The sequence below is a fragment of the Bradyrhizobium sp. IC3123 genome (assembly GCF_020193625.1).
GTDB classification, from domain to species: Bacteria; Pseudomonadota; Alphaproteobacteria; order Rhizobiales; family Xanthobacteraceae; genus Bradyrhizobium; species Bradyrhizobium yuanmingense.
Window position 1 is genome coordinate 228,419 of record NZ_JADYVF010000006.1, and the last position, 113,394, is coordinate 341,812.

General features: G+C 65.5%; 100 protein-coding genes and 1 other RNA gene (2 of these 101 only partly in view). 51 read left to right on the forward strand and 50 right to left on the reverse strand.

The genetic code is table 11. From position 1 onward, the window contains the following. The 10 genes from I6F20_RS21690 to I6F20_RS21735 form a co-directional block, all read right to left on the reverse strand. Positions 1–736, reverse strand: the 5' end (the start) of a protein-coding gene (locus I6F20_RS21690) for a Do family serine endopeptidase (RefSeq protein ID WP_225127755.1). 782 nt of this gene lie to the left of the window's left edge; the window shows 736 of its 1,518 coding nt (coding positions 1–736); the start codon lies at positions 734–736; its stop codon lies off the left edge, out of view. Between the two features lie 144 nt (positions 737–880). Then, positions 881–1,087 (reverse strand): DUF2065 domain-containing protein, encoded by a 207-nt coding sequence (locus tag I6F20_RS21695; protein WP_025038031.1) that lies wholly within the window; start codon positions 1,085–1,087, stop codon positions 881–883. Between the two features lie 72 nt (positions 1,088–1,159). Next, the gene (hflC, locus tag I6F20_RS21700; RefSeq protein WP_109144931.1) at positions 1,160–2,056 is read right to left on the reverse strand and encodes a protease modulator HflC; all 897 of its coding nucleotides are present in this window, start codon (positions 2,054–2,056) and stop codon (positions 1,160–1,162) included. After that, positions 2,053–3,189: an FtsH protease activity modulator HflK gene (gene hflK, locus I6F20_RS21705; protein WP_225127757.1), complete on the reverse strand. Its 1,137-nt coding sequence runs from the start codon at positions 3,187–3,189 to the stop codon at positions 2,053–2,055. The genes hflC and hflK overlap by 4 nt, the downstream gene beginning before the upstream one ends. Positions 3,190–3,342: 153 nt before the next feature. Further along, complete coding sequence (locus tag I6F20_RS21710) at positions 3,343–3,852, reverse strand: dihydrofolate reductase (protein ID WP_225127758.1); 510 nt, start codon at positions 3,850–3,852, stop codon at positions 3,343–3,345. Continuing rightward, positions 3,852–4,337, reverse strand: coding sequence for a GNAT family N-acetyltransferase (locus I6F20_RS21715; protein WP_036006580.1), 486 nt, complete (start codon positions 4,335–4,337; stop codon positions 3,852–3,854). Before I6F20_RS21715 ends, I6F20_RS21710 begins: the two co-directional genes overlap by 1 nt. A 5-nt stretch (positions 4,338–4,342) precedes the next feature. Next, positions 4,343–5,137: a thymidylate synthase gene (locus I6F20_RS21720; protein WP_036024977.1), complete on the reverse strand. Its 795-nt coding sequence runs from the start codon at positions 5,135–5,137 to the stop codon at positions 4,343–4,345. Between the two features lie 173 nt (positions 5,138–5,310). Then, positions 5,311–6,291 carry a tripartite tricarboxylate transporter substrate binding protein BugD gene (locus tag I6F20_RS21725; RefSeq protein ID WP_036006574.1) on the reverse strand — a complete coding sequence of 327 codons (981 nt, stop codon included), beginning with the start codon at positions 6,289–6,291 and terminating at the stop codon, positions 5,311–5,313. Between the two features lie 138 nt (positions 6,292–6,429). Continuing rightward, positions 6,430–7,944 (reverse strand): tripartite tricarboxylate transporter permease, encoded by a 1,515-nt coding sequence (locus I6F20_RS21730; RefSeq protein ID WP_036006571.1) that lies wholly within the window; start codon positions 7,942–7,944, stop codon positions 6,430–6,432. A 7-nt stretch (positions 7,945–7,951) separates the two neighbouring features. After that, positions 7,952–8,713: a tripartite tricarboxylate transporter TctB family protein gene (locus tag I6F20_RS21735; RefSeq protein ID WP_036024976.1), complete on the reverse strand. Its 762-nt coding sequence runs from the start codon at positions 8,711–8,713 to the stop codon at positions 7,952–7,954. Between the two features lie 601 nt (positions 8,714–9,314). Here I6F20_RS21735 and ssrA point away from each other — a divergent pair. From ssrA to I6F20_RS21785, 10 genes are all read left to right on the forward strand, one after another. Further along, positions 9,315–9,681: a transfer-messenger RNA gene (gene ssrA, locus I6F20_RS21740) on the forward strand. A 115-nt stretch (positions 9,682–9,796) separates the two neighbouring features. After that, positions 9,797–10,315, forward strand: a complete 519-nt coding sequence (locus tag I6F20_RS21745; RefSeq protein ID WP_036006568.1) for an SspB family protein — start codon at positions 9,797–9,799, stop codon at positions 10,313–10,315. Between the two features lie 88 nt (positions 10,316–10,403). Next, the gene (gene fumC, locus I6F20_RS21750) at positions 10,404–11,837 is read left to right on the forward strand and encodes a class II fumarate hydratase (RefSeq protein ID WP_036006596.1); all 1,434 of its coding nucleotides are present in this window, start codon (positions 10,404–10,406) and stop codon (positions 11,835–11,837) included. Between the two features lie 275 nt (positions 11,838–12,112). Then, positions 12,113–12,301 carry a DUF4169 family protein gene (locus tag I6F20_RS21755; RefSeq protein ID WP_036006566.1) on the forward strand — a complete coding sequence of 63 codons (189 nt, stop codon included), beginning with the start codon at positions 12,113–12,115 and terminating at the stop codon, positions 12,299–12,301. Further along, positions 12,298–12,549 carry a ribbon-helix-helix domain-containing protein gene (locus I6F20_RS21760; RefSeq protein WP_025038043.1) on the forward strand — a complete coding sequence of 84 codons (252 nt, stop codon included), beginning with the start codon at positions 12,298–12,300 and terminating at the stop codon, positions 12,547–12,549. Before I6F20_RS21755 ends, I6F20_RS21760 begins: the two co-directional genes overlap by 4 nt. A gap of 115 nt (positions 12,550–12,664) precedes the next feature. Next, the gene (locus I6F20_RS21765; RefSeq protein WP_036006563.1) at positions 12,665–12,940 is read left to right on the forward strand and encodes a FeoA family protein; all 276 of its coding nucleotides are present in this window, start codon (positions 12,665–12,667) and stop codon (positions 12,938–12,940) included. 37 nt (positions 12,941–12,977) lie between these two features. Then, positions 12,978–14,849, forward strand: a complete 1,872-nt coding sequence (gene feoB / locus I6F20_RS21770; RefSeq protein ID WP_225127759.1) for a ferrous iron transporter B — start codon at positions 12,978–12,980, stop codon at positions 14,847–14,849. A gap of 197 nt (positions 14,850–15,046) precedes the next feature. Continuing rightward, positions 15,047–15,544: a GNAT family N-acetyltransferase gene (locus I6F20_RS21775; RefSeq protein WP_225127880.1), complete on the forward strand. Its 498-nt coding sequence runs from the start codon at positions 15,047–15,049 to the stop codon at positions 15,542–15,544. Positions 15,545–15,776: 232 nt separating this feature from the next. Then, entirely contained in the window at positions 15,777–17,291 is a 1,515-nt protein-coding gene (locus tag I6F20_RS21780; RefSeq protein ID WP_225127760.1) for an ATPase domain-containing protein, read from the forward strand. Continuing rightward, positions 17,288–18,994 carry an ATP-binding protein gene (locus I6F20_RS21785; protein WP_036024968.1) on the forward strand — a complete coding sequence of 569 codons (1,707 nt, stop codon included), beginning with the start codon at positions 17,288–17,290 and terminating at the stop codon, positions 18,992–18,994. The genes I6F20_RS21780 and I6F20_RS21785 overlap by 4 nt, the downstream gene beginning before the upstream one ends. Before the next feature lie 51 nt (positions 18,995–19,045). Here the strand turns inward: I6F20_RS21785 and I6F20_RS21790 are convergent, their stop codons facing one another. The 4 genes from I6F20_RS21790 to I6F20_RS21805 all read right to left on the reverse strand — a co-directional run bounded on the left by I6F20_RS21790 (position 19,046) and on the right by I6F20_RS21805 (position 25,825). After that, on the reverse strand, positions 19,046–19,288 hold the full coding sequence (locus I6F20_RS21790) for a hypothetical protein (RefSeq protein ID WP_036024966.1): 243 nt from the start codon (positions 19,286–19,288) through the stop codon (positions 19,046–19,048). 31 nt (positions 19,289–19,319) lie between these two features. Then, positions 19,320–20,438 (reverse strand): DUF2336 domain-containing protein, encoded by a 1,119-nt coding sequence (locus I6F20_RS21795; protein ID WP_036006551.1) that lies wholly within the window; start codon positions 20,436–20,438, stop codon positions 19,320–19,322. A 334-nt stretch (positions 20,439–20,772) separates the two neighbouring features. Further along, a complete protein-coding gene (locus I6F20_RS21800) occupies positions 20,773–24,462 on the reverse strand; it encodes an AsmA family protein (RefSeq protein WP_225127761.1) in 3,690 nt (1,229 codons plus the stop codon). 133 nt (positions 24,463–24,595) lie between these two features. Continuing rightward, positions 24,596–25,825 (reverse strand): cytochrome P450, encoded by a 1,230-nt coding sequence (locus tag I6F20_RS21805; protein WP_036037420.1) that lies wholly within the window; start codon positions 25,823–25,825, stop codon positions 24,596–24,598. 129 nt (positions 25,826–25,954) lie between these two features. Between I6F20_RS21805 and I6F20_RS21810 the strand changes: the two genes are divergently transcribed. From I6F20_RS21810 to I6F20_RS21825, 4 genes are all read left to right on the forward strand, one after another. Further along, positions 25,955–26,566 (forward strand): TetR/AcrR family transcriptional regulator, encoded by a 612-nt coding sequence (locus I6F20_RS21810; protein ID WP_109144943.1) that lies wholly within the window; start codon positions 25,955–25,957, stop codon positions 26,564–26,566. Positions 26,567–26,876: 310 nt separating this feature from the next. Further along, positions 26,877–27,086, forward strand: coding sequence for a cold-shock protein (locus I6F20_RS21815; protein WP_109145937.1), 210 nt, complete (start codon positions 26,877–26,879; stop codon positions 27,084–27,086). Between the two features lie 96 nt (positions 27,087–27,182). Then, positions 27,183–27,425 (forward strand): transcriptional regulator, encoded by a 243-nt coding sequence (locus I6F20_RS21820; RefSeq protein WP_225114925.1) that lies wholly within the window; start codon positions 27,183–27,185, stop codon positions 27,423–27,425. A 51-nt stretch (positions 27,426–27,476) separates the two neighbouring features. After that, the gene (locus I6F20_RS21825; RefSeq protein WP_036006506.1) at positions 27,477–27,698 is read left to right on the forward strand and encodes a hypothetical protein; all 222 of its coding nucleotides are present in this window, start codon (positions 27,477–27,479) and stop codon (positions 27,696–27,698) included. A gap of 52 nt (positions 27,699–27,750) precedes the next feature. On the opposite strand, the gene I6F20_RS21830 is transcribed toward I6F20_RS21825, so the two are convergent. The 3 genes from I6F20_RS21830 to I6F20_RS21840 form a co-directional block, all read right to left on the reverse strand. Beyond that, the gene (locus tag I6F20_RS21830; protein WP_225127762.1) at positions 27,751–30,351 is read right to left on the reverse strand and encodes an EAL domain-containing protein; all 2,601 of its coding nucleotides are present in this window, start codon (positions 30,349–30,351) and stop codon (positions 27,751–27,753) included. Positions 30,352–30,489: 138 nt separating this feature from the next. Then, the gene (locus I6F20_RS21835; RefSeq protein ID WP_225127882.1) at positions 30,490–31,785 is read right to left on the reverse strand and encodes an MFS transporter; all 1,296 of its coding nucleotides are present in this window, start codon (positions 31,783–31,785) and stop codon (positions 30,490–30,492) included. A gap of 256 nt (positions 31,786–32,041) precedes the next feature. Continuing rightward, entirely contained in the window at positions 32,042–34,471 is a 2,430-nt protein-coding gene (locus I6F20_RS21840) for a bifunctional diguanylate cyclase/phosphodiesterase (protein ID WP_225127763.1), read from the reverse strand. Positions 34,472–34,759: 288 nt separating this feature from the next. Here I6F20_RS21840 and I6F20_RS21845 point away from each other — a divergent pair, with 288 nt between their 5' ends. Continuing rightward, positions 34,760–35,926, forward strand: a complete 1,167-nt coding sequence (locus I6F20_RS21845; RefSeq protein WP_225127764.1) for an ABC transporter substrate-binding protein — start codon at positions 34,760–34,762, stop codon at positions 35,924–35,926. Between the two features lie 6 nt (positions 35,927–35,932). Here the strand turns inward: I6F20_RS21845 and I6F20_RS21850 are convergent, their stop codons facing one another. After that, positions 35,933–36,910, reverse strand: a complete 978-nt coding sequence (locus tag I6F20_RS21850; protein WP_225127765.1) for a hydroxyacid dehydrogenase — start codon at positions 36,908–36,910, stop codon at positions 35,933–35,935. 187 nt (positions 36,911–37,097) lie between these two features. Here I6F20_RS21850 and I6F20_RS21855 point away from each other — a divergent pair, with 187 nt between their 5' ends. After that, the gene (locus I6F20_RS21855; RefSeq protein WP_225127767.1) at positions 37,098–38,567 is read left to right on the forward strand and encodes a caspase family protein; all 1,470 of its coding nucleotides are present in this window, start codon (positions 37,098–37,100) and stop codon (positions 38,565–38,567) included. A 51-nt stretch (positions 38,568–38,618) separates the two neighbouring features. Here the strand turns inward: I6F20_RS21855 and I6F20_RS21860 are convergent, their stop codons facing one another. From I6F20_RS21860 to I6F20_RS21870, 3 genes are all read right to left on the reverse strand, one after another. Beyond that, positions 38,619–38,984, reverse strand: coding sequence for a hypothetical protein (locus tag I6F20_RS21860; RefSeq protein ID WP_036006488.1), 366 nt, complete (start codon positions 38,982–38,984; stop codon positions 38,619–38,621). Between the two features lie 34 nt (positions 38,985–39,018). Beyond that, positions 39,019–40,122 (reverse strand): Spy/CpxP family protein refolding chaperone, encoded by a 1,104-nt coding sequence (locus I6F20_RS21865; RefSeq protein ID WP_225127769.1) that lies wholly within the window; start codon positions 40,120–40,122, stop codon positions 39,019–39,021. Between the two features lie 288 nt (positions 40,123–40,410). Continuing rightward, complete coding sequence (locus I6F20_RS21870) at positions 40,411–41,835, reverse strand: FAD-binding oxidoreductase (RefSeq protein WP_225127770.1); 1,425 nt, start codon at positions 41,833–41,835, stop codon at positions 40,411–40,413. 87 nt (positions 41,836–41,922) lie between these two features. Between I6F20_RS21870 and I6F20_RS21875 the strand changes: the two genes are divergently transcribed. Beyond that, on the forward strand, positions 41,923–42,429 hold the full coding sequence (locus I6F20_RS21875; RefSeq protein ID WP_109144952.1) for a thioesterase family protein: 507 nt from the start codon (positions 41,923–41,925) through the stop codon (positions 42,427–42,429). A 64-nt stretch (positions 42,430–42,493) separates the two neighbouring features. Here I6F20_RS21875 and I6F20_RS21880 read toward each other — a convergent pair whose 3' ends face one another. After that, entirely contained in the window at positions 42,494–42,667 is a 174-nt protein-coding gene (locus I6F20_RS21880; protein WP_036006471.1) for a DUF1328 domain-containing protein, read from the reverse strand. A gap of 236 nt (positions 42,668–42,903) precedes the next feature. Here I6F20_RS21880 and I6F20_RS21885 point away from each other — a divergent pair, with 236 nt between their 5' ends. The 9 genes from I6F20_RS21885 to I6F20_RS21925 all read left to right on the forward strand — a co-directional run bounded on the left by I6F20_RS21885 (position 42,904) and on the right by I6F20_RS21925 (position 51,124). Further along, the gene (locus tag I6F20_RS21885) at positions 42,904–45,468 is read left to right on the forward strand and encodes an ATP-dependent helicase (RefSeq protein ID WP_225127773.1); all 2,565 of its coding nucleotides are present in this window, start codon (positions 42,904–42,906) and stop codon (positions 45,466–45,468) included. 8 nt (positions 45,469–45,476) lie between these two features. Next, positions 45,477–45,764: a type II toxin-antitoxin system HicB family antitoxin gene (locus I6F20_RS21890; RefSeq protein WP_036024931.1), complete on the forward strand. Its 288-nt coding sequence runs from the start codon at positions 45,477–45,479 to the stop codon at positions 45,762–45,764. A gap of 88 nt (positions 45,765–45,852) precedes the next feature. Beyond that, positions 45,853–46,269, forward strand: a complete 417-nt coding sequence (locus tag I6F20_RS21895; protein ID WP_225127775.1) for a hypothetical protein — start codon at positions 45,853–45,855, stop codon at positions 46,267–46,269. Beyond that, positions 46,269–46,934: an OmpA family protein gene (locus I6F20_RS21900; protein ID WP_109144953.1), complete on the forward strand. Its 666-nt coding sequence runs from the start codon at positions 46,269–46,271 to the stop codon at positions 46,932–46,934. Before I6F20_RS21895 ends, I6F20_RS21900 begins: the two co-directional genes overlap by 1 nt. A 171-nt stretch (positions 46,935–47,105) precedes the next feature. Continuing rightward, positions 47,106–47,624: an Mpo1 family 2-hydroxy fatty acid dioxygenase gene (locus I6F20_RS21905; RefSeq protein WP_036006444.1), complete on the forward strand. Its 519-nt coding sequence runs from the start codon at positions 47,106–47,108 to the stop codon at positions 47,622–47,624. 28 nt (positions 47,625–47,652) lie between these two features. Beyond that, on the forward strand, positions 47,653–48,684 hold the full coding sequence (locus I6F20_RS21910) for an NAD-dependent epimerase/dehydratase family protein (protein ID WP_225127777.1): 1,032 nt from the start codon (positions 47,653–47,655) through the stop codon (positions 48,682–48,684). Positions 48,685–48,710: 26 nt separating this feature from the next. Further along, the gene (locus tag I6F20_RS21915; RefSeq protein WP_036006440.1) at positions 48,711–49,337 is read left to right on the forward strand and encodes a methyltransferase family protein; all 627 of its coding nucleotides are present in this window, start codon (positions 48,711–48,713) and stop codon (positions 49,335–49,337) included. 133 nt (positions 49,338–49,470) lie between these two features. Then, positions 49,471–49,680, forward strand: a complete 210-nt coding sequence (locus tag I6F20_RS21920) for a hypothetical protein (RefSeq protein ID WP_025038081.1) — start codon at positions 49,471–49,473, stop codon at positions 49,678–49,680. 139 nt (positions 49,681–49,819) lie between these two features. Beyond that, positions 49,820–51,124, forward strand: a complete 1,305-nt coding sequence (locus tag I6F20_RS21925; protein ID WP_225127779.1) for a PQQ-dependent sugar dehydrogenase — start codon at positions 49,820–49,822, stop codon at positions 51,122–51,124. Between the two features lie 4 nt (positions 51,125–51,128). Here the strand turns inward: I6F20_RS21925 and I6F20_RS21930 are convergent, their stop codons facing one another. Then, on the reverse strand, positions 51,129–51,953 hold the full coding sequence (locus tag I6F20_RS21930; RefSeq protein ID WP_036006458.1) for an aspartate dehydrogenase: 825 nt from the start codon (positions 51,951–51,953) through the stop codon (positions 51,129–51,131). A gap of 47 nt (positions 51,954–52,000) precedes the next feature. Continuing rightward, the gene (locus tag I6F20_RS21935) at positions 52,001–52,918 is read right to left on the reverse strand and encodes a LysR family transcriptional regulator (RefSeq protein ID WP_225127781.1); all 918 of its coding nucleotides are present in this window, start codon (positions 52,916–52,918) and stop codon (positions 52,001–52,003) included. 272 nt (positions 52,919–53,190) lie between these two features. Here I6F20_RS21935 and I6F20_RS21940 point away from each other — a divergent pair, with 272 nt between their 5' ends. Then, a complete protein-coding gene (locus I6F20_RS21940; RefSeq protein ID WP_036006429.1) occupies positions 53,191–54,264 on the forward strand; it encodes a tartrate dehydrogenase in 1,074 nt (357 codons plus the stop codon). Positions 54,265–54,472: 208 nt separating this feature from the next. Here the strand turns inward: I6F20_RS21940 and I6F20_RS21945 are convergent, their stop codons facing one another. Then, positions 54,473–55,417 (reverse strand): LysM peptidoglycan-binding domain-containing protein, encoded by a 945-nt coding sequence (locus tag I6F20_RS21945; protein ID WP_036006428.1) that lies wholly within the window; start codon positions 55,415–55,417, stop codon positions 54,473–54,475. A gap of 172 nt (positions 55,418–55,589) precedes the next feature. Next, complete coding sequence (locus I6F20_RS21950; protein WP_225127783.1) at positions 55,590–56,069, reverse strand: MarR family winged helix-turn-helix transcriptional regulator; 480 nt, start codon at positions 56,067–56,069, stop codon at positions 55,590–55,592. A 107-nt stretch (positions 56,070–56,176) separates the two neighbouring features. On the opposite strand from I6F20_RS21950, the gene I6F20_RS21955 reads away from it, so the two are divergent. Both I6F20_RS21955 and I6F20_RS21960 read left to right on the forward strand, forming a co-directional pair. Further along, positions 56,177–57,385 (forward strand): ABC transporter substrate-binding protein, encoded by a 1,209-nt coding sequence (locus tag I6F20_RS21955; RefSeq protein WP_050995928.1) that lies wholly within the window; start codon positions 56,177–56,179, stop codon positions 57,383–57,385. 16 nt (positions 57,386–57,401) lie between these two features. Then, positions 57,402–58,580, forward strand: a complete 1,179-nt coding sequence (locus I6F20_RS21960; RefSeq protein ID WP_225127785.1) for a cytochrome P450 — start codon at positions 57,402–57,404, stop codon at positions 58,578–58,580. A gap of 31 nt (positions 58,581–58,611) precedes the next feature. Here I6F20_RS21960 and I6F20_RS21965 read toward each other — a convergent pair whose 3' ends face one another. Then, the gene (locus tag I6F20_RS21965) at positions 58,612–59,331 is read right to left on the reverse strand and encodes a hypothetical protein (RefSeq protein ID WP_225127786.1); all 720 of its coding nucleotides are present in this window, start codon (positions 59,329–59,331) and stop codon (positions 58,612–58,614) included. A gap of 285 nt (positions 59,332–59,616) precedes the next feature. On the opposite strand from I6F20_RS21965, the gene I6F20_RS21970 reads away from it, so the two are divergent. From I6F20_RS21970 to I6F20_RS21985, 4 genes are all read left to right on the forward strand, one after another. Next, positions 59,617–60,540 (forward strand): ABC transporter ATP-binding protein, encoded by a 924-nt coding sequence (locus I6F20_RS21970; protein WP_225114526.1) that lies wholly within the window; start codon positions 59,617–59,619, stop codon positions 60,538–60,540. Continuing rightward, positions 60,537–61,298: an ABC transporter permease gene (locus I6F20_RS21975; protein ID WP_036006407.1), complete on the forward strand. Its 762-nt coding sequence runs from the start codon at positions 60,537–60,539 to the stop codon at positions 61,296–61,298. The genes I6F20_RS21970 and I6F20_RS21975 overlap by 4 nt, the downstream gene beginning before the upstream one ends. Positions 61,299–61,461: 163 nt before the next feature. Further along, entirely contained in the window at positions 61,462–62,271 is an 810-nt protein-coding gene (locus I6F20_RS21980; protein WP_225127789.1) for a L,D-transpeptidase, read from the forward strand. A 38-nt stretch (positions 62,272–62,309) separates the two neighbouring features. Continuing rightward, positions 62,310–63,305 (forward strand): glycerophosphodiester phosphodiesterase, encoded by a 996-nt coding sequence (locus tag I6F20_RS21985; RefSeq protein WP_225127791.1) that lies wholly within the window; start codon positions 62,310–62,312, stop codon positions 63,303–63,305. A gap of 106 nt (positions 63,306–63,411) precedes the next feature. On the opposite strand, the gene I6F20_RS21990 is transcribed toward I6F20_RS21985, so the two are convergent. Further along, entirely contained in the window at positions 63,412–65,691 is a 2,280-nt protein-coding gene (locus I6F20_RS21990; protein WP_225127793.1) for a fused MFS/spermidine synthase, read from the reverse strand. Positions 65,692–65,921: 230 nt separating this feature from the next. Between I6F20_RS21990 and I6F20_RS21995 the strand changes: the two genes are divergently transcribed. Next, positions 65,922–67,532 carry a phytoene desaturase family protein gene (locus I6F20_RS21995; protein ID WP_225127795.1) on the forward strand — a complete coding sequence of 537 codons (1,611 nt, stop codon included), beginning with the start codon at positions 65,922–65,924 and terminating at the stop codon, positions 67,530–67,532. A gap of 275 nt (positions 67,533–67,807) precedes the next feature. Here the strand turns inward: I6F20_RS21995 and I6F20_RS22000 are convergent, their stop codons facing one another. Next, positions 67,808–67,963, reverse strand: coding sequence for a Flp family type IVb pilin (locus tag I6F20_RS22000; protein WP_085968950.1), 156 nt, complete (start codon positions 67,961–67,963; stop codon positions 67,808–67,810). Between the two features lie 163 nt (positions 67,964–68,126). Between I6F20_RS22000 and I6F20_RS22005 the strand changes: the two genes are divergently transcribed. Further along, positions 68,127–69,014 carry a 50S ribosomal protein L11 methyltransferase gene (locus tag I6F20_RS22005; RefSeq protein ID WP_225127797.1) on the forward strand — a complete coding sequence of 296 codons (888 nt, stop codon included), beginning with the start codon at positions 68,127–68,129 and terminating at the stop codon, positions 69,012–69,014. A gap of 39 nt (positions 69,015–69,053) precedes the next feature. On the opposite strand, the gene I6F20_RS22010 is transcribed toward I6F20_RS22005, so the two are convergent. Then, the gene (locus tag I6F20_RS22010) at positions 69,054–69,233 is read right to left on the reverse strand and encodes a hypothetical protein (protein WP_036037320.1); all 180 of its coding nucleotides are present in this window, start codon (positions 69,231–69,233) and stop codon (positions 69,054–69,056) included. A gap of 187 nt (positions 69,234–69,420) precedes the next feature. Here I6F20_RS22010 and I6F20_RS22015 point away from each other — a divergent pair, with 187 nt between their 5' ends. After that, positions 69,421–71,250, forward strand: a complete 1,830-nt coding sequence (locus I6F20_RS22015; protein ID WP_225127799.1) for an aminopeptidase P family protein — start codon at positions 69,421–69,423, stop codon at positions 71,248–71,250. 232 nt (positions 71,251–71,482) lie between these two features. Then, positions 71,483–72,757: a multidrug effflux MFS transporter gene (locus I6F20_RS22020; RefSeq protein WP_225127801.1), complete on the forward strand. Its 1,275-nt coding sequence runs from the start codon at positions 71,483–71,485 to the stop codon at positions 72,755–72,757. A 175-nt stretch (positions 72,758–72,932) separates the two neighbouring features. On the opposite strand, the gene ppdK is transcribed toward I6F20_RS22020, so the two are convergent. Beyond that, positions 72,933–75,848 carry a pyruvate, phosphate dikinase gene (ppdK, locus tag I6F20_RS22025; protein ID WP_036024905.1) on the reverse strand — a complete coding sequence of 972 codons (2,916 nt, stop codon included), beginning with the start codon at positions 75,846–75,848 and terminating at the stop codon, positions 72,933–72,935. 96 nt (positions 75,849–75,944) lie between these two features. Next, positions 75,945–76,100: a DUF3096 domain-containing protein gene (locus I6F20_RS22030; protein WP_008562090.1), complete on the reverse strand. Its 156-nt coding sequence runs from the start codon at positions 76,098–76,100 to the stop codon at positions 75,945–75,947. A 223-nt stretch (positions 76,101–76,323) separates the two neighbouring features. Between I6F20_RS22030 and I6F20_RS22035 the strand changes: the two genes are divergently transcribed. Beyond that, a complete protein-coding gene (locus I6F20_RS22035) occupies positions 76,324–76,677 on the forward strand; it encodes a DUF1236 domain-containing protein (protein ID WP_036006381.1) in 354 nt (117 codons plus the stop codon). A 275-nt stretch (positions 76,678–76,952) separates the two neighbouring features. On the opposite strand, the gene glyS is transcribed toward I6F20_RS22035, so the two are convergent. The 6 genes from glyS to I6F20_RS22065 all read right to left on the reverse strand — a co-directional run bounded on the left by glyS (position 76,953) and on the right by I6F20_RS22065 (position 82,745). Next, the gene (glyS, locus tag I6F20_RS22040; RefSeq protein WP_225127802.1) at positions 76,953–79,187 is read right to left on the reverse strand and encodes a glycine--tRNA ligase subunit beta; all 2,235 of its coding nucleotides are present in this window, start codon (positions 79,185–79,187) and stop codon (positions 76,953–76,955) included. Then, the gene (locus tag I6F20_RS22045; RefSeq protein ID WP_225127803.1) at positions 79,187–80,125 is read right to left on the reverse strand and encodes a glycine--tRNA ligase subunit alpha; all 939 of its coding nucleotides are present in this window, start codon (positions 80,123–80,125) and stop codon (positions 79,187–79,189) included. The genes glyS and I6F20_RS22045 overlap by 1 nt, the downstream gene beginning before the upstream one ends. A gap of 214 nt (positions 80,126–80,339) precedes the next feature. Then, a complete protein-coding gene (locus tag I6F20_RS22050; RefSeq protein ID WP_057026308.1) occupies positions 80,340–80,531 on the reverse strand; it encodes a hypothetical protein in 192 nt (63 codons plus the stop codon). Between the two features lie 104 nt (positions 80,532–80,635). Further along, entirely contained in the window at positions 80,636–81,544 is a 909-nt protein-coding gene (locus I6F20_RS22055) for a S49 family peptidase (protein ID WP_225127804.1), read from the reverse strand. A 216-nt stretch (positions 81,545–81,760) separates the two neighbouring features. Next, positions 81,761–82,525 carry a tRNA1(Val) (adenine(37)-N6)-methyltransferase gene (locus tag I6F20_RS22060; protein WP_225127805.1) on the reverse strand — a complete coding sequence of 255 codons (765 nt, stop codon included), beginning with the start codon at positions 82,523–82,525 and terminating at the stop codon, positions 81,761–81,763. Next, the gene (locus I6F20_RS22065; RefSeq protein ID WP_008562067.1) at positions 82,518–82,745 is read right to left on the reverse strand and encodes a putative signal transducing protein; all 228 of its coding nucleotides are present in this window, start codon (positions 82,743–82,745) and stop codon (positions 82,518–82,520) included. Before I6F20_RS22065 ends, I6F20_RS22060 begins: the two co-directional genes overlap by 8 nt. A 133-nt stretch (positions 82,746–82,878) precedes the next feature. On the opposite strand from I6F20_RS22065, the gene I6F20_RS22070 reads away from it, so the two are divergent. The 5 genes from I6F20_RS22070 to I6F20_RS22090 all read left to right on the forward strand — a co-directional run bounded on the left by I6F20_RS22070 (position 82,879) and on the right by I6F20_RS22090 (position 87,594). Next, positions 82,879–83,886 carry a polyprenyl synthetase family protein gene (locus I6F20_RS22070; RefSeq protein WP_036006386.1) on the forward strand — a complete coding sequence of 336 codons (1,008 nt, stop codon included), beginning with the start codon at positions 82,879–82,881 and terminating at the stop codon, positions 83,884–83,886. A 383-nt stretch (positions 83,887–84,269) separates the two neighbouring features. Further along, positions 84,270–84,785, forward strand: a complete 516-nt coding sequence (locus tag I6F20_RS22075) for a winged helix-turn-helix transcriptional regulator (RefSeq protein WP_225127806.1) — start codon at positions 84,270–84,272, stop codon at positions 84,783–84,785. 1 nt (position 84,786) lies between these two features. After that, positions 84,787–86,049 carry a beta-ketoacyl-ACP synthase II gene (gene fabF / locus I6F20_RS22080; RefSeq protein WP_225127807.1) on the forward strand — a complete coding sequence of 421 codons (1,263 nt, stop codon included), beginning with the start codon at positions 84,787–84,789 and terminating at the stop codon, positions 86,047–86,049. 44 nt (positions 86,050–86,093) lie between these two features. After that, complete coding sequence (locus tag I6F20_RS22085; RefSeq protein ID WP_225127808.1) at positions 86,094–86,726, forward strand: LysE family translocator; 633 nt, start codon at positions 86,094–86,096, stop codon at positions 86,724–86,726. Then, positions 86,719–87,594: an alpha/beta fold hydrolase gene (locus I6F20_RS22090; RefSeq protein WP_225127809.1), complete on the forward strand. Its 876-nt coding sequence runs from the start codon at positions 86,719–86,721 to the stop codon at positions 87,592–87,594. The genes I6F20_RS22085 and I6F20_RS22090 overlap by 8 nt, the downstream gene beginning before the upstream one ends. Here the strand turns inward: I6F20_RS22090 and I6F20_RS22095 are convergent. The 3 genes from I6F20_RS22095 to I6F20_RS22105 all read right to left on the reverse strand — a co-directional run bounded on the left by I6F20_RS22095 (position 87,591) and on the right by I6F20_RS22105 (position 92,305). After that, complete coding sequence (locus I6F20_RS22095; RefSeq protein WP_225127811.1) at positions 87,591–88,475, reverse strand: 4-(cytidine 5'-diphospho)-2-C-methyl-D-erythritol kinase; 885 nt, start codon at positions 88,473–88,475, stop codon at positions 87,591–87,593. The two genes, I6F20_RS22090 and I6F20_RS22095, sit on opposite strands and share 4 nt — an antisense overlap. A gap of 84 nt (positions 88,476–88,559) precedes the next feature. Continuing rightward, positions 88,560–90,356, reverse strand: coding sequence for a tetratricopeptide repeat protein (locus tag I6F20_RS22100; protein ID WP_225127813.1), 1,797 nt, complete (start codon positions 90,354–90,356; stop codon positions 88,560–88,562). Between the two features lie 287 nt (positions 90,357–90,643). Continuing rightward, positions 90,644–92,305 carry an electron transfer flavoprotein-ubiquinone oxidoreductase gene (locus I6F20_RS22105; RefSeq protein WP_109144973.1) on the reverse strand — a complete coding sequence of 554 codons (1,662 nt, stop codon included), beginning with the start codon at positions 92,303–92,305 and terminating at the stop codon, positions 90,644–90,646. Between the two features lie 135 nt (positions 92,306–92,440). On the opposite strand from I6F20_RS22105, the gene I6F20_RS22110 reads away from it, so the two are divergent. Then, positions 92,441–93,256, forward strand: coding sequence for a uracil-DNA glycosylase (locus tag I6F20_RS22110; RefSeq protein WP_036006353.1), 816 nt, complete (start codon positions 92,441–92,443; stop codon positions 93,254–93,256). Between the two features lie 122 nt (positions 93,257–93,378). On the opposite strand, the gene I6F20_RS22115 is transcribed toward I6F20_RS22110, so the two are convergent. The 4 genes from I6F20_RS22115 to I6F20_RS22130 form a co-directional block, all read right to left on the reverse strand. After that, positions 93,379–94,887, reverse strand: a complete 1,509-nt coding sequence (locus I6F20_RS22115; protein ID WP_225114535.1) for a glycosyltransferase family 39 protein — start codon at positions 94,885–94,887, stop codon at positions 93,379–93,381. Between the two features lie 245 nt (positions 94,888–95,132). Continuing rightward, positions 95,133–95,990 carry a ribonuclease HII gene (rnhB, locus tag I6F20_RS22120; protein WP_036006346.1) on the reverse strand — a complete coding sequence of 286 codons (858 nt, stop codon included), beginning with the start codon at positions 95,988–95,990 and terminating at the stop codon, positions 95,133–95,135. A 77-nt stretch (positions 95,991–96,067) separates the two neighbouring features. Then, complete coding sequence (locus I6F20_RS22125; protein ID WP_225127815.1) at positions 96,068–96,523, reverse strand: VOC family protein; 456 nt, start codon at positions 96,521–96,523, stop codon at positions 96,068–96,070. Between the two features lie 24 nt (positions 96,524–96,547). Next, entirely contained in the window at positions 96,548–97,711 is a 1,164-nt protein-coding gene (locus tag I6F20_RS22130; protein ID WP_225114537.1) for a PA0069 family radical SAM protein, read from the reverse strand. Between the two features lie 210 nt (positions 97,712–97,921). On the opposite strand from I6F20_RS22130, the gene I6F20_RS22135 reads away from it, so the two are divergent. After that, positions 97,922–100,336, forward strand: coding sequence for a phosphoketolase family protein (locus I6F20_RS22135; RefSeq protein ID WP_225127817.1), 2,415 nt, complete (start codon positions 97,922–97,924; stop codon positions 100,334–100,336). A 2-nt stretch (positions 100,337–100,338) separates the two neighbouring features. Continuing rightward, a complete protein-coding gene (locus I6F20_RS22140) occupies positions 100,339–101,511 on the forward strand; it encodes an acetate/propionate family kinase (RefSeq protein WP_225127820.1) in 1,173 nt (390 codons plus the stop codon). An 88-nt stretch (positions 101,512–101,599) separates the two neighbouring features. Here I6F20_RS22140 and I6F20_RS22145 read toward each other — a convergent pair whose 3' ends face one another. After that, a complete protein-coding gene (locus I6F20_RS22145) occupies positions 101,600–102,442 on the reverse strand; it encodes an RMD1 family protein (RefSeq protein ID WP_036024879.1) in 843 nt (280 codons plus the stop codon). 252 nt (positions 102,443–102,694) lie between these two features. Here I6F20_RS22145 and I6F20_RS22150 point away from each other — a divergent pair, with 252 nt between their 5' ends. Both I6F20_RS22150 and I6F20_RS22155 read left to right on the forward strand, forming a co-directional pair. Beyond that, a complete protein-coding gene (locus I6F20_RS22150; RefSeq protein ID WP_225127822.1) occupies positions 102,695–103,270 on the forward strand; it encodes a glycosyltransferase in 576 nt (191 codons plus the stop codon). 63 nt (positions 103,271–103,333) lie between these two features. Further along, positions 103,334–104,293 (forward strand): bifunctional helix-turn-helix transcriptional regulator/GNAT family N-acetyltransferase, encoded by a 960-nt coding sequence (locus I6F20_RS22155; RefSeq protein ID WP_225114541.1) that lies wholly within the window; start codon positions 103,334–103,336, stop codon positions 104,291–104,293. A gap of 191 nt (positions 104,294–104,484) precedes the next feature. Here I6F20_RS22155 and moaB read toward each other — a convergent pair whose 3' ends face one another. Both moaB and ypfJ read right to left on the reverse strand, forming a co-directional pair. Beyond that, positions 104,485–105,048 carry a molybdenum cofactor biosynthesis protein B gene (gene moaB / locus I6F20_RS22160; protein ID WP_036037229.1) on the reverse strand — a complete coding sequence of 188 codons (564 nt, stop codon included), beginning with the start codon at positions 105,046–105,048 and terminating at the stop codon, positions 104,485–104,487. Positions 105,049–105,083: 35 nt separating this feature from the next. Further along, complete coding sequence (gene ypfJ / locus I6F20_RS22165; protein ID WP_036006315.1) at positions 105,084–106,025, reverse strand: KPN_02809 family neutral zinc metallopeptidase; 942 nt, start codon at positions 106,023–106,025, stop codon at positions 105,084–105,086. Between the two features lie 418 nt (positions 106,026–106,443). Between ypfJ and I6F20_RS22170 the strand changes: the two genes are divergently transcribed. The 3 genes from I6F20_RS22170 to I6F20_RS22180 all read left to right on the forward strand — a co-directional run bounded on the left by I6F20_RS22170 (position 106,444) and on the right by I6F20_RS22180 (position 108,900). Then, positions 106,444–107,574, forward strand: a complete 1,131-nt coding sequence (locus I6F20_RS22170) for a site-specific DNA-methyltransferase (protein WP_036024862.1) — start codon at positions 106,444–106,446, stop codon at positions 107,572–107,574. Positions 107,575–107,764: 190 nt separating this feature from the next. Then, positions 107,765–108,091, forward strand: a complete 327-nt coding sequence (locus I6F20_RS22175; protein WP_225127826.1) for a hypothetical protein — start codon at positions 107,765–107,767, stop codon at positions 108,089–108,091. Positions 108,092–108,219: 128 nt separating this feature from the next. Further along, positions 108,220–108,900 (forward strand): glutathione S-transferase family protein, encoded by a 681-nt coding sequence (locus I6F20_RS22180; RefSeq protein WP_225127828.1) that lies wholly within the window; start codon positions 108,220–108,222, stop codon positions 108,898–108,900. Between the two features lie 54 nt (positions 108,901–108,954). On the opposite strand, the gene I6F20_RS22185 is transcribed toward I6F20_RS22180, so the two are convergent. Next, positions 108,955–110,964 carry a methyl-accepting chemotaxis protein gene (locus I6F20_RS22185; protein ID WP_225127829.1) on the reverse strand — a complete coding sequence of 670 codons (2,010 nt, stop codon included), beginning with the start codon at positions 110,962–110,964 and terminating at the stop codon, positions 108,955–108,957. A 268-nt stretch (positions 110,965–111,232) separates the two neighbouring features. Further along, positions 111,233–113,394, reverse strand: the 3' portion of a protein-coding gene (locus tag I6F20_RS22190) for an HWE histidine kinase domain-containing protein (protein WP_225127831.1). The gene runs 385 nt beyond the window's last position; the window shows 2,162 of its 2,547 coding nt (coding positions 386–2,547); its start codon lies off the right edge, out of view; its stop codon occupies positions 111,233–111,235.

Consider the following 113,394-nt stretch of genomic DNA (forward strand, 5'->3'; position numbering starts at 1 on the left):
CGAGATTGAACAGCGGGCCGCCGGAATTGCCGCGGTTGATGGATGCGTCGGTCTGGATGTAGCTGTCGTACGGCCCGGAGGAGATGTCACGGTTCTTGGCCGAGACGATGCCGGCAGTCACCGTGCCTCCCAGGCTGAAGGGATTGCCGATTGCGACCACCCAGTCGCCGAGGCGCAGCTTGTCGCTATCGCCGAACTTGACCGCGACCAACGGCTTCGTCGGCTTGATCCTGAGCACAGCGAGATCGGTCTTCTTGTCGACGCCGACCAGCTCGGCCTTGATCTTGGTGCCGTCGTTGAGGATGACGTGGATCTCGTCGGCGTCCGCAATGACGTGGTTGTTGGTGACGACGACGCCCGCGGTGTCGATGATGAAACCGCTTCCGAGCGAATTGGTCTTGCGCGGCGCGCTGTTCTCGCCGCCCTTGCTGCCGCCGCCGGGCCCTCGGCGGTTCTTGAAGAAATCGTCGAAGAACTCTTCGAAGGGTGAACCGGGCGGCAGCTGCGGCATCGAGTTGCTGCCCCCGCCCTTGGCTTCGACGTTCTGCGAGGTCGAGATGTTGACGACCGCGTCGATCACCTTCTCGGCGACGTCGGCGATGCCATCCGGTCCACGCGCATGGGCCGGCGCGCCGAACGCGCTGCAAGCACCGATGGCGAGCGCAACCAGCCCAAGTCGAACACCAAATCGCGCGCGGCGGCGCGAGCAGGACGGGGCATTGGTGGCAGCGGTCATTGTGATCTCCAGGCGAAAGGGATTCGGCGCCAGACTGCGCTCGAACGGGGGCGCGGCGCAAGCGCGGAGCTTAACGAGCCTCAAGAGCCCGATAATACGGCGAAAACCAGTCTGGCGCCTTCACTTTGGCGTTGGGCCGAAGGCCTAAATCGGGCGCCGCATAACCCAGATCAGGACCAGGCCGGCCACAGCCGAGCCGATCCCGACCGCCCGCAGGATGTTGTCCGGCGTGGCGATGGCGCTTTTCATGGCTTTGCGCATCCAGTTTGGACTGGCCGCGAACATCAAGCCTTCGAGGACGAACAGGATGCCTAGGCCGATGAGGAAGTCGGCGAACGCAATGGACCTCATCGGAATGGAACCTCCCGCTATGCTGTTCTTGTCTGGACGAAGGGCGGCGAAATCCGCCGCCCTTTGTCTGGCTTACGGCTTCGCCTGCGTCTCGGTAGGCGTCCTGCCGGAGGGGCTACCGAAGTACCGGAAGAAATCCGACTCCGGCCGGAGCAGGAAGCGGGTATCGTTCGAACGCAGCCCGTTCTCATAGGCCGTCATCGACCGGTAGAACGCGAAGAAGTCGGCGTCCTTGCCGTAGGCTTCTGCAAACAGGCGGTTGCGTTCGGCATCGCCCGCACCACGGGTCTGCTCAGCCTGCGAATTGGCCTCAGCGATGATGACGGTCGCCTCGCGGTCGGCCCTGGACCTGATCTCCTGGGCCTTCTGCCCACCCTGTGCCCGGAACTCGGCGGCCTCGCGCTCACGCTCGGTCTTCATGCGCAGGTAGACCGCCTGGCTGTTCTGCTCCGGCAGGTCGGCGCGGCGGATCCGGACGTCGACGACCTGAATGCCGTAGCCATCGGCCTCGCGGTCGAGCTGGTCGCGAATGCGCAGCATCAGCTTCTCGCGGTCGTCGCGCACCACGTTGATGAAGGTGACCTCGCCGAGCACGCGGCGCAGCGCCGCGTTTAGGAGCGTGGTGAGCTGGATGTTGGCAGCCTGGATCGAGCCGACGCTCTGATAGAAGCGCAGTGCGTCCTTGATGCGGTAGCGCGCGAAGGCGTCGACCACGAGCCGCTTCTGGTCGGAGGCGATTGCCTCCTGCGACGGGTTCTCCAGATCGAGAATCCGCTTGTCGATGTTGATCACCGAGTTCCAGGGCGCCTTGAAGTGCAGGCCGGGCGCGGTGACGACGTCGACCGGCCTGCCGAACTGGAGCACGATCGTCTGCTCGGTCTGCTGCACGGTAAACAACGACATATAGCCGACGATCACGACGAACAGGAGGGAGAGCAGCGTGACAAAACCTGTGACCGGAGACTTCATCGGGTGCCTCCGCTGGACTGCGGACCGGTCGTAGGTGGCCGCTTTGGCGCCAGTTCGGGAAGCGGCAGATAGGGCACGACGCCCTGGCCCGAGGGGCCACCGTCATAGACGAGCTTGTCGGCCCCGCCGAGCACGCGCTCCATCGTCTCCAGGTAGATCCGTTCACGCGTCACGTCGGGCGCCTTCTTGTATTCCTCGTAAACTTTCAGGAAGCGTGCACTCTGGCCCTTGGCCTCGGCGACAGCCTGTTCCCTGTAACCTTCGGCATCCTGCTGGATCTTGGCCGCGCGTCCACGCGCCTGGGGGACAACCTGGTTGGCATAGGTCTGCGCTTCGTTCTGCAGCTGCTCCTGATTGGCGCGGGCCGCCTGGACGTCGCGGAAGGCGTCGATCACCTGCGCGGGCGGATCGACCTTCTGCATCTGCACCTGGGTGATCTGAATGCCGGCACCATAGCTGTCCAAAGTCCTCTGGATCAGCTCGTGCACGTTCTGCTCTGTGACGTTGCGCGCTCCGGTCAGGATCGGCTGGATCTGAGACCGGCCGATCACCTCGCGCATCGCACTCTCGGCGACCGCCTTCACGGTACCCTCGGGGTTCTGGATGTTGAAGAGGAAATCACCGACACCGTCCGGCTTGATGCGCCAGAGCACGGTGAAATCAACGTCGACGATGTTCTCGTCGCCGGTCAGCATCAGGCTCTCTTCCGGCACGTCCCGAATGGAGCGGCCGCGCCGCGCCGGATCCTCGATCACCGTCATGCCGATCGAGGTGGTGTTGACGCGCAGCGCCTTCGGCAGCAGCACGGTCTCGATCGGATAAGGCAGATGATAGTTCAGACCCGGCTGCACGGTGCGGACGTGCTTGCCGAAACGCATCACCACGCCGAGCTCTTCGGACTGCACGCGGAAGAAGCCCGACAGCAGCCAGAATGCGACGATCAGCAGAATGATCAGCGTGATGCCGACGCCGGAGAAATAACCGCCCGGCATGATCTGCTGGAGGCGGTCCTGGCCGCGCCGCAGAAGGTCTTCCAGATCCGGCGGCCTCGGCCCGACCGGTTGCGGGCCTGAGCCCCACGGTCCCTTTGGACCCGAGCCCCACGGGCCACCGCCCTGATTCTTCCACGGCATTCGACGTTCTCCTCGGCAGGGTGGAATTGCCACCGCCCGCTTTGTCCGGTCCGGCTTTATAGGGGACAGGCAAGTCCCTTACAACGCAGCCCTGACCGTCTTCCGAGCTATGCTCGGGCACGAAAAAGTCAATGTAAACATTGGCAAAAGCGGTTAATGGCCGCGCCGCCGACGATATGTCACATAGGACAGGTCGGCGCTGTCGTCGGGGCCGGCCGGATGGCGGATGCGTTCGACCTCGTCCCATTCCGCCTTGTCGATTTCAAAATGCGTGTCCCCTTCTGGGCGCGCGTGCACTTCGGTGATCTCGAGACGATCGGCACGACCGAGCCATTGCCGGTAGATCTCGGCGCCGCCGATCACCGCGATCTCAGTGACCGAACGCCGCAGAGCGTCGCCGCGCGCGACTGCCTCCGCATCCTCTGGCGATGTCGTGACGATGGCCCCATTGGCGCGATAGGCCGGATCGCGCGTGACCACGATGTTGGTGCGGCCCGGCAGCGGCCGGCGCAGGGTCTCGAAGGTCTTGCGGCCCATGATCACAGGCTTGCCGATCGTCAGCGCCTTGAAGCGCGCCATATCGGACTTCAATCGCCACGGCATCGCATTGCCCGCGCCGATGACGCCATTCTCTGCGATGGCGACGACGAAGACGATCTCCATCAGGCAGAGCTCCCGGCAAGCTGGGTCAGCGCAGGCCCGGTGACCCGGCACAGCGTCCAGTCGTCCATCATGACCGCGCCGATCGACTTGTAGAACGCGATCGAGGGTGCGTTCCAGTCGAGGACCGCCCATTGCAGGCGCGACCAGCCGCTGTCGACGCATTCCCTGGCGAGATAGGCCAGCAGCGCCTTGCCGAGGCCCTTGCCCCGATGCGACGGCCGCACATAGAGATCTTCGAGATAGATGCCGTGACGGCCGCTGAAGGTGGAGAAATTGAGAAACCACACCGCGAAGCCGACCGGCTCACGGTTCCACTCCGCGATCGCGCAATAGAGCTGCGGCCTCTCGCCGAACAGCGCGTCGGCGATGTCAGCCTCGGTCGCTTCGACCTCGTGCGACAGCTTCTCGTACTCGGCGAGCTCGCGGATGAAGGAGAGAACGAGCCCGGCTTCCTCGGGCCGTGCACGGCGGATGGTGAGCGACATAGGCGCTAGACCGCCACGTCCGCCTTGATGTGCGGATGCGGATCGTAGCCGACGAGCTCGAAGTCTTCGTAGCGGAAAGAGAAGATGTCCTTTACCTCAGGATTGATCCGCATCACCGGCAGCGCGCGCGGCGCGCGGCTGAGCTGCAGCCTCGCCTGCTCCAGATGGTTGGAATAGAGATGAGTGTCGCCGAGCGAGTGCACGAAGTCGCCGGGCTTCAGGCCTGTGACCTGCGCGACCATCATGGTGAGCAGCGCGTAAGAGGCGATGTTGAAGGGCACGCCGAGAAACACGTCGGCCGACCGCTGATAGAGCTGGCAGGACAGCTTGCCGTTCGCGACATAGAACTGGAACAGCAGGTGGCAGGGCGGCAGCGCCATCTTCTCGACGTCGGCCGGATTCCAGGCGGTGACGATCAGGCGGCGGGAATCAGGCGTGCGCTTGATCATGTCGATGACATTGGCGATCTGGTCGATGCTGCGCCCGTCGGCCGCGGGCCAGGAGCGCCATTGATGGCCGTAGACCGGGCCGAGATCGCCATTGGCGTCCGCCCACTCGTCCCAAATGGTGACGCCGTTGTCGCGCAGATATTTGATGTTGGTGTCGCCCTTCAGGAACCAGAGCAGTTCATGCACGATCGCCTTCAGCGGCAGCCGCTTGGTCGTCAGCATCGGGAAGCCGGCCGACAAATTGAAGCGCATCTGGTGGCCGAACACCGAGAGCGTGCCGGTGCCGGTCCGGTCGGTCTTCTCGGCGCCGTCGGAAAGAATCCGCTCGAGCAGGTCCTGATACTGGTGCATGTTGCGACTGAGCCTTTGGGGAGGCGGCGAACTTAACGACACCCCCCGCGCTACGACAGCGGCGATTCGCTGTCGCCGTCGATTATACCCGGAAAAGTGAGTGTTCCCGGCACAAACGGCAAGGGGCGGAACTCAGCGTTCCGCCCCTCGCCTAGCGCCTTGATCGCCTTCGCTTAATTCGCCGGCTTGAGCACCGGGCTCCACTTCGCGATCTCGCTCTTGACGAGGGTCGCCAGCGCCTCCTGGGTTCGGTCCTTCGGCGCGGGGATGACGCTGCCGAGCTCGAGCAGGCGCTTCTTCACCGTCTCGTCGTCGAGCGCCTTGACGGCGGCGGCGTTCACGCTTGCCACGATCGCGGGCGAGGTTCCCTTGGGCGCGAACATTGCGTTCCAGGCCTGAGCCTGGAATGCCGGCAGGCCGGCTTCCGCCGTGGTCGGCACGTTCGGCAGCGACGGGTTTCGTTCGGCCGTGGCGATCGCATAGGCCTTGATGGTGCCGGCATTGATCTGCGGGACGGCGTTGACGATCTGGTCGCACATGTAGTCGACCTGACCCGCCACCAGCGCGTTCATCGCAGGTCCCGTGCCGTTGAACGGCACGCCGACGGGCTTGATGTCGAGGATGGAGTGGAGGAGTTCGCACGAGACGTGCGAAACCGAACCGACGCCTGCATGCGCGGCATTCACCTTCTCGGCATTCGCCTTCACATAGGTGACGAACTCCTTGAGATCCTTCGGCGGAAAGTCCTTGCGCGCCAGGATCAGGATCGGCGTGCCGGCCAGCAATGCGATCGGCTCGAAGTCCTTCTCGGGGTGATAGGCCAGCTTCGGATAGAGCGGCACGGAGGCGGCATGCGTGCCCATATGCCCGGTGATCAGCGTATAGCCATCGTTGGCCGCACGCGCGGCACGCGTCGTGGCGGTGGTGCCGCCGGCACCGACCACGTTCTCGATGATGATGCTCTGCCCCAGCGTTTGCGCCATGTGCCCGGTGACGATGCGTGAGATCACGTCAGTCGGCCCGCCGGCTGCGAACGGGACGATCACGGTAATGTTGCGCGTCGGATAGGTCTGCGCCTCAGCCGTTGCGATGAAGGCGCCCAGCGATGCTATCGCTGCTGCACATGCGCCTGTAAGCGCGCGAATGAACGTCATGGCGATCCTCCCTTTGGACACAATAAAATGCCGGCCCAAAGGCCGGCATTTCCATTTCACAAAGCCGTAACACAAGTCGATTCGACTTCCGAATGCGGCGCGCCGACGCAGGACCGAGCCGACTCGGCGCGCACGACCTCAGTTCTCGGACTCGGTGAACACCTCGTCGCGCTTGGCGCGCAATACAGGTAGCACCGTAAGGACGAGCAGGCTTGCCGCGACCGCAAGCAGCACCGCCGACAACGGGCGCGTCAGGAACACGCTCCAGTCGCCACGCGAGATCAGCAGCGCCCGGCGCAGGTTCTCCTCCATCAGCGGTCCTAGCACCATGCCGAGCAGCAACGGCGCCGGCTCGAAATCGTGCTTGATCAGCCAATAGCCGACGAGACCGAAGACGCCCGCGAGGATGACGTCGACCGGCGCGTTGTTCACCGAATAGATGCCGATCGCGCAGAAGATCACGATCGAGGGGAACATCAGCCGATAGGGCACGCGCAACAGCCGCACCCAGATTCCGACCAGCGGCAGGTTGATGATGATCAGCATCAGATTGCCGATCCACATCGAAGCGATCATGCCCCAGACCAGATCCGGCTGCTTCTGCATCACCTGCGGACCGGGCACGATGCCGTGGATGGTCATCGCGCCCACCATCAGTGCCATCACCGCGTTCGGCGGGATGCCGAGGGTGAGCAGCGGAATGAACGAGGTCTGTGCCGCGGCATTGTTGGCACTCTCCGGCCCCGCCACGCCCTCGATCGCGCCGCGGCCGAACCGGGACGGGGTCTTTGAGAGCTTCTTCTCGAGCGTGTAGGCCGCGAAGGACGCGATCACCGCGCCGCCGCCGGGCAGGATGCCGAGGATCGAGCCGAGCACGGTGCCGCGCAGGATCGGCGGCGTCGCATCGCCGAGGTCCTTCCTGGTGGGCATCAGTCCGGTGATCTTCTGCTGCACCAGATCGCGGTTCATTTCGGCGCCGTGGTCGAGGTTGCGGATGATCTCGGCAAAGCCGAACACGCCCATCGCCACGGTCGCAAAGCCGAGACCGTCGGCGAGCTCGGGAATGTTAAAGGCCATGCGCGAGGCGCCGGTCTCGATGTCCGAACCGACCATTGAGAGCAGCAGTCCAAACACGATCATCGCAATCGCCTTCAACACCGAGCCCTTGGCCAGCACCACCGCGAAGATCAGGCCGAGCACCATCAGCGAGAAATATTCGGCCGGACCGAACGCCAGCGCGAGTTTCGTCAGCGGTGCGCCGAGCAGTGCGATCAGGATGGTCGCAACGCAGCCGGCGAAGAACGAGCCGATCGCGGCGATCGCGAGCGCCGGACCGGCGCGGCCCTGCTTGGCCATCTGGTGACCGTCGATGGCGGTCACGACCGATGTCGCCTCACCGGGTATGTTGACCAGGATCGACGTGGTCGAGCCGCCATATTGCGCGCCGTAATAGATGCCGGCGAGCATGATCAGCGCGCCGACCGGCGGCAGCCCGAAAGTGATCGGCAGCAGCATCGCGACGGTGGCGATGGTGCCGATGCCAGGGAGAACGCCGACCAGCGTTCCGACCAGGGCGCCGATCAGGCACATCAACAGGTTGATCGGGGTGAACGCGACGGCGAAGCCGTGAGCAAGATTGGCAAAGATATCCATCACGCCCTCACTGGATCAGGAAACGCGGATACATCGGCATCGGCAGCCCGAGCACATAAGGAAACAGGATTGCGCAGCCGACCGTCAGGCAGGCGCCGACGATCACCGCTTCCAGCCAGCGCGTCTCGTGCGAGCCCGTCGCCGCGATCATGAAGCTCGAGAAGGCCGTGACAACGAGACCGAGGGACCGGATCGACAGGGCGAAGAACAGGATCGCCGCCACCACGAACAGCGGCCCGCGCCAGGAATAATGCGCAAGCGCCGGTCCCGCCGTGATCAGGCCGGTCAAGGCGATGCCGGCAGACAGGGCAACCAGCAGCCCGCCGAACATACGTGGCGCAGTGCCCGCACCGAAGGAGAAGCCACGCATGCCCTGCAAATCGCTCGATGCCCACAGCGCAAACAGGGCAACGGCCATCAGCACGACGCCGCCGACATAATCTTGCGCCGAGCGGATGGTCATAAACAGCGTGAGGATCGCCACCGCAAACAGCGGATAGGAATAGATCAGCGCCAGCAGCACCTCGGACGACATCTTCTTGGCGCCGCCGCCGAATGATCCGAAGAGGGCGCTCGGCGCGCCGGCCAGCAGCGCCGTCGCATGACCGGTGACGACCGCCGCCGGACCGCGGCCGGTCCCCCAGCCGAAAATCGTCCCGATCGACCAGATCAATTCGAAAATCTGCGGCGCAATCGCCAGCAGACAAAAGCCGAGCGCCACCCGGGTGTTTCGGGTGGCCGTCGCTGAGTGGCCCATCGTGTCGGCCATGCCTGTCTCCTCCGCGACCTGTAAGTCACGAGCACTGTTGTTCTAAATCGGCTGGAACTGGATACCCGCCCGGATCACTGCCTAGCGATTTTCATCAGACAATGCCAGCAAAACCCAACACGCCGCGGCAAGCAAAAGCCAGAGGGGATTGATGCGCGAGATGGACGCGACCACTGCAACCATCGCGGTCAGACGCAGTGCAGCAATTGCTGGATCGGCCCGATTAACGTCACGATAAGCGTTCGGACCTGGCAAGTCCTGCGAGGTCGGACCGGTGTCCTGGTCGGCCTCTGGTGCTTCGCCTCAACCGCGGTGCAGTGGGTCTCGCGCACTGCCGGCGCAGCGGCGACGGCGAAGAGCGAGATCGGGCCGAAGTGGAGATCAGCGCCTAGTCGGCTTGCGGCTCGTCACGCTGCTACTTTCCGCCGCAGGAAATTGAACGTCGCTGAGACTGACATTGTCCGTTCGCTGGAGCAGCAGCGTTTCATTATGCGCAAGGATTCGGCACATCGGGCTGGCGACCTCTGGCAAAGGCCAGAGCCGCGATAGGCCCGGCACTCCGAAGCCTATCCAAAGGGAACCGCGGGATCGCGCCTCCAACCCTCTGTTTTTCGAAAGCTTTGCCCCCTATATTGGGGGTGCCGGTTCGCCGGCTATGGAAATAAACGGTCGTCGCAATAAACCATTCGGACCCGGGGGCGGTACCCGGCGCCTCCACCAAAGCCCACCATCGGGCGTGCTCGAAGCTGGGCTTTGGCGGGGGCGAAATAGGATCGACGAGGGCGTAAAGGGCGTACTTTTTCCCGGTATTGTTCCGCCGTTATCGGGCTACTGCAATAGTTGCCAACGACAACTTTGCTCCGGTTGCTCAGGCTGCGTAACGCAGTTTGAAAGACCACTCTAAAGTCCTAGCGGGTTAAGCTCCGCTAGGCGGGGTTCGGAGGCACCTGGCAACAGAAGCCTCCACTTTACTCTTTGATTCTTCCCCGGCGGGGACTCCTGCTCGCCCGTCAGGCGCGGTACTATTGCGGCTTGGCGAGTCGGATCGGCAGGGTCCGGCTGCTTGGATGCAACAGGACCACCATGGCGACCGATCATATCCGATACGATGTGCTGGCCCGCGATGCGCTGCGCGGCGTGCTGCGGAAGGTGCTGACCGATGCCGCAGCCCATGGCCTGCCGGGCGAGCATCATTTCTTCATCACCTTCGTGTCCAAGGCCGAAGGCGTGAAGCTCTCGCCGCGGCTGCTCGCACAATATCCGGAGGAGATGACGATCATCCTCCAGCACCAGTTCTGGGACCTGACCGTGCTCGAGGATCGTTTCGAGGTCGGCCTGTCCTTTGGCGGCATTCCGGAGCGGCTGGTGGTGCCATTCAGTGCCATCAAGAGCTTCCTCGATCCGTCCGTGAAGTTCGGCCTCCAGTTCGACACCTCCGACGTCGCCGAGGTCGCGCCGGACAATCTGCCGGCAGCACCCGCGCCATCGGCCGTATCGGTCCCGGCACCTGCCGCGGAGAAGCCGGAAGCTGCCGACGAGTCGCCGCCGCCGAGCCAGGGCGGCGCCGAGGTCGTGCGGCTCGATCGTTTCCGCAAGAAATGATCTAGGTTGGGCGCAGAGCCATCGCGCCCGGCCAACTGTCTATATAGAAGAGCACATGAACAGGCTGTGCGGCGTTTCGCGCGGCAGAATGGATGTGCTCATGGCCAAAGCGTCCCGCTCGAAGACTGCCCGCCCCGCAACCCGCACCGAGACCGACAGCTTCGGTCCCATCGAGGTCGCCGCCGACCGCTATTGGGGGGCGCAGACCGAGCGCTCGCGCCAGAATTTCCGCATCGGCACCGACCGCATGCCGATCTCGCTCGTGCATGCGCTCGGCATGGTCAAGCTCGCCGCCGCGCAGTCCAATCTCGAGCTCGGCCTGCTCGATCGGCGCCGTGCCAACGCCATCATCCGCGCTGCGCGCGAGGTGATCGAAGGCAGACTTGACGACCATTTTCCGCTTGTCGTGTGGCAGACCGGCTCGGGCACCCAGAGCAACATGAACCTCAACGAGGTGATTGCCAACCGCGCCAACGAGCTGCTCGGCGGCGAGCTCGGCGCCAAGAAGCCGGTGCATCCCAACGATCACGTCAACATGAGCCAGTCGTCGAACGACTCCTTCCCGACCGCGATGCACATCGCCGCGGCAAGCCGCATCAATGCCGATCTCATCCCTGCCCTCGGCGAGCTGCTGCGCGCTTTGCGCAAGAAGGAGAGGGAGTTTTCGAAGATCGTGAAGATCGGCCGCACCCATACCCAGGATGCGACGCCGCTGACGCTCGGTCAGGAATTCTCCGGCTATGCCGCGCAGGTCGAAAGCGGCATCGCCCGGCTCAAGATCGCGGTGAAGGACCTCTATCCGCTGGCGCAGGGCGGCACAGCCGTCGGCACCGGTCTCAACTCGAAGCCGCGCTTTGCCAAGCTGTTCGCAAAGCACGTTGCCGGGATTACGAAGCTCCCCTTCACCAGCGCCGCCAACAAATTCGAGGCGCTGGCCTCGAACGATGCCTATGTGCTGGCGCACGGCGCCATCAATTCGGTCGCGACCGGCCTGTTCAAGATCGCCAATGACATCCGCCTGCTCGGCTCCGGCCCGCGCTCGGGCCTCGGCGAATTGATCCTGCCGGAGAACGAGCCCGGCTCCTCGATCATGCCGGGCAAGGTCAACCCGACCCAGTGCGAGGCGATGACCATGGTGTGCTGCCAGGTGTTCGGCAATCACACCGCGATCACGGTCGCCGGCAGCCAGGGTCATTTCGAGCTCAACGTCTACAAGCCGGTGCTGGCCTACAACATGCTGCATTCGATCCGCCTGATGGCGGATGCCGCGCGCTCCTTCACCGAGCATTGCGTCAGCGGCATCCGCGCCGACGAGAAGCGCATCAAGGAGCTGATGCAGCGCTCGCTGATGCTGGTGACGGCGCTGGCTCCGAAGATCGGCTACGACAACGCCGCCAAGGTGGCCAAGACGGCGCACGCCAACGGCACCACGCTGAAGGAGGAGGCGCTGCGGCTCGGCTTCGTCTCGGCCGACGAGTTCGACCGCCTGGTGCGCGCTGAGAAGATGATCAGCCCGGGATGATTCCGAATTCCGATAGCCATCCGTAATGATACGGACGCTCGGCGCCCAAAAATATGCGGTTTTGGGGGCGGGATTTGATTACCGTCAATGTTGCGGCGGGGCGGCGTGTTACGCAGCTCCACTGCCCTCGACGGGGCGAAATTCATCGTTTGATGGCCCAAGGGCCGATTGACGAGGACGAGCGAATGGCGATCAAGTCTTCTGCGGCGCAATGTGGCGCCCTGTTTCTGAATGTTTCATCCTGCCTGAAGAGGAGCGGATGATGGAGACGCGGCATGGGGAACGTCATCAACCTGAATCGTTTCAGGAAGCGCGTCGAGCGGGAAGCCTCGGCGAAGCAGGCGGACGCCAACCGGGCGAAGTTCGGGCGCACGAAGGCGGAACGGTCGTCCGAGGCGAAGCGGGCGGACCAGGCCAAGGAGAATCTGGACCAGCACCGGATCGATCGCGAGGAGCAGCCATGAAGTCGCCGGTCGTGAAACGATCGATCGTCGTCGCCGGCCACAAGACCAGCGTCAGCCTGGAAGAGGCGTTCTGGAACGGCATGAAAGAGATTTCCGGCCTGCGCAACATGACGTTATCCGAGCTGGTCGGCGAGATCGACAACAACCGCCAGCAGGGCAATCTGTCGTCGGCGATCCGCCTCTTCGTCCTGGACTACTTCAAGAGCCGCGCCATGGCCGCCCAGCCGGACAAGGTCCCGGCCCAGTAGCCGTCGGGGGCGCCCGCGACGGCGCCCCGGCCTCTGCACTTTAAAATCGCTCTAAGGTGCAGCTTCGGCGCGCGGGCACGCTTGACCTCAATGCCCGGCGTTGAAAATACAGGGCATGACCGATACCACTGATACGCGTTCGCACATGCCGCTGGGTCTGGCCCAGCGCGGCTATACCGGCGTCATCCAACACCTTGCCGCCAAAGAGGCTGGCTCGGCGCTTTCGGACGTCGAGCTCGAGAGCCGCCTGATCGAACTCGGCTTCGTCGAGGGCGCCCGGGTCGAGATCCTGCATGAGGGGTTGGTCGGGCGCGATCCGATCGCGGTGCGGGTCGATAGCACCACGATCGCGGTCCGCCGTCGCGAAGCCATGGCCATCATCGTCGCCTGACGCGCGACCGCAATCTGCCCCGCAGGCCCTTGATCCCATGGAAGCACCGCTGCTGCATCTCGCCCTGGTCGGCACGCCCAACAGCGGCAAGACCTCGCTGTTCAACGCGCTGACCGGCAGCCGGCAGAAGGTCGCGAACTATCCCGGCGTCACGGTCGAGCGCAAGGAAGGCTTCTTCGTCACCCCGCTCGGCCGCCAGGTCTCCGTGGTCGACCTGCCCGGCACCTATTCGCTGCGCGGCCGCAGCCCGGACGAAGAGATCACCCGCGACTTCGTGCTCGGCAAGGCCTCCGGCGAGACCCTGCCCGATCTCGTGCTGTGCGTCGCCGATTCCACCAATCTGCGCCTGACCATCCGCCTGCTGCTGGAGCTGAAGCGCACCGGGCGGCCGATGATCCTCGTGCTCAACATGTTCGACATTGCAAGCCGCCGCGGCATCACTGTCGACGTCAAGCGGCTCGCCAAGGAGCTCGGAGTGCCCGTGGTCACCTCGATCGCGGTGCGCAAGGGCGGCACGGCCGACCTGCTCAAGCTGACCGACGAGATTTCCGCGGAGCTCGCGGCCGAGCCGGTGGAGAACAGCTGGCGCGCGCTCGGCGTCTCCGAGCTGCGTGCCACCCAACGCGAGGCCGACCGCATCATCGCCGACTGCGTCAGCCTGCCTGCTCGCCCCGACACCTGGACCGCACGGATCGACGCGATCGTGCTGCATCCGGTCGGCGGGCTGATCGTGCTGGCGCTGATCCTGTTCGTGATGTTCCAGGCGGTGTTCGCCTGGGCGCAGCCGGCGATGGAGCTGCTGAAGTCCGGCTTCGACTCGCTCGGCGAGCTGGTGCAGGCCACCCTGCCCGACGGCTTGCTGCAAAGCTTCCTGCAGAACGGCGTGATCTCCGGCGTCGGCAGCGTCATCGTGTTCCTGCCGCAGATCATCCTCATCTTCCTGTTCATCCTGCTCCTGGAAGATTTCGGCTACATGGCGCGCGCGGCGTTCCTGATGGACCGCATCATGGGCGGCGCCGGCCTGCACGGCCGCGCCTTCATTCCGCTGTTGTCGAGCTTTGCCTGCGCCATTCCCGGCATCATGGCGACGCGCGTCATCGACAACAAGCGCGACCGGCTGACCACGATCCTGATCGCGCCGCTGATGACCTGCTCGGCGCGCATTCCGGTCTATACGCTGATCATCTCCGCCTTCATCCCGGCCAGAGACGTCTGGGGCTTCATCAACCTGCAGGGCCTCGTGATGTTCGGCCTCTATGCCGCCGGCATCATCAGCGCGCTGTTGGTCTCGTTCGTGATCAAGTTCTTCATGCTGCGCGACTTTGTGCCGGCGCCGTTCATGTTGGAGCTGCCGGACTACAAGATGCCGCGGCTGAAATCCATCGTGATCGGCATCTACACCCGCGCCAAGATGTTCTTGCAGCGCGCCGGCACCACGATCTTCTCGATGATGGTGCTGATCTGGTTCCTGGCCTCCTTCCCGCAGCCGCCCGCGGGCGCGACCGGGCCGGCCATCGAGTTCAGCCTGGCGGCGATGATCGGCAAGGCGCTCGAGCCCCTGCTCGCCCCCGTCGGCTTCAACTGGCAGATCGCGGTGGCGTTGATCCCGGGCATGGCGGCGCGCGAGGTCGCGGTCGCGGCGCTCGGCACCGTCTATGCGATCGAGGGCGGCAACGAAGCGGTCGAGCAGATCGGCCAGGTGCTGGCGACAAAATGGTCGCTCGCCACCGCGCTGTCGATGCTAGCCTGGTACATCTTCGCCCCGCAATGCGCCTCCACGCTCGCCGTGATCCGGCGCGAGACCGGCAGCTGGGCCTGGATGGGCGCCACCTTCGCCTACATGCTGGTGCTGGCCTATGCGGCGAGCCTCGTGACGTACAACGTCGCCGTCGCGCTGGGGGCGGGGTAGCCCTTCCAAAACGAAACTGCGAAAACAACCCCATGCACAGTAGACCGGGGGTCGTGAAATCAATGAGTTACGCGCAAGGCAACGATCCGGCCGTCGCCCGTTGACCCGTCGGGCAAAACAGGGGCATGATGTCACGATCAGCCCGCAGCGATAGCAGCATGAACTACGACACGCCTCGGAAGCGGCGATCTGTCGCCGTGGACCATTTCACCACCGACCGCCTGACCGCCGAACGGTTGCGCGAGGATCACCTCGCCGACCTCGTCGCGCTGCATCGCGACGCCGAGGTCTCCCGCTATCTCGGCGGGGTGCGGACGCCCGAGGTCACGAGGGCTTATCTCGCAACCAACATGGCCCATTGGGACCAGCACGGCTTCGGACTCTGGACGCTGCGAACGAAGGACGGGGCCTTCGCCGGACGGGCGGGCATTCGGCACATTCTCGTGGACGATGTCGACGAGGTCGAAATCGCCTACGCGTTCAAGCGCGAATTCTGGGGCCAAGGATTTGCCAGCGAGATCGCGACCGCGCTGACGGACATCGGGCTGTCACAGCTCGCACTGCCGTCTCTCATCGGCATTGTGTATGTCGGGAACGGCGCATCGCGGCGCGTGCTGGAGAAGTCGAACTACCAGCTCGAGCGAAGCACGAACCGTCACGGCGAGGACGTCGTGATCTACCGCATCCGGCAGTGAGGGCAGCAACGGGATGGACCGCGAGCGGACCGTTTGTGTTCATTTTTGAACCGACACCATCCACGGGTCGGCACAGTCTGAGCGGCAACGAACCGGTCGCCGGACCGCCAGTCGGGCGGGAACTCAGGCCCGGGCATCGGAGTTCCTTAGACGGACCTTTTCAGTCATCCGGCTCCCGGCGTGCGCTGGGAGCGCATGGAGAGCTTTGGGAAGATACGCGTAAGGGGGGTTCATGACCGGTCAATCCGCGGCTGCTCCAGGCAGCGACCTCAAGGATTTGCCGAGAGTTTCGACCGGCAGCGAAGGGCTGGATGACATCCTCGGCGGTGGCTTGGACCCCAACCGAATGTATCTCTATGAGGGACGACCCGGCACCGGCAAGACCACGATTGCGCTCCAGTTTCTGCTCCGCGGGGTCCGGGACGGCGAACGCGTGCTCTACATCTCGCTTTCCGAGACCAAGCGCGAGCTCACCCTGGTCGCGCAGCGACACGGCTGGTCGCTGGACGGCGTCGACATCTTCGAGCTGGTGCCGCCGGAAACGACACTCGATCCGGATCGAGAGCTCACGGTCTTTCATCCCGCAGAAATGGAGCTGAGCGAGACCACGGGTCTGATCTTCAAGGAGGTCGAACGGATCAACCCTACCCGCGTGGTGCTCGACAGCCTGTCCGAATTGCGCCTGCTGGCGCAGAACCCGCTCCGCTACAGGCGACAGGTTCTGGCCCTCAAGCACTTCTTCACCAATCGCAACTGCACCGTGGTTCTGCTCGACGATCTGTCGTCCTCCCAGGATGATCTGCAACTGCATTCGATCGCGCACGGCGTGGTGATGCTCGAGCAGCTGGCCATCGACTACGGTGCCGAGCGGCGGCGGCTTCGCGTGATCAAGATGCGCGGCATCCGTTTTCGCGGCGGCTTCCACGATTTTACGATCGCGCAAGGCGGCCTGCGCATCTTTCCGCGGCTCGTCGCGGCCGAGCATCACAGATCATTCGATGGCGACATGGTGTCCAGCGGCAACCCCGAGCTCGACCAGCTCCTCGGAGGCGGGCTCGAGCGCGGCACCAACGCTCTTCTCCTCGGCGCGGCCGGCGTCGGCAAGTCGTCAGTTGCGCTAACCTACGCCATCGCGGCGGCGGAACGCGGCGAGCACGCCGTATTCTTCGCCTTCGATGAAGGGCGCGGAACGGTGGAGGCCCGCGCCAGAGCGCTCGGGCTGCCGCTGGACAAACATCTCGCCTCCGGAAAGATCCGGTTTCAGCAGATCGATCCGGCCGAATTGTCGCCGGGTGAGTTCGCGGCAACGCTCCGCCGGAGCGTCGAGGTCGACAATGCCCGCATCATCGTCATCGACAGCTTGAACGGTTATCTGAACGCGATGCCGGATGAACGTTTCCTCGTCCTGCAGATGCACGAACTGCTCAGCTACCTGGCCCAGCAGGGCGTGCTCACCATCCTCATCCTCGCCCAGCATGGGCTTGTCGGTCCCATGGATACGCCGCTCGACCTCAGCTATTTGAGCGATGCAGTCGTGATGCTGCGCTATTTCGAGTTCGCCGGAACGGTTCGACGCGCCTTGTCGGTCGTCAAGAAGCGCAGCGGCGGCCACGAGCACGGCATCCGCGAATTCCGGCTCGGCAGCAGCGGGATCAAGCTGGGCCCGCCGCTTCATGAGTTCAGCGGCATCTTTTCCGGCAATCCGCGCTATACCGGCACGGCCCTCCCGGAAGGGCCGCTCGAATGAGCGCGCAGCGCGATCACCGCGTTCTCGTCTTCGCCCCGGTGGGCCGCGACGGGCCGGCATCGGCCGAACTTTTGCGCAACGCGAACCTCGAGGCGATCAGTTGCCGGGACTTGGCCGAACTCGTCACCGAAATGGCGGCAGGCGTCGGCACCGTATTTCTTGCCGAGGAAGGATTGTTCGGCAAGGACACCGCGGCGCTGGCACAATGGATCGCCGGTCAGCCGCCGTGGTCCGATCTGCCTTTCGTCGTTCTCACCAGCCACCGGGAGCAGCCCTCGGTCATCGCCTGGCGACGCAGTATCGTCGAGCTTCTGCGCAACGTTTCGCTGCTCGAACGGCCGGTTCAACCGATCACGCTGACCAGCACCATCCAATCCGCACTGCGGGCTCGGCGGCGTCAATACGAGATCCGGGCTCTGCTCGAGGCGCGCGAGCAGACGGCCCAGGAGCTCGAGAAGCTGGTGATCGAGCGGACGAAGGCGCTGGAGGAAGCCAACACGCAGCTTCGCCTCGAGATCGAAGAGCGAGCACGCGTGGAGGAAACGCTTCGGCAGGCTCAGAAGATCGAGGCCATCGGCCAGCTCACCGGCGGCGTCGCGCATGACTTCAACAATCTCTTGATGGTGATTTCCGGCGGCCTCGACATGCTCGAACGCCAGACCGATCCGACCCGGCGCCGCCGCCTGATGGACGGGATGATCCAGGCGGCGCAGCGCGGAGCGAGCCTGACCAAGCAGCTTCTGGCATTCTCACGGCGGCAGAAACTCCGGCCGGAGCCTGTCGACGTCGCCGCGCAGATCGGCGGCATGCGTGAACTGCTCGATCGCAGTCTCAGGGGCGACGTCCATGTCGAATTCGACTTTCCGGAGCAGCTTTGGCCGGTGGAGGTCGATCCCGGCGAGCTCGAGCTGGTCATTCTCAACCTGGCCGTCAACGCCCGCGACGCCATGCCCAATGGCGGCACGATCATCGTGCGCGGCGAAAATCTACCCGACCTGAACGATGGGGAGATCGCCGGCGACTATGTCCGCTTGTCCGTCGTCGACACCGGTGTCGGGATGCCCCCGGAGATCATGTCGCGGGTGTTCGAGCCGTTCTTCACGACCAAAGACGTCGGCAAGGGGTCTGGACTGGGGCTCGCACAGGTCCATGGATTTGCGACGCAGTCGCGGGGCACGGTGCGAATTCAATCGAAGGTCGGCCGAGGCACGAGCATCGAGCTGTACCTGCCGCGATCCTTCGAGACTCCCTCCGACGAGCGACACCTCATCGACCTCACCAGGGTGCGCCCGAAAAAGAGCAATCAGGGGCAGATCCTGCTGGTGGAGGACGATAACGAGGTTGCCGCGCTGGTCAGCGAGATGCTCGGTCAGCTCGGCTACGAGGTCACACGCGCTTCCAGTGCCGCAGCAGCGCTCGGTGCCCTGGCGGACGGCCGTCCCATCGATCTGATCTTCTCCGACATCATGATGCCGGGCGGCATGAACGGGGTCGAGCTTGCGCGCGAGGTCAGGAAGAGACGAAGCGACATACCGATATTGCTGACCAGCGGATATGCCGAAGCCTCGGTCCATGAAGCGGAGAGCGCGGGTATCGAGATCCTGCCCAAGCCCTATCACATCGACGAGCTCGCCGCAGCCCTGGCCGCGGCGAAGTCAGGTCTTCGGCGCGATGCAGGCTCCAAACGCTCGAACTCCTGCTGAGAGCAATCGTGGATTACGCTGCGCGCCAGTCTGCGCGCGATCCCCGGAGCCTTACCGAAAATATCCCAGCACGAGATCGACATCCGCGCTGCGGGCCGCCGTGCCGTTCAGCTCGGCGTCGATGACGCGGCGGCAGGCGTCCACCGCGGCGTGGTCGCCGAGGTCGTTGGCGGCTTCCAGCACGAGCCAGGCGGCGTCCACCGAGGCCTTGTCCGGAGCTGCGCCGCCGAGATCGGTGGCGCCGGCATTGGCGAGATTCTTCTTGCGAACGGCGGTGCCGAATTGAGGTAACATTGCAGGTACTCCCCTCTCCTCAGTGGACCTGTCAGTGGACTTGAAGTTCGGGCTGACGGCCCGCATCGGCACCCGCGCCGGTCTTGCGCGACTGGTAGAACTTCAGAATGCTGCGCGACGTCTCGATCTTGAGCCGGCCGTACTCGCGCTCGTTGTCCTGGAGCTCGCGCGCCGTGATCAGATGATCCTTGGCGCCGAGGAACAACAGCGACATCGTCGTGTCCCAGGAGAAGTCGAGCGCCTTGCACAGCACCAGGATCATCTCGCGGTTGCGGTCCATCAGCGCGCGCTCGATCACGTCGACCGGCAGCGCCGACAGCAGCGACAGGCCGATCTGCACCTCGTCGAAGCGATGCTGGCGGGCATAGTTCGAGATCGAGTCCTGGTTGAGATTGCCCTGGCGATACTGCGTCGTGACCACGCGCTTGGCGACGAAATAGCTGCGCGAGGACGGGCCGAACTTGGACTGAAGATCGCCGGTGACCTCGGTGACCGAGCTCTGGATCTGCGACATCATCTCGGGCCGCTCGGTCTCGAGCCGGCGGCGGACGTCTTCGGAGGCTTTCGCGATCAGCTGCTGGAAGATGTGGCGCGGCACGTCCTTGCGCAGGCCGAGCTGCTCGGCAAGGATCGAATCGCCCTCGGCGCGGCGGACCATGTGCAAGAGGCCCGAGCCGGAGAACCGCGCGCCCTCGTTCCTGGCGACCGAGGTCACGACCTCCTGGTTGCCGCGCTTGACCAGCACGTCGGTCACGGCTTCGCCGATCGACTGGCGCTGCGAGATCGCCAGCAGATGCGCCTGGCCCTTGGTCATGGCGCTCTGAACCAGCATCTTCTCGTCGATGCGGTTGGAATCGCGCAGCACGGGACCGGCAACCGCGATCTCGTCGTCGAGGGCGAGCCTTTCGATGACGTTGAGCGGGGCGTGATCGCAGGCCGACATCACTTCGGAGAGCTGCGCGCGCGCTGCCACCTCGATCTCGTCGGCAAGCCGGCCGATCACCTCGCCGAACATGCTGATCTCGTCGTCGCTGTAGCGGCCGGTGATCAGGATGTCGGTCGCATGCCACAATGCGCGTGACCGGCTTTCGTCGGTGCCGCGCGCGATCGCGTCGTCCAGATCCTGCAGAAGCGATTTCGCCCCGTTCATCTCGATCACCCCAGTTCATGGCAGCCCGTTGGCGAGCCGTCCCGCCGCTCGCGGCGCGACGCCGAATTCCTCTGGGAACCCACGCTAGAGATGAAACGCGAGAATTCAGTAAAGTCGGCAAATCAGTTTTGCCGACGAAAATTCCGTCAAATGCGAGGGAATGGACTTACTGTTGTGCAAGAGCCGAGAAGCTTTGGGCACTGAAACCTCTCCGCGTCATGGCCGGGCTTGTCCCGGCCATCCACGCCTTGCCGCATGGCACAAAGAACGTGGATGCCCGGGACAAGCCCGGGCATGACGAGCATCGGCAACGGAGCGCTTTAGTTAGCGCCGTCTACGGATTCTGCGGCGTCAGCACAAGCGGCGGCTTCGGCCTGGGCTTGGCGGGCGGCGGGCCCGGGGCGGGCTTCACGTCGATGGCCGGAGGGAGCGGCGCGAGCTGCTGGCTCGCGAGCGGCGGGCTCGTCAGTGAAGGGCTTGTCAGTGAGGGGCTTGGCGCGGCGGGCGCGGCCTGCGGAGCTTTCGGGGTCGGCGCCACCCTGGGCTTTGCCGGCGCGCGGCGCGGGTCCTGGCCCGGCAGCGGCACGTTGGGTGGCGCCTGCTCGGTCGCTATCTCCGGGGACACCAGCGTCGGCAGCGCAGCGGTGGCCGGCGGCGGCTCGCCGCGCTCGATGGCGTCGAGCCGCCGCGTCTCGCGATCGATCGTGCGCACCGCAAGCCATGACGACAGCGGTGCGAGGTCGATGGTACGGCTCAGCCTGTCGGGCGGGCCTGCCGCAAACAGCTGGATCTCGGGCGGGGCGCCGGAAAGCCCGGTCATGATCGGCGTCAGGCTGGCGCGGATGTCGGCCTGGTCCGCCGGAATGTCGTAGCCGCCGGAGACGATGGCGCGGGCGTTCTTCGCTTCCAGCGGCGTTGCGCCGATGCGCAGGCGGCCGTCGCGGATCGTGAACGGAATCTGCGCCGAAGGCACCGCGATGCGCCCCGCCGACAGCGCGGGCTCGACGAGCTGCCGCAGCCGGTTGTCGTCATTGACCTGGCCGCCGTCGCTGGCGCGGATGGCGATCTCGAACGCACGCGGATTGAGGCCGGCGATCTCGGCGGATTCGAGCGTCACCGTGCCGTTCCCGGCGAGCGCACCGGTCAAGGCCGCGACGCTGCGGCCCTGGCTGGTCAGCGCCATCTGCACCGAGGCGCGCCCCTTGGGCAGGGCGAGGTCGCGATAGCGCAGCGCCGCCGCATCGACGTTGCTGAGCTCGATGCGCGCGTTCAGCGCAAGCCCACCCGCGCCATTGCGCGCGTCCAGGCTTGCGGACATGTCGCCGCCGCCGACGCCGCCCTTGAGCGCATCGAATGCGAGCGACTGGCCGTCGCTCCGGATCGTGCCGCCGAAGGGGCGCAGCTCGATGCCGCCGGGCAACGTTCCGCGTAAGGCCTGGAAGGCGATGCGGCCGCGCCAGCCGCTGACCAATCCTGCGCTGAGAGGCTCGCCGGACTCACGACCGGCTGCGCCGACGGCGATTGCGAGCGCCGGCGCCAGATCGAGCGAGTCGAGACCGACCTCGCCGTCGATGCTCTTGTCCTGATCGAGCGTCACCGAAACATGGCCGCGCAGATGCGAGCCCGCGGCATTGCCGTCGAGATCGCCGAAGGTCAGGCGATTGCCGGAGAGCGTGAGGCGGGAGGACAGGCTGACGTTCTGCGCCGACTTGCCGGCCGGGCTGGTCCCGAGCAGCGGCGCCAGATTGGCGTTGCGCACGCGCAGGTTCACGCTCGCCTTCGGTTCGAACGATTTGGGCTCGAACGATTTGGGTTCGGACGGTTTGGACTCCGACCATTCGACGCTGCCTTGCGCGTCGGCATCGAGCCCGCCGCCGCTGAGCTTTGCGTTCAATTGCGAGGGACGGCGCCAGGCTCCGCTCAACCGTCCTTCGAATTGCGAGGCGCCCTCGCCCGCGGCCACGATGCGGTCGAGCCCCAGCAGTGCCAACAAGGCGCCGGCTTGCGGCGCCGCCGCTTTCGCGTCCAGCGTGAAGTCGCTGTTGCGCAGGCGTTCGAGGTCGATACCGCCGATGGCGGCCGCCGGCGTCTGCGCGGCCAGGGTCGCCGTCGTCTTGAGCTGCGGTGCGTCGAGGTCGAGCACGAAGCGGGCATTGCTGCGATCGGCATGCTCGGCGTTCTTGTCGAGGCTGAGATCGAGCTTGAGACGGGTCGCGCCGGGCAAGGACGGGAGCGCATCGAGGCGCGCGCGCAGCGCGGGCGCGAACGGCTCGACCAGCGCGGTGAGCTCGCGCAGCGAATTGGCCGAGGATTTCAGCGCGAGCTTGCCGGTCGTCTTGGTGCGGTCGAAGCTGCCGCTCGCCTCCGAGGTCACGCCGCCGCCCTGGCCGAAGCGCAGCTGCTCCAGCGACAGCGACGCCGGGCTGTAGGCGAGCCTGGCTGCGAACGGCCGCAGCTCCTGGCCGGCGGAGATCGCGCGGCCAATATCGAGCGAGAGCTTTGCCTCTTCCGGCCATTCGCCTTGCCGCCCCGCCAGCGCGCGCACGAAGCTCGTGGCGGCATCGAGGTCGAGCCGGTCGGCCCTGAGGTCCGCATCGATCCGCGAGCCGTTGCTCGCGCCTGTCTGCACGAAGACGATGCGGCCTTCGATCGCGCCGCCATCGATGTCGGCCTTCAGCCTGTCGATGGCGAGATGATTGGCTGCGATGGTGACGTCGCCGGCGAGACGCAGCGGCCGCGTGCTGCGGCGGGTGATCTCGCTGCGGCCCTGCAGCCAGGCCACCAGCGTGTCGGGATCCGGGGATTCAACGCTGAGCCGGCCGCTGAAACTGTCGGCGCCGGGAGCCGCGCCATTGAGCGAGACCTGCGTCATGCCGGGCGCGCGCAGCTCCAGCCGCCGAAAGGTCCAGGACCGGCCGTCGGTCGCAAGCTCGGTCGCGATGTTCTGGAGCGGACGGCCGCCGAGCATGATCTGATCGGCATTGAACTCGATCTGGGCAGGGATCGGCACCTGCGGGATCGCCGCCAGCCCTGCGCGCAGCGCCGGCAGGACGCGCTGCGGATCGGCATCATCCTTGGCGGTCAGCCTGTCGGCATCGACCTGCCGCGCCGACAGCACCGCGCGCAGCAAGGGCGATGCGCCAAACCTGAGATCGCCGACGCCGCCGAGCTTCAGCGCGGTGTCCTCCGGGCCGAAGCTCGCGTCGATCTGCTCGAATTTCGCGCCGGCCGGATCGGCCTTGAGCCTGGTCGCAAGCTTCCAGGGCGTCGGTCCCGCCTCGCCCGCCTTCCTGGCCGCGGGCACGGCGAGGGTCAGCGCGCCCTCGAATTTCGGCTGGCGATTATCGAAGGCGAGCACGCCCTCAAGATCGGCGAGGATGGCGCGCTCGCCGGGATCGATGTTGAGGTGGAGACGGGTGGCGCTGCCGTCGGCGCTGGGGCCGGAGGAGACGCGGAACGGGTAGCGCACGCCGCGCGCGGTGAAGCTGCCGTCGCCCCGCACCGAGCCTGCGAGCGAGCGCACATCGCCGGAGAAGGCGATATCGTTCAATTCCAGCGTCGAGCGGCTGGCGGCATCGTGCAAGGCGATGCGGCCGGTGAGGTTCAGCCGCTCGATGGCGAGGGAGGCCAGGTTGAAGGTGCCGCTCGCGGTGGAGGGCAAATCGACCCGTCCGCGCGCGTCCAGACCAAGATCGACCGCCATGCCGCCGACCGAAAGCTCGGTGGCGCGCCATTCGCCGCGCATCAGGGAGCCGAGGCTGAACTCGACATCGAGCTTGTCGGCGCGCAGGCGGCCGAGATCGTTGTTGCCGCCGAAGGTGACGCCGCGCAGCCGCAGCGTCGGCGCCGGCAACAGCCGCGCATCGAGCTCGCCCGCCACCCGCACCGGCACGCCGATGATCTTGCCGGCCTCCGCCTCGAACTGGGGCCTGAACTGGTTCCAGTCGATGTAGTAAGGCCCGATCAGCGCGGCCAGCAGCGCAATGATGAAGGCAATCGCCAATCCGAGCAGCGTCGTCTGCACGGGTCTCCCCTCGGCCAAACCGGCCTGGGCCGAAGCTGAGAGCCTCAGGCGCGCCGGAACAGCCCCTTATATAGGGGGAAGTATGGCGAAGTCACAGCGACTGTTGCGCGCGGAGGTTAACGCGCAAGCCCCCTCACCAGCTCGCCGGCAGCCGCCTCAGCCCGCGCAGCACGAAGGTCGGCCGCCATTCCGGGGTCTCAATGTCGTCGATGCGCAAATCCGGCAGCCGCCGCAGCAGCGTGGCGATGGCGATCTCGGCCTCGATCCGCGCCAATTGGGCCCCCAGGCAGAAATGGATGCCGCCGCCGAACGACAGCGGCTTGACGTTCGCCCGGGTGACGTCCAGCCGGTCGGGCCTGTCGGGGTAGACCGCGCCATCGCGGTTGGCCGAGCCGAGCAGGCACAGCACGGTCTCGCCCTTGGGGATCGTCACGCCGCCGAGGTCCTCGATCTCCTCCAGCGTGACGCGCCCGGTCATCTGCACCGAGGAATCATAGCGCAGGAACTCCTCGATCGCGTTCGTCATCAGCTCCGGTTTCGCTTTCAGGAGCGCAAGCTGATCCGGGTTGCGGTGGAGCGCGAGCAGGCCGTTGCCGATCAGGTTGACCGTGGTCTCGTGGCCTGCGCCGAACAGCAGGATGATGTTGGCGGTCAGCTCCTCGTTGGTGAGCTTGTTGCCGTCCTCCTCGGCCTGCACCAGCTGGGTGATGAGGTCGTCGCCGGGATTCTTGCGGCGCAGCTCGAACAGCTGCTGGAAATACATCTGCGCCATCAGGTTGGCGGCGTTGCCCTGGCGGATCTCCTCCGGCGAGAGCGGCACGGGGTCGAGCAGCCGTCCGCCGTCGCGCGAGCTCTTGTAGAACACTTCGCGATGCTCCTCGGGGATGCCGAGCATGTCGCAGATGATGGTGACGGGCAGGCGGAAGGCGAAATCCTCGATCAGGTCCATGTGGCCGCGCTCGATCACGGCATCGATCGCCTGGTCGACGATCTCCTGGATCCGCGGTCGCATGTCCTCGACGCGGCGGGCGGTGAAGGCCTTCACGACCAGGCCGCGCAGGCGGGTGTGGTCCGGCGGATCGGCTTGCAGCATCCAGTAGCTCATGCTGCGAAACACCGGCTCCTTCATGATCTCCGGGCCGTAGCGGCGCGTGGTCCGCTCGACGAAATCCTTGCCGAAGCGCTTGTCACGCAGCACGAGACTGACCTCGGCGTGCCGGCTGGCGACGTACTGGCCGAAAGGCGTCACGTGGATCGGATCGACCGTGCGCAGCCGTTCATAGTGCGGATAGGGATCGCGGATGAAATCCGGCGAGAGCGGGTTGAACAGCGGTCCGCCAGCGGGTTGCACTTGCTCGTTCATGGTGACCTCGGATCGATTGCCGCACGACACGCATACGCAAGGCTGCCCACCGCCCGGCGTAACCATCCCTGTAAATTATCAACTCGATACATTGTTGTATCGAGTTGCATTCTGCCCTAAGCTGCGCCGATGTCAAGGGTGAGAACCAGGCCGACCAGGGACGACACACGCGAGGCGCTGTTCGAGGCGGCCGCGCGCGTGTTCGAGGCGGACGGCATCGGCGGCGCCAGCATCGAGGCGATCGCGGCGGCGGCGGGCTTCACCCGCGGCGCGTTCTATTCGAACTTCAAGAGCAAGGACGAATTGATCATCGCCATGCTCGAGGACCATGTCGCGCAGTCGATCCGGCGCAACATGGACATCCTGGCGCAGCACGACAATCTCGACGACTTCATCGCGGCGTTGAAGACGATGGACCGCAGCCGCCAGGATCCGCTCGGCCGCTCGCCCCTGCTGCACATGGAGATGATCCTGTTCGTGGCGCGGGCCGAAAAGCGCCGCCCGGAACTTGCCAAACGCCTGCGCGCGCGGCGCAGGCTGGTCGCCGACATCATCGAAGCGACATCGAAGAGCAACGGGCGCAACGTCAATCTGAACCCGCCCTGGATCGCCTCCGTCGTGCTCGCGCTGGAAGACGGCTTTCGCCTGCACCGGCTGATCGACCCCGAGACGACACCCGCCGACAGCTTTCTGCGCGCGATCACGGATTTGCGGCGGAGGACGGGATTGGCGTCAGCCTAGCGGCGCGGGCGGCGCAGCCGCGCCGATATGCTGATCGTCAGCAGACCTGTTCGGTCAATCGATGACGCCTTGCTCGCAGATCGATCGACACACGCAAAGCGCCGCGATCGGAACAGAAGAATGGCCTCGCAGCAAACAAACTGGCTTCGCTCCTTGCAAATGCATGAAAGTCGTATATATTGAAGTCGTTCGATTAGCCGCTGTGCCTTGTTGAATGCGCCCGCGGGCTCCTTTTCCAAAGACATCGACGAAGTTGAAGGTAACCGCGCGATTGTCGCGCGGGATGCGCTCGCGCGCTTTGGAGAAGAAAATGACGACAGGTACGGTCAAGTGGTTTAACGGCCAAAAGGGCTTCGGTTTCATCCAGCCAAACGACGGTGGCAACGACGTGTTCGTTCACATCAGCGCCGTTGAAAGGGCTGGGCTTGCCGGTCTCGGCGAAGGCCAACAGGTCAACTTCGAGATCAAGACCGACAAGATGCGAGGCAAAGTCAGCGCCGAGAACCTCTCGCTGGCTTGAGATCGTTGCGCCGTTTCACGGATGTACTGAAACGGTCGCTTTGCCCGCTCAATCCCTGGATTGAGCGGGTTTAGTCTTTGCGGATCCGGGTGAACGATGAGCAGCAAGAAGCCGGCAGAGCCGTCACCCGAAAGCATTACACGTTCCGATCGCAAGCGCCTGGCCGCCGAAGAGGGCGCGCGGGCATTGGCGGACGTGGAAAGGCAAGCCATCGAGGTTCGCAAGAACATGGCGCGGCTTCGAGAGGCGCGCCAGGCGAGGGAAGCGGCCGATGAAGCTCTTCGATCGACTTTGCCGGTGCCTAAGCTCAAGAAGCGGACAAGGAAGTTGGCGCGATAGCCGTCTTCAACGCCGCCTGCGAAATCTGAAGTGCCGATCCCATGCCGGAGAGTGCAGATCGTGCCTCGCATAAAGCCAGATCACGGAACCATCACATTCTTTCTCGCGTCCGGCGCAAATCGGCAGATGTGCCGGCTTGCAACGACATTCAACACGCAGAAGCAGGCCTTCAGCTATCTACAGAAGCATCGCACGGAGTTCGAGCGCATGGCGCGGGCGCGCCTGGCTTCAGGAGAGCTCGAGGAAGGCATTGTCGTGCTTTCGATGCTCTAGCGAAGCCCGTTCTGCCGCCGGTCGCTGATGCGTTCCTGCCGCTCAAAGGCGGCTACGCCGACTGCTTCACGGCAACCTTGTCCGCCACAAGGTCAAGCCGCCCCAGCATCGCCCTCGCCTGCTCGGCGCAATGCTCGATCAGCCAGCGCTCGAAGGCGACCGGCGGCAGGGGCGGCGCGTAGAGGAAGCCCTGGACGATGTCGCAGCCGAGCTCAGCCAGCGTCTTGCGCTGCCCCTCGGTCTCGACCCCCTCGGCGACCACGCTCATGCCGAGGCCCTGGCCGACGCGGACCACGGCGGTGGCGATCGCGAGCGCGCCCGCGTCCTGCTCGATGTCGCGCATGAAACTGCGGTCGATCTTGAGCTCGCGGATCGGCAGATGCGCTAGCCGGCTGAGGCTGGAATAGCCGGTGCCGAAATCGTCCACCGAGAGGCCGACGCCGAGCTCGCGGATCGCGTTCATCGTCTCCAGCGCCGCGGCGCCGTCCTGCATGAACGCGCCTTCGGTGATCTCCAGCATCAGCGCATCCGGCGGCAGATCGTGCTCGGCCAGGATGTCCTTGAGCCGCGCGGCCAGCGTGACGTTGCGGAAATTGATCGGCGACAGATTGACCGAGACGCAGGGGATGTTGAGCCCGGCGCGGCGCCAGCTCGCCATCTGACGGCAGGCCTCGCGCACGGACCACATACCGATCTGCTCGATCAGCCCGCATTCCTCGGCGAGCGGGATGAACTTTGCCGGCGAGACGTCGCCGAGCACGGCATCGCGCCAGCGCGCGAGCGCCTCGACGCCGTGGATCGCGCCGTCGCAGCTGCGAATCTGCGGCTGATAGCTGAGGCTCAGCACACCTTCCGCGACCGCGCGGCGCAACGCCGCGATCAGCGCCAGCCGCTGCTCCGCGAGCACGTTCATCTCGGCACTGAAGAGGCGATGCGTCGAGCGTCCGGCCTGCTTGGCCATGTACATGGCGGCGTCCGCCTGCTGCATCAATGTGTCGATGTCGGTGGCGTGATCGGGATAGAGGCTGATTCCGATGCTGGCGGACATCGGCATCAGCTTCGATCCGAGCCGCAACGGTGCGGACAGGGCCTCGGTGATCCCGGCCGCGATGCGCTCAGCGGCCTCGGCATTGCGTTGCGGCAGCAGGATGACGAACTCGTCGCCGCCGAGCCGTCCCAGCATGTCGTCGGGACCGATCTGCTCGCGCAGGCGCTGCGCGAGCAGGATCAAGAGCTCGTCGCCGGCGGCGTGGCCGAGCGTGTCGTTGACGTCCTTGAAATGATCGACGTCAAGGAAGGCGAGCGCGACATGGCCTCCGGTCGGACAGGCATTGATCGCGGTCGTGATCAGGTGGCGCAGCTGCGCGCGGTTCGGCAGACCGGTGAGCATGTCGTGATAGGCGAGCCGCGCGATTTCGGCGCGCGCCTCCTTGCGCTCGATCGCGAACGCGCCGAGGTTGACGCAGGCATCGACGATCTGGCGGTGCCATCGGCTCGGCGCCCGCGGTTCGCGATAATAGAAACCGAAGGTGCCGATGACCCGGCCGTCCTTGGCCTTGATCGGCGTCGACCAGCAGGCGCGCAAGCCCACTTCGAGCGGCCGCGCCTTGTAGGGCTGCCAGCGCGGATCGGCATCGATGTCGGCGACCAGAACCGGAATGCCGTAGAAGGCTCCGGTTCCGCACGTGCCGACCTCGGGACCGATCGCGATGCCGTCGAGCGAACGGGAATAGTCCTCGGGCAAGCTCGGGCCGCCCAGCGGATGGAGCAAGCCGGCGGCATCGACGTGCAGCAGCGAGCAGACGACGCCGGGCGCGATCTGCTCGACGCGGCGGCACAGCCGATCGGCAATCTCGGTGATCGGCGCCTCGTCGGCGAGCGCCGCCATGATCAGTTGCTGCAGCGAGCGCAGCTGCCGGGATTCGGTGATGTCCTCGAGCAGCGCAAAGATGTGCTTGACCCGGCCTTTCTTGTCGCGGAAGGCGTCGATCCGGGCAGAGACCCAGATCTCCTCACCATCCTTGTCGTAGACGAGCACCTCGGCCTCGTCGCGCTGACCGCCATGCATCAGCCGCTTGACGAGCTTCGCAATCGCCTTGCGCTCGGTGTGGCGGCCGGCAATGAGCTCTCCGGCGCGGCGGCCTTCGGCCTCCTCGCTGGTATAGCCGAACAGCGCCGTGAACGCGGAATTGACGTAGACGATGTTCTGCTCGACGTCGGTGATGATCACCACGCGGTTGGTCTGGTCGGAGACCGCGTGGAGAAGTGCGATCCTGGCGCGGCGTTCGGCATCGAGGCTGACGTCGCGCGCGAACACGATGTGATGGGCCGCGCCGTCGACCATCGCCGAGGACATCGCGACCTGCGCCTTGATACGGCTGCCGTCGTGCCGCACGAGGCTGATCTCCTCGCGGAAATCCGCGGTCGCACCGGCGCTTAGGCATTTGAGGGTGAGGACGGCGGCATCGCGGCCGAGCACCTCGGCGGCGGCGAGCTTCCAGATCCGTTCCGCGGCGGGGTTGAAGTGGGTGATGCGATGCGCCTCATCGACGATGACGATGCCATCGTCGGCGCGTTCGAGCGCGGCGCGCAGCACGTCAGGAATTTCAGTCGCAAGGTGATCGGAGGCGGGCATCGTCTGGACCAGCGGCATCGGGAAATGCGGCAATCGGCGAGAGGTTAACGCTCCGATGGTGTCCAAGACGTTTTTGCAATTCCGGCGCGCTGCGCCAAGAGGCGGCATGATTAACGCTTCGCGAAAACGCCGAAGGTATCTTGAAGCGTACTGGACCTATTCGGATGCCGTTTTGAGCTTGTGCAGCCGGCCGGCCACGGCCCTCACCTTGCCCGGCGCCGCCCGCCAGATCGCAAGCGCCGACACCCCGCTCACGACCATGGCGAGGGCGAAAGCGAGCGTGTAGTCGCCGGCGCGATCATAGAGGACACCGGTCAGCCACGGTCCGGCCGCACCGCCCGCCAGCGCCGCGAGCATGATCGTGCCGAAGATGCTGCCCTGGTGCCTGCCCTGGAATATCTCGAACACCACCGCGCCCATGATCGAGGTGAGACCGTAGCCGAGCGCGCCTTGCGTGAACACCATCAGATAAACCAGCCAGAGCGAAGCTTGATATTTCAGCGCGATCAGCGCGGCGAAGCAGATGACGAAACCCGCACAACTGATCGCCCACACCCACTCCCTGCCGATGCGGTCGGAGACGTGCCCCAGCACGATCTGGCCGGGAATGCCGAGCAGGCTGACCATTCCGAGCGCCCACACCGCAACGCCGGGGCTGAAGCCGACATCGAGCAGGAATTTGGTCTGGTGCACCTGCACCGCATACCAGATGTACAGGCCGCAGAAATAGCCGAGCCCGATCCACCAGAACCGCGCGGTCGCGACGGCGCGCCGCAGCGTCCAGTCGGTGTTGACCCAGACGTGATCGACGACGTTGGAGACCGGGCTTGCCGCGCCTGCGGCGGGGGCGGCATCGCCGTCCGGCTGGAGCCCGATGTCCTCCGGGCGCTTGTGCAGCAGCAGGTTGATCGGCGCCAGCGCGATCAGGACGAGCAGGCCCATCGCGGTGCAGGCGGTGCGCCAGCCGGTCTGCTCGATCATGTGCTGCACCCATGGCAGCAGCGTCACCGAGCCGATACCGACGCCGGCGAAAGCGATGCCGATGGCGAAGCCGCGCTTGCGGATGAACCAGTTCGGCAGGAACAGCGACTGGCCGGAATAGCCGAGACAGACGCTGCCGGCACCGACCATGACACCGATGGTGACATAGAGGTGCCACGGCGCGCTGGTCAGCGGCGCCAGCAAAAGGCCGCCGCCCATCAGCACGACCCCGAGCTCCATCACCGCCCGCGGACCCGCGCGGTCCATCAGGCGGCCGATCAGCGGGCTGACCACGCCCGACACAACGAAGCCGAAGGAGAAGGCGCCCGCCGTGACGCCGCGCTCCCAGCCGAACTCGGAGATGATGGGTGGAAAGAACAGCGAAAAGGCGGTGCGCGCGTTGACGCCGATCGCCATGGTGACGAAGGTCACGGCGACCACGATCCAGCCGTAGAAGAACGGAAGCCGCATGTTGTGTGCTTGTTTCATCCCTAGACGGTTCTTCGGACCATCCGGGGATGTCCGGGTCAAGCGCTTTTCGCGCATGCCTCTTGAGCGGGGCGCAGACGCTCCCGCAACGTCATGGCCGGGCTTGTCCCGGCCATCCACGTCTTGCGACGCAGGACGGAGAACGTGGATGCCCGGGACATAGGCGAGCGGAAGCGACGCCGTCCTTCGGACGGCTATGCCCGGGCATGACGACCTAAATACTGCTTGAGCGGCGCGCTCAGGCGGCGTCGAGCCGTGATGATTTGACCGGCGCGTCGAACAGGATCCGCTCGATCGGATGCGGCCGGCCGAACAGATAGCCTTGCGCGAAATTGACGCCGAGCGCCTTCAGCCGGTCGAACTCCTCGCGCGTCTCGACGCCTTCGGCCGTGACCGACATGTCCAGTCCGCGCGCCAGCGTCACGATCGAGGAGATGATGGCGGAAGAGCGCGGCTGCTGCGTCAGATTGCGAATGAACGACTTGTCGATCTTGATCTTGTCGAACGGGAACGCGGTCAGGTAGCTGAGCGAGGAATAGCCGGTGCCGAAATCATCGAGCGCGAGCTCGACCCCGAGCTGCTTCAGCCGCTCCATGAAGGCATGATTCTCGCTGCCGCGCTCCAGCAGCACGGATTCCGTGATCTCGATCTCGAGCCGCTGCGGCGGCAGGCCGGAATCGGCGAGCGCCGCGCAGATCATGTCGAACAGCTCGGCTTCCTTGAACTGGATCGGCGAAAGATTGACGGCGATCATGAGATCGGCAGGCCAGCCGGCTGCGTCCGCGCAGGCGCGCCGCAGCACGAATTCGCCGAGCGGCACGATCAGCCCGGTCTCCTCCGCAAGCGCAATGAACTGGTCCGGAGGGATCAGGCCGCGCGTCGGATGCCGCCAGCGCACCAGCGCCTCGAAGCCGCGTCGTTCGCCGCTGAGGGCGTCGACGAACGGCTGATAGTGCACCTCCAGCTGGCAGCGCGCGATGGCGTCGCGCAGATCTCCTTCCAGCGTGTTGCGGGCCTCCAGCTCGGCCGACATCGCCTCATCATAAACAGTGAAGCAGTTGCGGCCGGCCGATTTCGAGCGATAGAGCGCGAGATCCGCTTTCTTCAGGAGCTGCTCCTGATCGCTGCCATGATCCGGTGCAATTGCGATGCCGATGCTGGTGCCGATCTCGACGCGGTGTCCGGGCAGCAGGAACGGCTCGCTCACGAGCTTGGCGATCCGCGCCGCCAGATCGGTCGAGCAGGCGCGCTGGTCCTCGCCGGCTTGCTGGATGATGGCAAATTCGTCGCCGCCGAGCCGCGCCAGCACGTCGTTGGCGCGCAGCGCGGATTTCAGCCGCTGCGCCACCTGGCGCAGCAGCGCATCGCCGGCCGCGTGGCCGAGGGAATCGTTGACGTTCTTGAAGCGATCGAGGTCGAGCATCAGGATCGCGAAGGGCTCGCCCCTCACGCTCAACTTGCCGTTCATCTCGTCGAGCCGGGTGAGGAAAAAGGCGCGGTTCGGCAATCCCGTGAGGATGTCGGTCTGGGCAAGCTCGAGCACGCGCCGGTTCGCCAGCGACAGCCGCCGCGAATTGCGGCTGGCGAGCATCAGATAGGTCGACAGCGACAGCGTCAGCAGCATGCCGACGACGAGGACCGCAACCGCGCGGTCGTAAGTCGTCGCCAGCGGACCACCGGCGGTCGGAACCGCCCGCACCTGCCAATCGGTGTCGCCGATCTTGAGACTGCCCGACCAGTGCAGGGTCCGCGCGATGTCCCGCATCGACCGCAGCGCCGAGGCGGCCGACGCATAATCCGGCAGCATCTGCTCGAGGCTGACGATCTGCGCCGTGTACGGCGGGAAGACCGTCATGCTGACCGCGGGGCTGGCTCCGGTGGTCACGCGGATAGACTGGATCAGCAGCGGCAGGTCGAAGACGCCGACCACGACGCCGGCGATATTGCGGCGCCGGTCCGCGATCTCCTCGCGCGAGGTTCCCTTGGCGTAGACGGGAACGACGACGAGGACATAGGACGGCCGGTCGCTGTCCTTCGGCCCGAACAGGCGCGTGCGCATGGCTGCGACGCGATCGTTGTCGCGCGCGCGCTCCAGCACCGCCCGTCGCTCCGGAACGGTCGTGTAGTCCATGCCGTAAACCGACGAGGTCTTCGGCTGCGTCGAGTAGAACACCGGAAAATATTCGTCACTCTGCGGCGCGATGACGAAGCTCTCGCCCTGCAGCGCCTTGATGTGATAGCTCGACACACCGTCCCGGATCGCCGCGGCCTCGTAATCCGCGCGCTCCTTGCGGTTGATCCGCGGCAACCAGGAGATGCGCAGCATGCCGGGGTGACGCTCGAACAGGCGGGCGCTGAAGGTCTCGAATTCGCTGCGGGTGACTTCTTCGTTGGTCGATTCGAACAACGTGCGCAGCGCGAGAAGTCTCGATATGTACTCGTTCATGCCGTTCTGCAGGACGATCGCCTGGGTCTCGGCTGCGTTCTCGAACTCGATCCTGTTGACGCGATCTTCCCACCGCGCGACGGCGGCAGCGCCCACGATCGAGAACAGCAGGCCAACGCCAACCGCGACGAGCGCAGGACGATAGAGCCCGAGCAGCGGCGCGGCACGCCACCATCCGCCTCTACGTCTCCGATCCTGATCGTTCTGATCGCGACCGCCCATCTTGAAGCCGCCGTCCCCTGTCCGCGACGAACCGAACCTCTGGTTGAGGTGCCGGTGCCGCTATCGGAACAAGACGGCGGTTAAGAAGTGCACAATTTCGGAAACCAGTCGTACCGCAATGCGGAAATTAGTTAACGAAGTGCACGAGCGATCCCGGCTTTCTCGACATAAGTTGCCGGTTTTCCCCGGTGTAATACGGCCTCTCTGCGCCGTGGCGCTTAGCGAGCTATTCAGCCTCGCAAGGCTATGTTGCGCAAGGCTTCTTTCAAGGATCCGTCAAGCCTCCCGATGCATCGAATTCGATCAGCGAGATCCGTCGTTCTGACCATCGCGCTTCTGGCCGCGACCACGCTGGTTGCGAGGGGCAACGAGGCCGGCATCAGCGAGGATGCAATCCTGTTCGGCCAGGCCGCGGCGCTGGAAGGCCCGTCCTCCGCGCTGGGACAGCGCATGCGGCAAGGCATCGTCGCCGCATTCACCGAGGCCAATGCCAAGGGCGGCGTTCATGGCCGCAAGCTCCAGCTCATCAGCCGCGACGACGGCTACGATCCCGACCGTTCGGTGGCGCAGACGCTGCGTCTGATCGACGACGACAAGGTGTTCGCGCTGATCGGTGCGGTCGGCACGCCGACCGCGATGGCGACGATACCGATCACCAGCTCCAGGAACGTGCCCTTCATCGGCCCGTTCACCGGCGCCGAGTTCCTGCGCGATCTCGAGCTTCCGAACGTCGTCAATATCCGCGCCAGCTACGGCGCGGAGGCGGAAGCCTGGATCAAGCATCTCACCGAGGATCGCAAGTTCACCCGCATCGGCATCTTCTACCAGGACGATTCCTTCGGCCGCGACGGGCTTGTCGGCGTGAAGCGGGCGCTCGCCAAGCGCGGGCTCGAGCTCGCCGCCGAGGGCACTTACGAGCGCAACACCCGCGCGGTCGGCCAGGCCTGGCGCATGATCAAGCGCGCCGACCCCGAAGCCATCGTCATGGTCGGGACCTATGGTCCGTGCGCGGAGTTCATCAAGCTCGCCCGCCGCAGCGGCGCTCGTCCAACCTTCGTCAACATCTCCTTCGTCGGCGCCGTCGCGCTCGCCGCGGAGCTCGGCCCGGAGGGCGAAGGCGTCATCGTCTCGCAGGTGGTGCCGTTTCCCTGGGACCGCTCGCTCAAGCTCGTCGCCGACTATCAGGCGGCGCTAAAGGCGTACGACCCGGCGCTGACGCCGGACTTCGTGTCGCTGGAAGGCTATCTGTCCGGCCGCCTCGCGGCCGCGGCGCTGGAAAAGGCCGGCCCCAATCCGACCCGCGCCAGCCTGCTGCGCGCCATCAACGATACCGGCCGTTTCGACATCAGCGGCAGCATCGTCACCGTCGGCACACGCATGCTCGACATGCCGCCGAAGGTGTTCCTGACCGTGATTCAGAAGGACGGGACGTTCAAGGCGGTGGACCGGCTTTGAGACCTTTCACGGCCGCCGCGTCCAGCGATCGGCGTTAACGGCGCCTTGCGGGATTTCTCCCCTCGCGATGGCCTCGACCTGTCGCACGGTCTCCAGCGACTGGTATTCGATGGCCTGCGGCGTCAGCCCGCCGACATGGGGCGTCGCGATGACATTCGGCAGCTTGGCAATATCGGGCGTCGGCATCTGGTCCGGTGCGCGGCCGACATCCATGGCGGCGCCGGCGATGCGGCCTTCACGCAGCGCGCGTGCCAGCGCCGACTCGTCGACGAGATTGCCGCGCGAGAGATTGATGAAGACGGCATGCTTCTGCATGCGCGCCAGGGCTGCGGCCCCGATCAGAGTCTCGGTCTGCGCATTGGCGACGGCGAGGCAGACGACATAGTCCGATGCGGCGAGGAGCTCGTCGAGACCGACCTGCCGGATCTCGGCATCGCTGACGGTTACGAAGGGATCGGAGACTAATACCTCCATGCGCAGCACTCTTGCGATCTCGGCGAGGTAGCGCCCGATGCTGCCGTAGCCGATGATGCCGATCCGGCTGCCGGCGAGCTGGCGGCCCATCCGTGCTTCCGGCTTGCGGCCTGCCTGGTAGTCTGCGGTGGTCCGCGACACGCCGCGGGAGAGATCGACCATGAAGCCGAGCGCGAGCTCGGCCACGGCCTGCACGAAGCCGGGTCCGGCGCGGGTCACGAGCACGCCGACTCGCGAGGCCGCATCCACGTCGACGTTGCGGATGTCGACGGCGCAGCGGACGAAGGCCCGCAGATGCGGCAATTGCGCGAAGATCTCGCCGCGCCCTTCAGTCATGCGGTCGGCGACGATGATGTCGGCATCCTTCGCAGCGCGTACCAGGCTGGCTGCGTCCAGCGGCTCATCCTTCTCGTGCAGGATCACCTCGGCGGCCGTCCGCAGGCCGTTCAGGCTGCGATCGCCGTAATAATTGCGCCGCATCTCCGGGGTGTGCGCGAGCAGGACCTTCACGACAAGCCTCCCTCACTGGCAGAATGCCCGCGGCAGCGCGGTCGAAAGGTCTAGCACAGGGACGGCTGCGGCAGATACCCTGCCCCATTTTGCCGCGGCCCTTGAGTGATCCAGCGCACAGACGCCCTCATGGCGCGGACTTAGAAATAGTGACATCATCGTGCGCATTGCCGTTGGAGGTGACATCATGCGCCGTCCAGTCTTTTCGAATTTGCTTCTTGCGTCCGGTCTTCTCGCACTCACCCAGTTGGTGACGCCCACGGACGCGGCCGCCGAAGCGCGCCTTGCGCTGGTGATCGGCCAATCGGCCTATCGCACCGTGCCGGAGCTGCCGAACGCCGCCAACGACGCCAAGGGCATGACGGAGCTGCTCGGCAGCGCGGGCTTCACCGTCACCACGGCGGCCAATCTGGCGCAGACCGAGATGCGCGCGGCGATCTCGGACTTCGCCGGCAAGGTCAGTGCCAGCGGCCCCGACACCGTCGCGCTGGTGTTCTATGCCGGCCACGGCCTTCAGATAGACGGCGAGAACTATCTGGTGCCTGTCGATCTCGATCCCAAGCGCGAGGCCGACATCCCGCTGCAGGGCGTGCGGCTGAACGACATGCTCAACACGCTCGGCGCGCTGCCGACGCGGGCGCGCATCTTCATGCTCGATGCCTGCCGCAACAACCCGTTCCCCGCGCTCAGCGGCGCCGGCCACGGCCTTGCGATCGTCGATACCAAGGCCGGCGCGCCCGGCTCATTCATCTCCTATTCGACCTCGCCCGGCGCCGAGGCCGAGGACGGCAACGGCCTCGACAGCCCCTACACGACGGCCGTGCTGACGGTCGCCAAGCAGCCGAACCTGCCGATCGAGGAGATGTTCAAGCGCATCCGTGTCGCGGTGGCGCAGTCGACCGACGGCCGGCAGATTCCCTGGGAAAGCTCCTCGCTGACCACCGATTTCAGGTTCTTCGGCGAGAGCGGCGGCAGCACGCCCGCTCTTCCCGGCGCATCCGCCATGGCGCTCGCAGGCGGCACGCGCAACGTCGCGGACTGGCGCAAGACATTGCAGGGCAAGCCGGTCATGGTCGCCTATGAGCTCGTGATCACCGAGGACACCGTGGAGGCGTATCAGGCCTATATCGAGCTGTATGCCCAGGACACCCGCACGCCGCGCCTTCGCACCGTGCTGGAGCGGCGTCGCCAGATGCTGGCGTGGGAGCGTGCCACCGCGATCAACACCCGCGCCTCGTTCGAGGCATACCTCGCGAACTGGGACAACAGCGATCTCGCGGCAACCGCGCGCCGGCTGCTGCTGCGCGTGCAGAACCGCAACTACACCGTGCCCGTGGCCGCCGCGGCGACGCCCGTCGCGGTCGCGATGGCGCCGACCTGCCCGTGCTCGACGCCCGCGACCCCGGCAACGCCGGTCCCGCCCGTGATCAAGAAGCGCGTCGACGAGACCCCGCCGAAGCGCAAGGTGGTCGAGACGCCGCCCAAGCGACGGCCGCCGTCCGAGCAAGTGGTCTACGAGCGCGCGCCGCCGCCGGATCGCGGCCCGCCGCCGGAGGCCGTGATGCAGGGCATCGGCATCGGCGTGGGGATCGGCCTCGGCATGGGAATGGGCGGCCGCGGCGGCGACCATAACAGCGGTGGCTACCGCAGATACTGAGCCGGTCCGTCACCAGCAACATTCGGCTCGCGCCAATCGCGCGAGCCGAACTCATTGCGACAGGGCCGGATGGTCCCGGAGCACGGCTTCTCGAATCCAGCCTGCCTGGATCGCACGCGACAAGATCTGCGCCGTCTTGATGTCCTCAGCCTTCATGCAGAGATCCACGATGCGGCGCACGGCGTCGTCGCGCATCAGATCGTCGGAGATCTTCATCGCGATCTCCATGGCAGCGCGGGCTGCGCGCTCATAGCGCTCGCGCGTGCTGGTCGGCGCCGAAGCGCCGGCGGCTTCGGCGATCGCCCGCGCAGCCTGGCAGATGTTGCGAATCCGGTCGGCTGCGTCGATGTCGCCGAGCGGCCCCCCGATCGGCTCGTCCCAGACGTCTGCCGGCTCTCGCCTCGCGAACCACTTCATTGCCCCACCAATGGTCTTCAATTGCTCACGGCGTTCAGGACATGCGGCGCGGGCCGATCGCCTCGAACTGCGCCTTCTGCTCGTCGTTGAGCGTGGCGTAGAAATCATCGAGCGCCGCCCGGACCGACTTGATTCCGTCCAGCATGACATCGAGACGCTTGCGGATCGCGGCCATGCGGGCCGGAGGCGTCATCACCTCATTGGGCTCGCAGGACGCCTTGAGCGACGTGCTAACTTTGGCGCTGGTGTCCTGGAGCACCTGGAGTGCCGCGCGCTGAGTGTCGTTCGGACGAAGCCGTTCTTCGATCGTGGCGCCGGGCCAATCGAACGCGGCGGACGGGCTGCAAGTCTGCACCGACGATCCGCCCGCATTGTTCGATGCCGCGGCACGACGTTGATCGTCGGCAAGCGCATTGAAGCGCGCCTTCTGCTCGTCGTTGAGCGAACCATAGAACTGGTCCAGCGCAGGCTGGACCAGATCGACGGCCTTCTGCATCGCCTCGACCCGCTGCTGCATGGCGGCGAGCCGGCCGGGCGCCGTCGCCGCGGCCTGCGTCGGACAGGAGGTGCGGATCAGCGCTGCCGCGTCGACCGAGGCGTTGCCGAGCGCATCGAGAGCAGCGCCTTGCGCGTTCGTCGGCTGCACCGCGGCTGCGATCTGATCGATCGGCAGGCCGACGATGGCGCGCCGATCGCTGCCGCAGAGCTGATCGAGCGGCGCGCTGCGCGCTCGCCGCCGTCCCTGCGGCTGCTGCGGCAGATAAGCCGACAGCCGATCATAGCCATAGGGGCCGAAAATGCCGGCATAGATGTCCGGATACCCGTAGCCCCAGAAGCCGAGCCCGTCGCCCCAGATTGTGTAATCGTAGAGATCGTTATAGGCGAACGGCCAGAACAGCGGCCCGACCCAGCCGTAGCCGCCGCCGGGATGTTGCCACCATCCGCTGCTTGCACCGCTCCAGCCGGCGAGTGCCGCCGCCGCGGCAATCTGCGCGCGGGCCGCCGGATTGCTGATCAGCCGGCCATTGCGGAAGGCGCTGGCGTTCCAGGCGTTGCGGAAGTTCGTCGGCCGTATCGCGGCATTGCGGATCTGACCGAAGTTCGGGCCGCCACGCCGGGCGCCGGTTGTGAACCGCATCCCGCGATGATGCCCGCCATGCGCATGCCGCCGCCGTGGCCGCGGACATGGCCGCCGTGGTGACCGCCGCCGCGCCCGCCGCCATGGCCACCTCCATGGCCGCCGCCGTGTCCGCCCTTCGCGAACGCGGCCCCCGCAAGCATGCAGGCAAAGGCCACCGCGGCAATTCCCATGACCGGTCGCACCATCGCACCCTCCCGCGCAAAGCCCTGCCATTGAGCATCGGAAATTGGCGGGAATTGGAACCGGCAGGATTGCCGAAAGTTCCCGGTTCCGGAGAGCGCCGCCTTATGCCTCCGGCACGATCTTGCCGGGGTTGAAAATGTTGAGCGGATCGAGTGCCTGCTTCAGCGCCCGCATCGCATCGAGCGCCTCGGGGCCGAGCTCGGCCTCGAGATATTTCTGCTTGCCTTGGCCGATGCCGTGTTCGCCGGTGCAGGTGCCGTCCATGGCCTGCGCACGCTCGACCAGACGATGCATGAACTCCTCGCCGCGCGCCATCTCGTCGGCGTCGTTGGTGTCGCACACCAGCGAGCAGTGGAAATTGCCGTCACCGACATGGCCGACGATCGGCGACAGCAAATTGAGGCGCTTGAGATCCTCCTCGGTCTCGCTGACGCAATCGGCGAGCCGCGAGATCGGCACGCAGACGTCGGTCGCGACCACGCCGATGCTGTCGCCGGGCCGCAGCGCCTTCACCGACCAATAAGCATCGTGCCGCGCCTGCCACAGCTTGGTGCGGTCCTCCGGCTTGGTGGTCCAGGAGAAATCGCCGCCGCCGCAGTCCCTCGCGATCTCGCCGAACGCCTTGGATTGCTCGGCGACCTCGATCTCGCTGCCGTGAAATTCCATCAGCAGCAGCGGCGTCTCCGGCAGCGTCAGCTTGGAATAGGCGTTGCAGGCCTTGACCTGCGCGGCATTGAGCAACTCGATGCGCGCGACGGGAATACCGGTCTGGATCGCCAGGATCACGGCCTGGCAGGCGCCGTGCACGGTCACGAACGACACCGCACCGGCTGCGATCGTCTCGGGGATGCCGCGCAGGCGAATGGTCAGCTCGGAGATGATGCCGAGCGTGCCTTCGGCGCCGACGAACAGATGCGTCAGGTCGTAGCCGGCGGACGATTTCTTGGCGCGCGTGCCCGTGGTGATGATCTCGCCGTCGCCGCGCACCACTTTCAGCGCCAGCACGCTGTCGCGCATGGTGCCGTAGCGCACCGCATTGGTGCCGGAGGCGCGGGTCGAGGCCATGCCGCCGAGCGAGGCATCCGCGCCGGGATCGATCGGGAAGAACAGGCCCTGGTCGCGCAGATGCTCGTTGAGCGCCTTGCGGGTGACGCCGGGCTGGATCACGCAGTCGAGGTCCTCGGCATGCACCGCGAGCACCTTGTTCATGTCGCGCAGGTCGATCGAGATGCCGCCCGCGGGCGCGTTGACCTGGCCTTCGAGCGAGGTGCCGGTGCCGAAGGGAATGACGGGCACGCGATGTCTGGCGCAGATCCGCACCACGTCCTGGATGTCGGCGGTCTCCTGCGCCATCACCACGCCGTCGGGCGGCTGGTTGGGGATCCAGGTGGTGGTATGGCCGTGCTGCTCGCGCACGGCCTGCGAGGTGATGAGGCGGTTGCCGAAGCGCGCGGCAAGCTGCTCCAGCGCGCTTGCGAGGGCTTTCGGCTCCGGCCGCGGCGGATTATTGGTGATGGTCGTACCCACGGAATTCCTCCCGACGAGAAGAGACCGTGGCAAAGGACATATAACCGGTCAAGTCAAGGGACCGGACGCATAGCTTGGGAAGGACACATGCCGGAGACCGCCGCCACAGCGCCGAACGCAGAGCCGTTTCGCTCCTCGATCATGCAGGTCGAGCCGCAATGGATCGACTATAACGGCCATCTCAACATGGCCTATTACAACGTGATGTTCGATCGGGCGATCGACGAGTTCTGGCTCGAGCTCGGGATTGGCCCGGTCTACAAGACAGAGCGCCACGGCTCGACCTTCACCGCCGAATGCCACGTGCGCTATTTGCGCGAGATCCATCTCGGCGATCCCGTGCAGATCTTAGTCTGGCTGCTCGACGCCGATGACAAGCGGCTGCACACATTCGAGGAGATGCGGCACGGCACCGAGGGCTGGCTGTCGGCGACGTCCGAGAACATGTCACTGCACATGGACATGAATGCGCGGCGCGTTGCGCCTTTTCCGACCGACATCCAGCAGCGCATTGCTGGAGTTGCCAAGTCCCACAGCGCCTTGACGCGACCCGAGGGCATCGGCCGGAGCGTGGCGATGCCCTCGAAGCGTTAGTGGCTCAGGCGCCGTCTGCCGCCTGTGGTTCACCTCTCCCCGTCGGAGAGAGGTGACATCGCAGCTATATTCTGTTGCGGCCGCGGGCGAGGCCGACGACGGCCGAGACCAGGAACAGAACGACTGCGATGAAGAAGATGATCTTGGCGATCTCGATCGAAGCGCCGGCGACGCCGCCGAAGCCCAGGATGCCGGCGATCAGTGCGATAACCAGAAACGTCACAACCCAGCCTAGCATGGTCAAACCCTCGTCTTGATGTTGTCTGCGATCGACGCGGCTGGCCGCGCCACCTGTCCTGACAATCTCGACGCGGGAACGATAGTTCCGGTCCCGGCGGGAGCGAAATTCGCTGGCTCAGCTGGAACAAATCGGCCTGCCGCGCACGTGGAAAACCCGGCCCGGCGCCCCATATAGGCACCAATCCCTGTTAAGAAGGCTCCCTTCCACCACCCCGCGGTGCCATCGTGGGGCCGATGATTCGCATGACCGAGCCGAGCAAGATCACAGCCGTACCCGACCACCAGCCCGCAGCCGGCGGCATCGCCGCGCGTGCGCGCGCCTCGGTGGGCCCGAAATACCTCGCCGGGCTCAATCCGGAGCAGCGCGAGGCAGTGGAGACGCTGGATGGCCCGGTCCTGGTGCTGGCCGGCGCCGGCACCGGCAAGACCCGCGTCCTGACCACGCGCATCGCGCACATCTTGAGCCAGGGCCGCGCCCGCCCGGCCGAGATCCTGTCGGTGACCTTCACCAATAAGGCCGCGCGCGAGATGAAGCACCGGCTCGGCCAAATGCTCGGCCACGCCGTCGAAGGCATGCCATGGCTCGGCACCTTCCACTCCATCGGCGGCCGCATCCTGCGCATCCATGCCGAGCTGGCGCAGCTCAAGTCGAACTTCACCGTGCTCGACGTCGACGACCAGGTCCGGCTGCTCAAGCAGCTGCTGCAGGCCGAGAACATTGACGAGAAACGCTGGCCGGCGCGGATGCTGGCCGGCCTGATCGACGGCTGGAAAAACCGCGGCCTGAGCCCAGCGCAGGTGCCGTCGGGTGAGGCCGCGATATTCGCCAATGGTAAGGGCGGCAAACTCTATGCGAGCTACCAGGAACGGCTGAAGATCCTGAACGCGGCCGACTTCGGCGATCTCCTGCTGGAGAACATCCGCATCTTCCGCGAGCACCCGGATATCCTCAGGCAGTACCAGCAGCGCTTCAAGTTCATCCTGGTCGACGAGTACCAGGATACGAACGTCGCACAATATCTGTGGCTGCGGCTGCTGTCGCAGGCGCCTTCTTCCACCTCTCCCCGCTTGCGGGGAGAGGTGGCATCGCGAAGCGATGCGGGTGAGGGGGCCTCTCCAAGCACCGAGCTCGTGGAGACTCCCCCTCATCCCGGCCTTCTCCCCGCAAGCGGGGAGAAGGAGAAGACCAAAAACATCTGCTGCGTCGGTGACGACGACCAGTCGATCTATGGCTGGCGCGGCGCCGAGGTCGACAACATCCTGCGTTTCGAGCACGATTTCCCCGGCGCCAAGGTCATTCGCCTGGAGCGCAACTATCGCTCGACGGGTCACATCCTCGCCGCCGCCTCGCACCTGATCGCGCACAATGAAGGCCGGCTCGGCAAGACGCTGCGCACCGAGGACCAGGACGGCGAGAAGGTCACCGTCACGGGCTCATGGGATTCGGAAGAGGAAGCTCGCGGCATCGGCGAGGAGATCGAGCAGCTGCAGCGCCAGGGCGAGAAGCTCAACGAGATCGCCATTCTCGTGCGCGCCTCCTACCAGATGCGCGAGTTCGAAGACCGCTTCGTCACGCTCGGCCTGCCCTACCGCGTCATCGGCGGCCCGCGCTTCTACGAGCGCGCCGAAATCCGTGACGCGCTGGCCTATTTGCGCGTCATCAATTCGCCGGCCGACGATCTCGCCTTCGAGCGTATCGTCAATACGCCCAAGCGCGGGCTCGGCGACGCCACCGTGCAGATGCTGCACGACCACGCCCGCAAGCGCCGCATTCCCCTGTTCGAGGCGGCGCGCGCCGTGGTCGAGACCGACGAGCTGAAGCCGAAGGCGCGCGGCTCGCTTCGCGATCTCATCGTGCAGTTCGACCGCTGGCGTGCCCAGCGCGAGGTCACCGCGCACACCGATCTCGCCCAGATCGTGCTCGACGAGAGCGGCTATACCGAGATGTGGCAGAAGGACCGCTCGGCGGACGCCGCGGGCCGGCTGGAGAATCTGAAAGAGCTGGTGCGCTCGATGGAGGAGTTCGAGAACCTGCAAGGGTTCCTGGAGCACATCTCGCTGGTGATGGACCGCGAGGGTGGCGCCGAGGACGACGCGGTGTCGCTGATGACGCTGCATTCGGCCAAGGGGCTCGAATTCGACAACGTGTTCCTGCCCGGCTGGGAGGAAGGCCTGTTCCCGAGCCAGCGCACCTTGGACGAACAGGGCCGCGCGGGCCTGGAAGAAGAGCGCCGGCTCGGCCATGTCGGTCTGACCCGCGCCCGCCGCCGCGCAAAGATCTATTTCGCGACCAATCGCCGGATTCATGGCACCTGGTCGACCACGATCCCGTCGCGCTTCCTCGACGAATTGCCGGCGGCCAATGTCGAGATCACGGAATCCAAAGGCGGCTCCGGATGGGGCGGCAGCGGCGGCTACGGCGCCTCGCGCTTCGACGACATGGAGGCGTTCGGCTCCAGCTATTCGACGCCGGGCTGGCAGCGCGCCCAGGCCAACCGGAATCGCGGCGGCGGCCGAAGCGGCGGCTTCGAGGAAGAGGCCGCGACGTTCTCGACCTCCTCGTCATCCGGCCCCGATTTCGGCAGCTTCGCCTCGCGCCGGCGCGGGCCCCTGACGATCGAAGGCGAGCTGGTCGCCAAATCGACCGGCACGACGTCCGAATTCTCGCTGGAAGACCGCGTCTTCCACCAGAAATTCGGCTATGGCCGCGTCACCAAGATCGACGGCAACAAGCTCACCATCGCCTTCGACAAGGCCGGCGAGAAGAAGGTCGTGGACAGTTTCGTGCAGCGGGCGTGAGACCCGATATGGCTCAGTACGTTGCCATCATCGAGGACGCCGACCCGGACGAAACCGTGAGCTTGTGGTTTCCGGACCTGCCCGGTTGCATCTCCGGCGGCGACGACGTCGAGGAGGCCCTGGAGAATGCGCCCGAGGCGCTTGCATTCTATGCGCAGGAGCTGACCGCGGACGGGCGCCAGCTGCCCCCGCCGCGGACGCTGGACGAGCTCAAGGCCGACCCCGAGGTTGCCGAGGACCTCAGGAACCATACCGTCGCCCTGGTCGACTGGCCGCCCCTCGCTGAGGCCGAGTGAGGACTGTTCGCCGCACTGCGCAACTCTCGACAGTTCTCGCCCGAACGCCCCTTGACCGCCGCGAACTTCCCCGTATCAGATGCAACCCATGGTCCGGGGCTCCATCACATTGATCGTGCTTGCATTGGGGATGCCGTCGCTTGCGGCGGCGGAGACCATGAGCTTTGGCGATTCGATCGGCAAGCTGGCGGCGAGCTGCGGGGCGGAAATCGTCGCCAATTGCCGCGGCGTCAACCCGGATTCGAACCGGCTGAAGGAATGCCTGTCGCGCAATCGCGACGTGCTCTCGCCGCAATGCACGAGCGACTATCTCGGCGTGTTCGACGCCATCCAGAAGCGCGTCGCCGCGCGCGTGACGGTAGCGAACGCCTGCCAGCGCGAGATCGTCAAAGTCTGCGGCGGCTCGACCAAGGAGACCAGCAAGTCGATCCCGTGCCTGGTCTCGACGCCCAAGGGCATCAGCAACAACTGCCTGAAGGCCGTTGACGACGCGGGGTATCGCTGATGCGCGCGAACGGGCTCGCTACCGCAGGACTGGGCTTGGCGCTGGGGCTCGCTTTGCTCGCGGGCCCCGCCGGCGCGCAGACGGCGGCGCCGACCCGCGACGACATTGTCGCGAAGCTGAACCATTTCGAAGAGGCCGCCGAGGTTGACCTGCCCGCGCTGAAGCAGCAGGTGATGGAGCGCGCCAAGACCAGGATCAAGAACGATCCGGGGCCGGTGAACCGGCCGCTGATCGCGCCGGAGCTCGCCAAGCTGCCCGCCTTCAATGCGCAGATCCAGTTCGACGCCGACACGCCGATCATCCAGCCGGCGTCCTACCAGACCGTTGGCCGCATTGCGGACGCGCTGGTTCATTCCTCGCTGCTGCCCTACACTTTCCTGATCGTCGGCCACGTCGAATCCAATTCGAAGACGCGCGAGGCCAATGCGATCCTGAGTCAGCGCCGGGCCGATGCGATCCGTGACGTCCTGGTGAACACCTTCAAGATCTCGACCAAGCGGCTGCATCCGATCGGCCTCGGCGAGGAGCAGTTTCTCGATCGGGCCAAGCCGACCTCCGCCGTCAACGGCCAGTTGCAGATCCTGACTTATGCCAAGCTGCCGGAAGAGACGCGTCCGGCTGCGACGCCAGCGCCTGCGGCGAAAAAGCCCGCCAAGAAGCGCTAAGCGAAGGCGGCTCCGCGGCTGACGGAACCCCTTGAAGTGCGGATTATTTTGCAGCCTGTCCCGGGCGCGCGCGCACGGTTTCACGCGACAAAAGTGCCGGTTTGTGCACCGCTCGGTCCAGTGCTATAGCCTCTATTCGCCCTTCCCGACCCCGTGCTGCATGAGACCGAAATGGGTGGCTTTTTCCAGCGCCAACTTGCCGTTTATGTCGAGTACCATCGCGATCCCCGCAACACGGCGATGCATGTGGTCGGCATCCTGCTGCTGTTCACCGGCGCCGTGCTGCCGCTGACGCTGGTCAAGCTTCCGCTGTTCGGATTCAACGTCAGCCTGGCGGTGGTCCTGGCTGTTCCGGTCTTGATTTATTGGCTGCTGCTCGACGCGGCGCTCGGGCTCGGCATTCTGGCCGTCTCCGTCGTGCTGTTTTCGGTTGCGACGACCATCGCGGCGCAAGTCGGCACCGCGACGATGTGGGCGATTTTCGCCACGCTGGTGGTGCTCGGCCTCGCCGCACAGGCCATCGGCCACAAGGTTTTTGAGGGGCGCGAGGCCTCGTTGTTCACGTTCCCCTCGCATCTTTTGCTTGGACCGATGTTCGTCATGGCAAAATTATTCATTGCACTGGGTTTCCGTCGCGACCTTGCCGCGATTCTGGCGCCTCTTCCGGCCAATTCCCTTTCAACCCGATAACGCTCGAAGCGAAACAGCAACCTACTGCATGGCTCTCGTCCTGGTTACCGGTGGCAGTGGCTTCATCGGACATCACCTCGTAGAAGCGCTCCGCGCCCGTGGGCAGCGGGTCCGCGTTCTCGATGTCCGTGTGCCGAGCGCGGCGAACGCGGATGTCGAGCACGTCCACGGCTCGGTGCTGGACTGTGCCGCGGTCGATGCGGCGATCGCCGGCTGCCATCAGGTCTATCACCTCGCCGGCCTGCCCGGCATGTGGGTCGCCAACAAGCAGGACTTTCACGAGGTCAATTGCCGCGGCACCGAGATCGTGCTGGCGGCGGCGATGAAGCGCGGCGTCTCGCGCTTCCTGCATTGCTCGACCGAATCGATCCTGTTCCCCTATTCCGACCTCAAGGGCGTTCCCGCCGAAGAGGCGCTGCAGCCGGCCGAGGCGATGCCCGGCGCCTACACCCGGTCGAAATCGCTCGCCGAGCATCATGCCGCCAAAGCGGCAGAAGCGGGCTTCCCGCTGGTGATCGGCACGCCGACCATGCCGATCGGCGCCGCCGACCAACATCTGACACCGCCGACCGCGATGCTCTGGTACTTCCTGCAGAAGAAGGTGCAGCCGCACCTCAACTTCCTGGTCAATCTGGTCGACGTCCGCGACGTCGCCATGGGCCTGGTCCTGACCATGGAACGCGGCCGCCTCGGGCAGCGCTACATCCTCGGCGGCGACTGCGTCCCGCTCGGCGACATCCTGCGCATGATGTCGGCGATGAGCGGACGCCGGCAATTTCCCGTCGTCGTACCCGGCAAGATCGCCGAGCTCTCCGCGATCATGCTCGAATGCATCGCCGACCACATTACGCGCCGGCCGCCCAACGGCACCGCCGAGGGCGTGCGGATCGCGCTCGCCGCGAGCGATCTTTCGATCGGCAAAGCCCGTACCGAGCTCGGCTATTCGCCGCGTCCGATCGAGCCCGTCTTGCGCGAAACCATCACCCACCTGCTCGCCCGCAACGGCCAGCAGCCCTCCGGCGCCCTCAAGCATCACGCGCTGTCCTCGCGCGCGAGCTGACGCCGCTTCAAACGCAAAGAACCTTCATGTCTTTCGATTTCAGCAAGCTTCTCTCTGTCGCCTGGGGTGGCTGGACCACGACCTGGCCGACGCAACTGCTCGCCCTGATCTGGCTCGCTTTTCTGGTCAGCTGGGTCGGCGCCTCGTTCTGGCAGGGGCAGACCAAGAAGCAGGTCATGACGCTGGAGTCGCAGCGCTATCGCCTGCCGATCCTGGTCGGCGGCATCCTGTACACGCCGTTCATTGCGGAAGCCATGGGCTGGAAGCCGCTTTGGGTGCTCGGCAACACCGGCATCATCATCGCTGCGGTCCTCTCCGTCGCCGGCATCGCTTTCGCATGGTGGGGGCGGCTGCATCTCGGAAAATTCTGGTCCAACACCATCACCCAGAAGGAAGACCACCGCGTCATTGACACCGGCCCTTACGGTATCGTCCGCCACCCGATCTACACCGGCCTAATCTTCGGCATGCTGGTGACCGGCGTTGCGATCGGCTTGGTGACGACGATCCTCGGCGCGATCCTGATCTCGCTCGGTATGTGGCAGAAGGGCCGGATGGAAGAGGTGTTCCTCTCGAAGGAGCTCGGCGAGGACGCCTATGGAGCCTATTGCCGTCGCGTTCCGATGATCATTCCGTTCACGTCGCCGCGGTGAGGGCGTCACTCTCCTGTCCGGACGCGCTGCGCTGCGTCCGGGGCACGAGTGCACGATCCGACTCGCCAAGGAACCACACCTCTGCTGGTCCGTTAGCCCTCGACATCTGTCAACGGCCGCAGAGCATCGAGCCATGTCGGACGCCTACGATTATTTTCGCGCCCACGCGATCGCCGCCGTCCGCAAGGCGCGGGCGCTGCCCCCCGGGCGTACGAAGCAGAAGCAGCGCACGGTGGCGCGGGTCTATCATCTGCTCTCCAGGGAAGCGGCGCTGGCGCCGAACATCCGTCACTTGGATGATTTTCGCGCGGCACGACGGCTGGAGCGGCAGATCGGCCGTTGATCTCCGGGCCGACGCCGCGACCTGTCCCATGCAAATTCGATCGGCTGCCATTCCACGGGAATAGGCCCGTGCTGAGCTCCGCACAGGTTGACGTCGGCCCCGTCAGCCAGTTGGATGCGCGCGCAACCGGGGGCTTGTCATGACGTTTTCCAGCATCTTCGCGCAGTTCGTCGCCTTCATCGGCGGCATCGCGCTGCAATGGCGCAAGATGACGGGCACCGACCCCGCGCCGGCCTGGGGCGAGAAGCCCGCCATTCCCGAAGCGAAACCGCAAGGCGCGATCCCCACCTTGAAGATGCCGACCGCACGCGGCTGGCGCGACGGACAGAAGCCGATCGCTGCACCCGGGCTCAAGGTCGATGCGTTCGCGACCGGTCTCGACCATCCGCGCTGGATCGAGGTGCTGCCCAATGGCGACGTGCTGATCGCGGAGGCAACGCAGATCGCGGGCGCCCCGCGCAGCGTGTTCCACTATGCGATGCAGGCGACGATGCGGCGCGCCGCCGCGCTCGGCGTCTCCGCCAACCGCATCACGCTGTTGCGCGACAAGGACTGCGACGGCGTTGCGGAGATTCGCGGCGCGTTCATGGAGAACCTCAGCCAGCCGTTCGGCATGGCACTGGTCGGCGACACTTTCTACGTCGGCAACACCGACGGCGTGATGGCTTTTCCTTACATTGCCGACGCCGACCGCATCACAGCACCGGGCAAGCGGCTGACGACATTCAAGCCCGCCGGCCACTGGACGCGCAGCCTGCTCGCCAGTCCCGACGGCAAGAAGCTCTATGCCGGCGTCGGCTCGCTCAGCAACATCGCCGAGATGGGCATGGAGGTCGAGCAAGGTCGCGCCGCGGTCTACGAGCTCGATCTCGTCGCCGGCACGCATCGCATCTTTGCGGCCGGCCTGCGCAATCCCGTGGGCCTTGCCTGGGAGCCGACGACCGGCGTGCTTTGGACCGTCGTCAACGAGCGCGACGGCCTCGGCGACGAGACGCCGCCCGACTATCTCACCTCCGTGCGCGACGGCGGCTTCTACGGCTGGCCCTATTGCTACTGGGGCAAGACGGTGGACGACCGCGTGCCGCAGGATCCGGCGATGGTTGCCAAGGCAATTCAACCGGACTATGCGCTCGGTGGCCACACGGCTTCGCTCGGCCTGTGCTGGATGCCCGCAGGCACCCTGCCCGGCTTCGGCGACGGCATGGTGATCGGCCAGCACGGCTCGTGGAATCGCAGCAAGCTGTCCGGCTACAAGCTGGTGTTCATCCCGTTCGCGAACGGCAAGCCGTCCGGCCCCGGTCGCGACATCCTGTCGGGCTTCCTGTCGCCGGACGAGAAGGAATCCTACGGCCGCCCGGTCGGCGTCGCGATCGGTCCCGACAGGAAATCGCTACTGATGGCCGACGACGTCGGCAACGTGATCTGGCGCGTGACGGGGGCGTAGGAGCTCACGTCCCCACGCACAGCGTGGCGCGCTGCTTGCGGAGCAGCGCGATCACCGACAACGCGGTGATCAGGCCGGTCTTGGGATTCTCGGACGGGATGTTCTCGATGCCCATCGAGAAGCGCGCTGAGTCCGCCTCGACCTCGATGCGGTGAACGTTGCGCGTCACGGTCGGGTCGGCCCAAACCTGGATCTCGGTGCGATCGGGCCCGATGCCCGCGAGCGACAACGCAACCGCGACATTGACGTTGGCCGGAAAGCCCTTTGCCGCTTCGCGCGCGCTGCCCTCGAACAGCTTCAGCGGTTCGCGCAGATTGTCGATGTCGATGTTGTTCTGAACGATGAACGGCGCGCCCTTCAAGCCGTCGATCGGCTTGCGGGTCACCATCTTCACGGAATGGATGGTGCCGATTGCGGCGGCGTTGACGGCATCGAGGCCGATCAGCGCGCCGGTCGGCACCAGGATACGGCCGCCATTGGCGCGGGCGAGATCGACCAGATCGAAATTGTCGAGCAAGCCGCCGACGCTGACTACGACCGCGGCCTTGCCGCGCTTCACCGCAGGCTCGACGATCGCACGCAGCTGGCTGCTCGGCGCGCATTCGACGACGATGTCGGCGGCCTTGCCGAGCTGGTCGAGCGGCAGGATTGTCGGTGGGCGACGCAAGCCGTCGATGAAGGCTTGATGCTTGGCGGGATCCCGTACGGCCACGGCCGCGAGCGACAGGCCCTCGATGCCCTGATCGAGCGCGGTCGCGATCTTGGTGCCGATCGAGCCCAGCCCGGCAATGGCCACCCGCAATTCGCCTGAAGCCGTCTGATCCGTCATCACCATCCCTCTGTCCTGGCCTCTGTCTTGGCCGATGTCATAGCCGCTCACGCCTCCCGCGCATAGCTGCGCAGGCGGGCTTCCAGAACGGCCAGCATGGCATCGCGGGCCGGATCGCGCGAGCCGCGCAGCCAAGCTGCGGCAAGCGGCAGCCGTCCGACCGGCCCGCTCTGCCTCAGTCGAAGCGGCACGAACCGCACACCGGTCACCGCCATCCGTGCGGTCCAGCGCGGCACGATGGCGACCCCGAGCTTCGTTGCCACGAGGTTGATGATGGTCTGCTTCTCGTCGGCGACCTGAACGATGCGCGGCGTCAGGCCGGCCTGTTCGAACAGCTTTATGGTGAGGTCGTGGCTGTGCGGCCGCGAGCGCCGGTCCGGCACCAGCATAGCCTCGTCGGCGATATCCGTCAGCGTGATCGCTTTGCGCCCGGCCAGCGCGTGCCGCCGCGGGAACGCAACGATCGCGCTCTCCTGGAGCAGGCCGCGGAATTCGAGCCGCTTGTCCGGCCGGTCAGGCGGACGGACGAAGGCGAGATCGAGCGCGCCGGTCAAAATCTTCGGCAGCAGCCGGACAGTCTTGTCTTCGAGGAGCTGCACCGCGATGTCAGGATGCCTGACGCGGAAATCGCGCAGGAGCGGCGGCAACAGTCCGGCCGCCGCGCTGTCGATAGCACCGACCCGCAGCCGCCGCGCGGTCCCCGCGCGCGAGCGATTGCGCAGGTTGCTCTCGACCGCCTCGACCTTGGCAAGGATGGTGCGGGCATCGCGCAGCAGCGTCGTGCCGTCCACGGTGAGCGACACCGCGCGCGTGGTCCGCGCGAACAGCCGAGTGCCCAGGTCTTCCTCCAGCAGCCGGATCTGCCGGCCGAGCGCGGAGGGCAGCATCTGAAGCTGCTGCGCCGCGCGGCCGAAATGCAGCTGCTCGGCCGTCGCCACGAAGCATCGGAGCTGATGCAATTCCATTCGCCGTCCTCTCGCCTCGCCCGACCGCGCTTGAGACTTGCGCGAGGTCGTCATGCCCGGGCTTGTCCTGGGCATCCACGTTCTTGGGCCGCGGGGAAAGGCGTGGATGGCCGGGTCAAGCCCGGCCATGACGCCGTGGCGACCTCCCGATGATTATATCATTTTTTTGTATAAACCAGCGCCGATTGAGTTTGCCCGGCACTCCCGTCTAGATTCGCCAGCGACGCCGACGGCCGGATATGCCGGCGCGGTCTCTCAAACGGAGCCTTCCCATGCGCACCCATTCGATCGCAGCCATCCCCGCCGACGGCATCGGCCCCGAGGTGATCTCGGCCGGCGTCCGCGTGCTGGAGGCTCTCGCAAAACGCAGCGGCGATCTCGCCTTCAACGTCAAGACGTTCGACTGGGGCTCGGATTATTACAAGAAGCACGGCGTGATGATGCCGGCGGACGGCCTCAGCGAGCTGAAGAAGTTCGACGCGATCTATTTCGGCGCGGTCGGCGCCCCAGACGTGCCCGACCACATCACGCTGTGGGGCCTGCGCCTGCCGATCTGCCAGGGTTTTGACCAATACGCCAATGTGCGGCCGACCAAGATCCTGCCGGGCGTCGCCTCGCCGCTGCGCAATGTCGGCGTCGGCGATCTCGACTGGGTGATCGTGCGCGAGAACTCGGAAGGCGAATATGCCGGCATGGGCGGCCGCGCCCACAAGGGCCTGCCGGAAGAGGTCGGCACCGAAGTCGCCGTCTTCACCCGCGTCGGCGTCACGCGGATCATGCGCTATGCGTTCCAGCTCGCGCGGTCGCGCCCGCGCAAGCTGCTGACCGTCGTGACCAAGTCGAACGCGCAGCGCCACGGCATGGTGATGTGGGACGAGATCGCGGCCGAGGTCGCCGGCGAATTCCCTGACGTGACCTGGGACAAGATGCTGGTCGACGCCATGACGGTGCGCATGACGCTGCATCCGAAGAGCCTCGACACCATCGTCGCAACCAATCTCCACGCCGACATCCTCTCCGATCTCGCCGGCGCGCTGGCTGGAAGCCTCGGCGTCGCCCCGACCGGAAACATCGATCCGCAGCGCCGCTTCCCCTCGATGTTCGAGCCGATCCACGGCTCGGCGTTCGACATCACCGGCAAGGGCATCGCCAACCCGGTCGCGACGTTCTGGACCGGCGCGCAGATGCTCGAGCATCTCGGCGAGAAGGATGCCGCCTTACGGCTGATGGCCGCCGTCGAGCGTGTCTGCGCCGCGGGCGTGCTGACGCCGGATGTCGGAGGCAAGGCGACCACGAAGGAGGTCACGGACGCCGTGATCGATGCGATCCACGGATCGAATGTTTAGTCTTATCGGATCGAGTGTCGCCAAGGACTCGCTGCACCTCTCCCACTTGCGGGGAGGGCGACGCGCTCGGCAGCGCAATTGCGCGCCAGAGCGCGGCGGGTGGGGGCTCTCTTCTCTGGGGTCCTCGATCGAGGAGAGACCCCCTCCCCAACCCTCCCCCGCAAGCGGGAGAGGGAGCGAACCGCCTTCTGCGGCAAGATAACGGCCCCTACCTCCGCGCCGCCGGTGACGCCGGCGGCGTGGCCATCGCGGCGGCCGGCTCAGGCGGTGTCAGATGGCGGGGGACGATGATGGTCTGGCCCGGCGTCAGCTGCGCGTTCTCGGGCAGCGAGTTGCTCTGCGCCAGCGTCCACAGCGGCACGCGGTTGGCTGCGGCGATGCTCTCCATGGTGTCGCCGCGGCGCACCGGCACCCGCACGCCACTGTCCCACAATTCGACCAGCGTATCCGCCGGCACGAGATAGCGCAGCGGCACGGCATCGGCCTGCGTTTGCGGCGGAATGCGCGGCAGCTGCGTCACCATCTCGACGATCTGACGATGGATATCGTCGGACTTCTCGATGTTGATGTGGGTGACGCGCGCGTTCCGCTTGAGGTCATAGCTGGCGTAATGGCCGCGAAAGCCGGGAACAGCCACGACGTCGCCGCCGCCGAGCACGCTGTCGGACAGGAAGATGTTGATGAAGCGCTCGACGTTGAGGGGGACATCGCCGGTCGCTTGCGCGGGATCGATGGCGATGACGAGGCTGATCGGGATGTTCTCCTTGGCCGCCATCTCGGAGATGACGATCGAGCACAGCCCGCCCATGGAATGGCCCATCAGCACGATCGGCGCCGGCGATTCCTTATAGCTGGAGATGGCGCGATCGCCGATCCACCGGCAGATGGTGAATTCGTAGACGTTGGCCGAGAAGCCGGCCTTCGTTAGCTTCTCTTCGAGCCGATCCATGCCGGTCGAGAAGATCGGGCCCATGGCGCCGCGGAACAGGTAGATTTTTGGCGGCGGCAACGGCTCGAACGGCGGAGGCGGCGGCGGCGCGGCGGGGGCGGTCGCGTTGGTCTTGGACTTGGGGGGAGTAGCAGCGGCCATGCCACTGCTCAAGGCGAGCAGCACCACCGCTGCCAGCGCGAGGAGTCGCCTCGAATGAATCATCAGTCCAGCAGTCCCACCACGGGAGGCAGGGGCCTCCCCTGACCGGCTTAGTGACCATCGATTGGGTGGATTTTGGGGCACGGAACCGACCATCTCTCGTCCGGCGCCCTCTCCGGCTGCCCCTCCGCGGGACGTGGCTGCGACCGTCGGGCTCAGGCGGGCCTCTCCCGGGCTAAAGCGGCAGCAGCCGGTTGAGCAATTCGAGCAGGGTGCGTTGCTCCGCCTCGGTGAGCGGGGCCAGCATCTTCCGGTTATAGAGCCCCGTCAGGCTTGCCCCGTCCTGAATGAGCTTGGCGCCCTTCGGCGTAAGCATCAACTCGACGGCGCGGCGGTCGGATTTCGAGCGGTTACGCTTGATGAAGCCGGACGATTCCAACTCGTTCAGGATCTTGATCAGGTTCGGCAGGCGCAGGCGGAGCAGGCTGGCAAGGCTGCTGGGGGGAACGCCCGGATTGTCGCGAATGACGACGAAGATCGCGTAGGTCGCCGGCGTCAGGCCCAGTGCGGCGAACTCCTCGTAGAAGCCTTCGAAGAACTTCAGCTGCGCGAGCCGCAGCATGAAGCCGGGCGTGCGCTGCAGCGCGCGCAAGTCCAGTGACGTCTCCGACGGTTGAGGGGGCTTCGCTCCGGGTCTGACTGCTTTCGGGCTCATGATCCTGGATCCGGCGGCCACAAGTCGGCCGAATTGACACTCTCAAAAATAGCTATAAAATATAACTATTATAGAGCGGCACCAAGACCGCCCATGGGAGGGACACAATGAACAGCAAATTCCTGCATAAACTGTGCATGGTGGCCGCGGTGCTGACCGCCGCACCGGCCTTGGCCCAGGACGTCGTGAAGATCGGCATCCTGAACGATCAATCGGGGCCGTTCGCGAGCTATCAGGGCATCGGCTCGGTCGTCGCCGCCAAGATGGCCGTCGAGGACTATGGCGGAAAGGCCGCCGGCAAGCCGGTGGAAGTCGTTGCGGCGGACCATCAGAACAAGACGGACATCGGCATCGGCATCGCCCGGCGCTGGTACGAGAACGAGAGCGTCGATGCGATCTTCGACATTCCGAACTCGTCGATTGCGCTCGCCGTGGCCGGCATGAGCGCCGAGAAGAACAAGGTCTTCGTGGGCTCGGGCGCCGGCACGGTGCTTCTGACCGGGGAGAAGTGCACGCCAAACACCGTGCACTGGACCTACGACACCTATTCCTACGGGCGCGGCCTCGGCAAGGCCATCGTGCAGCAGGGCGGCAAGAAATGGTTCTTCATCACCGCGGATTACGCGTTCGGCCATGATCTGGAAAAGCAGGCCGCGGAAGCCGTGAAAGCGTCCGGCGGTGAGGTGCTCGGCAGCGTGCGGCATCCGTTGGGCACGGCTGATTACGCCTCATTCCTGCTCCAGGCCCAGGCGTCGGGCGCGAGCGTCATCGCATTCGCCAATGCGGGGGACGATACCATCACCTCGATGAAGCAGGCCGCCGAGTTCGGGCTGACGAAGGATCACAAGCTGGTCGGATTGATCCTCGGCATGAACGGCCTTCCCGCGCTTGGGCTCAAGTTTGCGCAGGGCGCGCAGATCATGAATCCGTTCTACTGGGATCTGACCGACGGCACGCGTGCTTTCGCGAAGCGCTTCGCCGAACGCATTCCCTCGAAGGCCTATCCGAACGACATGCAGGCCGGCGTCTATGCCTCGGTCATCCACTACCTCAAGGCGGTCGACAAGGCCGGCGGCGCCAAGGACGGCAAGGCCGTGGTCGCGACGATGAAGCAGATGCCGACCGACGATCAGTTGTTCGGCAAGGGCTACATCCGCAAGGACGGCCGCAAGATCCATCCGCTCTACCTGTTGCAGGTCAAGGCTCCCGAGGAATCGAATTCGTCCTGGGATCTGCTGAAGGTCGTTGCCACGATCAAGGGCGAGGACGCGTTCCGGTCCGAGAGTGACGGTCAGTGCCCGCTCGCAAAGCAGTAGCGGTTCGGAGCTGACCATGAGCGGCATTGCATCCAGTCCGGTCGATCCGTTCGCGCCCGGCTTTCTGACGGATCCCTATCCCGCCTATGAGGCGCTGCGCGCAATCGGGCCGGTGTTCGAGGTGGAGCGCTACGGCGTGTGGGCCATGGCGCGCAATGCCGAGGTCGAAGCGGCCCTGAAGGACTGGAAAACGTTCATCAGTGGCGAGGGCGTCGGGCTGAACGGGATGAACCCGGCGCTGCCAAAGCCGCTGACCCTGCAGATCGATCCGCCCGACCACGACAAGGGCCGCCGCGTGCTCGGCCGCACGCTGTCTCCGGGCGTCGCAAGGAAGCTGCGCGAGACGTTCCAGCGCGAAGCAGAGAGGAAGGTCTCGGAGCTGATCGACAAAGGCACGTTCGATGCCGTGACCGATCTTGCGGAAGCCTATCCGATGAAGGTGTTTCCGGACGCGATCGGCATCCGCCCCGATGGGCGCGAGAAGCTGCTCGCCTGGAGCACGTTCGTATTCAACAGCTTCGGCCCGGAGAACGAGATCCTCGCGGCGTCGCGGAAGGACGGCCTCGCGGCGCAGAGCTGGATCATGGAATGTTGTGCGCGCGATGCGCTACGGCCCGACAGCCTCGGCATGATGATCTACCAGGCGGCCGATGAGGGCGAGATCACCGAGCACGAGGCGACGCATCTGGTGCGGCCGTTCCTCACGGCCGGGATCGACACCACCGTCAATGGCATCGGCAATACCCTGCTCGCGCTCGCCACCCATCCGGACGAATATCGCAAGCTGCACGAGAAACCAGAGCTGGCACGCAACGCCTTCGAGGAAGGCCTTCGCTACGATTCACCGGTGCAGACGTTCTTTCGTACCACCTCGCGCGATGCCGAGATCGGCGGCGGCATGATCCCGGCGCACCGCAAGGTGCTGCTGTTCATGGCCTCCGCCAATCGCGATCCCGCGCGCTGGGACAAGCCGGCCCGTTTCGACGTGGAGCGGGTTGCGACCGGCCATGTCGGCTTCGGCGCAGGCATACACGCCTGCGTCGGCCAGATGATCGCGCGTCTGGAGGGCGAATTGATCTTCGGCGAGCTCGCAAGGCGCGTGAAGACGATCGAGCTCGCGGCGGAGCCGAAGCGCAGGCTCAACAATTCCCTGCGCGGGCTGGAGAGCATGCCGGTTCGCGTAACGCCAGCTTAGGCGGGCATCACGCGGCAGGATGCGCGACGGCTCAATTCCTCGCCGGATCCGTTGCCGCCGCCGCGCGTGCGGGCCGCGGCGCAGCGGGTTCGGCGACTCGCGCAGCCGGGGCGCGCGAGCGCATGATGGCGGCGTCGATCTCAACGATGACGCGGCGCTGGATCGCCTCGTTCTTGTCGATCGAGATGTGGCCGACGCCACTGCCGCGGATGTCGACATTGTCGAGCTTGCCGCGGAACCCGGCCGCGGCCCGCACCGGCTCGCCGGGGCCATCGCCGATATAGATGTTGATGTAGCGTTCCGCGCCGGTCGAGAGCTTGGTCTTGAACACGGAGTCGAGGCCGATCGCGAGCTTCACGGGCACGCCGAGCTGGTTGAGCTTGGCGATCATGTCGGGCAGCGCGGTCGCACCCGAGGAATGGCCGACCAGGATGATGGTCTTGAGCCGACCGGCCTTGTAGGCAGCCGCCGCTTCATCGGCGAGCGAGGACCAGGACACGAAATTGGCGACGGTCACCGGGATGCCCTGCGCCTGGAGGCGGGCGCCGATCGTGTCGAGGCCGAGCGAGAAGATGTTGAGCACGCCGCGTAGCAGATAGACATGCGTGGTCGCCACCGCGGCCTGGCTCGGGGCGGCCTTGGCGGTGGTCGGGCTGATGGCAACAGCTGACAGCAGGAGCAGGCCCATCGCCCAAACACGGAGGGCGGACAATTGGCTGGCGCCGGCGGTGTGACGGCCGTTCGGTCTCATCGATCTTTTCCCTGGAGACAATACGCTTCGCGATTGGCCGGAATCGTAGCCACGGCGCGCTCGCAGACGCAACAAAGAGGCGCGTGAGCGCCAATCTTAGCAGCAAGCCGTGACCATCGCGCAACACTTGCCCGAAACATGCCACTAAAGCGCCTGTTTTGAGACCATTTTTCTCCGGGGAATTGCGGAGGGACAATGGCGTTCCTATTTCAGGGCTCCGCCGACCTGTCCTCCTGGATGGTCCGGCCCCCTCCCCAGCCTTTGCTCCTCAGCCTCGCGGCCATCATGTCTTCCATCATCTCCGTCGCCAATCTGTCGAAGACCTATGGGTCCGGCTTCAAGGCGCTCAAGAACGTCAATCTCGACATCAAGCGCGGCGAGATTTTTGCGCTGCTCGGCCCCAACGGCGCCGGCAAGACCACGCTGATCTCGATCATTTGCGGCATCGCCAATCCGAGCGAAGGCCGCGTCCTGGTCGGCGGCGAGGACATCCAGACCTCCTACCGCAAGGCGCGCTCGCTGATCGGCCTCGTGCCGCAGGAATTGCACACCGACGCCTTCGAGAGCGTGTGGGCGACCGTGAGCTTCTCCCGCGGCCTGTTCGGCAAGCCGAAGAACCCCGATCACATCGAGAAGGTGCTGAAGGCCCTCTCGCTGTGGGACAAGAAGGACAACAAGATCATCACGCTCTCCGGCGGCATGAAGCGCCGCGTGATGATCGCCAAGGCATTGTCGCACGAGCCGCAGATCCTGTTCCTGGACGAGCCGACCGCCGGCGTCGACGTCGAGCTGCGCAAGGGCATGTGGGAGGTGGTACGCGGGCTTCAGCAATCCGGCGTCACCATCATCCTCACCACGCATTACATCGAGGAAGCCGAGGAGATGGCCGACCGCATCGGCGTCATCAACAAGGGCGAGATCGTGCTGGTCGAGGACAAGACCACTTTGATGCAGAAGCTCGGCAAGAAGCGGCTGACGCTGCACCTGCAGAACAAGGTGACGGCGTTGCCGGAAAGCCTCAGCCATTACGAGCTCGAGCTCTGCGACGGCGGCGCGACGCTGGTGTACGATTACGACACCCAGGGCGAGCGCACCGGCATCACCAGCCTGCTCGGCGACCTCCGCACCGCCGGCATCCGCTTCAACGACCTCGACACGACGCAATCGTCGCTCGAGGACATTTTCGTCGACCTCGTGAGGACGTCATGAACCACCGCGCCATCCGCGCCATCTACCTGTTCGAAATGGCGCGTACCTGGCGGACCCTGCTGCAAAGCATCGTCTCGCCGGTGGTCTCGACCTCGCTCTATTTCGTGGTGTTCGGCGCTGCGATCGGCTCGCGCATCAGCGAGGTCGAGGGCGTCAGCTACGGCACCTTCATCGTGCCGGGCCTGATCATGCTTTCGGTGCTGACGCAGAGCATCGCCAACGCCTCGTTCGGCATCTACTTCCCGAAATTCACCGGCACGATCTACGAGATCCTGTCGGCGCCGATCTCCTATTTCGAGATCGTGCTCGGCTATGTCGGCGCCGCCGCCACCAAGTCGATCATCCTGGGCCTGATCATCCTGGCGACCGCCGGGCTCTTCGTTCCATTGCATATCCAGCATCCGGTCTGGATGCTGGCCTTCCTGGTGCTGACGGCGGTGACGTTCAGCCTGTTCGGCTTCATCATCGGCATCTGGGCCGACGGATTCGAGAAGCTGCAGATGATTCCGATGCTGGTGGTGACGCCGCTCACCTTCCTCGGCGGCAGCTTCTATTCCATCGACATGCTGCCGCCGACATGGCGCACGGTCGCGCTGCTCAACCCGGTCGTCTATCTGATCTCCGGCTTCCGCTGGAGCTTTTACGAGATCGCCGACGTCAGCGTGTCCGTCAGCATCGGCATGACGTTGGCCTTCCTGGTGATCTGCCTGGTCGTGATCTGGTGGATTTTCCGAACCGGATACCGGCTCAAGAACTGACCACGCGGCGCTCGCGAAAATGTCAGCGCCGCCGGCCGGCGCGGCACAAAGCGGCCTTGCTTACGCCTGCCATCACGTTAACGATGGACAGGCTGGCCGCTGGAACCAACGCCGGGCTGCAGGCATAATGCACGCCGGGGGACGGAGAGCCGCGGCGCTAAGCATGAACAGGCCGGAGGCCAGAAGTCAGATGCGTTCGGTTTTTATTGCTCTCACATCCCTGATGCTTTTGAGCGCGGGCACCGCGCAGGCCAAGGTCGAGATCACCGTCGACAAGGACAATCAGCAGATGACCGTCGCCGTCGACGGGGTCGCGCGCTACCGCTGGCCGGTGTCGACCGGCCTCCCCTCGCGCGAGACGCCGAACGGCGCCTTCCGGGCCTTCCGCATGGAAGAGGATCACTACTCCAAGGAATTCGACGACGCGCCGATGCCGCACGCGATCTTCTTCACCAAGGTCGGGCACGCCATCCACGGCACGGACTCGGTCGGCCGGCTCGGCTCGCCGGCATCCCATGGCTGCGTGCGCCTGTCGCGCCAGAATGCCTCGACGCTCTATGCGCTGGTGCAGCAGCAGGGCGTGCTCAACACCACGGTGACGCTGACCGGCTCGGCACAGGTGGCGCTGGCGCGCAATCCGCGCGGCCGCAACAACACTGCGGTGGCCCGCGCCCCGCAGCCGGCCGAAGACCAATACGCCACCACCGGCGCCCCCGTGGACCTGACCCCGCCGGCGCAGCCCGCGCGGCGCTACATGCCGCAGGACGACAATTACATCTACCCGGCCGACGGCAGCGACACCGGCGCGCGCTATCCGGCGCCGCGCTCGGCCACCCGCCCGCTCTACGACGCGCAGGTCTATCAGCAGCAGCCGCGGCCTTATTACGACCAGGGCTACGGCCAGCAGGGCTATTACTATCAGCCGCAGCCGCGGCAGGTTTATCAGCCGCGCGGCTACTACTATCAGAACTGACCCGGCGACCATCAACCGCCCTTGACCGTCGAGGCACCATGCCATCACGTGCCACGACAATCCCGGTGCTGCTCTCGCTGCTCACTGCCGGACAAGCCATGGGATCTGATTTGGCCTTCGACCTCGAGGCGCATCGCGGCGGGCGGGCGCTGCTGCCGGAAAACACCCTGCCCGCCTTCGCCCATTCGCTGACGATGGGCGTGGACACGCTGGAGCTCGACGTCGGCGTCACCGCCGACGGCGAAGTGATCGTCGCGCATGAGCGCGGGCTCAATCCCGATCTCGCACGGCGGCCCGATGGCGCCTACATCGCTCCGCCCGGCACGCCGTTCGTGAAATTGCGGCTCGACGAGATCAGGACCTATGACGTCGGCCAGATTCGGCCGGACAGTGCCTATGCGAAACAATTTCCGGGCCAGCGTGCCGTCCCGGGGACTCGCATTCCCACCTTGCGCGAGCTGTTCGCGCTGGTGCGCAAGTCCGGCAACAGGCAAGTGCGCTTCAACATCGAGACCAAGATCGATCCGAACCGTCCCGATGAAACGCTTGATCCGCAAGAATTCGTCGCGAAGCTGCTCGGGGTGATCGAGACCGAGGGAGTCTCCGATCGCGTCATGATCCAGTCGTTCGACTGGCGAACCTTGCGTCGCGTCCAGCAGCAGGCGCCGAACATCCCGACCGCGTACCTGACGATCCAGCGCAGCCTGGCTCCGACGGTAGCGCTCGACAAGGCGACAAATTGGACGGCGGGGTTCAACCCGGCCGATCACGCCGGCTCGCTGCCGCGCACGATCAAGGCTGCGGGCGGCGCGATCTGGTCGCCCTATTTCGGCGACGTGACCGCGCCTCTGGTCTCCGAGGCCCACGCGCTCGGACTGCGCGTCGTGGTGTGGACGGTGAACAGGCGCGAGGACATGACGCGCATGATCGACCTCGGCGTCGACGGCATCATCTCGGACAGGCCGGATCTATTACGAGAGGTGGCCGGCGCTAAGGGAATTGCGCTGCCGGTGGGGACGCCCGTGGCGCCGTAGTTGCGATGCCTCGTAGCCCGGATGGAGCGCAGCGAAATCCGGGACAGTACCACGCCGGGAGCGCCCCCGGATTGCGCTTCGCTCCATCCGGGCTACGAAGAGAGCCCTACTCGCCGTCCTTCCAACGCCGATACAGCGCGCCCAGGATGTTCGAATAGTCATCGGTCCAGACCCGCACCCTGTCGTCGGCTTCGGTCTGTTCCCATTGCTTGGAGGACGCGAGCCTGCCGATGTCGGCCTCCTCGCGCGCGGAGATGACGACGTCGGTGGAGAAGATGTAGTCACCATCGCGCCCGGAATCCTCGTTGAAGACCCAGCTCTTGAGATCATTGGCGTCCGCGATACCGACGACGACGGTTTCGAGGTCCAGATGCCGGTTGGAGACGTGCATCACCACGGCACCGTGCGGCGCGAGCTTGTCCTTGTAGATCTTCATCGCCTCTTCGGTCGCAAGATGGATCGGGATCGCGTCGGACGAATAGGCGTCGACGATGACGAGATCATAGGCGCCGTCGGGCTCCTTGGCGAAGGTGAGGCGCGCATCGCCGATGACGGGCTTCATGTCGGGCATGCAGCTCGAGATGTAGCGGAAATTCCTCGGGTCGCGCGCCGCGTCGACCATGGACTGATCGATCTCGAAAAAGGTCCAGTCCTCCCCCCGCTCGGCGGCGCAGGCGAGCGTGCCGGAGCCGACGCCGATCGCGGCGACCTTCAGCGGCGCGCCCTTGCGCTCGCGGATCGCGCTGACCGCCTGACCGATGCCGCCGTCCTTGTGGTAATAGGTGATCGGCTCGGGCCGGCCGGCAACAGGCGTGCCGTCATTGTTGCGGAAACGCTCGGCGCCATGAATGGTGGTGCCGTGCATCAGCACGTGGAAATAACCGCCCGGCGTCACCACGATCTTGTGCACGCCGAAGAAGCTGCGCACGGTCGTGACGCGGCCCTCGTCCGCGGGATAGACGCGGATCAACGCCAGCGCCAGCACGACGGTGGCAAAGATCTTCCAGCGCCCGGCATTGAGGATCAGCGCGAGCAGCGCGGCGAGCACGCCGACGGCGCCGGCGACCCAGACACGATGATCCTCGAACCAGGTCGAGAGGCCACCGGTCGTATATGACGGCGCGATGAGCGCCACCGCGAGCGCGGCGAGCGCCAGCCAGTACCATTTGACGATTGCGGCCAGCCGCTCATTCCCGGACGGACGGCACAGCGCGGCAAGCGCGATCAGGATCGGATATTCGGCGATCCACGAGAAGGTGAAGGGCGCAACGAGCCCCGCGAACAAGCCGCCGACCATGCCACCGAACGACAACGCGACATAGAAGCCGGTGAGATATTTGGCGGCAGGCCGCGTCCGCGCCAGCTCGCCGTGGCAGGCCATGGCGATGACGAAGAAGCAGAGTTGATGTCCGCCGAGGGTCAGCAGCAGGTTCTGCTCGCCGCCGAAAGCCAGCAGGACGACGACGCCCGCAATCGCGACCGGCTGGAGCATCAGCATCCATTTGTGCGGCAGCAGCGGCCGCGACTGGAACACGACGACCCAGGTCAAGAGGTAAAGCGACAGCGGCAGCACCCACAAAAGCGGCGCCGCCGCGACGTCGGTCGAGATGTGCGCGGTGACGGCGATGAGCAGGCCCGATGGCACGGCGGCGAGGAAGATCCAGCGCAGCCGCGTCAAGAGGCCGGGCGCGGGTGCATTCACGTCCTCGGCCCGCGTGTCGGTCAGCGCCAACTTCGGCGAACGCAACAACAGCACGCCGCAGGCGCCGATGAGGAGGATCAGCAGGCCATAGCCACCGGTCCAGATCCGGTTCTGCATCTGCAGCGTGAACATCGGCTCCAGCAGGAACGGATAGGACAACAGCGCGAGGAAGCTGCCGATATTGGAGGAGGCGTAGAGGAAATAGGGATCGTGCCCGGCCGGATGGCCGGTGCGGACGAACCAGGCCTGCAGCAGCGGATTGTTCGCGGCGAGCGCAAAGAACGGCAGCCCGATCGAGACTGCGAACAGGGCGAGCAGCCAGACTGCGTAGCCCGAAGCCGGCGGCTCGCCATAGGCGGAGGCGATGCCGAGCGGCAGCGTGGCGAAGGCGGCAAACAGCAGCACCAGATGTACCGCGACGGGGACGATCCGGTTCCGCGCCTGCATCAGCAGATGCGCATAGGCATAGCCGGCCAGCAGCAGCGACTGGAAGAACACCATGGCCACCGACCACACCGCCGGCGAGCCGCCGAGCCGCGGCAGCACCATCTTGGTGAACAGCGGCTGCACCGAGAACAGCAGCAGCGCGCTGACGAAGATCGCAGCGGTGTAGACCGTCAGCAGCAGCCGGTTGCGCGACGACGACGGCTGCTCCGTGGCGGCGGGTTGCACGATCGAATCCATGAATGCTCCGGCTCAAACCCCGGCGGGCGCCGGATCGCGCGCAATGGAGCACAAGGCGCCTGGACGGGCAATAAAGTGTGGCGTGATGTTGCAGCAAGGAATGCCTGATATAGAGATGTCGTTCCGATGCGACGCGCGACATCGAACCCGGAACCTCCAGATTCTCCGGTGCGGAGCCCGCATCATAGTTCGGCTCTGCCGAGTAGCCCCGGAATTATGCCAAGGAAGTCATGACCGATACGGACGTCATCATCATCGGCGCGGGACATAACGGCCTCACCTGCGCGACCTATCTGGCGATGGCGGGCCTGCGCGTGCGCGTGGTCGAGCGGCGCAAGGTGGTCGGCGGTGCCGCGGTGACGGAGGAGTTTCACCCCGGCTTTCGCAATTCTGTCGCCGCCTACACCGTGAGCCTGCTCAATCCGCAGGTGATCCGTGACCTCAAGCTTGCCGAGCAGGGCCTGCGCATCGTCGAGCGGCGTGCGCAGAATTTTCTGCCCGCGCCAGACGGCAGCTATCTCCTCACCGGCGAGGGGCGAACGAAAGCCTCGGTGGCGCGGCTCAGCGCGCATGATGCGGAAGCGCTCGACGGCTTCGCGCGCGAGCTGGAAGACATTGCCGACGTGCTCAGGCGGTTCGTGCTCCGCGCGCCGCCGAACCTGCTCGACGGTTTTGGCACCAACGCGGTCCGCGAGGCCGTGAACGCTTTGCAGAGCGCCAACATTCTGCGCGGCCTGACGCTGGAACAAAGCCGCAGCCTGCTCGATCTGTTCACGCGCTCGGCCGGCGAGATGCTGGACGAACGTTTCGAGCACGATCTGGTCAAGGCGCTGTTCGGCTTCGACGCCATCGTCGGCAATTATGCCAGCCCCTACGCCGCCGGCTCGGCCTATGTGATGCTGCATCACGCGTTCGGGGAGGTGAACGGCAAGAAGGGCGTGTGGGGCCACGCCATCGGCGGCATGGGCGCGATCACGCAGGCGATGGCGCGCGCGGCACGCGACCGTGGCGTCGTGATCGACACGGATGCCGGTGTGCGCGAGGTCATCGTCGAGCGCGACCGCGCCGTCGGAATCGTGCTGGAGAACGGCTCTGCGATCCGCGCGAAATATGTCGCGGCCAATGTCAATCCAAAGCTGCTCTACACGCGCCTGATCGCGGCCGATGCTCTGCCTGCGGACTTCCTCGCCCGCATGCGGCATTGGAAGAACGGCTCCGGCACCTTCCGGATGAATGTGGCGCTGGACCGCCTGCCCTCCTTCACGGCGCTCTCAGGCGAGGGCGATCACCTCACCTCCGGCATCATCCTGGCGCCGAGTCTGGGCTATATGGATCGCGCCTGGCTCGACGCGCGCGCGCAGGGCTGGAGCCGCGAGCCTGTCGTGGAAATGCTGATCCCCTCGACGCTCGACGACACGCTGGCCCCGGCCGGCAAGCATGTCGCGAGCCTGTTCTGCCAGCATGTCGCACCAGGGCTTCCCGATGGAAAGTCGTGGGATGACCATCGCCACGAGGTCGCCGATCTCATGATCGCGACGGTGGATAAGTACGCGCCGGGATTTGCGGCAAGCGTGCTCGGCCGTCAGATCCTGTCTCCGCTCGATCTCGAGCGGCAGTTCGGGCTGCTTGGCGGCGACATCTTCCACGGCGCGCTGACATTGAACCAGCTGTTCTCGGCGCGGCCGATGCTGGGCCACGCCGACTATCGCGGGCCGCTGAGAGGCCTCTACCATTGCGGATCCGGCGCCCATCCAGGCGGCGGCGTCACCGGCGCGCCCGGCCATAACGCCGCGCAGGCCATCCTGCGGGATCACCGCGCCCTGTTCGGGAGCCGTGGATAGGGCTGTGGATTGGTTGTGGACAGGCTGTCGAAAGGCCTGTGAGCGGCCAGAGGAGGCCTGGGCGGATACGGCCAGGAGCGATCCTGGGGAAAGCCGGTGGGAAATCGGCGAGGCGATCAGGGGAAAAGTGGTGGATAAAGTCCGGACAAGCAGGCGGATAAGCTGTGAAGTCGGGCGGCAAAAACGACCTCGCCCGCCAGGGGAAACCCCTAGCGGGCGGTGATCAGGAACAGCCTTTGAAGAAAATAGCCCCCGCTGGAGAATGGCGGCGGAAATTACTTCAAGGAGGTGCTAATCGAAGTGAACTTCTCGTTCATGGTGGTGCCCAGGCCGTTCACCACGGTAATGATCGCCAGGGCGATACCCGCGGCGATCAGGCCGTATTCGATCGCGGTTGCACCGGACTCATCCGACCAGAACTTCTGAATCATGCGCTTCAAGACTCGCCTCCGTTTCAATTCAAAGCTGCGTGGACTTGCTTCTACATCCGAAAATATACGGGCCACACACTGCAGGCGCGTTAATATGGGAACCTCAACTTGTCCGAAAACTGGGCAGCAAAAGTTCCAAAAATTGAACGCGACGGAACCCTGAATGCAGCCTTCCCCGACCTATCGCGCCAGCTTTTCGATCGGCAGCGAAGCCGACGCCAAGCGCGTCGTCGACATGCTCACCGAGATCTTTTTCGACGGCGATGCGGCGGTCGCCGCGTTCGAACGGCCTGACGGACGCTGGGACGTCACGTTGCATTTCGCCGCAGCGCCCGATCAGGCATTGCTGCGCGAACTCGTTGCAACTTCAGCAGGAAATGAGATCGCGGCGACGCTCGTCTTCGACACTGTCGAAGCCAAGGACTGGGTCAAAGCCAGCCTTGAAGATCTCGTCCCGGTGCCGGCCGGCCGCTTCGTCGTGCACGGCAGCCACGATCGCGACCGTGTGGCGCCGAACAAGCTTGCCATCGAGATCGAGGCGGCGCTCGCCTTCGGCACCGGTCACCATGGCACGACGCGCGGCTGTTTACTTCTGCTTGACCATGTCCTGAAGAGCTCCCGCCCAAGGAGCCTGCTCGATCTCGGCACCGGCACGGGCGTGCTGGCGGTCGCGGCGGCGAAGGCGCTGCATCGCGCGGTGCTCGCTTCCGACATCGATCCGCCATCGGTCCGGGTGGCCGCCGAGAACGCCACGCTGAACGAAGTTGGCAACCATGTGCGGGTGATCCGCGCGACCGGCTTTGCCGCGCCAGATTTTGCGCGTGCAGGCCCGTTCGACCTGGTGCTCGCCAATATCCTTGCCAATCCGTTGCGGCAATTGGCGAGCCCGATGACGCGGCACCTTGCGCCTGGCGCCCGCGTCATCCTCTCCGGCCTCTTGACGCACCAGGCGCCCGCCGTGATCGCCGCCTACCGCGCCCGCGGCCTCGTGCCGGTGAAGCATCTGCACATCGAGGGGTGGAGCAGTCTGCTGCTGAGGAAGATGGGATGAACTAACCGCGTCGCGACGGCGGTGCGCTCCCTCGCCGCGCTACTCGGCCGGCTTCTCGTCGCGGCGTGACGCGCGCTTGCCCCGCAAGGCGCGCTTGGCGCGGCGCTCGGCGAAACGGTCGATCATCTGGCTGATGAGGCCGCGCGGCTTCTTTGTTACTGCCGCTGTCGGAGCGCGGCGCGCCGGCGGCGAAATCTTCTCAAAGGTGAACGCTGGCATTGTGTGTCCCCTCGCCGTTGAGATGAACCACCCGCTCGAATTTCCCTGTTATCCGGACGAAGCGCAACTGCCGCATCCTTTACTCCACTCGATTCGAATGGAACTATTTCAAGCACAGTCCATGCCAGATGCGACGCAAATGCGTCTACATTGCGGACTGATCTCCATGATCCTAAAGTGATCCACCATGTTCGAAGCGCACTTCCAGACATTCGAGGAGCCGGAGGCCGGCGTCGCGTTGGCGGCACGACTGGCCGCACTTCGCGAAGAACTTGCCCGTCGCAAGTTGACCGGCTTCGTCGTGCCACGTGCCGATCAGCAGCAGAACGAATATGTGCCGCCATCGGAAGAGCGGCTCGCCTGGCTGACCGGCTTTACCGGCTCGGCGGGACTAGCAGTGGTTCTGCCGCAGGAGGCTGCGCTGTTCGTCGACGGCCGCTACACGCTGCAGGCGGCCAAGCAGGTCGATGCCAAGGCATGGGTAGTGGAATCGCTGATCGACCCGCCGCCGGAGAGCTGGGTGGCGGCGCATCTGAAAGCCGGCGACCGCCTCGGATTTGATCCGTGGCTGCACACTTTTTCGGCAGCAGAACGGCTGTCCGCCGCCTGCGCCAAGGCCGGGGCCGAGCTGGTCGCGGTCGACAGCAATCCGATCGACGCGATCTGGCAGGACCGGCCGCAGCCGCCGCTCGCCCCCGTCGCGGTGCACAGCCTTCAGCACGCCGGTATCACTGAAGCGGAGAAGCTGACCCAGATCAGGGCCGAGATCGCCAAGCTCGGCACCGATGCCTTGGTGCTGTCGGACAGTCACGCGGTGGCCTGGACCTTCAACATCCGCGGCGCCGACGTCGCCCATACGCCGCTGCCACTGTCCTACGCGCTGGTGCCGAAGGACGGCCGTCCCACCATCTTCATCGACCACCGCAAGCTGTCCAACCTCACACGCGACCATCTCGAGCAGTCCGCTGACGTGCGCGAACCGGACGCCATGGCGCCGACGTTGATGGCGCTGGCCAAGAGCGGTGCGGCCATTGCGCTCGACAATGCCACAGCGGCCGACGCACTCAGCCGCCTGATCAGCGGGGCCGGCGGCAAGCCGGTGCGCGGCAGCGATCCGGTTGCACTGCTCAAGGCGGTCAAGAACGCGACCGAGATCAAGGGCACCAAGACGGCTCATTTGCGCGACGCCGTGGCGCTGGCGCGCTTCCTCGCATGGATCGATCGCGAGGCGCCAAGCGGCAAGCTCACCGAGATCGACGCGGTCGAGGCGCTGGAAACCTTCCGCCGCGACACCGGCGCGCTCAGGGACGTCTCGTTCCCGACCATCTCCGGCACCGGCCCGAACGGCGCCATCGTGCATTACCGCGTCACCCGCAAGAGCAACCGGCGGATCGCGCCCGGCGATCTCCTGCTGATCGATTCCGGCGCGCAATATGAAGACGGCACCACCGACGTCACGCGCACCATGGCGGTCGGCGAGCCGACGGATGAGATGCGCGACCGCTTCACCCGCGTGCTGCGCGGCCACATCGCGATCGCGCGCGCCGTCTTTCCGGACGGCACCACGGGCGCGCAACTCGACACGCTGGCGCGGCAATATCTCTGGGCCGTCGGGCTCGATTTCGAGCACGGCACCGGCCACGGCGTCGGCAGCTATCTCTCGGTGCACGAAGGACCGGCACGAATTTCGAAGCTCGGCACCACGCCGTTGAAGCGCGGCATGATCCTGTCGAACGAGCCCGGCTACTACAAGACCGATGGCTTCGGCATCCGCATCGAGAATCTCGAGCTGGTCGTCGCCGCCGACATCAAGGGTGCCGAGAAGCCGATGAACGCGTTCGAGACGCTGACCCTGGCGCCGATCGACCGCCGTCTGATCGATGTCGCGATGCTGAGCCGCGACGAGCTCGATTGGCTGAACGCGTACCATGCGCGCGTCAGGGACGACGTGCGGCCGGCGCTGGACGAGGCGACGAAGATCTGGCTCGATCAGGCCACGGCGGAGCTGAAGCTCTAACTCCGTCATAAGACTGCCTGCGTAGGGTGGGCAAAGCATCCGCTGCCGCTCGAAGAGCGGAGGCGGATGCGTGCCCACCATCCATCTCCGGGTGACGGCAGCAATGGTGGGCACGCCGCGCAAAGAGCGCGTCTTTGCCCACCCTACAGGCCCAGCGCCTTGACGCCTCGCGCATAGCCGTATGCCGAAATGAGCGTATTCGCTCGCAACGCGATGCGGCTAGTGTCCGGCGATGCACGGCATCATCAGCAAGCCGCCCGAAGCGGCCGGCAACCTCGCGACCTCGCGTCTGGTGTTGCTGCTGCTGGTGGTGATGACCGGGGTCGCACCGATCTCGCTCTACATCCTGGTTCCGGCGCTGCCGGTGCTGGCGACGGATTTCGGCAGCGACATCTCGATCGCGCAGATGACGGTGTCGCTCTACATGGTCGGCATCGCGCTGTCGCAGCTGATCATGGGCCCGCTGTCGGACCGGTTCGGGCGGCGTCCGGTGCTGCTCGGAGGACTTGCACTGATGGTGGCGGCCAGCGTCGCCTGCATTTTCGCCGAGACCCTGCCGCAATTGATCGCCGCACGCTTCTTCCAGGCGCTCGGCGGCGCATCCGGCATGGTGATCAGCCGGGCCATCATCCGCGACATCTACGAGCGCGACCGCGTCGCCTCGATGATCAGCCTCGTGGTCGCGGCGCTGATGATCGGGCAGATGGTCTCGCCGCTCACCGGCGGCCTGATCGAGACCGCGTTGGGATGGCGCGCGATCTTTTATGCCATCACCATCGCCGCCATCGTCGTTGCCGTCGGGATCGCCTTGGCGCTGCCTGAGACCCGCCGCAGCCGCGCCGCCGGCAGCGGCTTCCGCGGCGATATTGGCATGCTCATCCGCAACCGCGCCTTCGTCGGCTATGTGATGTGCCAGGTGCTGGCGTCCCAGATCATCTTCACCTTCGCCGGCGGCGGGCCCTACATCGTGGTGACGCAGATGGGCCGCAGCAGCGCCGAATACGGCGCCTGGTTCGCAACAACGGGCTTTGCGTTTCTGGTCGGCAACCTGCTCTGCGTGCGCTTTGCGCCGCGCCACTCACTGGAGAAGCTGATCTGGTTCGGGCTCGCCCTGCAACTCTGCGGCAGCCTTGCAAACCTAATCTGGAGCTTCGTCGGCTGGAACGAGGCGCCCGCCTGGCTGTTCGGCACCCATATGATCGTGATGGCCGGCAATGCCTTCGTGATGGCGAATTCCGCCGCCGGCGCCATCAGCATCCGTCCCGAAGCGGCCGGCACCGCCTCGGGCGCGATGGGCTTCCTGCAGCAAGGCATTGGCGCGCTGATGTCGCAGTTCGGCGCCTATCTCGGCGGCCACTCCGCAACGACGCTGCCGCTGACCTCAGCGGTCCTCGCGATCTCGATCCTTTGCGCCTGCGTGATGATGTTCGTCGTGCCCCGCCGCGAGGCGGTAGCGAGCGAGGCGCTGATCGGGCAGGCCGAGGAGGATGAGACGGGGATGATGTGAGGGGCGCCGAGTAGAGTCCTTCTGCGGAACGATTCTGGATTGCTTCGTGGAGCCTGTCATCGGGCCGCGCTTTGCGCGGACCCGGTGGCTCGCAATGACGACGCGGAGAGAGCAGTGCCAAAAATGAGAGGCGGGGCTGGGCCCCGCCTCTCTCAATTCAAGTCTGTGTTTCGGCTTACGCCTGGCTCGCGATCGCCTTGCCGAGCGCGGCCTGCGCCGCTGCAAGCCGCGCGATCGGCACGCGGTAGGGCGAGCAGGAGACGTAGTCGAGACCGATATGGTGGCAGAAAGCGACGGAGGCGGGATCGCCGCCGTGCTCGCCGCAGATGCCGACCTTGAGCGAAGTGCGGGTCTTGCGGCCGCGGGCGACGCCGATCTTGACCAGCTCGCCGACGCCTTCCTGATCGAGCGAGATGAAGGGATCGACCGTGAGGATGCCCTTCGCCACATAGGGACCGAGGAAGCTCGCCGCGTCGTCGCGGCTGATGCCGTAGGTCGTCTGCGTCAGGTCGTTGGTGCCGAACGAGAAGAACTCGGCCGACTGCGCGATCTCGCCCGCGAGCAGGCAGGCGCGCGGCAGCTCGATCATGGTGCCGACCTGATAGGCCAGCTTGGTGTTGGTCTCGCGCATCACGGCCTGTGCGGTGGCATCGATCCGTGCCTTGACCAGGTCGAGCTCGGCCTTGGTCGCGATCAGTGGCACCATCACCTCGAGGCCGACGGCCTTGCCGGTGCGCTTCTGCGCCTCGACCGCGGCCTCGAAGATCGCGCGGGCCTGCATCTCGGCGATCTCGGGGTAGGCGATGGCGATGCGGCAGCCGCGGAAGCCGAGCATCGGGTTGAACTCCGAGAGCTCCCGGGCGCGGTCGGCGAGGCGCCGCGGGTCGGTGTTCATGGCGCGCGCCACTTCCTCGACCTCGGCATGGGTGTGCGGCAGGAATTCATGAAGGGGAGGATCCAGAAGCCGGATCGTGACGGGCAGGCCCTTCATGATCTCGAACAGCTCGACGAAGTCGGCGCGCTGCATCGGCAGCAGTTTTGCCAGCGCGGCGCGGCGCGACTGCTCATCCTCGGAGAGGATCATCTCGCGCACCGTGCGGATGCGCGTCTCCTCGAAGAACATGTGCTCGGTGCGGCAGAGGCCGATGCCTTCCGCGCCGAACTTGATCGCGGTGCGCGCGTCGTCCGGCGTGTCGCCGTTGACCCGGACGCCGATCTTGCGGACCTGGTCGGCCCAATTCATCAGCGTGCCGAACTCGCCGGACAGCTCCGGCTCGATCATCGGCATGCGGCCGGCGAGCACCTGGCCGAGCGAGCCGTCGATGGTGATGACATCACCGGTCTTGAAGGTGCGCGAGCCGATGCTCATGGTGCCGCGGCCGTAATCGACGCGGATTGTGCCGCAGCCGGAGACGCAGGGCTTGCCCATGCCGCGCGCGACCACCGCCGCGTGCGAGGTCATGCCGCCGCGCGTGGTCAGGATGCCTTCGGCGGCGTGCATGCCGTGGATGTCTTCCGGGCTGGTCTCGATGCGGACCAAAATCACCTTGCGTCCGTCGCCCTGAAGCTTGGCCGCCTCGTCCGAAGAGAACACGATCTCGCCGGAGGCCGCACCCGGCGAAGCCGGCAGGCCGGTTGCGATCACGTCGCGCTTGGCGTTGGGATCGATGGTTGGATGCAGGAGCTGGTCGAGCGAGGCCGGATCGATCCGCGTCACCGCTTCCTTCTTCGAGATCAGGCCCTCATTGGCGAGCTCGACCGCGATACGCAGCGCGGCCTTGGCGGTGCGCTTGCCGCCGCGGGTTTGGAGCATCCAGAGCTTACCCTGCTCGACGGTGAACTCCATGTCCTGCATGTCGCGGTAGTGCTTCTCGAGCAGCGTGTAGATCCGCGTCAGCTCCTTGAAGGCTTCCGGCATCGCCGCTTCCATCGACGCCTTGTCGGAGCCCGACTCCTTCCGCGCCTCCTCGGTGATGTCCTGCGGCGTGCGGATGCCCGCGACCACGTCCTCGCCCTGCGCGTTGATCAGGAACTCGCCGTAGAGCTTGCTCTCGCCGGTCGAGGGGTTGCGGGTGAAGGCAACGCCCGTGGCCGAGGTCTCGCCCATGTTGCCGAACACCATGGCCTGCACGTTGACCGCGGTGCCCCAGGATTCCGGAATGTCGTGCAGCTTGCGGTAGGTCACCGCGCGCGCGTTCATCCAGGATGAGAAGACCGCGCCGATCGCGCCCCAGAGCTGGTCGTGCGGATCCTGCGGGAATTCCTTGCCGGTCTCGCGTGCGACCGCGTCCTTGTACTTGCCGACCAGCTCGACCCAGTCCTCGGCGGACAGATCGGTGTCGAGCGTGTAGCCCTGGCTGTCCTTGAAGGTGTCGAGGATCTCCTCGAAGTGATGATGCTCGAAGCCGAGCACCACGTCGGAATACATCGTGATGAAGCGGCGATAGCTGTCATAGGCGAAACGGCGGTCGCCCGACAGCTCGGCCAGCGCTTCCACGGTCTGGTCGTTGAGGCCGAGATTGAGCACGGTGTCCATCATGCCCGGCATCGAGGCGCGCGCGCCGGAGCGCACCGAGACGAGCAGCGGGTTCCTGGTGTCGCCGAACACCTTGCCGGTCAACTTGCCGACATAGTCGAGCGCCTTCTCAACCTGCGGCTTCAGTTCCTTCGGGTAGGTCTTGTCGTGCTCGTAGAAATAGGTGCAGACCGAGGTCGGGATGGTGAAGCCCGGAGGCACCGGCAGGCCGAGATTGGCCATCTCAGCGAGGTTGGCGCCCTTGCCGCCGAGCAGGTCGCGCATTTCCGTCCGGCCCTCGGCCTTGCCGTCACCGAACGTGTAGACCCATTTGCCGGCCTTCGCCGCTGCCGGCGCCGCCTTGGCAGGCACAACCTTCTTCGGCGCAGGCTTCGCGGCAACCTTCGGCGAAGCCGCCTTGGTCATTGCCTTTGCCACCGGCTTTGCAGTGGGTTTGGCGACCGGCTTCGGCGCGCTCTTGGCCAGCGCCTTGCGGGCCGCCGGCGCGGCCTTCGCCTTGGCGGAGGGCTTTGATTTCGCTGCAGTTTTAGAAGGCTTCGAGGCGGCTTTGGCCATAGCTTGCACACAACCTGCGAGAGGAATGGGAAATCGCGGGCCTTACACCACTTTGGGCGGGCCCGCGCAAGACGGACAGTTCCGAAAAGTGAACGCCTAGAAGCGGAGCCACTTCAGGAGCCCGAGCCCGATCGCGCCGTTGACGATGAGGAAGATCGCGACGATGAGGTTGAGAAGCCGCGGCATGATCAGGATGAGCACGCCCGCAATCAACGACAGGATCGGCGAAATGTGGGCGACGGTGATGTGCATGAACTATCTTTCTGTGAGGTGAGGCGAATCGCGCGCGGATCATAACCGGATGGGTTCCGGGAGTAGAGATGCGCAAGGGCTGCTGCGAGTTCCGGCCTCACGAAAACTGCCCGAAATTGCCGCGAATGCGGCATGCCTTTTCCCGGAACATTGGCTTGAGGCACGCATTGGCAACCGGTCGCGCCGCTCGCGCGCCCGCAGAATCACGTCGAAGGAGTTGTCCATGCGGAACAGGATTTTTGCTCTCGCAGCGCTCGCGGCCGCAACCGGCGCGCCCCTTGCGGCGCAGGCGCAAAGCGATGTCACGATTGGACGCGCGCCCGCCATGGTCGACGGCGCGCCGACGATTGCCGTCGAACAACGGCCCGCCTTCCGCGAATATGTCGTTGAACAACGTGTGCCGCCCTTCCGCATTCCGGATCGCGTGGTGGTCGGCACCACCTTACCCGAGGCAGGCGTCACCTATTATGACGTACCGCAACGTTTCGGCGCCACGACCTATCGCTACACCGTCGTGAACGGCGAAACCGTGCTGGTCGAGCCGCGCTCGCGCCGCATCGTCGAGGTGCTGGACTAAAGACGCAGCCGCTCCATTCGATGTCCGGCGCGTCACATCAGGCTGGCGCGAGCAGTGTTAAATCGGACATCAGGCCCCGCCCGGTCCTCCCCCCGCCGGGCGGGGCTTCTTTGGGCAAGCCACATCAGCAGCCGTCATTCCGGGACACGCCGGAGGCGTGGGCTATGGTGCGCAATTGCGCACCTGAGAATCCATACTCACGATCGTGGTTATGGATTCCGGGCTCGCGCTACGCGCGCCCCGGAATGACAGCGGTGTTTGCCGCAAACCGCGCCTCAATCCTGGATCTTCGAGAAATCCGCTACCGCGCGCGTGGCGCTGCGGATCTCGTTGAGGAGCTTCAGGCGGTTCTCGCGTACCTTGGGATCGTCGTCATTGACGCGCACCTTGTCGAAGAAGGCATCGACCGGCGGACGCAGCTTTGCCATCGCACTCATCGCGGCGGCGAAGTCTTCCTTGGCCACCGCAGCGCTGGCTTCCGCCTTGACCTCACCGATCGCCTTGGCCAGCGCCTTCTCCTCAGCGAGGCTGTAGAGCGCAGCATCCGGCGCGCCGTCGAAGCTGCGCTTGTCCTTCTTCTCCTCGATGCTGAGGATGTTGCTGGCGCGCTTGGTGCCGGCGAGCAGGTTCTTGCCGTCGTCAGAGTCGAGGAATTTTCCGAGCGCCTCGACGCGGCGGACGATCATCAGGAGGTTGTCTTCATCTGCATCAAGGGAGAATACCGCATCAGCGAGGTCATGCCGTGCGCCCTGTTCACGCAACTGAACTTTCAGCCGATCAGCAAAAAACGCCAGGAGGTCGCCTATCAAGAAGAGAGCTCGCTTCTCGAAGGCTTCGCTGAAACCTTTCTCAAGTCCTTTGGAATAACTCTTGATGATCTTGTCTACTGCTTTGCTCTTGATGTGAATTTGAGCAGCCTTAGCCAAGTCAAGCACGGGCTGAGATCGCTGCTGGAACAAGTCTCTCCACAACGTGCCAAGTGCGTAAGCCAATATTGTTCCAAGCGCGACGTTCAGTTCGTTCTCTACAATAATTCTTATGATTCCCAGACCGGCGCGTCTTAACGCGTAGGGGTCTTTGCTTCCTGTAGGCTTCTCGTCGATGGCCCAAAACCCGACCAATGTATCGATCTTATCAGCTAGCGCGACCGCAACGCTTATGGGATTAGTGGGGACCCGATCTGCCGGCCCTTGCGGCTTATAATGTTCCTCGCAGGCTGCAGCGACTATCGGATTCTCACCCTGAGCAACCGCGTAGTATTTGCCCATCAGGCCTTGCACTTCAGGAAACTCGCCCACGACCTCCGTGAGCAAATCCGCTTTCGCCAGACGTGCCGCGCGCTTCGCTTGGTCGATATTCGCATCAACTTGCTCGGCGATATAGGCCGCCAGCAGCTCGAGCCGCTCGATCCGCGCAGCCTGCGTGCCGAGCTTCTCATGAAACACGATCTGCTCGAACTTCGGCAGCCGGTCTTCAAGCTTGGTCTTGAGGTCCGTCTCGTAGAAAAACTTTGCATCCGACAGCCGCGCGCGGATGACGCGCTCGTTGCCGGCGATGATGGTTTTGCCACCATCGGTGGCCTCGATATTGGCGACCAGGATGAACTTGCTGGCGAGCTTGCCGGTCTTGGGGTCGCGCACCACAAAACACTTTTGGTTGTTGCGGATGGTGGCGCGGATGACTTCGTCGGGAGTCTTCAAGAACTCCGGCTCGAACGAGCCCATCAGCACGACCGGCCATTCGACCAGGCCGGCGACCTCGTCGAGCAGGTTCTGGTCCTCGACCAGTTCAAAGCCTTGCGCAAAGGCCAGTTGTTTGGCGTCAGTGAGGATGGCGTCTTTGCGGCGCTCGGGGTCGAGCACCACTTTCGCGGCAAGAAGCTTTGCCTCGTAGTCCTCGAAGCGGCGCACGGAGATCGGCGCCGGCGCGAGGAAGCGGTGGCCGTAGGTGGTCTGGCCGCTCTCGATGCCGTCGACCTCGAACGTCACGACATCGGGCTCTTCGGTCTCGAGGCCGAAGGTCGCGGTGATCGCGTGCAGCGGACGCACCCAGTTCAGCGAGCCGGGCTTGCCCGAGCGCGAGCCCCAGCGCATCGATTTCGGCCAGGGGAAGGTGCGGATGATGACGGGCAGGATTTCCGCGAGCACGTCGATCGCGTCGCGGCCGGGCTTCTCGATCAAGCCGATGTAGAAATCACCCTTGGGGTCGCGCTGAATTTTGGCTTCGTCCAGCGACTTCAAACCGGTTGCCTTGAGGAAGCCCTGCACGGCCGCATCGGGCGCGCCGACCTTGGGTCCGCGGCGCTCGGTCTTCAGATCAGGCTGGCGCGCAGGGATGCCGTGCACGGTGAGCGCAAGGCGGCGCGGCGTCGCAAACGCCTTCGCGCCCTCATAGACCAGGCCTTCGGCAACCAGCTTGTCGGTGACCATGCGGCGCAGATCGTCGGCCGCCTTTCCTTGCATGCGCGCGGGGATTTCTTCCGAGAACAGTTCAAGCAAAAGATCGGGCATCAGGCCGCTCCGCCCGCTTCAGTGTGGATCCAGGCCTCGCCGCAAGCTTTTGCCAGCTCGCGCACGCGTAAGATGTAGCTCTGCCGCTCGGTCACGGAGATCACGCCGCGGGCATCGAGCAGGTTGAAGACGTGGCTCGCCTTGATGCACTGGTCGTAGGCCGGCAGCGCCATCAGATGCTGTTTCCGGTTGCCGCCGTCGCGCCAACCGGCGTCGAGGTACTTTCTGCAGGCCGCTTCCGCCATCTTGAACTGCTCGAACAGCATCGCGGTGTCCGCATACTCGAAATTGTGCCGCGAATATTCCTGCTCCGCCTGCAGGAACACGTCGCCATAGGTGACCTTCTGATCACCGTCGCGCCCATTGAAATTGAGGTCGTAGACGCGGTCGACGCCCTGCACATACATCGCGAGGCGCTCGAGCCCGTAGGTGAGCTCGCCCGCAACCGGGGCGCATTCGAAGCCGGCGACCTGCTGGAAGTAAGTGAACTGGCTGACTTCCATGCCGTCGCACCAGCATTCCCACCCCAAACCCCAGGCGCCCAGTGTCGGGCTCTCCCAATCGTCCTCGACGAAGCGGATGTCGTGCACGGCGGAATCGATGCCGATCGCGGCGAGCGATTTCAGGTACAGCTCCTGAAGGTTCGGCGGCGACGGCTTCATGATCACCTGGAACTGGTAATAGTGCTGCATCCGGTTCGGGTTCTCGCCGTAACGGCCGTCCTTGGGCCGGCGCGACGGCTGTACATAGGCGGCGTTCCAGGGCTTTGGCCCGAGCGCCCGCAGCGTGGTCGCCGGATGGAAGGTGCCCGCGCCCATTTCCATGTCGTAGGGCTGCAGGATCACGCAGCCCTGCTCGGCCCAGAACCGCTGGAGCGCGAGGATGAAGCCCTGGAACGAGCGTTCCGGGTGCATATGGGCGGGCAATGAGGCGTCCATCGTCAGATCGGGCTCTCGCGGGGGGTTTTGAATCGCGCGGGACCGTATCGACGGCGGGGATGGGAATCAAGGCGAAGGGGTTGGATTCGGGCGTCATTCCGGGGCGCCCGCAGGGCGAGCCCGGAATCCATTGCGCCGCTCACTCCGTGGTTCGGATGGATTCCGGGTTCTCGCTTCGCGAGCCTCCGGAATGACGAACGCGTGGAGGTGTGCCCTAACCCGGCCGGTAAGCTCCGGTCACGGGGTCACGCTTCAGCGTCTGGATATCCCCCATACGGGCGGCCTCGGCGACGCGCGACAGGCGCATCTCCTCAAGCTCCTGGTTGATCCGGATGGCGGTCTTGTAGGCCCAGCGGACCACGGCAAGCCCGCCCAGGACGCCCGCGAAAGCGACGAACGGCGGCATCGGTCGATCCTCGTCTCATGCTCAGCCCCCACACGCATTGTTGCGCAGATGGACCTGCGCCGCAATTGGCGCCGCCCGGGCGAAATGGCGCGGGAGCGCGAGACCTAGAACCCGAATTTCGCCCAAATCGCCCGCGTCTCGACCGCCGAGATCAGCTCGTCCGGCAGCCCGGCCATTGATTCCAAGGCCGAAAGCTGCCCCGCGCCGGGCAATTTCCGGCCCAAAAGGCCGGAGAGCAGCCCGGTCGGCTGCGCAATCACGGGGGTGAGAACCTTCTCACCATAACGGGCACGAAGAGTTGAGCGGAGATCGCCGATGCTGTCGGCGAGCCCCAGCGCGATCGCGCTGTCCCCCGCCCAGTATTCGCCCGTGAACAGCGTGTCGTCCGCTCCCTTCAGCCGGGCGCCGCGGCTTTCCTTGACCAGCGCGATGAAGATCTGGTGGATCTCGCGCTGGATCGCCTTCAGCCTCATGACGTCATCCGGGTTTTCCGGAAGAAACGGGTCGAGCATCGCCTTGTGCTCGCCCGAGGTGTAGAGGCGCCGCTCGATGCCGAGCCGCCTGATCGCCTCCTGAAAACCGAAACTGCCGCCGACCACGCCGATCGAGCCGAGGATCGAGGAGGGATCGCAGATGATCTCGTTGCCCGCGCAGGCGATCATGTAACCACCGGAGGCCGCAACGTCCTCGACGAACACGAGCACCGGCAGCTTCTTCTCCGCGGCGAGCTGCTTGATGCGCAAGTAGATCTGGCGCGACTGCACCGGCGAGCCGCCGGGCGAGTTGATCACCAGCGCCACTGCCTTGGCGTGCCGATAGGAAAACGCGCGCTCGAGCACCCGCGCGACGCCGGCAAGCGTCAGGCCCGGACGCAGCGGCGTCACCGCACCGATCACACCGGACAGCCGCACCACCGGCACGACCGCCGTGCCGGGACGAAAGCGCGCCGGCAGATATTGCATGAGCTTGTCAGCCAGGCCGGAACTCTCACGATCGTTCAATTGTTCGGCCATGGCCTTACCTCTGATTAACCATTTCTTATCACGCGAGTGTCATTGAAAGTGCCAGGAACGTGTTTTGCAGAATCCGCGTTGGGAAGCTGCAATAGGCAGCGGAAGGAAACGCCATGAAGATCTATCTGCTGTTGCTGCTGATCGGTGCGCTTTTCACGGCGCTTCACTTTACGTCGCCGCAAGAGCAACAGACGGAATCGCTTCCGCAATAAGTCGTCACGGCCTCGCCAGCGGCAACGCCGCCCTCCCCTCCAGAATATCCTTCACCTCTTTCTTCGGCACATTTGACTCCTCGTTGAGCATGAGGCCCGGCAGCAATTGCGTCGGTGCCCGGCCGCCTTTGACTGCGCGCACCAGCACCCGGATGGCAGGCTTTCCCGCTTCGCCATGAACCGGCAGGATCGCGAGGCTGCCGAAGCCGCGTGACAGCGCTGCCACGACGTCGCCAATTCCGTCCGCGCGCCAGATCAGGGTCAGCACGCCGCTCGATCGGAGAATGCGCCGGGCTGCATGCACCCACGCATGCAGCGTCTCCTCCCTCGCCACATGCGCGGTGTGGCGCGCCTGATCCGGCGAGCCGCGATGGCGTGCGGGGTCGTTGAAGGGCGGGTTCATCAATACGGCGTCGGAACTGTCGGGCAGAAGTCCGTTCGCTGCAAACGCCTGCGCGTCGGCGGTGACGTCGAGCACGATGACCTCGGCGGGAATCGCGTTCGCGGCGGCGTTCGCCCGCGCGAGCTCTGCCAGTTCCGGATCGATCTCGACCAGGCTGAGCCTGATCCCCGCGACGCGACGCGCCAGCGCGAGCCCCGCCGTGCCGACGCCGGCGCCAAGCTCGACCACGCGGTCACCCGCCCGAGCGTCGGTCGCTGCTGCCAGCAGGACGGCGTCGTGCCCGGCGCGATGGCCTGACCGCTTCTGCATCAAGCGCAACTGCCCGCCGAGAAACGCGTCCTCGGTAATATCCGCGGCCTCAATCATCGCCGCGCAGTTCGTGGCTGAGGCCTGCCTCGGTGAGGAGCGCCCTGGCTTCCTCGGCGTCGTCCTCATGAACAAGGATCCGCCGCGGCAGAATGCCGAGAGACCCCTCGATGATGCTCATGTTCTGGTCCAGCACCAGATGATGGATGTTGGCGCCGTCGAGCAGCGCGCCAATCGCCGACACCAGCACCATATCGTTGGTCCGAACCAGTTCACGCAAAACGGAGGTCTCCTGCCTGAAAGTGGCTAACGCGGCAAATGTCAATGGTTCCGCGGCCCTTGCCGCATTCGCCGCCAGTTTCTATTGTATTTCCATCAGAATAGCCCTTCCGGGGCAAATATTGGAGACCGGCGTGGCCGTCATCGTACCTTTCGAAACCCCCGGCGCGTCGATCGAAGAGCTGGTTGCCCTTGTCGCTCCCGACATGGAGCGCGTCAATGCCACGATCCTGTCGCGGACCGGCTCCGACGTGACCATGATCCCTGAAGTGGCCAACCACTTGATCTCCTCGGGCGGCAAGCGCCTGCGCCCGATGCTGACGCTCGCCATGGCCAACCTCGCCGGCTACACCGGTGACGGCCACATCAAGTTAGCTGCCAGCGTCGAGTTCATGCACACCGCCACCCTGCTCCACGACGACGTGGTCGACGAGAGCGAGATGCGCCGCGGCAAGCTGTCGGCGCGCATGCTCTGGGGCAACGAGGCAAGCGTGCTGGTTGGCGACTTCCTGCTCGGCCAGGCCTTCCGCATGATGGTCGAGGTCGGCTCGCTGCGCGCGCTCGACATCCTCTCCGCGGCGGCCGCCACCATCGCCGAGGGCGAGGTGATGCAGCTCGCCGCCGCCAAGAACACCGCGACCACCGAGGACGAATATCTCGCCGTGATCCGCGGCAAGACCGCCGAATTGTTCGCCGCCGCCTGCGAGGTCGGCCCCGTGATCGCGAACCGCCCGAAGGCGGAGCAGACTGCCTGCCGCTCGGTCGGCATGAATCTCGGCATCGCCTTCCAGCTCGTCGACGACGTGCTCGACTACGGCGGCAAGAGCGCCAAGCTCGGCAAGAACACCGGCGACGATTTCCGCGAAGGCAAGATCACGCTGCCCGTCGTGCTCGCCTTCCGCCGCGGCAACGACACCGAGCGCGCCTTCTGGATCCGGGCGCTCGAGCGCGGCGAGATCGGCGATTCCGATCTCGATCACGCCATCGGCCTGATGAACAAGCACCGCGCGCTCGAGGACACGCTGATCCGCGCCCAGCACTACGGCGCCATGGCCGTGGATGCGCTGGCGCTGTTCCCGCCCTCGCCGATGAAGAGCGCGCTGGAGCAGGTCGTGGCGTTCTGCTTGGCAAGGTCGCATTAGGCGACTGACGCTCACGCTTTGCGCGCTCCCTGCACCCGTCATTGCGAGCGTAGCGAAGCAATCCAGAATCCCGCCGCGGAAGCAGTCTGGATTGCCTCGCTGCGTTCGCAATGACGGAGTACGCCGCGACGGCACCGCTTGCTCTCGTGTCCCGGACGCGCTGCAGCGTGAAACGCTGCTGCGCAGAGCCGGGACCCATGCGACATCCGCAATCATGATCAATATGGGTCCCGGCTCTGCAGCGCACCGCTAGGGGGCGCTGCGCTGCGTCCGGGGCACGAGAGCGCGCTTCATCTCACCAGCAGAACCCAACCTCCCTCGCTCCGCATGCCTCCCCGGGTCAGTTACTTGCATTTTGAAAGTGACTGACCTACCTTGCCGCCATGCAACCCAAATCCCCATCCATCCTCGAATGCCCCGTCGGCCGCGCCGTGGAGACGGTCGGCGAATGGTGGAGCATCCTGATTCTGCGCGATGCGTTTCAGGGGGCGACGAAGTTCGACGAGTTCTCGCAAGGCCTCGGCATTGCGCCGAACATCCTGTCGCGGCGGCTCTCGCATCTCACCGAAAGCGGCATGTTCGTGCGTCGCCGCTATCAGGAGCGCCCGCCGCGCTACGAATATGTGCTGACGGACAAGGCGCAGGATTTCTTCCCCGTGATCGCTACGCTGCTCGCCTGGGGCAACAAGCATCTGGCGCCGAAAGGCGAATCCATCCTGCTGGCGAGCCGGAGCGAGGTCCGCCCGCTCGAGCCGATTGTGGTCGATGCCGCCGATAAGCGCCCGATCACGCTGGCCAATGCGGTCGTCGTCGCAGGTCCCCGCGCCAGCCGCGGCATGCGCGCACGGCTCGCTTCGCTCAAGGCCATGAACCCGGCCGTCGCGCCGGCTGGAGACTGACATGCGTCGTATCGTCGTGACGGGAATGGGCGCGGTGTCGCCGCTTGGCTGCGGCGTCGAATTGACGTGGCGGCGGCTGCTCGCCGGGCAAAGCGGGCTGCGCCCGTTGCCGGAATGGGCAGAGGCGCTGCCGGCGCGCATCGCAGGTCTCGTGCCCGACAAGGCCGATGATGCCGAAGGCGGTTTTGATCCGGCGCAGGCTGCCGCGCCCAAGGATCAGCGCAAGATGGACCGCTTCATCCTGTTCGCGCTGCTCGCGACGGCAGAAGCCGTCGCGCAAGCCAAATGGACACCGCAGGATGCTGGCGCGCTCGAGCGCACCGCGACGATCATCGCCTCTGGCGTCGGCGGCTTTCCCGCCATGGCGGAGGCGGTGCGCATCACCGCGCAACGCGGCGCGCGCCGGCTGTCGCCGTTCACGATCCCCTCGTTCCTCGCCAATCTCGCCGCCGGCCACGTCTCGATCAAGTACGGCTACAAGGGCGCGCTGGGCGCGCCGGTCACGGCCTGCGCCGCCGGCGTGCAGGCGATCGGCGATGCCGCGCGCATGATCCGATCAGGCGAAGCTGACGTTGCGATCTGCGGCGGCGCGGAGGCCTGCATCGATATCGTCAGCCTCGGCGGCTTTGCGGCCGCGCGCGCGCTGTCGAGCGGCTTCAACGACGAGCCCGCGCGCGCCTCGCGTCCGTTCGATCGCAACCGCGACGGTTTCGTGATGGGCGAAGGCGCCGGCATCCTGGTGATCGAGGCGCTGGAGCATGCGCAGGCGCGCGGCGCGACGCCGATCGCCGAGATTGTCGGCTACGGCACGACCGCGGACGCCTATCACATGACCTCGGGGCCGCCGGATGGCGATGGTGCCCGCCGCGCCATGGAGATCGCGCTTCGGCAGGCCAAGCTTGCGCCCGCGGATGTGCAGCACCTGAACGCGCACGCGACCTCGACACCGGCCGGCGACGAAAGCGAGCTAGGCGCCATCGGCGCGCTGTTCGGCCGCAACTGCGGCATTGCCGTGAGCGCGACCAAATCGGCCACGGGTCACCTGCTCGGCGCCGCCGGCGGGCTGGAAGCGGTTTTCACCGTGCTCGCGTTGCGCGACCAGATCGCGCCGCCCACGCTCAATCTCGAAAACCCCGATGCGGGCGCTGAAGGCATCGATATTGTCGCAGGTAGCGCGCGGCCGATGCCGATGCAGCATGCCATCTCCAACGGGTTCGGCTTCGGCGGGGTCAATGCCAGCGTGATCTTGCGCCGGCTGGGCTAAGCAAGAGGTCTTGCAATCGCCGCCGGCTTCGCTACGAAAACGGCATGATCGAAACGAATTTCTGGCTGCTCCTGGCCGCAGCTCTCCTCATTGCCGCCGTTCCCGGCCCTGGCATTTTTTACGTCGCGGCGCGAACCTTGTCGGAGGGGCGTGGCAGCGGCTTCGCCTCGACCGCGGGCACGGCGCTGGGCGGACTGGTTCATGTGGTCGCGGGCAGCCTCGGCATCTCCGCCATCATCCTGGCCAGCGCGGAGTTGTTTGCCGCCGTGAAATTCGTCGGCGCGCTCTATCTGGTCTGGCTCGGCATCAAGACGTTTCGCAGCGCCGGCAACAACCTGTCGCTCGGGAGCGAGCCGATCGGCGACAAGCGCGCGTTTCACGACGGCGTGCTGGTCGAAGCGCTCAATCCGAAGACCGCGGCATTCTTCCTCGCCTTCATTCCACAGTTTCTCGATCCGTCGGACTCGAACCCGACGCTGCAATTCATCCTGCTCGGTGCGATCTCCGTGGCCCTGAACACGCTCGCCGATGTCGTGGTGGTGCTGATGGCCTCCGCGACGCGCGCGCAGCTGACCGGACGGCCGCTTCTGATGCGTCGCCTCACGCAGGGCTCCGGCGTCTTCATCGCGGGCCTCGGCCTCTCGCTCGCCCTGGCGCGGCGGCCGGCCAATGGCTAGCGCCCCGCAAAGCCGCTTCTATGAATCGCACGGCCTGCGGCTGCACTACGCCGACTGGGGCAACGAGGGCGCACCCACCGCCATCCTGGTGCACGGCGGCCGCGATCATTGCCGCAGCTGGGATCACATCGCGCGCTCGCTGCAACCGCATTTTCGCGTCGTTGCGCCCGATCTCCGTGGTCACGGCGATTCCGACTGGACGAAAGGCGGCAGCTACGCACTCACCGAATATGTCTACGATGTCGCGCAGCTGGTTCGCACCTTAGCCACGTCTCAGGTCACCCTGATCGGCCATTCCATGGGTGGCATGGTGAGCCTGATCTTTTCGGGCGCATTCCCCGAACAGGTCACGAGGCTCGTCGTCCTCGACGGCGTGACCATGTTGCCGGACGTACCGAAGCCGCCGGCGCATGAGCGCATCGGCAGATGGGTCGGCCAGCTCGACAAGCTCCACGACCGCACCCCGCGCCGCTATCCGAGCCTCGAGGACGCGGCCGCGCAGATGGTGCTTCACAACAAGCGCCTGTCACGGGACCTCGCGCTGCATCTCGCCAGGCATGGCGCGCGGCAGAACGAGGACGGCAGCTACAGCTGGAAATTCGATCCCTATCAGCGCGCCTCCGCGCCACATCGGCTCTGGCCCGACGATCACATCGAGCTGTGGTCGCGGATCACGTGCCCGACGCTGCTGCTCAATGCCGGCGAAAGCTTTCTAGCGGGCGCTCGCTCCGCCGGCCTGGAGCGATACTTCCAGAACGCGCGCGTTAAGACTATTGCCGGGGCGGGACACTGGCTGCAGCACGACAAGCCGCAGGAGGTGTTGGGTGAGATCCGGCGGTTTCTCGAGCTCAACGAGGACGAAGGCTAGCTCAACGTGCCCGCATGCACCCACCAGCCGGGGTGATCGCGCCGGATCGTTTCGGCCGCGGCATGTGCCTCCTCAGATGCGCCGTAGATCGCAAAGCACGTCGCGCCCGAGCCGGACATGCGGGCGAGCTTGACGCCGGCGGAATCGCGCAAGGCGTCCAGCACCTCGCCGATCACAGGCTCGATCCGCAGCGCGGGCGCTTCGAGATCGTTGGCGACGGTCTCGAGAACCTCGACCCAATCGGAAATCGAGGCGCCTTCGCCGGGCCAGGCCGGTGCGCGGATGACGTCGGTGACGCCGACCAGGAGCTCGCCGTTGCGCAGGCCCAGCGCCTGGAACACGTCCTTGGTGGCAACAGGCATGCGCGGATTGACCATGACGCAAGGCATGCTCGGCATCGCGAGCGGCAGCAGCTGCTCGCCGACGCCGGTCATGTCGCAGGCGCGCGAGAGGAGGCACACCGGCACGTCGGCGCCGGTTGCGAGCGCGACCTTCTGAATGCGGGGATCATCGAGCGACAGATCGTTGAGACGCGCCAGGAGCCGCAGCGCGGCCGCGGCATCCGCCGAGCCGCCGCCGATGCCGGCTGCAACGGGGAGCACCTTGTCGAGCGCGAAGGCGCCCAGCTGCAGGCCAGGGATCGCCTCGGCAAGGAGCTTGGCGGCCTTGAGCACGAGATTGTCGGCTGTGTCGCCGCAGGCGGCAGCCAGCGGCCCAGTCGTGGTGAGCTTCAGCTCCCCGCCCGGCTCCAAGGTGAGCCGGTCGGCGCAGTCGGCAAACGCGACCACGCTTTCGAGATCATGATAACCATCGGCACGACGGCCGACGACGCGAAGGCTCAAATTGACCTTCGCCCGTCCCTCTTCAATCAACGCCGACATTGGCGATCAGCCCCCGAGACTCACTTGTTTGCGCATGATCTGATCGGAAAACCGCTCCACACTTTTCCGGATCATGCGCCTAGCTTAGCCGCCCTTGCCGTCGTCCTTCTTCTTTTCGGCCTGCGCCGCAGAAGAGTTCGAATTGTCGTCGGGAAGGCCGTTGGCGATCTTGGCCTCGATCTTCGGCAGCTCTTCCGGCTCGGGCTTGAGATCGCGCGCATGCGACCACTGGAATTTTGCCTCCAGCGTGCGGCCGACGCGCCAATAGGCGTCGCCGAGGTGGTCGTTGATGGTCGGATCCTCGGGCTTGAGATCGATCGCGCGTTCGAGGTTCTTCACTGCCTCCTCGAAATTGCCGATGCGGTAATAGGCCCAGCCGAGGGAATCGACGATGTAGCCGTCGTCGGGACGCTGCTCGACGGCCCGCTTGATCATCTTCATGCCTTCGTCGAGATTCACGCCCTGGTCGATCCAGGAATAGCCGAGATAGTTGAGGACGTGCGGCTGATCGGGCTGCAGCTCCAGCGCCTTCTTCATGTCGGCCTCGGCCTTGGCCCATTGCTTGGAGCGCTCCTGGCAGATGCCGCGATAATAGTACCAGACGCTGTTGGCCTTGTCGTTGCCGGGCGGCAGCACCTCGATGCCTCGTGAATAGGTCGCGCCGCAATCGCCGAACCGCTTGCGGCCGCGCTCGATGTTGCCGAGCGCCATGATGGCTTCGAGGTCCTTGGGATCCTCCGAGGTGACGCCCTTGAGGATCTTGATCGCCTCGTCGGTGCGGTCGGCGGAATCGAGATCGATGGCGAGCTGAATTTGCGCGTTGCGCTTGAGCGGCGAGTTGGCGGGCACGCGCTCGTAGACCTTGATCGCCATCTTCGGCCGCTTGACCGATTCGTAGAGATCGGCGAGCGACAGCAGTGCCAGCGGATGCGTCGGCTGCAGGTAGAGCGAGAGCTGGAGATAGACCAGCGCCAGATCCTCGCCACCGCGGCGGGTCAGCGTCGCGCCGATGCCGTAGAGCGCTTCGGCGGCGCCGGCCTGCGCGGAATCGACCAGCGGCGGCATCTTCTTGCCGGCCTTGGTTTCGCGCAGGCCTTCCTGGATCAGCGGATGGCGTGCCAGCTTCTTGTCAAAGGCCTGGTAGATATTGGTCGCCGCGGCGGAATCCTTGTTGCGCGACAGCCAGCGCGCATAGGCCTCGGTCACGCGCAGCATGGAATCGTCGAGCTTGTAGGCGCGCTCGAAGCGCGTGCCGGCGTCCTTCTCCTTGCCGGAGAGCTCCAGGATCATGCCGGTGTGGAGATCCTTGAACAGCGGATACCATTCCGGACCTGTCAGCTTGTCGATGGTGGCGACACCACCCTTGGCATCGCCCGCACCATAGGCGGCCCAGCCCGACAGCAGCGTGGCGACGAGATCGGTGATCGGACCACGGATCGACTGGTTGATGTTGGTCTGCGCCGCGACGTACTTCTTCAGCTTGAGATCGTGCACGCCGACGACGAGACGTGCGACGCGGTTGGTCTTGTCGATGGTGAGGATGCGCTCGGCGAGCTTGACCGCCTCCTCGATGTCGCCGTCGGCGACCGACGAGATGAAGGCACGGTCGAGCAGCTCGTTGTTCTTGGGATCGGTGCGGAGCGCCGAACGGTAGAATGCGGCGGCCGAGGTCGCGTCGCGCTCAACGCTAGCATGGCGGGCGGCGAGATAGCTGCCGGCGCCGGTGAGCGACTTCAGATCGTTTCGCGTCGGAAATTGCGCCGCCGTGTTTTCCGGATGATCCGGCGTCTGCGCCAGGACCGCGCTGGGGACCGTCGCGATCGCGGTGCCCATGAGGGCGATGGCGGCAGCAGTCCAGCGGTTGAAACGATTTGAAAACATCAGGGCTCGCCTTGAGTTGGGTGGTGCCTGGGTTTGCAGCAGAAGACCGTATCGCAAGCGAACGCGGCCGGTGACATCCGGGCCCGGAACCGTCAGGCCGACAATGCCGCTTTTGGCGCTTCGCCGCAAGGATTCGGACCCGGGAAGATCCCCTCCGCACGCCCAAACCGGCCCATTGAAACCGCGCCAGCGCCCCAAGACGCCGCCACTATGGCCTTATCGTGGCCGCGGCGGGTCGCCGCAGCCCCGTCCTCACGGGAACGTGCGCCTGGTCACCTGCGATGTCCTCACATCGCCTCGTAGTTCGGGCCGCCGCCGCCCTCCGGGGGAACCCAGGTGATGTTACCGTTGGGATCCTTCACGTCGCAGGTCTTGCAGTGGACGCAGTTCTGGGCGTTGATCTGGAAGCGCGGGCCGGAGCCCTCCTCGATCCATTCATAGACGCCAGCCGGGCAATAGCGGTTCGAGGGGCCGGCATAGACGTCGTGCTCGGACGTCTTCTGGAGGTTCATGTCCGTGACCTTCAGATGGATCGGCTGGTCCTCCTCGTGATTGGTGTTGGACAAAAACACCGAGGACAGCTTGTCGAACGTGATCTTGCCGTCGGGCTTCGGGTAGTTCCTGGGCGCGTGGCTCTTGGCCGAATCGAGCGTGGCGCGGTCGGGCTTGACGTGCGACTGCGTGCCAAACAGTGAGGCGCCGAACAGCGTATTGCACCACATGTCGAAGCCGCCCAGCGCGACGCCGAGCACGGTGCCGAACTTCGACCACAATGGCTTGACGTTGCGGACCAGGAACAGGTCCTTGCCGACCGATGAGGAACGCCAGGCGTTCTCGTATTCGACGAGCTCGTCATTGGCGCGGTCGGCGGCGAGCGCGGCCGCAACATGTTCGGCAGCCAGCATGCCGGTGCCCATCGCATTGTGCACGCCCTTGATGCGCGGCACGTTGACGAAGCCGGCCGCGCAGCCGATCAGCGCGCCGCCGGGGAAGCTCAGCTTCGGCACCGACTGATAGCCACCCTCGGTGATCGCGCGCGCGCCGTAGGCGAGCCGCTTGGCGCCTTCGAAGGTGCCGCGGATCGAGGGATGGGTCTTGAAGCGCTGGAATTCGTCGAATGGGGACAGATAGGGATCGTCGTAGTTCAGATGCACGACGAAGCCGACGGCGACGAGATTGTCGTCGTAGTGATAAAGGAACGAGCCGCCACCGGTCTTGAGGTCAAGCGGCCAGCCGAATGAATGCTGGATCAAGCCCTTCTGGTGCTTGGCGGGATCGATCTGCCAGACCTCCTTGAGGCCGATGCCGAACTTCGGCGGCTCGCTCTTGGCGTCGAGCGCGAACTTGTTGATGAGCTGCTTGGTCAGGCTGCCGCGGGCGCCTTCGGCGAACAGCGTGTACTTGCCGAGCAATTCCATGCCGCGGGTGAAGGAATCCTTCGGCTTGCCGTCGCGGCCGATGCCCATGTCGCCGGTGGCGATGCCCTTGACCTTGCCCTCCTCGTCATAGAGCACCTCGGCCGCCGCAAAGCCCGGATAGATCTCGACGCCAAGCGCCTCGGCCTTGCGCGCCAGCCAGCGGCAGACATTGCCGAGCGAGCCGATGTAGCAGTGATGATTGTTCATCAGCGGCGGCATCATGAAATTCGGCAGCTTGATCGCGCCGCCGCCGGTCATCCAGTAGAAGCGGTCGTCCTTGACCTGCGTCTTCAGCGGGCAGTCGGCATCCTCGCGCCAGTCCGGGATCAGCTTGTCGAGGCCCGCGGGATCGATCACGGCGCCCGAGAGGATGTGCGCACCAACCTCGGAGCCCTTCTCCACCACGACGACGTTGAGCTCGGCGTTGAGCTGCTTGAGCCGGATCGCGGCCGACAGACCCGACGGGCCGGCGCCGACGATGACGACGTCGAATTCCATGGATTCGCGCGGGGGAAGTTCTTCGGTGCTCATCTGATCTCAGCCCTTGAGACGGTCCTTGGTCGTTTGCGCCCTCTTGTTTCCGATTTTTCCGGGTAGGACAACCTCGGAATCGCGTTCCGCCGGGATGCAAGGCCGCCCAAGGTGATATAAAAGTCAGACTTTGCCATGATCCCCGAACCCGCACCCACCGTCCGAGAGCTGCTCGCCTTCTATCTGGAGGCCGGTGTCGACTGCACGCTCGCGGAGGAACCGATAGACCGCCTGGCGGAAATCGATGCGCCGCCACCCAGCCCGCGCGCGGCCCCGCCAGCCGAAGCGCCGCGGCCGGTCGCCGCGCCCGCGGTCATGCGCGGCGAAGCCGCGCCTGCACCGGACGTCGCCATCGCCTCGGCACGCGAAGCCGCACGCACCGCGCCGACCCTGGAGGCGCTGCGCGAGCTGATGCAAAATTTCGAGGGCTGCGCGTTGAAGCACACCGCGACGCGACTCGTGTTCGCCGACGGCAACCCGCAGGCGCGCATCATGTTCGTCGGCGAGGCGCCGGGCCGCGACGAGGACATCGAGGGACTGCCCTTCGTCGGGCGCAGCGGCAAGCTGCTCGATCTGATGTTAGGGGCCATCGGCCTCAACCGCACCACCGCCTACATCGCCAACGTCATTCCCTGGCGGCCGCCCGGCAACCGCACGCCGACGCCGCAGGAGACGCAAATCTGCCTGCCCTTCATCCAGCGCCAGATCGAGCTGGTGAACCCCGACGTGCTGGTGACGCTCGGCAATCCTTCGACGCAGACGCTGCTGTCGACGCGCGAAGGCATCATGCGCACGCGCGGGCGCTGGTTCGACTACGACACCGGCCAGCGCGTGATCCGCGCGCTGCCGACGTTTCACCCGGCCTATCTCTTGCGCTCGCCGGCCTACAAGCGGCTGGCCTGGCAGGATCTGCGGGCGATTGCGAAGGCGCTGGCGCAGGGCGCCGTGTAACGACGCCCACGCCGTCATTCCGGGGCTCGCGAAGCGAGAGCCCGGAATCCATCGAGCGGCAGAGTTGGTGGATGAATGGATTCCGGGCTCGCGGCTTCGCCGCGCCCCGGAATGACACCGACCTACGTCCCCTTCGGCCGCACGATGGCCCAGCCGATGCGCAACAGCTGCTGGCGGCCGGTCACCAGCCATTCGAAGGCGCGCGGGACTTCCGGCACGATGCCGGGAAAGCGCTTGAGGATCTCCGGCGGCGGCGTGCCCGCGGTATCGGAGGCGCGCCAGACCACGACGCCGCCGGTCTCGCTGAACTTGGTCTGGCTCATCCACGGCGTCCGCGCGGGGGCGGCGTCGATGAACAAATGCGGCCGGCCGGAATGCAGCGCGATCAGGCTAGCGAGCTGGGTCTCGCCGGCGACGGCGCGCAGGCGATGGTTGGTGCGGCGGGCGAAGCTCTCGTCGAAGAAGTCCGAGATCGCGCGCGCCGGCATCGAGGTCGCAATTTCGCTAGTGCCCGTCCAGGGCAGGAACAGGACGGCAAGCACCACGCCGGCGGCGGGCGCGGCAACGGCGGCGGCCCAGACCATGCGGAGCATGCGCGCGCGGCGCATCGCGATGAGATCGCCGGCCGCGACGACCACGGCAAGCCCCGACATGATCAACACGACGCCGGGGCCGCCGACGACGGAATCGAGCCCCAGCAGGCCGGAGATCAGCACTGCGCCGAGCGGCAGAGCGAACGCGAAGAAATAGACGAAGTTGCGCGCGAGCGGCTCGACCGGCGGGCGGTAGATGATCGGTGGCTCCTCGCCCTTGCCGGCGAACATTCCGGTGTTGAGAAAGGTCAGCGCCGGGATCGCAGCCGCCCCCAGCACGAGGCCACCGAGCAGCCAGGCCGCATGCAGCGCGCGGGCGTTGAGCTCGGCGACTGGCGGCAAGTCCGGCAGCGCCAGCGTCTCGGCCCGCATCAGAAAGACCGCATAGGGCAGCGCCAGCACGGCGACGACGATCAGCGCGAACAGCGGATCGAGCCCGCGCAGCGTCCGGCGGCCGCCGGCGGTCGTAACCGCGAAGACGACGATCAGCAGCAGCAGGAAGACCGCGGCGGGCGTCGTCAGCAGCAGGAGGCCGGCTTCGATCGACCAGGCGAACCAGGCATTACCGCGGCGCTGGCCGATGATCTGCCAGGAGTGCAGCAGCAAGAGCGCCCAGAGCGGCCGTGCCAGGATCAGCGGACCGAAGTCCAGCGCGGACGAGGAGAAGGCCAGCACCGTCATGGTCAGGAGCACGGCGAGCACCGCCTGCTGCGAGCCGACCACGGCACGGGAAAGATGATAGAGCGCGACGAAGGTCGCGATCTCGCAGAGCTGGGCGAGCACATAGACGCCGAGCATGTGGCCGCCGGCGGCGCGATAGGCGATGTCGGCGAGCCAGATGGCAAGCGGTGGGCCGAGATCGGTGCCGACCTGGTATTCCCTGCCGAAGGCCAGAAGGGTCGCGAGATTGCCGGGCGGGCTGCGGTAGAACACCAGCGCCACGAACAGCCACATCGCGGCCTGCAGCAGCACCGCAATCCAAACGATCAGCCGCGGCCGGGCGCGAATGAGCTCGATGACCAGGGAGGTAAACCGCATGCAACGTCCGAAGGTGCAGCCAACCCGTCCAGCCGGCCCTATTCGCTCACGTCTGTTTTGATAAAGGGCGTCACGGGTTGTGGCAACCGCCGCAGTTCGTCATGCCCGGGCTTGTCCCGCCTGCGCGGCCGAAGCCGCTTCGGCGCGGCGAAGGCCCGGGCATCCACGTTCTTCGTGCCGCTGGTAAGACGTGGGTGGCCGGGTCAAGCCCGGCCATGACGGATGGGAAAGCTGTAGGAGGATCGCTAGAGATTTACGGAAGCGTCGATCTCGACGCTCGCCTCCACCTGCACCTCGACGTCAGTCACCGAGAACAGGTCCTGCACCGGCTCGACGGTCCAGGGCATGTGCTTGGCGCGGGCGGCGGCGACGGGAGCGAAGAAGCTGCGGTGGTGGATGGAAGGGCCGAGGCGATCAAGCGCGTCGAGATGCTCGGGGACGGCATAGCCCTTGTGCTGCTCGAAGCCGTAGCCCGGGCAGTCCTGCGCCAGTGCGCACATCAACCGATCCCGGGTGACCTTGGCGACGATGGAGGCCGCGGCGATCGAGAGCACGATACCGTCGCCGCCGATCACGGCCTCGCAGTCGCATGCGGTGTCGAGCCGGTCGCGGCCGTCGACGAAGACGTGCCTGGGCGCCTCGGGCAGGGCCACCACGGCGCGCTTCAGCGCCCACAGCGAGGCGCGCAGGATGTTGTCGCGGTCGATTCGCGCCGGCGAGGCGACGGCGACCGAGACCTGCGCGGTGGCGCAGATCTTGTCGAACAGCTTTTCGCGCTCCTCGGCGGTCAGGCGCTTGGAATCGTCGATGCCGCGGGGAATCCGGTCGGGATCGAGAATCACCGCGGCGGCCACCACGGGGCCTGCGAGCGGGCCGCGGCCAGCCTCGTCGCAGCCCGCGACCGGCCAGACGCCGCGCTTGATCAGCGCGCGCTCGCGGCGGAAGCTCGGGGGAGCAACGGCGATGATGCCCTTCTTGCCGGCAGGAACCTTCGCCGCATCGGCCGCAGAGATCTTTGCCGCCTTGGCGGGCACAGCCTTCGGCGCGGCCTTTTTCTTCGGCGCGGCTTTGGCTGGGGTCTTGGCGGAGGGGTCCCGAATCATGGCCGGGATCGTGCGCCAGGGGGCTTCGCCAGCGCAACCGGGAACCCAGGATATTCCCGTTATTCAGGCCAGCCGCCCTACTCCGCCAGATGCACCCGCCGGTCCTCGCCCACCTCGATGCCGGGTGCGACCACGACTTCCCAGACATGTGCATCGGGATCGGCAAAATAGCCGCAATAGCCGCCGTAATCGGTCGCGTGCGCCGCCTTCAGCAAGGTGGCCCCCTTCTCCACGGCGAAGGCCAGCACCTCGTCGACCTCCTCGCGGGTCGCGCAATTCCAGGCGAGCGTCATGCCGCGAAAGGTCGTGGGCCTCGGCTGGTCCTCCAAGGACGCGTCTGCGGCGAGCCGATCCCAGTGATAAAGCGCGAGCACCGGACCGCCGGTGTCGTAGAACGCAACCGCCTCGCCGGTCTCCTTCAGCCGGCGCGAGAAACCGAGCGCGTCGTAGAAGGCGATGCTGGCGCGGATGTCGTTCACACCGAGCGTGATGACGGTCAGCCGCGGCACCGGCACGGTGAGTTCCTTGAGCATGCGACACCTCTTGCACGTGTCCGCTCAAAACAGGCTGAGCTGATCACCGTTCCGCTTCGGCCGCGCAAAGTGATCAATGGTCAGCTTGGAGCGCCGCTTGTTGAGGCCGAGCCTCTCGCAGGCGATCTCGAAGCGGCGGCCGATGGTCCAGGCCATCGGTCCGGTGCCCTTCATCCGCTCGCCCCATTTGGCGTCGTAGTCGCGCCCGCCGCGCATGTCTCGGATCAGGGTGAAGACGTGACGATAGCGGTCCGGATAGTTCGCCATCAGCCATTCGCGGAAGAGATCGCGCACCTCCAGTGGCAGCCGCAGCAGCACATAGGCAGCCTCCTTGACCCCGGCATGGGCGGCGGCGTCGAGGATGCGCTCGATCTCGGAATCGTTCAGCGCAGGGATCACGGGCGCGACCATCACCGTGGTGGGAATGCCGGCGTCCGAGAGCTGCTTCAGCGCCTCCAGCCGTTTCGGCGGCGTCGAGGCCCGCGGCTCCATCGTGCGCGCCAGCTTCGGATCGAGCGAGGTGACCGAGATCGCGACCTTGGCGAGGTTGCGCTTGGCCATCCGCTGGAGAATGTCGATGTCGCGCAGCACCAGCGCCGACTTGGTGACGATGCCGACGGGATGCCCTGCGCGCTCCAGCACTTCCAAAATGCCGCGCATGATTTTGCGCTCGCGCTCGATCGGCTGGTAGGGATCGGTGTTGGTGCCGATCGCGATCATCCGCGGCTCGTAGCCGGGAGCCGCAAGCTCCTTCTCGAGCAGCGAAGGCGCCTCGGGCTTCACGAACAGTTTTGACTCGAAGTCGAGCCCCGGCGACAGACCGAGATAGGCGTGGGTCGGCCGCGCGAAGCAATAGACGCAGCCGTGCTCGCAGCCGCGATAGGGATTGATCGAGCGGTCGAAACCGATGTCGGGGGAATCGTTGCGTGTGATCACCTTGCGCGAGGTGTCGACGGCGACACTCGTCTTGAACGGCGGCAGCTCGTCCAGGCTCTGCCAGCCGTCGTCGAAAGCGACCCGCGCCTCGGCCTCGTAACGGCCGCTGGCGTTGGACTGCGCGCCCCGCCCTCGCCGTCGCGCGCGGTCGATGGCGACGCCAAGCTCGGGGAAATCTGAAGGCGCACCCGCCGGCTCGGAGGGCGCCGTGACCGGCGGGTGCTTGAGAGCATGAGAGGATGCTGGACTCATGCAGCCAAGATAGCACGACATAGGAACAAATCAAGAACACAAACCAAAAACGTGAAAACAACCCCATGCACAGTAGAGCTGCCCAAACTTCGCGCGCCTGCCTTTGACCTCACGCAACACGGCCGTCACGACCATCCCGTTTCATGCCCGACGGATCGATCGCCCCGGAACCGGGTTGGTGACGATCGCGAAGTGAAGGTCGGCAGGAACATGACAATCCAACAAAAAACGGCCGAAGCGAGCAGCGACCTCGATCTGCTAGATCGCTATTGGCGCGCCGCCAACTACCTCTCGGTCGGGCAAATCTACCTGCTCGACAATCCGCTGCTGCGCGAGCCGCTGCGGCCCGAGCACATCAAGCCGCGTCTGCTCGGACATTGGGGCACGACGCCGGGGCTGAACTTCATCTATGCCCATCTCAACCGCGTCATCCGCGCGCTCGATGTCAGCGTGATCTATGTCTGCGGTCCCGGCCATGGCGGTCCGGGCATGGTCGCCAACACCTATCTCGAAGGCAGCTACAGCGAGATCTATCCCGATATTGCGCGCGACGCGGACGGATTGCGCAAGCTGTTTCGGCAGTTCTCCTTCCCCGGCGGCATCCCGAGCCACGCGGCGCCGGAAACGCCGGGCTCGATCCACGAGGGCGGCGAGCTCGGCTATGCGCTGGTGCACGCCTATGGCGCCGCATTCGACAACCCGGATTTGATTGTCGCCTGCGTGGTCGGCGACGGCGAGGCCGAGACCGGCCCGCTCGCTGCGTCCTGGCACTCCAACAAGTTCCTGAACCCCGCCCATGACGGCGCAGTGCTGCCGATCCTGCATCTCAACGGCTACAAGATCGCGGGCCCCACCGTGCTCGGGCGGATGCAGGACGCGGAGATCCGCGACCTCTTCCGCGGGTTCGGCCATGAGCCGCTGTTCGTCAGCGGCGACGATCCCAAATTGATGCACCAGGCCATGGCCGATGCGCTCGACGTTGCATTCGCCAGCATCCGCTCGATCCAGCAGCATGCCCGCGACGGCCGCACAACCGTCGAGCGGCCGCGCTGGCCGATGATCGTGCTGCGCAGCCCCAAGGGCTGGACCGGCCCGAAGGAGGTCGACGGCAAGAAGGTGGAGGGCTTCTGGCGCGCGCATCAGGTGCCAGTCGCAGGCTGCCGCGAGAACCCGGAGCATCTCAAGGTGCTCGAAGACTGGATGCGCAGTTACGAGCCGGAAAAGCTGTTCGATGGCAACGGCGCGCTCGTTGCCGAGCTTCAGGCGCTTGCGCCCGAAGGCGTCAGGCGCATGGGCGCCAATCCGCATGCCAATGGCGGCGTGCTGAAGAAGGAGCTGAAGCTGCCCGACTTCCGCAGCTTCGCGATCGAGGTGACGCAGCCCGGCGAAGTCGTTGCGGAAGCGACGCGCGAGCTCGGCAAATTCCTGCGCGATGTCATCCGCCTCAACGCGAAGGAGCGCAACTTCCGCATCATGGGCCCGGACGAGACGGCATCGAACCGGCTAGATGCCGTGTTCGAGGCCACCGAACGCGTCTGGATGGAGCCGACCGAGCCTTACGACGTGCACCTCGCCCAGGACGGCCGCGTGATGGAGGTGCTGAGCGAGCATCTCTGCCAAGGCTGGCTGGAGGGCTACCTGCTCACCGGACGGCACGGCTTCTTCTCCTGCTACGAGGCCTTCATCCACATCGTGGATTCCATGTTCAACCAACACGCCAAATGGCTGAAGGTGACGCGGGAGCTGCCGTGGCGGCGTCCGATCGCCTCGCTCAATTATCTGCTGACCTCGCATGTCTGGCGCCAGGACCATAACGGCTTCAGCCATCAGGACCCCGGTTTCGTCGATCTCGTCGCCAACAAGAAGGCCGACATCGTCCGCATCTACTTCCCGCCGGATGCCAACACGCTGCTCTGGATCGCCGACCACTGCCTGCGCACCTATAACCGCATCAACGTAATCGTCGCCGGCAAGCAGCCGGCGCCGCAATGGCTGTCGATGCAGGACGCGGCGACGCATTGCGATGCCGGCATCGGCATCTGGACCTGGGCGGGCACGGAGGACGGAAAGGGCGAGCCCGACGTCGTCATGGCCTGCGCCGGCGACGTGCCGACGCTGGAGACGCTCGCTGCCGTCGACCTCCTACGCAAGGCGCTGCCGGACTTGAAGATCCGCGTCGTCAACGTCGTCGACCTCATGACGCTGCAGCCGAGGGAGCAGCATCCGCACGGCCTGTCCGACCGCGACTTCGACAGCCTGTTCACGCGCGACAAGCCTGTGATCTTTGCCTATCACGGCTATCCCTATCTCATTCACCGGCTGACCTATAATCGCACCAACCATGCCGGCATGCATGTACGCGGCTTTGCCGAGGAGGGCACCACGACGACGCCCTTCGACATGGTCGTGCTCAACGAACTCGACCGCTACCACCTCGCGATCGAGGCGATCGAACGGGTGCCGGGACTGGCGACCAAGGCCGCTCAGGTGAAGCAGCAATTCCGCGACAGGCTGATCGAACACTCCCGTTATGTCCGCGAGCACGGTGAAGACATGCCTGAGATTCGTGACTGGGTCTGGCAAAACAGCGCCGGCGGCAACACGCCGGCCGAGGCCGGCGATTAGCGATGTCGGACACGGTCCTCGTCCTCAACGCGGGATCGTCGAGCATCAAGTTCGGCCTGTTCGATGTCGCGGCGGCCGAGCCTGCCCTGCTCTGCAAGGGCCTGCTCGACGAGCACGAGGCCAAACCCCGGCTCGTGGTGAAGGGCCCCACGGGCGAAGACTTGTTCGAGACAAGCAATCAGGCGCCTGACGGAGCCCGCGGCCATCTGTTCGCGGACGTGCTCACCTTCATCGAGGACCGGTTCGGTGGACGCAGCCTGCGGGCCATCGGCCATCGCATCGTCCACGGCGGGCCGGATTATTCAGGCCCGGAGGTCCTGACAGACGACATCATTGCGAAACTGGAGGCCTTGACGCCGCTGGCGCCGCTGCACCAGCCGCGCTGCCTCGCGCCGGTGCGCACACTGGCGGCGATCCGGCCCGGGCTGACGCAGATCGCGTGTTTCGACACCGCCTTCCATCACGGCCTCGCGCCGCCGGCGAGCCGCTTCGCCATTCCCCGGCGATTCGAGGCGCGTGGCGTCAGGCGGTACGGCTTTCACGGCCTCTCGTTCGAATATGTCGCGGGACGCCTGGCCGAGATCGCGCCGGAGCTCGTGGCCAAGCGCACTGTCATCGCGCATCTCGGCAATGGCGCCAGCCTCTGCGCCCTGCGCGATGGCCACAGCATCGACACCACGATGGGGCTGACGCCGCTCGACGGCCTCGTGATGGGCACGCGTTGCGGTGCGATCGATCCGGGCGTGCTGCTCTATCTGCAACAGCACGAGAACATGTCGATCGAGGATGTCCAGCACCTGCTCTATCACGAGTCAGGCCTCTTCGGCGTCTCCGGCTTGTCTGCGGACATGCGCACGCTGCTGGCGAGCCGCGAGGCCGCGGCGCGTGAAGCCGTGGATCTCTTCACCTTCCGTGCGGCGCAGCAGGTCGCGATGATGGCGGCCACGCTCGGCGGCCTGGACTGCCTGATCTTCACCGGCGGCATCGGCGAGCATGCCAAGGAGATCCGCGGCGCGATCGGCGAGCGTCTCTCCTGGATGGGCGTGCGCATCGACGCAGCACGCAACGATGCCGCGCGCGAGCGCATCAACGGCAGCGGCAGCATGGTCGAGGTCTTCGTCATTCCCACCAACGAAGAGATGATGATCGCGCGCCATTGCGCGGCTCTGATCTAGGGCGTTATCCCGTTGCGAAAACACCCTCTCCGCAAGCTGGAGAGGGAGTGCACTTACGTTATAGCAATCAAACCTGATCTCATCATGCTTAGTGACCGCGGCCGGTCAGGAGCTGAAAAGTCCCCATCGCGACCTCGATCAGGATCAGCACCACGACGGCGATCTCCAGGCGGAGCGAGCGCTGGGTGTCGATGATATCGGTCAGCGCGTTGGCGGTCTCCGACACCGCGGCAAGCTTGCGCTCGAGCGTGTCGAGGCGCTCCTTCAGTTCGTATTCGTCCTCCAGGCGCGAATAGAGCCGGTCGAGCTCGGGCTTCTCCCAGAGCACGTCGGGCTTCTCGGCGACGGCGACGCGGCCGGCGACCCGCTGCTGCACCAGCAGCGCGTTGCCGATCAATTGCAGGATACCCTTGCGCCGTTGCGGCGTGCGACCGCGCTCGGCGAGCTCCCGTGCAAACGGCTCGATGACGTCGAACACCGCGGCGACGCGCCGCTCGTCGCGCGCCAGCGACGTGCTCTTGGCGAGTGCGTCCGCAACCAGCAGCAGCCGGTCGTCGGAGAACTTGGCGAGGCAGATCGGCCCGCCCGGCTGGATCGTCTCGCCGGCTTCCTCGTTGCAGAGCTGCGCCTGCGCGATCTCCTCCTCGTAGGGGCTGAACTCTCCGGTCACGCGCGATCTCAGGTTGTCGACGAGGACCTTCTCCTCCGACGGCAACAGCCCGATCAGCACGACGACGCCGTAGCGAAAGATCACGGCAAGGCCGGCATGAACGCGGAAGGCGGCCGGCGTCGAGGACACCAGCGTGCCGATCTCGAGGCCAGACGCGTTGATGCGGTCGCCCAGCATCAGCGCCCGGATCCGCAAGGTCGGCGCGGCCTCCTGCTTCGGCGATGTTGGCGCGGTGCCAACGGCGAGGTGATCGGCGTTCATGCAAGGTCTCTCCCGGGCAGCGAAACGTCGCCACGAAGCATTCGGGGTTAATACCGTCAGGATCGGCTTGTGCCGAAACATTCGGCAATATTACCAGCCGCGCCTGGCACATCTGGCCGCGATGAACTCGCGGCAGTTTACCATCGCACGCCGAAGCCCCTTCCGAAAGTTGCACTCGGCAGCGCGACGGGTTTATGACAACATCATGCAACGCTACGCTTCTCCCGAAGTGCGGAAACTGAAGCCTCAATCATGCTGAGCGTCATCATTCCGACCGAAGGTGTCGAGCAGACGGCGGTCGCAACCCTGGCCGCGCTGGTGCCCGGCGCCACAGCCGGCGTAATCCGGGAAGTGCTTCTGGTCGACGGCACGCGCAACGGCGTTATCGAGCGCGTTGCCGACGTCGCGGGCTGCCGTTTCATCGGCTTCGAAGGGCATTCGCAAGGCGCTGCGCTCGCTGCCGGCGCGCGCCAGGCCCGATCGCCCTGGCTGATGTTCCTGCCTGCCGGCGCTGTGCTGGAAACCGGCTGGATCGAGGAAACCACCCAGTTCATCCAGGCCGTCGCCACCAGCGGCCGGGATCGTGCCGCGGTGTTCCGCTATGCCCGTTCGCCTTACGCAAATACCGCAGTGCGCGACGTCCTCTGGGCGGTGGCGCGCAGGCTCGTCGGTCCTCTCGGCGATCAAGGGCTGCTGATCGCGCGCGATCATTACGACCGGATCGGCGGCTACCCGCCCCACGCCCGGCATTCCGAGGCACGGCTGCTCCGCCGGCTCGGCCGGTCGTCCCGGACCATGCTGCGCAGCCGGATTGTCATGGTCGGCTGAAGCGCCGAGATACTTGCCAATGTCAAATAATTAATTGACAATGGCAAATATCGAGGTGATCCCATGCTATCGAAAGCTTTGCCGTCAAGCGCCGTGGCCGAACAGGCTGCCGACGACCACGTCGCAGCGGTTCGCGCCTTCAACCGCTTCTACACCCGCAAGCTCGGTGTGCTCGACCAGCACCTCGGCAAGAGTCCATTCTCGCTCAGCGAGGCGCGGGTGCTCTACGAGCTCGCCCATCGCGACGACCTTGCCGCAAAAGAGATCGGACACGAGCTCGGTCTCGATCCCGGCTATCTCAGCCGCATCGTCCAGAGCTTCGACGAGAAGGGGCTGATCACGCGAAAGCCGCTGCCCCTGGACCGCAGGCAGTACCAGCTCAGCCTGACCGCCAAAGGCCGGCAGGCTTTCGCCAAGCTGAACCTGAACTCGCAAAACGAGGTCGCCGCGATGCTGGCTCAGCTTTCGCCTGGCGATGCGACCCGGCTCACGCAGGCGATGGCCACGATCGAGGCCGTGCTGGAGCAACGCCGAAGCCCGCCCGCTTCTTTCATGCTGCGCAGCCATCGCGTCGGCGACATGGGCTGGGTGATCTCCCGACAGGGCGCCGCCTATGCTGCGGACTACAATTGGGACATCAGTTACGAGGCGCTGGTCGCCGAGATCTGCGCACAGTTCATCAGGAATTACGACGCCGCGCGCGAGCACTGCTGGATCGCGGAGGTCGGTGGCGAGCCGGTCGGCTCGGTGTTCCTGGTCAAGGCCACGGACGAGATCGCCAAACTGCGCCTGTTGCAGGTGGAGAAGAAAGCACGGGGCCTCGGCGTCGGCCGCGCCCTCGTCGAGCAATGCATCCAGGGCGCCCGCGAGCGCGGCTACGGCAAGATGACGCTGTGGACGCAGAGCATTTTGGTGGCTGCGCGCGGGATTTATCAAAGCGCGGGATTCAAGCTGGTCGCGACGGAGCCGCATCACAGCTTCGGTGCCGACCTGGTCGGCGAGACGTGGGAGCTGGATCTCTGATCTCGCAGCGAGCGAGATGCGCGTTGCTGCGCCCTCTCCCCTTGCGGGAGAGGGCATGTCAACTAGCAAACGCAAGCTCGCTTGGGTGAGGGGTATGTCTCCACAAGCATTGGTGCGCGCGGAGAGAACCCCTCATCCGGCGCTTCGCGCCACCTTCTCCCACAAGGGGAGAAGGGAAGAAAAGCAAGAACTCACACCGTCGCGCCTTGCGCCTTTGGCCGGCGCAGATGCTCGTCCAGCCGCGGCATGATCTCGACAAAGTTGCAGGGGCGCGTGCGGTAGTCGAGCTGAGCTGCGAGGATGCCGTCCCAGCCGTCGCGGCAGGCGCCGGGCGAGCCCGGCAGGCAGAAGATGTAGGTTGCGCCCGCGACGCCCGCGGTGGCGCGACTCTGGATCGTCGACGCCCCGATCTTGGCGTGGCTCAGCATGTGGAAGGCGATCGAAAAGCCGTCCATGCGCTTCTCGAACAGCGGCTCGATCGCCTCGGGCGTGACGTCGCGCCCGGTAAAGCCGGTGCCGCCGGTGGTGATGACGACGTCGATGCCGCTATCGGCGATCCAGCGGCGGATCACGGCGCGGATCGCCTCGACATCATCGGTGACGATCTCGCGCGCGGCGAGATGATGACCCGCAGCGGTGAGACGATCGGCGAGGGTCTGACCGGACTTGTCGTCCGCAAGCGCGCGCGTGTCGGACACCGTGAGCACCGCAATGTTGAGCGGGATGAATTGTTTGGATTCGTCGATGGAGGCCATTCTTCACCCTCGCTCGTCGTTCCGGGGCTGACGCGTTACAACGCCCCCGCACCGAACGTGTTGCAGGCCTGGACCGTGCCCTGCTGGTACCCGATCATGAACCATTGCTTGCGCTGCGCCGCCGAGCCGTGGGTGAAGGAGTCGGGTACCACACGGCCGGTGGCCTGGCGTTGCAGCGTGTCGTCGCCGATCGCGCTTGCCGTGGTCAGCGCGGCCTCGATGTCGCCGGGCTCGAGGAAGTTCGGACGCTTCTTCGCCTCACGGTTGACCCAGACGCCGGACAGACAATCGGCCTGCAACTCCACCTTGACCTGGAGCGCATTGGCCTCGGCCTTCGAGCCGACCTGCTGCTGCAGCCGCGTCACGCGCGGAATGATGCCGAGCAGGTTCTGGATGTGATGGCCGACCTCGTGCGCGATGATGTAGGCGGTGGTGAAATTGCACGCCGACTTGCCGGAGCAGCCGCGAAAGCGGGTCTCGACCTCGCGGAAGAAGGCGGTGTCGAGGAAGATGGTCCGATCGGGCGGACAATAGAACGGCCCCATGGCCGACTGCGCCATGCCGCAGCGGCCGCCATTGGTGGCGTTGCGGAACAGCACGATCTTCGGACCGGTGTACGACTGGCCGTTGGCCTGGAAGATCTCGCTCCAGCGATCGTCGAGCTCGCCGAGGATGCCGGAGATCATGCTGCCCATCTCGTCGGTCGGCGCGCCGCGCTTGCCGGAGGAGGCCTGACGATCGGTCTGATAGGTCGGCGCATGGCCGCCGCCGGAGAGGATCTCGGCGCCGCCGATCAGGATGCGGGGATCGATGCCGAAGGCGTAGCCGACCAGGCCGAGGATGATGATGGTGCCGATGCCAAGCCCGCCACCGCCCATCGGCAGGCCGAACCCGCCGCCTCCGCCTCCGCCAAAGCCACCACCTTCGTCGCGACGATCCTCGATGTCGTCGCTGCGGCGGAAGTCATCGTAGCGCATGGCGGCCTTTCCTCTGGGGTCCCTGATTTAAGTTTCGACGGCGCACAGAAACGCGAAAGCTCAACGCGCCACATACGTAAAATTTCCGTTGCTTTTATCAATATCGTGGCCGGCAAAAATTGCCTAGTGCGACAGCCTGTCGATGCCAGCAAATTTTTCCGAGGGCCGAGCAGTTTTTTCCGAGAGAAATTTACAGCCTTTTTCCCGCCACGATCGATCCCGCGAGCCGCGCAATCGCGAAATACACTGTAAAACAAGGCGAATGCGCGCAACAATTTGTGCGCGAACGATCATGCGGGGAGTGCTCACGAAAGCGGCGGGTTAAGTCGATTTTTACTTTGCCCCTTCAATGTAACGGGCAGTCGGTTGTTTGGTCCCGCGTCGCCGACAGCGTCGCCTGAGTCAGAGTTCTTGAGTCATGGTAGAGTCGCGTCGCGGGGCGTCTGCAAGGGCGCCCCGCACAAATTTTGAGTCCCCTTCGCATCGCATCATCGTCGGTGATTGCGTCGCCGAGATGTCGAAGCTGCAGGCAGGCAGCGTCGACCTGGTGTTCGCCGATCCGCCCTACAATCTGCAGCTCAAGGGCGACCTCAAGCGTCCCGACGAATCCCATGTCGATGCCGTCAACGACGACTGGGACAAGTTCGATTCGTTTGCCGCCTACGACGACTTCACCCGCGCCTGGCTGCTCGCCGCACGCCGCGCCATGAAGCCGTCGGCGACGATCTGGGTGATCGGCTCCTATCACAACATCTTCCGCGTCGGCGCCATCATGCAGGACCTCGGCTTCTGGCTGCTGAACGACATCGTCTGGCGCAAGACCAATCCGATGCCGAATTTCCGCGGCCGCCGCTTCACCAACGCGCACGAAACCATGATCTGGGCCGCGCGTGACGAAAAAGCCAAGGGCTACACGTTCAACTACGAGGCGCTGAAAGCGGCCAACGAGGACGTGCAGGCGCGGTCCGACTGGCTGATCCCGCTCTGCACCGGCGAGGAGCGCCTCAAGGGCGCCGACGGCAAGAAAGTGCATCCGACGCAGAAGCCGGAAGGCCTGCTGGCGCGCGTGCTGCTGTCCTCGTCCAAGCCCGGCGATCTCGTCATCGACCCGTTCAACGGCACCGGCACCACCGGCGCGGTCGCCAAGCGCCTCGGCCGCTCCTATGTCGGCTTCGAGCGCGACAAGACCTACGCCAAGGCGGCCGAGGCGCGCATCGCCAAGGTCGAACCGTTGCCGGAAGAAAGCCTTGCCCCGTTCATGACCGCGCGCGAGGCGCCGCGCGTTGCGTTCTCCGAGCTGATCGAGCGCGGCATGATCATGCCCGGCACCAAGCTGTTCGACGCCAAGAAGAAGTTAGGGGCGCTGGTGCGCGCCGACGGCGCCATCATGCTTGGCGACAAGGTCGGCTCGATCCACCGGATCGGCGCGGTGGCGCAAGGCGCGCAGGCCTGCAACGGCTGGACCTTCTGGCACGTCGAGACCAGGAAGGGCCTCAAGCTGATCGACGAGCTGCGCGCCGAGATCCGCGCGGGAATGGCGGCGGAGTAGCTTTCCCACCGTCATTCCGGGGCTCGCGAAGCGAGAACCCGGAATCCATCGAGCCACGTCCCATGCCGCCCAATGGATTCCGGGCTCGCGCCAAGAGGCGCGCCCCGGAATGACAGCGGCGTGAGTTGAAAGCCGCGCCAACCAGGACTAGATTCGCCCGACTAGCCCCCTCCTGATCGGTTGGGCTGCCATGCGACGACAGTCCGAGACATTACTGCTGGTGCCGCTGCTGCCGATCTTCCTGATCGGCATGTTTCCGATGTTCCTGATCGCGCTGCTCGGATTCTTCGGCCTGGCGCTGTTCGGTGTGCTCGTGATCTGCGTCGGGCTCGCCAGCAGCAACGAGGCGCACGATACTTTCAACCACGACGTCATCGTTCACGGCTATGCGCGCGGGTCGGAGCGCGCGGCGCGGGCCTCGGACATGCATCTCGCCGCGCGGCTCGGCCTGCGGCTGGAAGCCGTGGGCGCGGCCATGGTCGTTGCGGCGGCAATCGGCCTCTATTACGCCGCCTGATCTGCGTACCGCGCAGACACCGCCCGGCAAACTCGCCGGTTGCTCTCTCGGGCGAGGTTCAGGCAAGACAGGCTCGCCCAACGACGCCGCGGCCGCGCGCGGCAATATAGACACCGGGGAGATGCTTGATGCTCAAGTTCTATTTCAATGGATCACCGAACCCGACCAAGGTCGCGCTCTATCTCGAAGAATCCGGCCTGCCGTTCGAGCCGGTGAAGATCGACACCCGCAAAGGCGAGCAGTTCACGCCGGAATTCCTCAAGATCAATCCGAACGGCAAGGTGCCGGCGATCGACGATGGGGGCACCATCGTGTTCGATTCGAACGCCATCCTGCTCTATCTCGCCGAGAAGACCGGCAAATTCCTCCCGACCAACCGCGCCGAGCTCTTGTCCTGGCTGATGTTCGTCGCGAGCGGCGTCGGGCCCTTTTCCGGTCAGGCCGTGCACTTCAAGCATTTCGCACCGAAGGACCAGAACCACGACTACGCCAACAACCGCTATCAGTACGAGACCGACCGCCACTACAAGATCCTCGACGCTCACCTGAAGGACCGCCGCTACATGGTCGGCGACAGCTATTCGATTGTCGACATGGCGCTGTGGGGCTGGGCGCGGATGGTGCCGTTCAAGCTCGGCGACGACGCCTTTGCGCGATACCCGAACGTGAAGCGGCTGGTCGACGAGATCTCGGCGCGCCCGGCGGCGGCGCGCGCCATCGCCCTGAAGGACAAGTTCACCTTCAAGGCCGAGATGGACGACGAAGCGCGAGCCAACATGTTCAAGCACATGACCACCAAGGTGGCTTGATCGCGCCGCTGTTCGAGGCCACGCGCATCCGCGTGGCCTCTTGCTTTCAAGACGTCAGGCAGCGTGGACCGAGCTCAGGAACTTGGCGACTTCCTGCTTCAACCGGTTGCTGTCGGCCGACAGCGAGCGCGCCGCCGACAAAACCTGCGAGGAGGCCGAGCCCGTCTCGGAGGCGCCGCGCTGCACGTCGCCGATGTTGGACGAGACGAGCTGCGTGCCCTGGGCCGCCTGCTGGACGTTGCGGGAGATCTCCTGCGTCGCCGCGCCCTGCTGCTCCACGGCCGCGGCGACCGTCGAGGCGATCTCCGACAGCCGCTCGATGGTGCCGCTGATCTCCCGGATCGAGCCGACCGACTCCTCGGTCGCGGCCTGGATGCCGGAGACCTGCTGGGCGATCTCGCCGGTGGCCCTTGCCGTCTGCTCGGCGAGCGCCTTGACCTCGGTAGCGACCACGGCAAAGCCGCGGCCGGCTTCGCCCGCGCGCGCCGCCTCGATCGTGGCGTTCAGCGCCAAGAGGTTGGTCTGGCCGGCAATGGTGCTGATCAGCTCGACCACGTCGCCGATCCGCGCGGCGGCCTTGGAGAGCGCGCCGACGCGCTCGTTGGTCCGGCTCGCCTGACCGACAGCCTCGGTGGCGATGCGGGCGGATTCCTGCACCTGGCGGGCGATCTCGGAGACCGAGGAGGAGAGCTCCTCGGTCGCAGAGGCGACCGCCTGCACATTGGCCGAGGCCTCCTGCGAAGCGCTGGCGACCTCCGTCGAGAGGTCCTGGGCGCGCGCGGCAGTCGTCGTCAACGTGCCGGCGGAGGCTTCGAGCTCGCCCGATGCCGACGACACCGTGTTGACGATCTCGCCGACGGCCTGCTCGAACTGATCGGCGAGCCTGGCCATGTCTTTCCTGCGGTTCTCGGCCTGCCGCGCCTCGAGTTCGGCCTGCTCGGCGCGCATGCTCTCGGTCTCGATCATGTTGTCCTTGAAGACCTGGATCGCCTTGGCCATGTCGCCGATCTCGTCGGCCCTGCCGCGGCCGGGAATCTCGACCTCGAGATTGCCGCCGGCAAGCCGCCCCATCGCCTGCGTGATCGAGGTCAGCGGACCGACGATGCTGCGGGCGATGAGGAAGGCGACGATGCCTCCGAACAGGATGGCGAGGCCGCCGGCGATCTCCTGCACGGTCGTCGTTCCCGCGATCACGGCCTCGGCGGTGGTGCGCGATACCTGGTAGTCCTCCTTCAGCGTCGTTTCCGCCACCTTGAGCTTGCCGATGCTGTCGACGATGAGGGGCGCGAGGCTCTTGTGGTAGATCTCGTCCGCTTTAAGCATCGCAGCGGAGGTCGTCTCGAACGCCGTCTTGTAGGTTTCAAGCGAGGTCTTCACCGGCGCCAGCGTGGCGCGCAACGCCGCCGCCTGCGGGCTCTTTTCGAGTGCCCCGAGCCGTTGTAATGCCCTGTCGATGCTCGCCCTGAAGGTCGCAGGGCCCTGCGCATCGCGAAGGGCCAGAAAACGCCAATTTACGATCCTCACGAGCAGGATTCGGGATTCGAGATCGGCGACGAGGGAAGCGGTATCTTCATCGACCGCGGCGCGCGCCACGTCGACGAGCTTGTTCGTCTTGGTGGCCAGGTCCTCGCCACTCGGCAGCAGCGTCGCCTTGCCCGTTCTCGTCTCGTTGACGGCGTCGCCGAGATTGTCACGCAGGCGTCGCATTTTCGCGATCTCGTCGATCAGGCCGTTGTAGAGCGCGCGCCGCTCCTCGGAGAGCGCCCCCTGAGCGCCGACCCGGAGCAGCTCGCTCGCCGCGGTCTCGCGCTCTTGCGCTTCCTTCATTGCGGACTCGTTGCCGTCGTAGACGTAGCGCAAATTGGCCCGCTGAATCGCCTGCAGATGGGCCGATATTTCCAGCACCCGCGCCGTGCTGTCCGAGAGGGCGGATTGTCTTGCGACCTGATCCTGCACATCCCGCAAATTCCAGACGGCAACCACCGCCATCACGACACCCACCGCCACCAGGGCCATGAAGCCTGCGTACAGGCGTCCCCTGATCCGCAAACGAAATTTCGGCATTCCCACTGTCCACCCAGATGCATGTGAATTCGAGGGGCCGAACGACTCCGGCGATCGTCACGGCCACTCCGGCAGCCGCACGCCGCGCCCTGGCGGCCTACGCTGCACCGCGACACAATGGGGGACACTTCTTAATTGAACCTTCAAATTCCTCGCGCGCCCGATCTCGACCCGCACCAAATCTGCCGATTTTGGCGGCAGCTATGCAAAGCCGCATGCGAATCCGCTGTGCCATGCACGCCGATGCATGCTGTTCGTCAGGGGATGCCTATTGGGCGCCGGCCTGCTGCAATTTGCCGAGTGCATTTTCGACCACTTCCAGCGTGTAGGGCTTCTGGACCACCGGCGCGGAGGCCAATGGCTCGGGGATCGGCGCGCGCTCGCCATAGCCGGTCGCGAAGATGAAGGGCACCCCGATCTCCTTTAGCTTCTGCGCCACCTTGATGCTGCTCTCGCTGCCGAGATTGAGATCGAGCAGGGCAAAGCTCGGCCGCGAACGCTCGATCGAGCGCAGTGCCTGGTCGACGGTTGCGGCGGTGTCGACGTGGCGGGCGCCGAGGTCGAGCAGGATGACCTCCGCGGCCATCGCGATGATCAGGTTGTCCTCCACGATCAGGGCCGTGTCGGAAATCCGTGGACGGGCAGATTGCTGCTCCTCGATACGCATGGCGGCTCCCGCGATGGATGGGACGAGCTGGACGAAGTTGGGTGGAATGACGAACTTCGCCTGGACGCCCAGGAGGTCGAAACGGATCTCGGCATCGCCCTTGAGATCGAACGGCACCGACCGCTCGATGATGGTGGTGCCGAAGCCGCGCCGCGACGGCGGCTGCACGGGCGGACCGCCGCTCTCCTTCCACTCGATGACGAGGCTGGAAGACGGGTCGAGGCGCCAGACCACCTCGACACTGCCGGTGGAATCGGCAAGCGCGCCGTACTTGGCGGAATTGGTCATCATCTCATGAACGACGAGCGCCAGCGTCGCGAACGCCTTTGGATCGAGCGCGACGTCCGGACCGCCCATCTTCACCCGGTCTGCGCGCGCACCGAGATAGGCGCCGGCCTCGGACTCGACCAGGGTGCGGAGCGCGACGGGTGCCCAGTTCAGGTTCGTGATCTGGTCGTGGGCGCGCGCGAGGGCCTGGATGCGGCCGCCGAGCACGCTGGCGAACTCCTCGATGCCGGTCGCAGTCTCCTTGCTCTGCGCCACCAGGGCGCGCACGAGGCTCAGGATGTTGCGGACGCGATGATTGAGCTCGGCGATCATCAGCTCCTGCCGCTCCTGCGCCCCGCGGCGCTCGCGCGCGGCGAGGTCGGACAGTTGCAGGATCACCTCCAGCAGCGTGACGCGCAGGCTCTCGGCGATGCGGATATCGGCCGCCGACCACGGCTTCGACTGCCCCGCCACCGTTTCCTGCCATAGCTCGAAGCTCTTGCGCGGGGTGAGGCGCGGCCCGTGCGGCCCTTCGTCGTAGACCTTGTTGGGATCGGCGGCCCATTTCACCGATCGCGTGACTTCGCGGCGGAAGAAGATCAGGCAATCGCGCGGGGTCCGCGAGATCGGGATGGCGAGAAAGCCCGCCGCGCGGTCACGGAAGGCCTGACCGGCGGCGTAGACCTGGGCGATCTCGGCGCTGGCGAAGATCCGGCCCGGCGAAGTCCGGTTGATGAAGGCGACGAGATCCTTCACCTCGTCTTCGGTGGGGGTCTCGCCCTCGAGCGCGATATTGTTATCGGACCAGACTGCGACGCCGTCGCACTCGATCATCTTGCGGTAGTCGCCCAGGAAATCGACGATCGCCCGCCGGCTGTGGTCGTGCGAGGCCGCGATCTCGATCAATCGCTCCTGGACCTGATGCGCGCGGGCCTCATAGGCGACGTCGCCCTCGCGCTCGCGGCCTTCCACGATCCACGAGAACATCTGACCGAACAGCTCGGAGGCCGTGCGCTTGTCGAACGAAATGTAACGCGGCGAATAATGGTGGCAGGCAAACAGACCCCACAGCTTGCCGTCGCGCAGGATCGACACCGACATGGAGGCGGCAACGCCCATGTTGCGCAGATATTCGATGTGGATCGGCGACACCGAGCGCAGCACGCTCATCGACAGGTCGAGCAGTCCCGCATTATGCGTGGCCGTGGACATCAGCGCGGCAGGCCGCGCGTCGACGTCGGCGATGATGCGCAGCCAGTTGCGCTGATAGAGCGCGCGCGCCTGCCTTGGGATGTCGGAGGCGGGGTAACGCAGACCGAAAAAGGATTCGAGCCCAGACTCCGCCGTCTCGGCGATCACCTCGCCAGACCCGTCCGGGTGAAACTGATAGACCATGACGCGGTCGAAGCCGGTCAGCACCTTAAGCTGACGCGCCGCCTCGCGCGCAAGATCGGCCATTCCGCGCGTCTTGCGGATCCGTTCGAGCATCAAGCGCA

Excerpts from the sequence above, each read along its gene's own strand:
- I6F20_RS21925 (WP_225127779.1), top strand. The coding sequence starts at position 49,820 with ATGACGTTTTCCAGCATCTTCGCGCAGTTCGTCGCCTTCATCGGCGGC.
- I6F20_RS21845 (WP_225127764.1), top strand. The coding sequence starts at position 34,760 with ATGCATCGAATTCGATCAGCGAGATCCGTCGTTCTGACCATCGCGCTT.
- I6F20_RS21890 (WP_036024931.1), top strand. The coding sequence starts at position 45,477 with ATGGCTCAGTACGTTGCCATCATCGAGGACGCCGACCCGGACGAAACC.
- glyS (WP_225127802.1), bottom strand. The coding sequence starts at position 79,187 with ATGCCCGATCTTTTGCTTGAACTGTTCTCGGAAGAAATCCCCGCGCGC.
- I6F20_RS21930 (WP_036006458.1), bottom strand. The coding sequence starts at position 51,953 with ATGACGGATCAGACGGCTTCAGGCGAATTGCGGGTGGCCATTGCCGGG.
- I6F20_RS21730 (WP_036006571.1), bottom strand. The coding sequence starts at position 7,944 with ATGGATATCTTTGCCAATCTTGCTCACGGCTTCGCCGTCGCGTTCACC.
- I6F20_RS21745 (WP_036006568.1), top strand. The coding sequence starts at position 9,797 with ATGGCGACCGATCATATCCGATACGATGTGCTGGCCCGCGATGCGCTG.
- I6F20_RS22125 (WP_225127815.1), bottom strand. The coding sequence starts at position 96,523 with ATGCTCAAGGAACTCACCGTGCCGGTGCCGCGGCTGACCGTCATCACG.
- I6F20_RS22010 (WP_036037320.1), bottom strand. The coding sequence starts at position 69,233 with ATGCCAGCGTTCACCTTTGAGAAGATTTCGCCGCCGGCGCGCCGCGCT.
- I6F20_RS21755 (WP_036006566.1), top strand. The coding sequence starts at position 12,113 with ATGGGGAACGTCATCAACCTGAATCGTTTCAGGAAGCGCGTCGAGCGG.
- I6F20_RS22105 (WP_109144973.1), bottom strand. The coding sequence starts at position 92,305 with ATGAGCACCGAAGAACTTCCCCCGCGCGAATCCATGGAATTCGACGTC.
- I6F20_RS21990 (WP_225127793.1), bottom strand. The coding sequence starts at position 65,691 with ATGGATTCGATCGTGCAACCCGCCGCCACGGAGCAGCCGTCGTCGTCG.
- I6F20_RS21815 (WP_109145937.1), top strand. The coding sequence starts at position 26,877 with ATGACGACAGGTACGGTCAAGTGGTTTAACGGCCAAAAGGGCTTCGGT.
- I6F20_RS22150 (WP_225127822.1), top strand. The coding sequence starts at position 102,695 with ATGCTGAGCGTCATCATTCCGACCGAAGGTGTCGAGCAGACGGCGGTC.
- I6F20_RS21840 (WP_225127763.1), bottom strand. The coding sequence starts at position 34,471 with ATGGGCGGTCGCGATCAGAACGATCAGGATCGGAGACGTAGAGGCGGA.
- I6F20_RS21970 (WP_225114526.1), top strand. The coding sequence starts at position 59,617 with ATGTCTTCCATCATCTCCGTCGCCAATCTGTCGAAGACCTATGGGTCC.
- feoB (WP_225127759.1), top strand. The coding sequence starts at position 12,978 with ATGGAAGCACCGCTGCTGCATCTCGCCCTGGTCGGCACGCCCAACAGC.
- I6F20_RS21995 (WP_225127795.1), top strand. The coding sequence starts at position 65,922 with ATGACCGATACGGACGTCATCATCATCGGCGCGGGACATAACGGCCTC.
- I6F20_RS21950 (WP_225127783.1), bottom strand. The coding sequence starts at position 56,069 with ATGAGCCCGAAAGCAGTCAGACCCGGAGCGAAGCCCCCTCAACCGTCG.
- I6F20_RS22130 (WP_225114537.1), bottom strand. The coding sequence starts at position 97,711 with ATGAGTCCAGCATCCTCTCATGCTCTCAAGCACCCGCCGGTCACGGCG.
- I6F20_RS22015 (WP_225127799.1), top strand. The coding sequence starts at position 69,421 with ATGTTCGAAGCGCACTTCCAGACATTCGAGGAGCCGGAGGCCGGCGTC.
- I6F20_RS21895 (WP_225127775.1), top strand. The coding sequence starts at position 45,853 with ATGGTCCGGGGCTCCATCACATTGATCGTGCTTGCATTGGGGATGCCG.
- I6F20_RS21795 (WP_036006551.1), bottom strand. The coding sequence starts at position 20,438 with ATGAACGGGGCGAAATCGCTTCTGCAGGATCTGGACGACGCGATCGCG.
- I6F20_RS22135 (WP_225127817.1), top strand. The coding sequence starts at position 97,922 with ATGACAATCCAACAAAAAACGGCCGAAGCGAGCAGCGACCTCGATCTG.
- I6F20_RS21780 (WP_225127760.1), top strand. The coding sequence starts at position 15,777 with ATGACCGGTCAATCCGCGGCTGCTCCAGGCAGCGACCTCAAGGATTTG.
- I6F20_RS22005 (WP_225127797.1), top strand. The coding sequence starts at position 68,127 with ATGCAGCCTTCCCCGACCTATCGCGCCAGCTTTTCGATCGGCAGCGAA.
- fumC (WP_036006596.1), top strand. The coding sequence starts at position 10,404 with ATGGATGTGCTCATGGCCAAAGCGTCCCGCTCGAAGACTGCCCGCCCC.
- I6F20_RS21805 (WP_036037420.1), bottom strand. The coding sequence starts at position 25,825 with ATGAACGAGCAAGTGCAACCCGCTGGCGGACCGCTGTTCAACCCGCTC.
- I6F20_RS21935 (WP_225127781.1), bottom strand. The coding sequence starts at position 52,918 with ATGGAATTGCATCAGCTCCGATGCTTCGTGGCGACGGCCGAGCAGCTG.
- I6F20_RS21765 (WP_036006563.1), top strand. The coding sequence starts at position 12,665 with ATGACCGATACCACTGATACGCGTTCGCACATGCCGCTGGGTCTGGCC.
- I6F20_RS21985 (WP_225127791.1), top strand. The coding sequence starts at position 62,310 with ATGCCATCACGTGCCACGACAATCCCGGTGCTGCTCTCGCTGCTCACT.
- I6F20_RS22100 (WP_225127813.1), bottom strand. The coding sequence starts at position 90,356 with ATGTTTTCAAATCGTTTCAACCGCTGGACTGCTGCCGCCATCGCCCTC.
- I6F20_RS22180 (WP_225127828.1), top strand. The coding sequence starts at position 108,220 with ATGCTCAAGTTCTATTTCAATGGATCACCGAACCCGACCAAGGTCGCG.
- I6F20_RS22145 (WP_036024879.1), bottom strand. The coding sequence starts at position 102,442 with ATGAACGCCGATCACCTCGCCGTTGGCACCGCGCCAACATCGCCGAAG.
- I6F20_RS22050 (WP_057026308.1), bottom strand. The coding sequence starts at position 80,531 with ATGCCGCCGTTCGTCGCTTTCGCGGGCGTCCTGGGCGGGCTTGCCGTG.
- I6F20_RS21860 (WP_036006488.1), bottom strand. The coding sequence starts at position 38,984 with ATGAAGTGGTTCGCGAGGCGAGAGCCGGCAGACGTCTGGGACGAGCCG.
- I6F20_RS21810 (WP_109144943.1), top strand. The coding sequence starts at position 25,955 with ATGTCAAGGGTGAGAACCAGGCCGACCAGGGACGACACACGCGAGGCG.
- I6F20_RS22185 (WP_225127829.1), bottom strand. The coding sequence starts at position 110,964 with ATGCCGAAATTTCGTTTGCGGATCAGGGGACGCCTGTACGCAGGCTTC.
- I6F20_RS21875 (WP_109144952.1), top strand. The coding sequence starts at position 41,923 with ATGCCGGAGACCGCCGCCACAGCGCCGAACGCAGAGCCGTTTCGCTCC.
- I6F20_RS21695 (WP_025038031.1), bottom strand. The coding sequence starts at position 1,087 with ATGAGGTCCATTGCGTTCGCCGACTTCCTCATCGGCCTAGGCATCCTG.
- I6F20_RS22060 (WP_225127805.1), bottom strand. The coding sequence starts at position 82,525 with ATGATTGAGGCCGCGGATATTACCGAGGACGCGTTTCTCGGCGGGCAG.
- I6F20_RS21945 (WP_036006428.1), bottom strand. The coding sequence starts at position 55,417 with ATGATTCATTCGAGGCGACTCCTCGCGCTGGCAGCGGTGGTGCTGCTC.
- I6F20_RS21865 (WP_225127769.1), bottom strand. The coding sequence starts at position 40,122 with ATGCGGTTCACAACCGGCGCCCGGCGTGGCGGCCCGAACTTCGGTCAG.
- I6F20_RS22035 (WP_036006381.1), top strand. The coding sequence starts at position 76,324 with ATGCGGAACAGGATTTTTGCTCTCGCAGCGCTCGCGGCCGCAACCGGC.
- I6F20_RS21790 (WP_036024966.1), bottom strand. The coding sequence starts at position 19,288 with ATGTTACCTCAATTCGGCACCGCCGTTCGCAAGAAGAATCTCGCCAAT.
- I6F20_RS21975 (WP_036006407.1), top strand. The coding sequence starts at position 60,537 with ATGAACCACCGCGCCATCCGCGCCATCTACCTGTTCGAAATGGCGCGT.
- I6F20_RS22075 (WP_225127806.1), top strand. The coding sequence starts at position 84,270 with ATGCAACCCAAATCCCCATCCATCCTCGAATGCCCCGTCGGCCGCGCC.
- I6F20_RS21885 (WP_225127773.1), top strand. The coding sequence starts at position 42,904 with ATGATTCGCATGACCGAGCCGAGCAAGATCACAGCCGTACCCGACCAC.
- I6F20_RS22020 (WP_225127801.1), top strand. The coding sequence starts at position 71,483 with ATGCACGGCATCATCAGCAAGCCGCCCGAAGCGGCCGGCAACCTCGCG.
- hflC (WP_109144931.1), bottom strand. The coding sequence starts at position 2,056 with ATGAAGTCTCCGGTCACAGGTTTTGTCACGCTGCTCTCCCTCCTGTTC.
- I6F20_RS22095 (WP_225127811.1), bottom strand. The coding sequence starts at position 88,475 with ATGTCGGCGTTGATTGAAGAGGGACGGGCGAAGGTCAATTTGAGCCTT.
- I6F20_RS21855 (WP_225127767.1), top strand. The coding sequence starts at position 37,098 with ATGCGCCGTCCAGTCTTTTCGAATTTGCTTCTTGCGTCCGGTCTTCTC.
- ppdK (WP_036024905.1), bottom strand. The coding sequence starts at position 75,848 with ATGGCCAAAGCCGCCTCGAAGCCTTCTAAAACTGCAGCGAAATCAAAG.
- I6F20_RS22110 (WP_036006353.1), top strand. The coding sequence starts at position 92,441 with ATGATCCCCGAACCCGCACCCACCGTCCGAGAGCTGCTCGCCTTCTAT.
- I6F20_RS22175 (WP_225127826.1), top strand. The coding sequence starts at position 107,765 with ATGCGACGACAGTCCGAGACATTACTGCTGGTGCCGCTGCTGCCGATC.
- I6F20_RS22170 (WP_036024862.1), top strand. The coding sequence starts at position 106,444 with ATGGTAGAGTCGCGTCGCGGGGCGTCTGCAAGGGCGCCCCGCACAAAT.
- I6F20_RS22045 (WP_225127803.1), bottom strand. The coding sequence starts at position 80,125 with ATGGACGCCTCATTGCCCGCCCATATGCACCCGGAACGCTCGTTCCAG.
- rnhB (WP_036006346.1), bottom strand. The coding sequence starts at position 95,990 with ATGATTCGGGACCCCTCCGCCAAGACCCCAGCCAAAGCCGCGCCGAAG.
- I6F20_RS22140 (WP_225127820.1), top strand. The coding sequence starts at position 100,339 with ATGTCGGACACGGTCCTCGTCCTCAACGCGGGATCGTCGAGCATCAAG.
- I6F20_RS22055 (WP_225127804.1), bottom strand. The coding sequence starts at position 81,544 with ATGGCCGAACAATTGAACGATCGTGAGAGTTCCGGCCTGGCTGACAAG.
- moaB (WP_036037229.1), bottom strand. The coding sequence starts at position 105,048 with ATGGCCTCCATCGACGAATCCAAACAATTCATCCCGCTCAACATTGCG.
- I6F20_RS21760 (WP_025038043.1), top strand. The coding sequence starts at position 12,298 with ATGAAGTCGCCGGTCGTGAAACGATCGATCGTCGTCGCCGGCCACAAG.
- I6F20_RS21880 (WP_036006471.1), bottom strand. The coding sequence starts at position 42,667 with ATGCTAGGCTGGGTTGTGACGTTTCTGGTTATCGCACTGATCGCCGGC.
- I6F20_RS21720 (WP_036024977.1), bottom strand. The coding sequence starts at position 5,137 with ATGCACCAGTATCAGGACCTGCTCGAGCGGATTCTTTCCGACGGCGCC.
- I6F20_RS21965 (WP_225127786.1), bottom strand. The coding sequence starts at position 59,331 with ATGAGACCGAACGGCCGTCACACCGCCGGCGCCAGCCAATTGTCCGCC.
- hflK (WP_225127757.1), bottom strand. The coding sequence starts at position 3,189 with ATGCCGTGGAAGAATCAGGGCGGTGGCCCGTGGGGCTCGGGTCCAAAG.
- I6F20_RS21920 (WP_025038081.1), top strand. The coding sequence starts at position 49,471 with ATGTCGGACGCCTACGATTATTTTCGCGCCCACGCGATCGCCGCCGTC.
- I6F20_RS21785 (WP_036024968.1), top strand. The coding sequence starts at position 17,288 with ATGAGCGCGCAGCGCGATCACCGCGTTCTCGTCTTCGCCCCGGTGGGC.
- I6F20_RS21725 (WP_036006574.1), bottom strand. The coding sequence starts at position 6,291 with ATGACGTTCATTCGCGCGCTTACAGGCGCATGTGCAGCAGCGATAGCA.
- I6F20_RS21710 (WP_225127758.1), bottom strand. The coding sequence starts at position 3,852 with ATGGAGATCGTCTTCGTCGTCGCCATCGCAGAGAATGGCGTCATCGGC.
- I6F20_RS21940 (WP_036006429.1), top strand. The coding sequence starts at position 53,191 with ATGCGCACCCATTCGATCGCAGCCATCCCCGCCGACGGCATCGGCCCC.
- I6F20_RS21715 (WP_036006580.1), bottom strand. The coding sequence starts at position 4,337 with ATGTCGCTCACCATCCGCCGTGCACGGCCCGAGGAAGCCGGGCTCGTT.
- I6F20_RS21820 (WP_225114925.1), top strand. The coding sequence starts at position 27,183 with ATGAGCAGCAAGAAGCCGGCAGAGCCGTCACCCGAAAGCATTACACGT.
- I6F20_RS22030 (WP_008562090.1), bottom strand. The coding sequence starts at position 76,100 with ATGCACATCACCGTCGCCCACATTTCGCCGATCCTGTCGTTGATTGCG.
- I6F20_RS22090 (WP_225127809.1), top strand. The coding sequence starts at position 86,719 with ATGGCTAGCGCCCCGCAAAGCCGCTTCTATGAATCGCACGGCCTGCGG.
- I6F20_RS22085 (WP_225127808.1), top strand. The coding sequence starts at position 86,094 with ATGATCGAAACGAATTTCTGGCTGCTCCTGGCCGCAGCTCTCCTCATT.
- I6F20_RS21900 (WP_109144953.1), top strand. The coding sequence starts at position 46,269 with ATGCGCGCGAACGGGCTCGCTACCGCAGGACTGGGCTTGGCGCTGGGG.
- I6F20_RS21915 (WP_036006440.1), top strand. The coding sequence starts at position 48,711 with ATGTCTTTCGATTTCAGCAAGCTTCTCTCTGTCGCCTGGGGTGGCTGG.
- I6F20_RS21910 (WP_225127777.1), top strand. The coding sequence starts at position 47,653 with ATGGCTCTCGTCCTGGTTACCGGTGGCAGTGGCTTCATCGGACATCAC.
- fabF (WP_225127807.1), top strand. The coding sequence starts at position 84,787 with ATGCGTCGTATCGTCGTGACGGGAATGGGCGCGGTGTCGCCGCTTGGC.
- I6F20_RS21830 (WP_225127762.1), bottom strand. The coding sequence starts at position 30,351 with ATGCCGCTGGTCCAGACGATGCCCGCCTCCGATCACCTTGCGACTGAA.
- I6F20_RS21905 (WP_036006444.1), top strand. The coding sequence starts at position 47,106 with ATGGGTGGCTTTTTCCAGCGCCAACTTGCCGTTTATGTCGAGTACCAT.
- I6F20_RS21960 (WP_225127785.1), top strand. The coding sequence starts at position 57,402 with ATGAGCGGCATTGCATCCAGTCCGGTCGATCCGTTCGCGCCCGGCTTT.
- I6F20_RS21735 (WP_036024976.1), bottom strand. The coding sequence starts at position 8,713 with ATGGCCGACACGATGGGCCACTCAGCGACGGCCACCCGAAACACCCGG.
- I6F20_RS22115 (WP_225114535.1), bottom strand. The coding sequence starts at position 94,887 with ATGCGGTTTACCTCCCTGGTCATCGAGCTCATTCGCGCCCGGCCGCGG.
- ypfJ (WP_036006315.1), bottom strand. The coding sequence starts at position 106,025 with ATGCGCTACGATGACTTCCGCCGCAGCGACGACATCGAGGATCGTCGC.
- I6F20_RS22155 (WP_225114541.1), top strand. The coding sequence starts at position 103,334 with ATGCTATCGAAAGCTTTGCCGTCAAGCGCCGTGGCCGAACAGGCTGCC.
- I6F20_RS22000 (WP_085968950.1), bottom strand. The coding sequence starts at position 67,963 with ATGATTCAGAAGTTCTGGTCGGATGAGTCCGGTGCAACCGCGATCGAA.
- I6F20_RS21980 (WP_225127789.1), top strand. The coding sequence starts at position 61,462 with ATGAACAGGCCGGAGGCCAGAAGTCAGATGCGTTCGGTTTTTATTGCT.
- I6F20_RS21955 (WP_050995928.1), top strand. The coding sequence starts at position 56,177 with ATGAACAGCAAATTCCTGCATAAACTGTGCATGGTGGCCGCGGTGCTG.
- I6F20_RS21835 (WP_225127882.1), bottom strand. The coding sequence starts at position 31,785 with ATGCGGCTTCCGTTCTTCTACGGCTGGATCGTGGTCGCCGTGACCTTC.